94 protein-coding genes and 2 tRNA genes (1 of these 96 running past the window's edge) are annotated in these 109,644 nt (G+C 69.2%); 60 read left to right on the top strand and 36 right to left on the bottom strand.

Annotated features, from left to right (window positions below):
* Positions 1–157: 157 nt before the first annotated feature.
* From AB0B90_RS02645 to AB0B90_RS02565, 17 genes are all read right to left on the bottom strand, one after another.
* Positions 158–1,717: a cellulase family glycosylhydrolase gene (locus tag AB0B90_RS02645; protein WP_362920353.1), complete on the bottom strand. Its 1,560-nt coding sequence runs from the start codon at positions 1,715–1,717 to the stop codon at positions 158–160.
* 240 nt (positions 1,718–1,957) lie between these two features.
* Positions 1,958–4,756 (bottom strand): glycoside hydrolase family 9 protein, encoded by a 2,799-nt coding sequence (locus AB0B90_RS02640; protein WP_362920351.1) that lies wholly within the window; start codon positions 4,754–4,756, stop codon positions 1,958–1,960.
* Positions 4,757–4,885: 129 nt separating this feature from the next.
* Complete coding sequence (locus AB0B90_RS02635) at positions 4,886–7,825, bottom strand: glycoside hydrolase family 48 protein (RefSeq protein WP_350943133.1); 2,940 nt, start codon at positions 7,823–7,825, stop codon at positions 4,886–4,888.
* An 842-nt stretch (positions 7,826–8,667) separates the two neighbouring features.
* Positions 8,668–10,026 carry an ice-binding family protein gene (locus AB0B90_RS02630; RefSeq protein ID WP_350943134.1) on the bottom strand — a complete coding sequence of 453 codons (1,359 nt, stop codon included), beginning with the start codon at positions 10,024–10,026 and terminating at the stop codon, positions 8,668–8,670.
* A 408-nt stretch (positions 10,027–10,434) separates the two neighbouring features.
* Positions 10,435–11,577 carry an ice-binding family protein gene (locus AB0B90_RS02625; RefSeq protein ID WP_350943135.1) on the bottom strand — a complete coding sequence of 381 codons (1,143 nt, stop codon included), beginning with the start codon at positions 11,575–11,577 and terminating at the stop codon, positions 10,435–10,437.
* A 377-nt stretch (positions 11,578–11,954) separates the two neighbouring features.
* Entirely contained in the window at positions 11,955–13,532 is a 1,578-nt protein-coding gene (locus AB0B90_RS02620; RefSeq protein WP_362920348.1) for a cellulase family glycosylhydrolase, read from the bottom strand.
* 540 nt (positions 13,533–14,072) lie between these two features.
* Positions 14,073–15,470 (bottom strand): serine/threonine-protein kinase, encoded by a 1,398-nt coding sequence (locus AB0B90_RS02615; protein WP_350943137.1) that lies wholly within the window; start codon positions 15,468–15,470, stop codon positions 14,073–14,075.
* Positions 15,457–16,461, bottom strand: coding sequence for a LacI family DNA-binding transcriptional regulator (locus tag AB0B90_RS02610; protein WP_362920346.1), 1,005 nt, complete (start codon positions 16,459–16,461; stop codon positions 15,457–15,459). Before AB0B90_RS02610 ends, AB0B90_RS02615 begins: the two co-directional genes overlap by 14 nt.
* Positions 16,462–16,566: 105 nt before the next feature.
* A complete protein-coding gene (locus tag AB0B90_RS02605) occupies positions 16,567–17,082 on the bottom strand; it encodes a GNAT family protein (protein WP_362920344.1) in 516 nt (171 codons plus the stop codon).
* 120 nt (positions 17,083–17,202) lie between these two features.
* Positions 17,203–17,337, bottom strand: a complete 135-nt coding sequence (locus tag AB0B90_RS02600; RefSeq protein ID WP_362920342.1) for a hypothetical protein — start codon at positions 17,335–17,337, stop codon at positions 17,203–17,205.
* A 39-nt stretch (positions 17,338–17,376) separates the two neighbouring features.
* A complete protein-coding gene (locus AB0B90_RS02595) occupies positions 17,377–17,706 on the bottom strand; it encodes a DUF2516 family protein (RefSeq protein WP_350943142.1) in 330 nt (109 codons plus the stop codon).
* A gap of 416 nt (positions 17,707–18,122) precedes the next feature.
* A complete protein-coding gene (locus AB0B90_RS02590) occupies positions 18,123–18,605 on the bottom strand; it encodes a hypothetical protein (protein WP_350943144.1) in 483 nt (160 codons plus the stop codon).
* Positions 18,606–18,608: 3 nt separating this feature from the next.
* Positions 18,609–19,139: a helix-turn-helix domain-containing protein gene (locus AB0B90_RS02585; RefSeq protein ID WP_350943146.1), complete on the bottom strand. Its 531-nt coding sequence runs from the start codon at positions 19,137–19,139 to the stop codon at positions 18,609–18,611.
* 310 nt (positions 19,140–19,449) lie between these two features.
* Positions 19,450–20,373: a M56 family metallopeptidase gene (locus AB0B90_RS02580; RefSeq protein ID WP_350943148.1), complete on the bottom strand. Its 924-nt coding sequence runs from the start codon at positions 20,371–20,373 to the stop codon at positions 19,450–19,452.
* Positions 20,374–20,739: a BlaI/MecI/CopY family transcriptional regulator gene (locus AB0B90_RS02575; RefSeq protein WP_350943150.1), complete on the bottom strand. Its 366-nt coding sequence runs from the start codon at positions 20,737–20,739 to the stop codon at positions 20,374–20,376.
* Positions 20,740–20,860: 121 nt separating this feature from the next.
* Positions 20,861–21,652, bottom strand: coding sequence for a class I SAM-dependent methyltransferase (locus AB0B90_RS02570; RefSeq protein ID WP_350943151.1), 792 nt, complete (start codon positions 21,650–21,652; stop codon positions 20,861–20,863).
* Positions 21,653–21,654: 2 nt separating this feature from the next.
* A complete protein-coding gene (locus AB0B90_RS02565; RefSeq protein ID WP_350943152.1) occupies positions 21,655–22,392 on the bottom strand; it encodes an SDR family oxidoreductase in 738 nt (245 codons plus the stop codon).
* A gap of 107 nt (positions 22,393–22,499) precedes the next feature.
* On the opposite strand from AB0B90_RS02565, the gene mshA reads away from it, so the two are divergent.
* The 3 genes from mshA to AB0B90_RS02550 all read left to right on the top strand — a co-directional run bounded on the left by mshA (position 22,500) and on the right by AB0B90_RS02550 (position 25,233).
* Positions 22,500–23,783: a D-inositol-3-phosphate glycosyltransferase gene (gene mshA / locus AB0B90_RS02560; protein WP_350943154.1), complete on the top strand. Its 1,284-nt coding sequence runs from the start codon at positions 22,500–22,502 to the stop codon at positions 23,781–23,783.
* Between the two features lie 127 nt (positions 23,784–23,910).
* Complete coding sequence (locus AB0B90_RS02555) at positions 23,911–24,390, top strand: YbjN domain-containing protein (RefSeq protein WP_350943155.1); 480 nt, start codon at positions 23,911–23,913, stop codon at positions 24,388–24,390.
* 99 nt (positions 24,391–24,489) lie between these two features.
* Positions 24,490–25,233: a phosphoglyceromutase gene (locus AB0B90_RS02550; RefSeq protein WP_350943156.1), complete on the top strand. Its 744-nt coding sequence runs from the start codon at positions 24,490–24,492 to the stop codon at positions 25,231–25,233.
* Between the two features lie 140 nt (positions 25,234–25,373).
* Here the strand turns inward: AB0B90_RS02550 and phoU are convergent, their stop codons facing one another.
* Positions 25,374–26,033 (bottom strand): phosphate signaling complex protein PhoU, encoded by a 660-nt coding sequence (gene phoU, locus AB0B90_RS02545; RefSeq protein ID WP_350943157.1) that lies wholly within the window; start codon positions 26,031–26,033, stop codon positions 25,374–25,376.
* A 158-nt stretch (positions 26,034–26,191) separates the two neighbouring features.
* Here phoU and AB0B90_RS02540 point away from each other — a divergent pair, with 158 nt between their 5' ends.
* Together AB0B90_RS02540 and AB0B90_RS02535 are read left to right on the top strand one after the other, a co-directional pair.
* A complete protein-coding gene (locus tag AB0B90_RS02540) occupies positions 26,192–27,373 on the top strand; it encodes an ATP-binding protein (RefSeq protein WP_350943564.1) in 1,182 nt (393 codons plus the stop codon).
* Positions 27,370–28,059, top strand: coding sequence for a response regulator transcription factor (locus AB0B90_RS02535; RefSeq protein WP_329089757.1), 690 nt, complete (start codon positions 27,370–27,372; stop codon positions 28,057–28,059). Before AB0B90_RS02540 ends, AB0B90_RS02535 begins: the two co-directional genes overlap by 4 nt.
* 165 nt (positions 28,060–28,224) lie before the next feature.
* Here AB0B90_RS02535 and AB0B90_RS02530 read toward each other — a convergent pair whose 3' ends face one another.
* A complete protein-coding gene (locus AB0B90_RS02530) occupies positions 28,225–28,812 on the bottom strand; it encodes a copper chaperone PCu(A)C (protein WP_350943158.1) in 588 nt (195 codons plus the stop codon).
* A 261-nt stretch (positions 28,813–29,073) separates the two neighbouring features.
* Between AB0B90_RS02530 and AB0B90_RS02525 the strand changes: the two genes are divergently transcribed.
* From AB0B90_RS02525 to AB0B90_RS02510, 4 genes are all read left to right on the top strand, one after another.
* Positions 29,074–29,556 carry a CarD family transcriptional regulator gene (locus AB0B90_RS02525; protein ID WP_030924410.1) on the top strand — a complete coding sequence of 161 codons (483 nt, stop codon included), beginning with the start codon at positions 29,074–29,076 and terminating at the stop codon, positions 29,554–29,556.
* Between the two features lie 17 nt (positions 29,557–29,573).
* Complete coding sequence (gene ispF / locus AB0B90_RS02520) at positions 29,574–30,032, top strand: 2-C-methyl-D-erythritol 2,4-cyclodiphosphate synthase (RefSeq protein WP_350943159.1); 459 nt, start codon at positions 29,574–29,576, stop codon at positions 30,030–30,032.
* Between the two features lie 206 nt (positions 30,033–30,238).
* Positions 30,239–30,505 (top strand): GlsB/YeaQ/YmgE family stress response membrane protein, encoded by a 267-nt coding sequence (locus AB0B90_RS02515; RefSeq protein ID WP_350943160.1) that lies wholly within the window; start codon positions 30,239–30,241, stop codon positions 30,503–30,505.
* 92 nt (positions 30,506–30,597) lie between these two features.
* Entirely contained in the window at positions 30,598–30,864 is a 267-nt protein-coding gene (locus AB0B90_RS02510; protein ID WP_350943162.1) for a GlsB/YeaQ/YmgE family stress response membrane protein, read from the top strand.
* 613 nt (positions 30,865–31,477) lie between these two features.
* On the opposite strand, the gene AB0B90_RS02505 is transcribed toward AB0B90_RS02510, so the two are convergent.
* Positions 31,478–33,130, bottom strand: a complete 1,653-nt coding sequence (locus AB0B90_RS02505; RefSeq protein WP_362920339.1) for a hypothetical protein — start codon at positions 33,128–33,130, stop codon at positions 31,478–31,480.
* A gap of 82 nt (positions 33,131–33,212) precedes the next feature.
* Here AB0B90_RS02505 and AB0B90_RS02500 point away from each other — a divergent pair, with 82 nt between their 5' ends.
* The 5 genes from AB0B90_RS02500 to AB0B90_RS02480 all read left to right on the top strand — a co-directional run bounded on the left by AB0B90_RS02500 (position 33,213) and on the right by AB0B90_RS02480 (position 36,842).
* On the top strand, positions 33,213–33,617 hold the full coding sequence (locus tag AB0B90_RS02500) for a PPOX class F420-dependent oxidoreductase (RefSeq protein ID WP_350943166.1): 405 nt from the start codon (positions 33,213–33,215) through the stop codon (positions 33,615–33,617).
* Positions 33,618–33,720: 103 nt separating this feature from the next.
* Positions 33,721–35,118 carry a cysteine--tRNA ligase gene (gene cysS / locus AB0B90_RS02495; protein ID WP_350943167.1) on the top strand — a complete coding sequence of 466 codons (1,398 nt, stop codon included), beginning with the start codon at positions 33,721–33,723 and terminating at the stop codon, positions 35,116–35,118.
* Positions 35,119–35,141: 23 nt separating this feature from the next.
* On the top strand, positions 35,142–36,110 hold the full coding sequence (gene rlmB, locus AB0B90_RS02490; RefSeq protein WP_350943169.1) for a 23S rRNA (guanosine(2251)-2'-O)-methyltransferase RlmB: 969 nt from the start codon (positions 35,142–35,144) through the stop codon (positions 36,108–36,110).
* A gap of 72 nt (positions 36,111–36,182) precedes the next feature.
* Positions 36,183–36,255: transfer RNA gene (locus AB0B90_RS02485), tRNA-Thr, on the top strand.
* A 191-nt stretch (positions 36,256–36,446) separates the two neighbouring features.
* Entirely contained in the window at positions 36,447–36,842 is a 396-nt protein-coding gene (locus tag AB0B90_RS02480) for a VOC family protein (protein ID WP_350943189.1), read from the top strand.
* A gap of 140 nt (positions 36,843–36,982) precedes the next feature.
* On the opposite strand, the gene AB0B90_RS02475 is transcribed toward AB0B90_RS02480, so the two are convergent.
* On the bottom strand, positions 36,983–37,303 hold the full coding sequence (locus tag AB0B90_RS02475) for a hypothetical protein (protein ID WP_362920337.1): 321 nt from the start codon (positions 37,301–37,303) through the stop codon (positions 36,983–36,985).
* 384 nt (positions 37,304–37,687) lie between these two features.
* The gene (locus AB0B90_RS02470) at positions 37,688–37,954 is read right to left on the bottom strand and encodes a hypothetical protein (RefSeq protein WP_362920335.1); all 267 of its coding nucleotides are present in this window, start codon (positions 37,952–37,954) and stop codon (positions 37,688–37,690) included.
* Positions 37,955–38,684: 730 nt separating this feature from the next.
* Between AB0B90_RS02470 and AB0B90_RS02465 the strand changes: the two genes are divergently transcribed.
* The 10 genes from AB0B90_RS02465 (at position 38,685) to AB0B90_RS02420 (ending at position 48,385) form a co-directional block, all read left to right on the top strand.
* Positions 38,685–39,647 (top strand): hypothetical protein, encoded by a 963-nt coding sequence (locus AB0B90_RS02465; protein ID WP_362920333.1) that lies wholly within the window; start codon positions 38,685–38,687, stop codon positions 39,645–39,647.
* Between the two features lie 248 nt (positions 39,648–39,895).
* The gene (locus AB0B90_RS02460) at positions 39,896–41,866 is read left to right on the top strand and encodes a glycosyltransferase family 2 protein (RefSeq protein ID WP_362920331.1); all 1,971 of its coding nucleotides are present in this window, start codon (positions 39,896–39,898) and stop codon (positions 41,864–41,866) included.
* Between the two features lie 69 nt (positions 41,867–41,935).
* Positions 41,936–42,991, top strand: a complete 1,056-nt coding sequence (locus AB0B90_RS02455; RefSeq protein WP_362920329.1) for an energy-coupling factor ABC transporter permease — start codon at positions 41,936–41,938, stop codon at positions 42,989–42,991.
* The gene (cbiQ, locus tag AB0B90_RS02450; protein WP_350943201.1) at positions 42,991–43,755 is read left to right on the top strand and encodes a cobalt ECF transporter T component CbiQ; all 765 of its coding nucleotides are present in this window, start codon (positions 42,991–42,993) and stop codon (positions 43,753–43,755) included. Before AB0B90_RS02455 ends, cbiQ begins: the two co-directional genes overlap by 1 nt.
* Entirely contained in the window at positions 43,752–44,531 is a 780-nt protein-coding gene (locus tag AB0B90_RS02445; RefSeq protein ID WP_350943202.1) for an ABC transporter ATP-binding protein, read from the top strand. The genes cbiQ and AB0B90_RS02445 overlap by 4 nt, the downstream gene beginning before the upstream one ends.
* Before the next feature lie 121 nt (positions 44,532–44,652).
* The gene (locus tag AB0B90_RS02440; protein ID WP_350943203.1) at positions 44,653–44,991 is read left to right on the top strand and encodes an STAS domain-containing protein; all 339 of its coding nucleotides are present in this window, start codon (positions 44,653–44,655) and stop codon (positions 44,989–44,991) included.
* Positions 44,992–45,054: 63 nt separating this feature from the next.
* Positions 45,055–45,828, top strand: a complete 774-nt coding sequence (locus tag AB0B90_RS02435) for an SDR family NAD(P)-dependent oxidoreductase (protein ID WP_350943205.1) — start codon at positions 45,055–45,057, stop codon at positions 45,826–45,828.
* Between the two features lie 10 nt (positions 45,829–45,838).
* Positions 45,839–46,603: a crotonase/enoyl-CoA hydratase family protein gene (locus AB0B90_RS02430; protein WP_350943206.1), complete on the top strand. Its 765-nt coding sequence runs from the start codon at positions 45,839–45,841 to the stop codon at positions 46,601–46,603.
* A 179-nt stretch (positions 46,604–46,782) separates the two neighbouring features.
* Complete coding sequence (locus AB0B90_RS02425) at positions 46,783–47,433, top strand: rhomboid family intramembrane serine protease (RefSeq protein WP_350943207.1); 651 nt, start codon at positions 46,783–46,785, stop codon at positions 47,431–47,433.
* 544 nt (positions 47,434–47,977) lie between these two features.
* Positions 47,978–48,385, top strand: coding sequence for a BlaI/MecI/CopY family transcriptional regulator (locus AB0B90_RS02420; RefSeq protein WP_350943208.1), 408 nt, complete (start codon positions 47,978–47,980; stop codon positions 48,383–48,385).
* A 119-nt stretch (positions 48,386–48,504) separates the two neighbouring features.
* Here the strand turns inward: AB0B90_RS02420 and serC are convergent, their stop codons facing one another.
* Both serC and AB0B90_RS02410 read right to left on the bottom strand, forming a co-directional pair.
* Positions 48,505–49,614: a phosphoserine transaminase gene (gene serC / locus AB0B90_RS02415; protein ID WP_350943209.1), complete on the bottom strand. Its 1,110-nt coding sequence runs from the start codon at positions 49,612–49,614 to the stop codon at positions 48,505–48,507.
* Between the two features lie 256 nt (positions 49,615–49,870).
* Complete coding sequence (locus AB0B90_RS02410; RefSeq protein ID WP_350943210.1) at positions 49,871–50,977, bottom strand: citrate synthase 2; 1,107 nt, start codon at positions 50,975–50,977, stop codon at positions 49,871–49,873.
* A 169-nt stretch (positions 50,978–51,146) separates the two neighbouring features.
* Between AB0B90_RS02410 and pdxH the strand changes: the two genes are divergently transcribed.
* The 5 genes from pdxH to AB0B90_RS02385 all read left to right on the top strand — a co-directional run bounded on the left by pdxH (position 51,147) and on the right by AB0B90_RS02385 (position 57,136).
* On the top strand, positions 51,147–51,800 hold the full coding sequence (gene pdxH / locus AB0B90_RS02405) for a pyridoxamine 5'-phosphate oxidase (protein WP_350943212.1): 654 nt from the start codon (positions 51,147–51,149) through the stop codon (positions 51,798–51,800).
* A 57-nt stretch (positions 51,801–51,857) separates the two neighbouring features.
* Positions 51,858–53,105, top strand: a complete 1,248-nt coding sequence (locus AB0B90_RS02400) for an MFS transporter (RefSeq protein WP_350943213.1) — start codon at positions 51,858–51,860, stop codon at positions 53,103–53,105.
* A gap of 159 nt (positions 53,106–53,264) precedes the next feature.
* Positions 53,265–53,969 (top strand): metal-dependent transcriptional regulator, encoded by a 705-nt coding sequence (locus AB0B90_RS02395; protein ID WP_350943215.1) that lies wholly within the window; start codon positions 53,265–53,267, stop codon positions 53,967–53,969.
* A 117-nt stretch (positions 53,970–54,086) separates the two neighbouring features.
* Positions 54,087–56,312: a SpoIIE family protein phosphatase gene (locus AB0B90_RS02390; protein ID WP_350943216.1), complete on the top strand. Its 2,226-nt coding sequence runs from the start codon at positions 54,087–54,089 to the stop codon at positions 56,310–56,312.
* Positions 56,313–56,365: 53 nt separating this feature from the next.
* Positions 56,366–57,136, top strand: a complete 771-nt coding sequence (locus AB0B90_RS02385; RefSeq protein WP_350943218.1) for an alpha/beta fold hydrolase — start codon at positions 56,366–56,368, stop codon at positions 57,134–57,136.
* Between the two features lie 60 nt (positions 57,137–57,196).
* On the opposite strand, the gene AB0B90_RS02380 is transcribed toward AB0B90_RS02385, so the two are convergent.
* The gene (locus tag AB0B90_RS02380; protein ID WP_350943219.1) at positions 57,197–57,358 is read right to left on the bottom strand and encodes a hypothetical protein; all 162 of its coding nucleotides are present in this window, start codon (positions 57,356–57,358) and stop codon (positions 57,197–57,199) included.
* A gap of 101 nt (positions 57,359–57,459) precedes the next feature.
* On the opposite strand from AB0B90_RS02380, the gene AB0B90_RS02375 reads away from it, so the two are divergent.
* A complete protein-coding gene (locus AB0B90_RS02375) occupies positions 57,460–57,990 on the top strand; it encodes a hypothetical protein (RefSeq protein ID WP_362920324.1) in 531 nt (176 codons plus the stop codon).
* A 242-nt stretch (positions 57,991–58,232) separates the two neighbouring features.
* On the opposite strand, the gene AB0B90_RS02370 is transcribed toward AB0B90_RS02375, so the two are convergent.
* Entirely contained in the window at positions 58,233–59,378 is a 1,146-nt protein-coding gene (locus tag AB0B90_RS02370; protein WP_350943222.1) for an acyl-CoA dehydrogenase family protein, read from the bottom strand.
* Positions 59,379–59,639: 261 nt separating this feature from the next.
* Here AB0B90_RS02370 and AB0B90_RS02365 point away from each other — a divergent pair, with 261 nt between their 5' ends.
* From AB0B90_RS02365 to AB0B90_RS02355, 3 genes are all read left to right on the top strand, one after another.
* A complete protein-coding gene (locus tag AB0B90_RS02365) occupies positions 59,640–61,091 on the top strand; it encodes a hypothetical protein (protein WP_362920322.1) in 1,452 nt (483 codons plus the stop codon).
* Positions 61,092–61,103: 12 nt separating this feature from the next.
* Positions 61,104–61,937, top strand: coding sequence for a class F sortase (locus AB0B90_RS02360; protein WP_350943226.1), 834 nt, complete (start codon positions 61,104–61,106; stop codon positions 61,935–61,937).
* Between the two features lie 1,077 nt (positions 61,938–63,014).
* Positions 63,015–64,241 (top strand): glycerophosphodiester phosphodiesterase family protein, encoded by a 1,227-nt coding sequence (locus AB0B90_RS02355; protein WP_350943227.1) that lies wholly within the window; start codon positions 63,015–63,017, stop codon positions 64,239–64,241.
* A 150-nt stretch (positions 64,242–64,391) separates the two neighbouring features.
* Here AB0B90_RS02355 and AB0B90_RS02350 read toward each other — a convergent pair whose 3' ends face one another.
* From AB0B90_RS02350 to AB0B90_RS02325, 6 genes are all read right to left on the bottom strand, one after another.
* Positions 64,392–66,497, bottom strand: coding sequence for a xanthine dehydrogenase family protein molybdopterin-binding subunit (locus tag AB0B90_RS02350; RefSeq protein WP_350943229.1), 2,106 nt, complete (start codon positions 66,495–66,497; stop codon positions 64,392–64,394).
* Positions 66,494–67,525 carry a xanthine dehydrogenase family protein subunit M gene (locus AB0B90_RS02345; RefSeq protein ID WP_350943231.1) on the bottom strand — a complete coding sequence of 344 codons (1,032 nt, stop codon included), beginning with the start codon at positions 67,523–67,525 and terminating at the stop codon, positions 66,494–66,496. Before AB0B90_RS02345 ends, AB0B90_RS02350 begins: the two co-directional genes overlap by 4 nt.
* Positions 67,522–68,112 carry a 2Fe-2S iron-sulfur cluster-binding protein gene (locus tag AB0B90_RS02340; RefSeq protein WP_350943232.1) on the bottom strand — a complete coding sequence of 197 codons (591 nt, stop codon included), beginning with the start codon at positions 68,110–68,112 and terminating at the stop codon, positions 67,522–67,524. Before AB0B90_RS02340 ends, AB0B90_RS02345 begins: the two co-directional genes overlap by 4 nt.
* 165 nt (positions 68,113–68,277) lie before the next feature.
* Entirely contained in the window at positions 68,278–69,390 is a 1,113-nt protein-coding gene (locus AB0B90_RS02335; RefSeq protein ID WP_362920319.1) for an ABC transporter permease, read from the bottom strand.
* On the bottom strand, positions 69,387–70,934 hold the full coding sequence (locus AB0B90_RS02330) for a sugar ABC transporter ATP-binding protein (protein WP_362920317.1): 1,548 nt from the start codon (positions 70,932–70,934) through the stop codon (positions 69,387–69,389). Before AB0B90_RS02330 ends, AB0B90_RS02335 begins: the two co-directional genes overlap by 4 nt.
* Positions 70,931–71,605: a DUF2291 domain-containing protein gene (locus tag AB0B90_RS02325; protein WP_350943236.1), complete on the bottom strand. Its 675-nt coding sequence runs from the start codon at positions 71,603–71,605 to the stop codon at positions 70,931–70,933. Before AB0B90_RS02325 ends, AB0B90_RS02330 begins: the two co-directional genes overlap by 4 nt.
* Before the next feature lie 607 nt (positions 71,606–72,212).
* Here AB0B90_RS02325 and AB0B90_RS02320 point away from each other — a divergent pair.
* From AB0B90_RS02320 to AB0B90_RS02310, 3 genes are all read left to right on the top strand, one after another.
* The gene (locus tag AB0B90_RS02320; RefSeq protein ID WP_350943238.1) at positions 72,213–73,139 is read left to right on the top strand and encodes a hypothetical protein; all 927 of its coding nucleotides are present in this window, start codon (positions 72,213–72,215) and stop codon (positions 73,137–73,139) included.
* A gap of 13 nt (positions 73,140–73,152) precedes the next feature.
* A complete protein-coding gene (locus AB0B90_RS02315) occupies positions 73,153–74,013 on the top strand; it encodes a class F sortase (protein WP_350943239.1) in 861 nt (286 codons plus the stop codon).
* Between the two features lie 155 nt (positions 74,014–74,168).
* Positions 74,169–75,314 (top strand): acetyl-CoA C-acetyltransferase, encoded by a 1,146-nt coding sequence (locus AB0B90_RS02310; protein WP_350943240.1) that lies wholly within the window; start codon positions 74,169–74,171, stop codon positions 75,312–75,314.
* Positions 75,315–75,428: 114 nt separating this feature from the next.
* Here AB0B90_RS02310 and AB0B90_RS02305 read toward each other — a convergent pair whose 3' ends face one another.
* Together AB0B90_RS02305 and AB0B90_RS02300 are read right to left on the bottom strand one after the other, a co-directional pair.
* Positions 75,429–75,620: a hypothetical protein gene (locus tag AB0B90_RS02305; protein ID WP_350943241.1), complete on the bottom strand. Its 192-nt coding sequence runs from the start codon at positions 75,618–75,620 to the stop codon at positions 75,429–75,431.
* Positions 75,621–75,887: 267 nt separating this feature from the next.
* Complete coding sequence (locus AB0B90_RS02300) at positions 75,888–76,598, bottom strand: methyltransferase (protein WP_362895954.1); 711 nt, start codon at positions 76,596–76,598, stop codon at positions 75,888–75,890.
* Positions 76,599–77,007: 409 nt separating this feature from the next.
* Here AB0B90_RS02300 and AB0B90_RS02295 point away from each other — a divergent pair, with 409 nt between their 5' ends.
* The 3 genes from AB0B90_RS02295 (at position 77,008) to AB0B90_RS02285 (ending at position 80,824) form a co-directional block, all read left to right on the top strand.
* A complete protein-coding gene (locus AB0B90_RS02295; protein ID WP_362920314.1) occupies positions 77,008–79,140 on the top strand; it encodes an NB-ARC domain-containing protein in 2,133 nt (710 codons plus the stop codon).
* A gap of 216 nt (positions 79,141–79,356) precedes the next feature.
* The gene (locus tag AB0B90_RS02290) at positions 79,357–79,929 is read left to right on the top strand and encodes a sigma-70 family RNA polymerase sigma factor (protein WP_362920312.1); all 573 of its coding nucleotides are present in this window, start codon (positions 79,357–79,359) and stop codon (positions 79,927–79,929) included.
* Positions 79,916–80,824, top strand: a complete 909-nt coding sequence (locus AB0B90_RS02285; protein WP_362920310.1) for a hypothetical protein — start codon at positions 79,916–79,918, stop codon at positions 80,822–80,824. The genes AB0B90_RS02290 and AB0B90_RS02285 overlap by 14 nt, the downstream gene beginning before the upstream one ends.
* A gap of 184 nt (positions 80,825–81,008) precedes the next feature.
* Here the strand turns inward: AB0B90_RS02285 and AB0B90_RS02280 are convergent, their stop codons facing one another.
* Positions 81,009–82,028 carry an adenosine deaminase gene (locus AB0B90_RS02280; RefSeq protein ID WP_350943246.1) on the bottom strand — a complete coding sequence of 340 codons (1,020 nt, stop codon included), beginning with the start codon at positions 82,026–82,028 and terminating at the stop codon, positions 81,009–81,011.
* A gap of 461 nt (positions 82,029–82,489) precedes the next feature.
* Between AB0B90_RS02280 and AB0B90_RS02275 the strand changes: the two genes are divergently transcribed.
* On the top strand, positions 82,490–84,607 hold the full coding sequence (locus AB0B90_RS02275; protein WP_350943247.1) for an AAA family ATPase: 2,118 nt from the start codon (positions 82,490–82,492) through the stop codon (positions 84,605–84,607).
* Between the two features lie 26 nt (positions 84,608–84,633).
* Positions 84,634–86,643: an NB-ARC domain-containing protein gene (locus tag AB0B90_RS02270; RefSeq protein WP_350943249.1), complete on the top strand. Its 2,010-nt coding sequence runs from the start codon at positions 84,634–84,636 to the stop codon at positions 86,641–86,643.
* 184 nt (positions 86,644–86,827) lie between these two features.
* Here AB0B90_RS02270 and AB0B90_RS02265 read toward each other — a convergent pair whose 3' ends face one another.
* Positions 86,828–88,033 (bottom strand): pyridoxal phosphate-dependent aminotransferase, encoded by a 1,206-nt coding sequence (locus tag AB0B90_RS02265; RefSeq protein ID WP_350943251.1) that lies wholly within the window; start codon positions 88,031–88,033, stop codon positions 86,828–86,830.
* Positions 88,034–88,286: 253 nt separating this feature from the next.
* Here AB0B90_RS02265 and AB0B90_RS02260 point away from each other — a divergent pair.
* The 19 genes from AB0B90_RS02260 to rplD all read left to right on the top strand — a co-directional run.
* Positions 88,287–88,359, top strand: a tRNA-Trp gene (locus tag AB0B90_RS02260).
* Positions 88,360–88,434: 75 nt separating this feature from the next.
* The gene (gene secE / locus AB0B90_RS02255) at positions 88,435–88,683 is read left to right on the top strand and encodes a preprotein translocase subunit SecE (RefSeq protein WP_329089906.1); all 249 of its coding nucleotides are present in this window, start codon (positions 88,435–88,437) and stop codon (positions 88,681–88,683) included.
* 72 nt (positions 88,684–88,755) lie between these two features.
* A complete protein-coding gene (nusG, locus tag AB0B90_RS02250) occupies positions 88,756–89,544 on the top strand; it encodes a transcription termination/antitermination protein NusG (RefSeq protein ID WP_350943252.1) in 789 nt (262 codons plus the stop codon).
* 148 nt (positions 89,545–89,692) lie between these two features.
* Positions 89,693–90,124, top strand: coding sequence for a 50S ribosomal protein L11 (gene rplK / locus AB0B90_RS02245; protein ID WP_350943253.1), 432 nt, complete (start codon positions 89,693–89,695; stop codon positions 90,122–90,124).
* Positions 90,125–90,300: 176 nt separating this feature from the next.
* The gene (gene rplA, locus AB0B90_RS02240; protein ID WP_350943254.1) at positions 90,301–91,014 is read left to right on the top strand and encodes a 50S ribosomal protein L1; all 714 of its coding nucleotides are present in this window, start codon (positions 90,301–90,303) and stop codon (positions 91,012–91,014) included.
* Positions 91,015–91,170: 156 nt separating this feature from the next.
* A complete protein-coding gene (locus AB0B90_RS02235; RefSeq protein WP_350943255.1) occupies positions 91,171–92,001 on the top strand; it encodes an LppX_LprAFG lipoprotein in 831 nt (276 codons plus the stop codon).
* Between the two features lie 420 nt (positions 92,002–92,421).
* The gene (gene rplJ / locus AB0B90_RS02230) at positions 92,422–92,946 is read left to right on the top strand and encodes a 50S ribosomal protein L10 (protein WP_350943256.1); all 525 of its coding nucleotides are present in this window, start codon (positions 92,422–92,424) and stop codon (positions 92,944–92,946) included.
* A gap of 84 nt (positions 92,947–93,030) precedes the next feature.
* Positions 93,031–93,417, top strand: coding sequence for a 50S ribosomal protein L7/L12 (gene rplL, locus AB0B90_RS02225; protein WP_350943257.1), 387 nt, complete (start codon positions 93,031–93,033; stop codon positions 93,415–93,417).
* Between the two features lie 418 nt (positions 93,418–93,835).
* Complete coding sequence (locus AB0B90_RS02220; protein ID WP_362920307.1) at positions 93,836–94,294, top strand: hypothetical protein; 459 nt, start codon at positions 93,836–93,838, stop codon at positions 94,292–94,294.
* Positions 94,291–94,815: a hypothetical protein gene (locus AB0B90_RS02215; RefSeq protein WP_350943259.1), complete on the top strand. Its 525-nt coding sequence runs from the start codon at positions 94,291–94,293 to the stop codon at positions 94,813–94,815. Before AB0B90_RS02220 ends, AB0B90_RS02215 begins: the two co-directional genes overlap by 4 nt.
* 443 nt (positions 94,816–95,258) lie before the next feature.
* Positions 95,259–98,726: a DNA-directed RNA polymerase subunit beta gene (rpoB, locus tag AB0B90_RS02210; RefSeq protein WP_350943260.1), complete on the top strand. Its 3,468-nt coding sequence runs from the start codon at positions 95,259–95,261 to the stop codon at positions 98,724–98,726.
* 27 nt (positions 98,727–98,753) lie between these two features.
* On the top strand, positions 98,754–102,641 hold the full coding sequence (locus tag AB0B90_RS02205) for a DNA-directed RNA polymerase subunit beta' (RefSeq protein WP_350943261.1): 3,888 nt from the start codon (positions 98,754–98,756) through the stop codon (positions 102,639–102,641).
* A 582-nt stretch (positions 102,642–103,223) separates the two neighbouring features.
* Complete coding sequence (rpsL, locus tag AB0B90_RS02200) at positions 103,224–103,595, top strand: 30S ribosomal protein S12 (RefSeq protein ID WP_012887826.1); 372 nt, start codon at positions 103,224–103,226, stop codon at positions 103,593–103,595.
* A gap of 2 nt (positions 103,596–103,597) precedes the next feature.
* Positions 103,598–104,068 (top strand): 30S ribosomal protein S7, encoded by a 471-nt coding sequence (rpsG, locus tag AB0B90_RS02195; RefSeq protein ID WP_350943262.1) that lies wholly within the window; start codon positions 103,598–103,600, stop codon positions 104,066–104,068.
* A gap of 36 nt (positions 104,069–104,104) precedes the next feature.
* A complete protein-coding gene (gene fusA, locus AB0B90_RS02190) occupies positions 104,105–106,204 on the top strand; it encodes an elongation factor G (RefSeq protein ID WP_350943264.1) in 2,100 nt (699 codons plus the stop codon).
* 306 nt (positions 106,205–106,510) lie between these two features.
* Complete coding sequence (gene tuf / locus AB0B90_RS02185) at positions 106,511–107,704, top strand: elongation factor Tu (protein ID WP_350943265.1); 1,194 nt, start codon at positions 106,511–106,513, stop codon at positions 107,702–107,704.
* A 331-nt stretch (positions 107,705–108,035) separates the two neighbouring features.
* The gene (gene rpsJ / locus AB0B90_RS02180; RefSeq protein ID WP_030912931.1) at positions 108,036–108,344 is read left to right on the top strand and encodes a 30S ribosomal protein S10; all 309 of its coding nucleotides are present in this window, start codon (positions 108,036–108,038) and stop codon (positions 108,342–108,344) included.
* Positions 108,345–108,358: 14 nt separating this feature from the next.
* Positions 108,359–109,012 carry a 50S ribosomal protein L3 gene (gene rplC / locus AB0B90_RS02175; protein WP_329089937.1) on the top strand — a complete coding sequence of 218 codons (654 nt, stop codon included), beginning with the start codon at positions 108,359–108,361 and terminating at the stop codon, positions 109,010–109,012.
* Positions 109,009–109,644: the 5' portion of a 50S ribosomal protein L4 gene (rplD, locus tag AB0B90_RS02170; RefSeq protein ID WP_350943267.1), read on the top strand. Its footprint extends 12 nt past the window's final position; only the first 636 of its 648 coding nucleotides appear in the window; the start codon lies at positions 109,009–109,011; its stop codon lies beyond the right edge, outside the window. The genes rplC and rplD overlap by 4 nt, the downstream gene beginning before the upstream one ends.

Raw genomic sequence — 109,644 nt, 5'->3', positions numbered from 1 at the left:
CGGGGGGGGGCGGCTCGCCCTTCCCCCCGGGTCGGGTTTGCCCCCCCCCCCCGGGGCGCGGTGTCCCCCCCCGTTTGCCGGGCCAAACACCGTCCGGTCCGCTGCCGGGAGTCGCGGACGCGGGCGGGGAATCCTCGGGGTACCGCTGGGAGACGGTTCAGGAGATGGTGGGGGTGGGCGGGGTGCCCGTGCCCGACCAGTTGCCGATGAAGCCGAAGGTGGTGGACCCTCCCGCCGGGATGGACCCGTTCCAGGCGGCGTTGGTGAAGGTGAAGACCGGGGCGGCGGCGGAGAGGGTGGCGCTCCACGCCTGGCTGATGTTCACCCCCGAGGGATAGGTGAGGACGGTCCGCCAGCCGGTGACGGCCGAGGTGCAGCGGATGGTGACCTCGCCCTGGAAGCCGCCCTGCCAGTGGTTGGTGGTCTGGTACGTCGAGGTGCAGCCGCTCGGCGGGGTCGAGGTGGTCGTGAAGGTCGCCGCCGGTGAGGCGACGGAGGTGTTCCCCGCCGCGTCGCGGGCGACGACGGTGACGCTGTAGGCGGTCTGCGGGGTGAGCCCGGTCAGGGTGATCGAGTTGGTCGCGGACGAGCCGAGCTTGGTGGTGCCACGGAAGACGTCGTAGCCGGTGACCGCGCGGTTGTCGGTGGAGGCGGTCCAGGACAGCCGGGCACCGGTCGAGGTGATCTCCGAGGCGGTTGGTGTGCCGGGCCTGGTCGGCGCCTGGGTGTCGGGGGTGGTGGTGCCACCGTAGACCGTGGCCTCGACGGAGGTCTGCGCGATGCCGTTCGCCCCGTTGAACAGGCGCTGTCCCCAGGGGGTGAGGTTGGCGACGTTGAAGTTGGTCACCTGGTCGAGATACTCGACGCCGCCGCTGTTGCCACTCCAGGACCAGCCGAGGTAGCCGATGCCCCTGGCCTGGGCCTGGGCCATGATCGTGTCCTCGTCCGGGTTGCCGTCGGAGTGGTCGAAGCCGAACTCGCCGACCACCAGCGGCAGCCCCGCGGTCTGGAACGCCTGCATGTAGGAGGTCACCTCGGCGGCCGTGTCGAACACCCCGTACATGTGGACGGAGAAGACCGTGTTGCGCTGCGGGTCGGCGGCGAAGACCGTGGAGGCGTTGTCACGCATGGTGAAACTCCAGTCCTGGCCCCAGTTCGGCGCGTCGACCATGATCAGGTGCTGGAACCCGTTGCTCCGCAGCCGGGCGATCGCGGCCGAGGTGGCCTGGGTCCAGCCGGGGGTGGTCGCGTTGTTGCCGATGGGTTCGTTGCCGATGTTGAGGACGACGTAGTCCTCCTGGCCGACGATCGAGTTCTTGACGCTGATCCAGTAGTCCACTGCCTGGTCGAGGGTGTACGCGCCGGCCTGCTCGCCGTACCCGGTGGTGTCATGATTTTCCAGGACACAGATGAGTTTGTTCTGCTTGCAGAGCGAGACGACGTTCGCCACGTCGGAGGCGCCGTTGGCGGTCCACCGGCCGCCGCTGAGCACCACCCTGACGGTGTTCGCGCCGAGCGACTTGATGCCCGCGAACGAGCCGGTCTGGGTCGGGTACCAGGTGTGCGCGTGGCTGGTTCCCCGCATGACGAAGGCGTTGCCGTTCGCCTCCAGGATCCGCGTACCGCTCACGCGGAGACCTACGGCGGCGTGGGCGGGCGGTATGGAGACGACGAACGGAAGAAGGAGCGCCAGGAGCAGCGCCAGTCTGATTCGCATGACCTACCTCGGTTGGGGGGGTGCCCGGCCGGGCGGAGGGGTCGTCGCGCCCGGCCGGGGGTGAGGAGGCGTCCGTGGGGGAGAGACGGACGCCTGGCTGACGGGAGTCGGTTCGTGGTGCGCGGGGTCGGTGCGAGGTGCCGGCGGGTGGTGGAGACGGTCGGAGCGGGGTGCCGGTTCGCGGTGCGGACGGTCGGAGGTCGATGCGGAGGATCGGGGCGGGGACGGTCGGATCGAAGGTCAGCCGGTGGTGCAGTTCACCGGGGTGGGGACGCCGTTGGTGCCGCTCTGGGACGCGGTGAACCCGAAGGACGTCGAGGCGTTCGGAGCGAGGGCCCCGTTCCAGGCCGCGTTCTTGACGGAGACGTCCGCGCCCGTCTGGGTGTGCGTGCCGCTCCAGAGCTGGCTGATCGTCTGACCGTTGGGGAACTTCCAGGTCACCGTCCAGCCGGTGATCGCCGAGGTGCCCGTGTTCTTGACGGTCACGTCACCCTGGAAGGCGCCCTGCCAGCTGCTGGTGACCGTGTACGTGGCCGTACAGCCGCCCACCGGGGCCGTCGTCGTGGTGAACGCGGTGCTCTCGGAGGCGGTGGAGGAGTTGCCGGCCGCGTCCCTGGCCACCACGGAGACGGTGTAGGCCGTCGCGGGGGTGAGCCCGGTGAGGGTGTGGGAGGTGGTGGTGGCGGTGGCGACCTTCGTCGTCCCCTGGTAGACGTCGTAGCCGACGACGCCCACGTTGTCGGTCGAGGCCGTCCAGGTCAGGGTGGCGCCGCTGCCGGTGATCGCGGAGACGACCGGCTTGCCGGGACGTGACGGCGCCTCGGTGTCGTTCTGCGAGGCCGTCGTGGTGAACGCGGTGCTCTCGGAGGCGGCGGAGGAGTTGCCGGCCGCGTCCCTGGCCACCACGGAGACGGTGTAGGCCGTCGCGGGGGTGAGCCCGGTGAGGGTGTGGGAGGTGGCGGTGGCGGTGGCGACCTTCGTCGTCCCCTGGTAGACGTCGTAGCCGACGACGCCCACGTTGTCGGTCGAGGCCGTCCAGGTCAGGGTGGCGCCGCTGCCGGTGATCGCGGAGACGACCGGCTTGCCCGGCCGCGACGGCGCCACGGTGTCCGCCGGCTCGTCACCGGGCGGGTTGCCCCAGATCTTCGTCGTGCCCGCGTAGACCGTCATGTTCTGCGTCCGCACCGGGGTCGCGCCCGGCGTGGTGGGGATACCGGTGTACGACCAGTCGTTGGACGGGTCCCACGTCCCGGTGCTGGCGATGCGGAACTGCACCTCGCGCCGGTGCTGCGACTGGCCCGCGGGGGCGATCGAGGTGTTCGAGCAGTCGACGGTGACGTAGTAGGTCTTCCCGGACAGCAGGGTCGGCCCGGTCGGTGCCTTGCACTGGTTGTAGGCGGACGTCACGGAGACCTGGCTCGCGGTCGTGGCGCCGTCGAGGGTGAAGTAGTAGCGGAAGGAGCCGTTGGTCAGCGCGCGCGCCGGCCAGGCCGACTGGTTCCTCACGATCGCCTTGATCTCGGTGAACGTCGAGCCCGTGGCGTTCACCCCGGCCTCGACGAAGATCTCGGGGCCGTCGGGGGTCTCGGCGACGGGGAAGTTCGCGGCGGGGGCTCCGCCGTACTCGCGGTAGAGGCGGGCGAGGGCACTGGTGAAGCCCGCGTTGTAGTCGGTGGCGACCTCGTTCATCACGTAGTCGTCGCGCTTGTCGGTGTACTTGTCGTCGGGGTCGGGCGGGCCGCCGACGAGGGCACCGTACAGGGTGTGCCGGGTCTCGACCGGGTTGGTCATCTGGTCGGTCCACGAGCCGTGCGCGGTGCGGTGGTGCGGGTTCTTCGGCGGGTTCGCGCCGAACCCGATCATGTACGAGGAGTTGCGCGGGTTGTCACCGAGGGCGTAGTTGATCTGCCTGACCGCGAAGTCGTGGTACCGCGCCTTCCGCGTCGCGTCGGTGATCGAGTCGGAGTGGACGAGCGCGACGAACGAGGTGTTGGCCGCGTAACGCAGCGACCCCCATCTGTCGAGCACCGCGTGGCCGCCGGGGGAGTACTTCACCCGCTGCCCGTTCACGCCGACCGTCCAGAAGTCGAGCCAGCGGTTGGCGTCGTCGAGGTATTTCTGCTTGCCGGTCAGCTTGTTCAGCAGCACGTAGGCGCCGTAGGACTTGTCGTCCCAGGCGATCGTCCACTTGTAGGACTTGATGGTGGACTGCGGCTCGGTGCCGAGGTTGTCGTAGTACGACTCGGCCTTGGTCAGGTAGGAGGCCTCCTGGGTGGCCCGGTACAGCCAGATCGCGCCCCAGACCAGCTCGTCGTTGTAGCCGCTCCACGACTGGTAGTAGCCCGACGCGTCGGTGATGCAGTCGCTGTACTTCTTCCGCACGGTGTCGGCGAAGGTGTAGAGCTGCCTGGCGTGCGTCAGCAGCGTGTCGGCGTACGTCGGATCCGTCGGACGGAAGACGATCGAGGAGGCCGCCATCGCCGCCGCCGTCTCGCCGGCCAGGTCCGATCCCCCGCACGAGGCGTCGATCTTGTAAGAGGGCCGCTCCATCTGCATCGCCTCGGCGGGGCCCCACCAGGCGTGGTCCTTGCCGCCGTTGCCGACCTGCCCGTACAGCACGTTCGCCGACGGGTGGGCCTTGATGAAGTAGTCGTTGACGAACCTGAGGTTGTTCAGCAGGTGGGTGAGCTGCCCCGAGGAGGCGTACGCGTCGCGGTACTCCACCGCGCCCCAGGCCAGCATCGTCGCGCTGGCCGCCATCGGCAGGCCGAACTTGACGTGGTCGCCCGCGTCGTACCAGCCGCCGGTCAGGTCACGACCGACGTCCTGGCCGTCGCCGAGCCCGGAGGGACCACGCCAGCTGACGCGGTTCCAGCTCGGCAGCGGTCCCGACTGCTGGGCCTCGTAGAACCAGAGGGACTTCTGCAGCGCCTCGCCGTACGCGAAGGCGGGCGCCGCGGCCTGGGCGCCGGTGGCGGACACCGTCACCGGCACGGCCGCCAACGCCAGCAGCGCGAGCGCCGCCAGGGTCTTCTTCATGGGGGGTGCGCCTCTCGGAGGTGGTGCTCGGGGCGTGACGGCAGGTCAGGGGTACCGTCACGCCCCGAGGTCTCAGGGGGTAGAGCCCGGGTCCGGCCCGGGGGAGAGCCGGACCCGGGGGGCGGGTGGTCAGGGGAAGAGGCGGCCGTACTCGGCGAGGGCGACGGCGACGTCCACCTGCGCCCAGAACCGGTGGTAGTTGAAGGACGGGGCGGGGCCCGTGCCCTTCAGGTAGGCGTCCACCTTCGGCCAGTCCGGGTCGTTCTTGTAGAAGGACCGGATGGACAGGAAGGTCGAGTTGGAGTTGATCACGTCGCCGTTGGGCATCTTGCCGGTCCAGCCCGGGGGCACGTAGACCGGGTCGTTGAGGCGGTTGTAGTCGGCCTTGGTCTCGACGACCGAGACGCCCTTGGCGTCCTGGTTGTTACGCCACATGCCGTCGAGCAGACCCTTGGCGACGGCCTTGGCCGTGGCGTCACCGGACTTGGCCGCGTAGTACATCAGCACCTTGGCGTACGAGCCCGCCACGCCCACGTCGGTCGTGTAGTCCCTGATGCTCACGTGCAGGTTGGTGTTGGGCGTGGGGTTGTTCGGGTTCCAGGTGTTGGGCTGGCCGGTCCAGATCAGCGTCGAGGGGATCTGGTAGGTCCCGTCGGCGTTGATCGTGGTGTTGTCGGTGGCCCACTTGACCCACTTGTCCAGGACGAGCTTGGCGTCGGCGTTACCGGTCGCGTAGTAGAGCTCCGCGACCCGCTCCAGCGACCACGCCTGGAAGCCGAACCACTGGTTGGACGGCGGGTCGTGGTAGACCGGCTGCCAGTCGTAGGCCATCCCGTAGAAGGTGGGCAGCGTCGACGGCGGGGCCGCGTAGTGACCCTGCCAGCTGTTGGTGGCGCCACCGGCGATCGCGCCCTCGCTCGACTGGAGCCAGCGGTAGAACTCCATCTGCCGCTTGGTGCTGGTGGTCCAGTCCTGCACGGCGGTCGCGCCCTTGGGCTTGAGCGCGTCCACGCTGGACAGCACCCACGCGGCCATCGGGTTCTGGTAACCGGAGTGGTTGTGGCTGGAGCCGATCCGCCAGGACCAGCCGGCGGAGGTGTCGTAGGCGCCACCCCAGGCGTAGTACCAGCTCAGCAGGTAGGCCGAGCTGTCCTTGCCGGTTCCGGCCGGGCAGGAGGTGCTGGTGCAACCCTGCTTCTTGAAGTACTTGTCGTACATCGCGTAGCGAAGGTAGTCGCCCATCTTCGCGGCCTTGGAGATCGTGGAGGAGACCTGCGAGGCCTTGCCCTGCTCCGTGGCCCAGGTGTGCGCCCAGTAGGCGACCTGGACGGCGCGGGCGTCGGCGTCGGGAGCGTTGGTGTACTTCCACTGCTTGGCGTACGCGCTGTCGCCGGTGAACAGGTCCAGGAACCCGTTCGTGCCGCCGTGCTTGAAGGTGTCGCAGGACGGCTGCGGAATGGTCTCGAAGACCGACTCCTCAGGACCGCGCTGGTAGGTGTTGATGTACGCGGGCTTGGTGGTCCCGTCACCGCAGCGGCCGAAGCCGTAGGTGTTGTCCACGTCCAGCAGCCAGTGCATGCCGTAGATGTCGCTGGTGCCGTAGGCCGTCTTGAGCTCGTTCGCGATCGGGTCGACGCCGACGCTCACGCCGCTGTCCAGCCTGGACGGGTACTGCTTGATGTCGTCCCACTCGCCGGCGTACGTGGCGGGCTTGGACGGGTTGTAGGAGGCGTTGGTCGGCTGGTCGGCCGTGGCCGGGATGATGTACTTCTCCATCGAGGCCCAGGCGGCGTTGAACTTGGTCCAGTCGCCGGTCACCTTGCCGTACGCCGCCTCCAGCCACAGGTAGTAGCTGTAGGCCTCTGAGGTGGTCTCGTGCCCGTGGTCCGGCGCCTCGACCAGGAAGGTCTCGACGGAGTGGTAGGGCACGCCCTCCGGCGAGAAGTAGCCGTTCGCCGGGTCCTTGAGCTTGTTGTACATCGTGACGAAGCGCTGGATGTACTCGTTGTCGCCGCCGCCCGAGTCGTTGTCGACCTCGGTGGCGGTCGTGGTGGCCGAGGTGTGGCCGGGGGCGCTGGAGGTGAACACCGCGGTGCCGGAGGTCTGGTCGGCGTCTTCCGCCGCCGCGAGCCGCACCGTCTGCGCCGTGTTCCAGTTGGAGCTGGTGAAGGTCAGCGACGCGCCGGAGGCGACCGTGAGGTCGGTGTCACCGCTCGTCCTCGCGGTCGTCACGGTGACGTTCGAGGACGGGGCCCTGGAGAGCTTCACCGCGAGGTCGGCGGTGCCGCCCTCGGGGACGGCGATCGTGGCCGGGGTGACGAGCACGGCGGGGTTCGAGTTGGCGGTGACGGTGATCCCCACCGGGTTGGAGGTGGTCGTCGCCCCCTTGTCGTCGGTCGCCCTCGCGGTGAGGGAGTAGCTTCCGGCGGCGACGTTCGCCCAGCTGTAGGTGTACGGGGCGGTGGTGTCGGTGCCCAGCAGCGTGGTGCCGTTGTAGAAGTCGACCTTGGAGACGGTGCCGTCACTGTCGGTCGCGTTCGCGGCGATCGCCACCGTCGCGGGCGCGGTGAAGGTCGCCCCGGCCGCCGGGCTGGTGATGCTCGCGGTGGGCGGCTGGTTGACGGGGGTGGTCCCCCCACAGGTGGTGCCGTTGATCGTGAAGGAGGTCGGCTTGGGGTTGGAACCCGACCAGCTGCCGTTGAAGCCGATGCTGGTCGAGGCACCGGTGGCCAGGTTGCCGTTCCAGTCGAGGTTCCTCGCGGTGACGTTCTGGCCGCTCTGCGCCCAGGTGGCGCTCCAACCCTGGGAGACCCTCTGGGTGCTCGTCGGGAAGGCGAACCCGAGGGTCCACCCGGTCAGCGGGTCACCCAGGTTCTTGACGGTCACGTTGGCGGTGAAGCCGCCCTGCCAGTCGTTGGTGGTGTAGGTCACATCGCAGGAGACCGCCGCGAGGGCGGGGGAGGCCGCCAGTGCGGTGGTCGTCCCGGCCGCCAGGCTGAGTAACACCAGAGCGGCGATCCGTCTCCGGAAGCGTGGGAGCGCTCCCGCTTTGATGGGGAACAGATGCATGAAATGGGCCTCCGTGAGTGGGGATCGATGCGAATCCGCTGGTGGTGACACCGCATCGGATCAAGCTAGGGAGAGAGGGGGTGGGAGCGCTCCCATAAAGGATTCTGGAGGCGGTGAACGGGATGTCAATGGCATGTGCCTCCGGTTACGCCGATGTTTCACGGCCCATGCCGCCAGGCTGCTGTGATCCGGTCGGCCTTTTTCACGAACCGTGAAAGTTTCAGAACTGTTGATCTTTCCAGCCGAGTGCTTGTTTGTGCGGGTGTCTCCAACCCCGGGCCCGCCGCCCGGGGCGGCCACCGATCCATCCGGGTCCTCGGCGTCCCCGGCGTCTCCGGCGGGCGCGTGGCGGCCCGCCCTTCCGGTGTGTTCGGCGGGCTGTGCGACGGCCTGCCCTTCCGCCGTCAAGTGCTTCCCCCGCCGGCCGTCGGCCGAGCGGCCTGCGCCTTCCTCGCCGAGGTGCTCCGCCCCATCTGCCGATGGCCGGTGGTCTGTGTGGTGAACCGCTCGTTTCCTGTCGCGGTGCTTCGCCCCACCGGCCGACGAGACGGCCGGTGGGACGGCTTCGCCTGCGTCGGACGGCGGGTGGCTCTCACGGGGCCTCACCCCGGCCGGCGACGGCGACCGGGAAAGGCGAACGACGAGGAGGAGCCGCGACAGGAAAAGCGATGCGCTTTTGTGCCGCCCGGGAATTCTTGGGCGGCACTCCTCGGGAATTCTCGATTTTTCGAACCTCGGCCGATCGCTTCACCTCTCAGAGTTCTCCGACCCTCGGAGGCGTCCGAAGACTCTGAAGTCCCCGGCGTATTCGGAGGCCGAGAATATGTTCTCCTCCGGTGTTTTCAGCGCTGATGGCGATGGTGTCCGGACCGTGGGTGCCGGTGACGGTTGCGTTCCCGGTTCTTCGCCTTGAACATTTTTTCCCTGGGCGGATACGTAATGGTGCTCCGGTTGCGTTTCTTGTCGTCGCGCGCGTCGCCCGCGTCGCCCGTGCCACCGGCGGAGAGGGGGCCGGCGGTGGAGGTCGGGCTCGCCGTCGACGCCGGGCAGACCCCCTTGGGTCCGACGACCATGGTCAGCACCGGTGAGGAGCTGGGATCGAGCCGGTTCGTGCCCGCGAAGGCGGCCACGAACTCATGGGTTCGTTGCGGTACCTGGGACACGATCAGGGTCGCGCGGCCGGTGGCGTCGGACTGGGTCCTGTCCTGGCTCACCCCGTTGGCGAAGAACTCGACAGGCCCTGCCGGCGGGACCGGCCCCGAGGAGGTGACGCTCGCGACGAGAGTGAGGTGACCCGGCGCTTCCGGATCGCAGAACGCGGCCAGCTTGGTGGAGGTCTTCCTCGGCGGCATGACCGTGCAGGCGGATCGTGTGACGGTGGTGTCGTCCATGCTGACGCTGCCCTCACGGGCCAGAAGGCGGCCGTTCACGGTCGTGCCGTCGGCCGTGGTGATCGAGGTCAGCGCGAGGAGGTTCCCGGCGAAGCTGGAGTCGGCCCCCAGGGTGGCCGAGCCGCCGACCTGCCAGAAGACGTTGCACGCCTGGGCGCCGTTGACGAGAGTCACCGTGCTGGCGGGCGCGGTGATCAGGCCGGGTGCCCGCAGGACGAAGAGGGCGTTCGGGTTCCCCTGTCCGTCGAGGGTCAGTTCCCCGGTGAGCTGGAAAGCGCCGGAGACGGAGTTGTAGACGCCCGGTTTCACGGTGGTCCCCCCGAGCTGCGCTGGGAGGGAGGCGGTGCCGCGCAGCCCCACCACGTTCCGGTAGGCGGTGGCCAGGTCGGTCTGCGCCTGTGCGGCGACGGGGTCGGCCGCGTAGACGGCGCCGGCCATGACGCCGGGTGGGAAACCGGTGGTCACCGATCCCGGGCTCACCCCCAGCTCGCCGGTGACGACGCCGGAACCGGTGTTGGTGACCGTCCTTCCCGCCAGGATCGCGAAGTTCGTGGCCGTACCGAGCGACACCGGTGCCATCGCGTCCCCCTCGGGCGTATCTGGCGTCCCGGGCGTCCCGGGCGTCCCGGGCGTCCCGGGCGTCTCGGGTGCCGGGTGCACCGGGTCGGTCTGACGCGTCGTGTTCGCCGCCTGGGCCGTGTGCGGGGCCGCGGCGACGCAGCCCAGTGCGACCGCGACGGTGAGTGCCCCGGTCAGCCAGGAGTGGACGGTGGTTCGAGCGACAATACGTGAGTGACCAATTCTTGTCACAATGCTTTCCTTTTCTTTTTGGTATTTCTCCGTTCATGCGCATTGCCGATGATGCGCCGTTTTTCCGACACTACTGACCTTTGGCGGTGCGGTCGTCGTACGACATGCGGATTGTTTTGTCGCGTTGCCCGCGGTGAGCGTCATGAAAATGCGGCCATGTTATTGTTTGTGTGGATATCCAAGGGAATGCTGTGGCGTCCGTGGACCTCGCACCTCCGCCGTGAGCGTCCACGTCCGACGATTTCCCGCGCCGAATGAGCGCCGTGGCACGCCCCCGCTCATCACGAGAGGGCGTGCCGCCAGGCGGCACGCCCTCGATGGTCCCGGGGTACGGGAAGGCCGGACACGCGGCCCGGGAGACGACACGCGAACGGGTGCCCGGACGCGGCGAACTCCCGGCGCGGGGCGCTAACGCGGGTGGCGGCGGCACCCGGCCCACGAGCGGTGGCGGCGATGCCCGCGCTCACGGTCCTTTGTCTTGATCGCGTTGCCGCTGTGCTGCCTGCTCTTGATGCCCTGGCCCCCCTTGTTCTTCCCGTTCTCCGCCCCCGCTGTCGTCGCCTGCGCCTGGGCCGGGCAGAGCCCGTTCCGGCCGACGACCAGGGGCTGCGATGGGGAGGCGCTGGGATCCAGGTCCGTGTTGCCGGGGAAGGCGGCCACGAGCAGGTGGGTTCCCGGTTCGATGCCGGTCACCGGCAGGAGGGCGCGGCCGTTCGTCCCGATCGGGGCCGTACCCAGGCTCACCCCGTCGGAGAAGAACTCGGCGGAGCCCGTGGGCGCCGTGGGCCCGAAGGGTATGACGTTCGCGGTGAGGACGAGCCGGCCCGCCGCCCTCTGTGAGCACGCCGTGGCCAGCGTGGTGGCGGTCTCCCTCGGCGGTGAGACCGCGCAGTGGGCCGCCGTGACGATGCCGGTGTCCAGGATGACGGCGCCTTCGCGGGAGAGGAGACGGCCGGCGACGTTCGCGCCGGTGGCCACGGTGATCGAGGTCAGCGCGAGGACGTTTCCGGCGAAGCCGGAGCCGGGGCCGAGCGTGACCGAACCGCCGACCTGCCAGAAGACGTTGCACGCCCGGGCGCCGTTGACGAGGTTCACCGTGCTGGCGGAGGTGGTGACGAGGTCGGAGGTCGTCCTGAGGATGAAGACGGCGTTCGGGTCGTTCTGTCCGTCGAGGGTGAACTCCCCGGTGATCGCGAAGGCGCCCGTGGCGGAGTCGTAGGTGCCGGGAGTCACGGTGGTCCCGCCGAGTTCAGTCGGGAGGGTGGCGTCGACGGGCTGTCCCGCCGCGTCGTCGTAGGCGGCGGTCAGGTCGAGTCGGGCCTGCGCGGCGGTGGCGTCGGCGGCGTGGACGGCGCCGACCACGACGCCGGGCGGAAAGCCGGTGACCACCGATCCCGGGCTCACCCCGAGGTCCCCGGTGACCACGGTGGGGCCGGTGCCGGTGGCCGCCGTCCCCGCCAGGACCGCGAAGTTCGCGGCGGTGCCGAGCGGCGGCGGCGTCGCCGCGTTCGCCGCGTGCGGGGTCGCGGCGACGCAGCCCAATGCGAACACGACGGTCAGGATCCCGGCCGGCCAGGAACGAGCGGTATTTCGCGAGGCGGTATACGAACGACCAATTCCTGTCACAATGCTTTCCTTTTCTTTTCGGTATTTCTCCGTCCAGGCGCATTGCCGATGATGCGCCATTTTCTCTGACCCTACTGATCGGCGGTGTCGTATCTGTCATACGACATGCGGGATGCTTTATTGCGTGGTTATCGGCTCATATCAGAGAGATGTGGCCGTGTTGTTTTCCGGGATATCTCGATCCGGGGCGGGACCGCCCTCCGGTGGGTGAAACGAACAGAGGGCGTGCCGCTCGGCGGCACGCCCTCGACGGTCCGACGAGATGACGCGTCAGGACCGGGTGCGGGATCGACGGTGCGAGGTCAGGTGCAGGTGATGCCGGACGCGCCGGGGGTGGAGGGCCCGTTGGCGGTGAATCCGACGACGACGGACTGGCCCGCCGCGAGGCTGGTCGCGTGGCTCGGGGCCTTCGCGGTGAAGGTGGTCCCGCTCTGCGTGACGGCGGCGTTCCAGCCGCTGCCGAGCGTCACCCCGGACGGCAGGGTCCAGCGCACCGACCAGTTGTTCCAGGCCGAGGTTCCGGTGTTCTTCACGGTCAGCGCGGCCTGGAAACCTCCCGACCAGGAGTTCGTGAGCGCGTAGGAGGTCTCGCAGGCCGCGGAACCCGGGGTGGGGGTCGGTGTCGGGGTGGGCGTACCGGTGCCGCCCCCGCCGACCGGTGCGATCAGGTACGGCTGGAGGATGTCCTGCTTGTCTTGGTTGATCGAGCTCCAGTCGTCCTTGGCGATACCACCGGTGTCACCCGAGTTGGGATTCCACGACCAGTAGGTGAACGACATCCCGTTCACCCCGGTGCCCAGATACTTCATCAACTCCTGGAGCCAGACCTTGTCCACGGGCGCCTGCATGGTGGTCCCGAACTCGCCGAGCATGATCGGGGCGATGTTCTGCTTGTAGAGGTAGCCCCAGTACCTGTCCCAGACCGCGGGCAGGTTCGCCGGATAGTTCGGCGCGTCGAACCACGCCTGGCGGTAGACCGAGGTGGCGTAGTCGTGCGGCGAGTAGACCAGCCGGTTCGCCACGTTCAGCCGCACCGGGAACTCCCCGGCCTTCGACAGGTTGCCGCCCCACCAGCCGCAGTCCTCGTCGTTGCTCGGGTCGTTGTCCCAGACGTTGGACAGGCCCCCGCTCGGGCAGCTCACGCCTTCGACGAAGATCAGCCAGTTGGGGTTGACCGAGAGCACCGCGTTGCCCGCCCGCTCGGCGGCGAGCCGCCAGTCGCGGGCGGTGTCCCCGCAGCCCCAGCACGCCCCGGTCGCGGCCGGGTTGGTGCCCTCGGCGTGCGGCTCGTTGTGCAGGTCGGCGCCGATGACGGTGGTGTTGCCCGCGTACCGCTGGGCGAGTGCCTTCCAGTCGTTGATCCAGGTGCTCTCCGGCGTCGCGGGCACGTACCACAGCGGCGACTGCCCGGCGGCGGTCGGCCGATGCCGGTCGAGGATGATCCGCATGCCCTTGCTTCCGGCGTACGCGATGACCTTGTCGAGGATCTGCAGCGGGCTGTTGCCGACCAGGTCGGGGTTGACGAAGTCGTTCACGCCGCTGGCGACCGCGCCGGGCTTGAGCGCGTCGTTGGAGAACGGTACGCGGAGGGTGTTGTAACCGAGCGAGGCCATCTTGTCGATCTGGCCTCTCCACGGGTTGTTCGACCACAACCCGTGGAAGGTCTTGTTGTCGGTCTCCATGCCGAACCAGTTGATACCGGTCAGCCGGACGGTCGCCCCCGTACTGTCGACGATCTTGTTGCCGGAGGTGCGCAGGTAACCGGTGCCGGTCCCGGCCGCGGCACCGGCCGGGGAGGAGCCGAGCGCGACCGCCAGCGCCGAGGTGACCGCGAGCGCCGCGAGCGCCGCAGGCCACCTGCGAACACGCAGGACTTTCATGGAAAGGGCCCTTCAAGGACGTGATCTGTTCGCGGGGTGAGAACCTCGCGATCGAAAGGTGCGGCCGGACGCGCTCGCCATGGTTCGGCGCCCGCCCCGCTCCCGTCAACCACCGTGGGAACCGGTTCGCCCCGATGCCGTGCCCGCACCCCGTCCCAACTCGCCCTGTGCGACCTCGGCTCGCCTGTCGTTCCGTGAAAGTTTCACCGGCCGGGCCGCGTCTCCCGCACCCGGCGTCCGGGCCGGCGGTCACCGTCGGTGAATCCCCTTCGGCGGGCGCGACCCGAACCCGCCGCCGAATGGCACGCGTTCTGACCGTCCGGTGAAAACCGCGGGAACAACTCGGCGCCGCCGATCCTGTCAAGGATAAAAGGTGACCGGGAATTCGCCTCGGCCGGGTGTCGGTGTTCATCCGAGGTTTCACCGACGATGTCGGAAACGGCGAATACGACAGACTCCCAAAGCCGGCGCCCGGGTCCTCTCGATTCAAGAAGCGAGAGGACCCGGGCGCGTTTTTCGACTTTCCGGCCTGTTGGTTTTCTAGCCTGTCAACGCGACCGTCACGAGCATCAACTGGGCCTCCAGGGCGTGGCGGAAGTCGTCGGGCAGCGAGCCCTCCCGGTTGCGCTCGGCGATCTTTCTTCGGATCGGGTCGAGGTCGCCGGAGCCCCAGACGCTGTTGGCCAGCACCTGCCGCAGGTCCAGGGCCACGTCCGGGCGGATCTTGCCCTCGTCCTCCCCCTTCGCGAGCACGTCGTTGAAATGCCGCACACTCTGGTTGAGGTTCGGTGCGTAGGAGTGGATCGCCTCCGACCCGGGCGCCGGTTCCGCCATCTGCCCACCCCACTTTCGGGTAGGAGAAGTAGGAGAAGGAAGCGGAGTCGTGCCCGGTTGCGGGTAGGCGGTGGTGGGGTCGAGGACCGTGGGCGGTGCCGTCCCGCGCCCCTGCGGACCGGCGACCTGCTCGTTGTGCGAGCCGGAGATCCGGCTCCACACCAGGAGTCCCGCGAGCAGAGCCGCCACCGTCGCGACCACCACCCAGCGCCCCAGCCCACCCCTGCCCGCCGAGTGCACCGGGGTCAGGGGTGTGGCCGGTGTCCTGAGGGCCGCGGTCAGACCGTCGGCCACCTCATGGGCCCTGGGTCTGGCCTCAGGCTGGTGCGACAGACAGACCTGGCAGAGCGCGCTGATCCGCGCGGGCATGCCCGGCACCTCCGCCACCGGCGGAGGTCCCTCCCTGCGGACGTTCTCGATCTCCTCCCAGGTCCGTTCCGGGTACGGGGGGGCGCCGGTGAGCATCTCGAACAGCAGGACGCCCAGCGCGTAGATATCGCTCGCCGGATCCGCGACCGTGCCGGTGAGCCGCTCCGGAGCCACGTAGGGAGGCGTCCCGTACTCGGAGGTCCAGTCGTCGCCGTCCTCCCCGATGAGGGCGGCGATGCCGAAATCGAGCAGCTTGGCGCCGGTCGAGGTCAGCAGCACGTTCTCGGCGGTGACGTCCCGGTGCACGATGCCCCGCTCGTGGGCGGCGGCCAGCACGGTGGCCAGCCTGGCGGCGATCATCGCCGCCTCCGCCCACGGCAGCGGGCCCTCGGCGATCCGGTCCGCCAGCGGGCGTCCGTCCAGCAGGCGCATCACCACGTACGCGGCGAGGCGCCCCTGCGAGGTCACGGTCTCCCCGTAGTCGTAGACCTCGATCGCGTCGGGGTGAATGAGGCGCGCGGTGGCACGCGCCTCCCTGCGGATCAGCTCGCGCTCCCCTCGATCGAGACCCAGTTCGCCGTCCAGTAGCTTGACGGCGACCATCCGCTGGAGCGACTGGTCGAAGGCACGCCAGATGACGCTCATGCCCCCCCACGCGATGCGCTCCAGCAACAGATACCTGCGGGTGAGCACATCTCCCGCGCGAAGCCCGACGTGCTGGTCAGGCGGACTCACGGACCACCAGCTCAGTGGGGAGTACGGGATTGTCGCGGGGAGAGCCGGCCGAGCCCATGGAGAGCAGCAGCAGCCGGGCGGCGAGTGCGGAGAACTCCTCCACCGGCTGGCGGACGGTGGTGAGCGTGGGTGAGGTCCGCCGGGCGGTGGGGGCGTCGTCGAACCCGATGACGGCCACATCCTCCGGCACCCGGCGGCCGGCACGACGCAGGGTCTGCAGCGCCGCGGCTGCCATCACGTCGGAGGCGGCGAAGACCGCGTCGACGTGCGGCATCCTGCGCAACAGCCACTGCATGCCGTGCACGCCCGACGCGTGGCTGAAGTCGCCGTACGCGACCGGCACGTTGGTCATCCCGGCCAGCGCGAGGGTCTGCAGGAACCCGTCGAGCCGGTCGCGAGCGGCCGGAAGGGCGGGTGGGCCCGCGATCACGCCGATGGACTTCCGGCCGCCGAGCAGCAGGTGTTCCGCCGCCTGCCGACCGCCGTCGCGGTTGTCCATGTCGACGTGGGGGAGGTCGATGCCGTCTGGGGGACGGCCCGCACTCCGTACGGGTATGCCCGAGGCGGCGAGGGTCACCACGAGCGGATGTCTGTCGCGGGCCGCGATCAACAGGACGCCGTCGATGCCTCCTGCGACGAGCGGTGGCGTGGCGATGGTGGAGGTGGCCGCCGTGGCGGTCATCACGGCGAGGGGGACGCCGTGTCCGGTGAGGACCTCCTCTGCAGCCGTGATCATCCGCGCGTAGAACGGCTCGGTGAACAGCCGGTGCGCGGGTTCGCAGACCACGATGGCCACGACCTGGTCGGATCGGCGGCCGGAGCCGCCACGGGGAGCGCGATGCCTTACATAACCAAGACGCGATATTGCGTCATGCACCTGCCTACGAGCCGACGTGCTGACTCTGACTGAACCGGTGAGTACCCGGGACGCCGTGGCCGGGGAAACCCCTGCCTCTGCCGCGACCTGGGCAAGTGTGGGTAGATCGGTCATAACTTCCTCCACACCAAGATTCCGCACAGGTGGGAGCGCTCCCATTGAACCTAGCATTGTTTCGGAAGTGTCAAAAGATGTTTCCGAAAAATCACCTTGTGTATGTCAAATTTCCCTGACAACCCAGTCAGGGGCAAGTATCGACATGATTACGGAGTCATACCATTCCCCGTTTAGGTGCAGGGCGTCACGACAGACACCCTCCTGGACGAACCCGAGCTTGCGGTAGACGTGCGCGGCCCGTTCGTTGAAGGCGTAAACCTCCAGGCCCACCCGGTGCAGCGGCGTGGTGCGGAAGACGTGGTCGAGGGTGAGCCGGATCGCCTCGCTGCCGTAGCCCTTCCCGTACGCCCGGGGGCCGATCAGCGCGATGCGCAGGTTGCAGGAGAGATTGTCGGCGTCGAGCTGGTTGAGCACGATCTCGCCCACGTAGGCGTCGTCACCGGAGGTGCAGATCGCCAGGTCCAGCCGGTCGTCGAGGTCGCCCCGCGAGCCGTACCAGGCCTTCAGCCCCTCGTAGTCGGGCTTGCCGTGCGAGCCGGTCAGCCGGACGGTCTCGGGGTCGTTGACCAGCTCCCAGAGGCCGTCCACGTGCTCGGGACCGACCGGCCGGAGCGTCACGTGCTCTCCGGGGAGTGTGGGTTTGCGCGCGAACATCATTCGGTGTGTCTACCGGCAGGAATCCCGCTGGGCAAGCAGATTCCCCCCGCGAGGGCACGACGGGCCCCGGCTCGGGGTGGGTCACCGGGGTGCGTACCGTCCCCGATCGCACGACGCGGTCCGGTCGCCGGAGTCGCCGGAGTCGCCGGAGTCGTCGGGGCCGTCGGGGTCGCCGGGGCCGTCGGGGTCGCCGGAGTCACTGCGGACTCCGGTCACCCTGACCCCGCGCGAGCCGCACCGTGGCGCGTCCCCGCGTCACCAGGGTCCGTACGGTCCCTGGTTGCCGCCGCCTCTGCCGATCTCCCCCACGGCGGGACGCACGTCGGCGAGGTAGATGCCCGAGGCGATGACGGACGCGATCGTGAAGATGCTCAGGACGCTGAGATACTGCACCGCGGCGGCGAAGCCGAACAGCGCCGCCAGCCCGAGGATGACCAGCCACAGCTTCTTGGTCTGCTTGCCGGTGGCCGCGAACGCCCGCGCCGGGGTCTTCACCGCGTGGATGAGCGCCCAGCCCGACAGTGCGAACACTCCGACGGCCAGGATCCAGAAGACCAGGTCCAGAGCACCGTGGATTTCGATCATCGTCTCTCCAGAACGTTCGCCTCGCCGGTCTCCCTCAGCCTAATGCCGAAAGTCCCGTTCGCGCCGCCCTCGGTTCTTACCGGCCGGGGCCGGCGGCTCGCTTCCGGCCCGCGCCGGACTCGTCCGTCCGTACCGGACCGCGCCGGTGGCTCGTTCTCGCGCCCGTCACGTCGGTCCGGCTCGTTCCCGGCGCCGGGTACGGCCCTCGGGCGGCGAAGGACCCGTCCCGGCCGCGCCGGAGCGGGTCCTGGAGCCGGAGCGTCGTCCGGTCGCGGCCTCACGGGGTTCATGGAGGTGGCCGTGAGCTCGTGCACGGCCCCGCCGCGTGAAGCGGTGGCGAGTCCGCGGGGGCCGGGCGGGTCCGGGGGTTTCGTGAGGTCCGCCGGACCGGCCGGCAGGTTTCGCGAAGGGCTCGCTCAGCTCTTGGTCGTGCCGGACGTCCTGGAGGTCCTGGAGGAGGTCCTCGTCGTGCCCGACGTGCTGGACTTCGTGGCGCGGGTGCCCTTCTTGGACGTCCGGGCGGCGGCGATCGCGGGCTCGGCGGCCTCGGAGACCTCCTCCAGCTCCAGGGCGATCTCGCCGCTGGTCTTGGAGACGACCTTGCGGCCGCGGCTGGCGAACTCCTCGTACAGCTCGTTGGCCCTGCCCGCGATGTGGTCGGCGTAGTCGCGCGCCTTCACCGGGAAGTCCTTGGCGTAGACCTCGGCCTTTCCGGCGAGCTGCCTGGCCCTCCCCGGGAGGTCCTTCGCGGCCTCGCGGATCTCCTCGCGGCGGCCCTGCAGCTTGTGGATCTGCTCGGGAAGCTCAAGGAGCTTCTCGACGGCGAAGTCGCCGGCCCCGGCGACGGCGTAGAACGGCTTGGACTCGGCCAGCTTCTTGACTTCGGTGGTGATGGGCATGGGTTAACCTTCCTTGGTTTCCTTGGTGATGTGGCCGTTGCTCGGAGGGGCCGCGTAGGGCTTCAACGCGGTGAGGTATTCCTTCGGGAGCGGCACCTCGTCGTCAGACGAGGAGTCCGCGTCACCTCGCCGGGGCTCCGGTGCGAGAGGCGCTTTCTGGGAGGTCTGCGCGTCGTCGTCCGGGGCCTCGGCCTGTTGGTTCTCCTTGCGGAACGACTCGTAGATGTCGATCAGCACCTGGCGCTGGCGCTCGGTGATGAGATGGTCGGCCCTGATCGCGGTCAGCACGTCGCTGTCCGGCTCGCGCTCCTCGATGAGGCCGGCCTGGACGTAGAGCGCCTGCGACGAGATGTGCAGGCCTTTCGCGATCTGGTTCAGGATCTCGGCGCTGGGCTTGCGCAGCCCGCGCTCGATCTGGCTCAGGTAGGGGTTGGAGACCCCAGCCGCCGCGGCGAGCTGCCGAAGGGAGATCTTCGCGTGCGTGCGTTGCTCGCGGATGTACTCACCGATCGAACCGACCTTGGGTAGTGCCATGGTTCGAGTCTGCCGCACGGTGCTTGCAATTGCAAACGGGATGGCTAACACTTGCAAGCACTTTGGGGTGAGCTTGGTTAAACCTGGAGGAAACCAACCACATCGCCAGGAGGGCCCCCGATTTCGGCATACGGATCCGCCGCACCTTCACGGAGACCCAACACGGGACTGCACTCGGTGAGGGGGGCTCGGTGCCGCGCGTGCGACGGTCGCCGCGCCCGCCAGGGGGCCCGGTGCAGGGTCTTCGGTGCGGAACCGGCACAAAGGCGGCGCCGACTTCGGTGCGTGGCCGGCCGCAAGAGCGGTGCGGTCAGTACGGGACCAGCCACAGGAGCGGTGCCGAGGACGTCAGGGCGACGGAGAAGGCGACGATGGCGTAGCGCACCCCGCGCGGCAGGACCGGGACCGGGTTCACCAGACGCTCGACCCTGGCCATCACGGCGGCGGCGGAGTTCGCGGCGCCCAGCGCGCCGTGCGGGGCCGGGACGGCGCCCGCCGTGCCGAAGCGCAGCAGGGCGGTCGCGAGGCGGCGTGCGGAGCAGCCGCGGCGGGCGACGTCGTCGGCGGCCATCTCCACGAGCAACCCGACCTCGCCCTGCGCGTCCCTGACCACGCGCGACCAGGGCAGCGCCCTGCGCAGCGCGGCGAACGGCAGCAGCACCAGGTCGTGCCGCTCACGCACGTGCGCGGCCTCGTGGGCGAGCACCGCGCTCAGCTCGTCGGCGGAGAGCAGCTTCAGCGCCCCCTCGCTCACCACCACCTGGGAGCGCAGGCCGGGCACGCAGTAGGCGGTGGCGCCCGGGTGGTCGAGCACCCGCACGCCGGGGACCACCGGATCCTCCCTCGCGATCAGGGCGAGCAGGGTGCGATGGCGCCTGCGGGCGCGGAGCGTCTGCGTGCCCGCGGCGAGGAGGACCAGGATCAGCACGGCGAGCGCGGTCAGCCCCGCGACGAGCGCGAGGATCCTCGGCATGTCGTACGGCCTGGGAAGGCCCTGCCCGGCGCCGAACGCGGAGATCGCGAACTCGTGCAGGCCGTGCAGCACGCCCTCGCCGTAGGGTTCGAGCGCGTAACCGAGCAGGGCGCCCGTCCCGGCGAGCCCCCAGGTGACCCCGAGTGCCTGCCACAGGACGATGGCCACGTGCGGGGCACGATAGGTCCATCGAGCCCGGGTGAACCGCCAGGCGCCGACCGCGCAGACCAGGGCGAGCGTCGCCAGCGCTGCCGCGGTCATCTACTCGTCCTCCAGGTCCTCCAGGTCCGTCAGGGCCCTGCGCAGGATGTCGGCTTCGGTGCCGGTGACGGCCTGGGCGAACCGGGTGAGGGCCGCCGACCGGTCACCGGTCAGATCCAGCGCTTCCAGCATAAGCTCCGCGACGTAGGCGTCGCGGCTCTCCGCCGGTGCGTACCGCCACGCGCGCCCGTCGCGGGTGCGGAGCAGGAAGCCCTTACGGGTGAGCCGGTCGAGCACGGTCATCACAGTGGTGGGCGCCAGGTCGCGGTCGGCGATGAGACGTCCGACCTCCCGCGCCGTCACAGAGGATGGCTGTGCCCAGATGATGTCCATGATGCTGCGTTCAAGCTCGCCGAGACCCTTCACGCATCCAAGCCTAACTCCCGCACCACGAGGGGTAGTACTACGGGTTGTCGAGTGATGTGCGTCACATGCTTCTCACCGTGTGTCATCCCGTCCAGGTCGTCGCCCGGGGCGCACCTCGCGATCATCGCGGGGCGACCGCGGACCAGGGCAGGGTGATCTCGCCGAGCCGCCAGCGCGACCGGCCGCCCAGCGGGGGGTGCTCGGCGAGCGGCCAGGTCCCGGCGAGCGTTCCCGCGGCGGCGATCCAGCGCTGCCGGGAGCCGTACGAGCTCAGGGGGGCGTTGACCGCCCAGGCGCGGTCGAAGTCGCGCAGGAAGGCGTGGACGGGCTCGCCGGGGACGTTGCGGTGAATGAGCGTCTTGGGCAGCCGGTCGGCCAGGTCGGAGGGGCGTTCGAAGGAGTCGAAACGGGCCGAGACGGTGAGCGTCCGCGGCCCCGAGCGGTCGAGCCCCACCCAGACCGCGCGGTGGCCCACCTCCGAGCAGGTGCCCTCGACGATCATCCCGCCCGGCGCGAGCCGTTCGGACAGCATCGCCCAGTATCCCCACGCCTGCGCCTCCCCGTACTGTCGCAGCACGTTGAACGCCCTGACCAACAGGGGTGGCCTCGCCACCGGCAGCTCGAAGCCGCCCAGCGCGAAGGACAGCCCCGGCCGCTCGTACGGTTTGGCCGCCGCCACCCGGGCCGGGTCGATCTCGACGCCGACGACCTCGACCGAGGGGCAGACCGCGCGCAGCCGCAGGAACATCTCCAGGGTCGTGGTGTGCGAGGCCCCGTACCCGAGGTCGACCACGAGAGGGCGGACGGCGGAGCGCAGCGCGCGGCCGTGCGCGGCGACGATCCAACGGTCGGCCCGGCGCAGGCGGTTGTGCCCCGTGGTGCCCCTGGTGATCTCTCCTATCGGCTTCGGCACGGTCAGACGCGGTGGACCTTGTGCTGGGCGGCCTGGGCCCGGGGGCGGATGACGAGGCGGTCGACGTTCACGTGGGCCGGGCGGGTCACGCACCAGGCGATGGCGTCGGCCACGTCGTCGGCGGAGAGCGGGCCGGGCACGCCCTCGTAGACCTGATCGGCGGCTGCGGAGTCGCCGCGGAAGCGGTTCAGCGAGAACTCCTCGGTGTGGACCATCCCGGGGGCGACCTCGACGATCCTGAGCGGCTGTCCGACCAGCTCCAGCCTCAGCACCTCGGTCATCGAGGTCTGCGCGTGCTTGGCCGCGTTGTATCCGCCGCCGCCCTCGTAGGAGACGAACCCGGCCACCGAGGTCAGCATCAGCAGCACGCCGTCACCCGACGCGACCAGCTTGGGCAGCAGGGCCTGGGTGACGCGGAGCGTGCCGAGCACGTTGACGTCGTACATCCGCTGCCAGTCGGCCACCTTCCCGCTCGCCACGGGTTCCAGGCCGATCGCACCACCGGCGTTGTTGACCAGCACGTCGCAGCGGTCGAGCGAGGCGGCGAGCTCGTCCACCGACTCCTGCGACGTCACGTCCAGGGTGACCGGGCGGACGCCTGGCACCTCGGCGGCCAGCTCGTCGAGCCGCTCCCTGCGCCGCGCCGCGGCCACCACGTCGAAGCCCTCTGCGGCGAGCCTGCGGGCCGTCGCCTCGCCGATTCCGCTACTGGCCCCTGTCACCACAGCCGTCCTCTTCATGACCCCTCATCCTGCCAGGAGCCCTCGGGACCCATCCGCCCGGACTCGAAGAGGCTATGTGTCGGGAATGTTGCGGATTATCCGGTGGTTGAGCCCTCTCGGAGGTGGTGTCGGTGAGGCGACGGCGGGTCAACCGGGTCGCGACGATCAGCATGCACACGTCTCCCCTGGATCAACCGGGGACCGGGGACGCGGGCGGGATGAACGTCTACATCGTCGAGGTGGCGAAACGCCTGGCCGAACTCGGGGTGGAGGTGGAGATCTTCACCCGGCAGACATCCCGGGATCTGCCACCGGTCGCGGAGATCGTTCCGGGCGTCTCCGTCCGCCACGTCACCGCGGGACCGTACGAGGAGCTGGACAAGGGAGACCTGCCCGGCCAGCTCTGCGCCTTCCTGTCGGGCGTGCTGCGCACCGAGGCCATGTACGAGCCGGGCCGCTACGACGTCATCCACTCCCACTACTGGCTCTCCGGTCAGGTGGGCTGGCTGGCCAAGGAACGCTGGGGCCTGCCGCTGGTGCACACCATGCACACCATGGCAAAGGTGAAGAACCTCCTGCTCGCCGCCGACGACAGGCCGGAGCCCGCCGCCCGCGTACTGGGCGAGCAGCAGGTCGTGGACATCGCCGACCGCCTGGTGGCCAACACCCCGACCGAGGCCGAGGAACTCGTCCAGCTCTACGGCGCCGCCCCCGCCCGGGTGGAGGTCGTCAACCCCGGTGTGAGCCTCAGAGTCTTCCAGCCCGCCTCCCAGGGGGCGGCCCGCCACCGGCTCGGGCTGCCGCAGGACGCGCACGTGCTGCTGTTCGTGGGCAGGGTGCAACCGCTCAAGGCCCCGGACGTGCTGCTGCGCGCCGCGGCCAGGATGCTCATCGACGACCCCTCGCTCAGGTCCAGGCTGGTCGTCGCCTGTGTCGGCGGCCCCAGTGGCAACGGCCTGGCCAGGCCCTCCTACCTCAACGACGTGGCCGCCTCGCTGGGGATCTCCGACGTGGTGAGGATCGTTCCCCCCGCGCCCCAGCACGAGCTGGTCGACTGGTACCGCGCGTCCGACGTGACCGTCGTCCCCTCCCACAACGAGTCGTTCGGCCTGGTCGCCCTGGAGTCCCAGGCCTGTGGCACCCCGGTCGCCGCCGCGTCCGTGGGCGGGCTGCGCACCGCCGTACGCGACGGCGTGTCCGGGGTGCTCGTCGAGGGGCACGACCCCCACGACTGGGCGCGGGTGCTCGCCAGGTTCGTCTACGAGCCCGCCTGGCGGGAGACGCTGTCGGCGGGCTCGGTGGCCCACGCGGCGGCCTTCGGCTGGTCGGCCACCGCGGCCCGGCTGGCGGACGTCTACGCCGGGGCGATGGCGAACCTGCACCGGCTCCCGGTCGCGGTCAACTCGTGAGGACCGCTCGCGAGTCCGGTGACGCGGCCTCCGGGGCCTGCTGCTCGGCCCGAACCCCGGCACCTCGTCCGGGGGGCTCGTGAGGCGGGGACGGCCCGCGCGTGAGGGCCGCTCGTAAGCTGGGCCCATGCGCGAAGTGATCGAGGCGGCGCTGAAGAGCGCGGACGCCTCCTACGAGCAGCCCAGGCCGGGGGCCTTCCTGGTGAGGCTCCCCGGCCAGCACAAGCTCGCCACCATGACCTGGTTGATCGTCGGTGACCAGGCCCTGCATGTGGAGGCGTTCTTCTGCCGTCAACCCGACGAGAACCACGCCGAGTTCTACCGCTGGCTCCTCACCAAGAACGGTTCCATGTACGGGGTGCACTTCGCCCTCGACCCGATCGGCGACGTCTACCTCGTGGGCCGTGTCCCGCTGGCCGCGGTCACCGACGAGGAGGTCGACCGCCTCCTCGGGTGCGTGCTCACCTACTCGGACGAGGGTTTCGACCGCGCGCTCGAACTGGGCTTCGCCTCCTCGATCCGGCGCGAGTGGGAGTGGCGCGCCAAGCGCGGCGAGTCGCTCGCCAACCTCCAGGCCTTCGCCCGCTTCGCCGACCCCGAACGCTGAGGGCACCGTCCCGAGAACGGGTCGCCCGGTACGTCGGGCGGTCCCGGGGCGGGCGGAGTACCCGGAAACGTCCAGCAGGCGCCCACTAAGCTTGTCGGCATGTCGACTTTGGTGCTGCTTCGGCACGGTGAGAGTGAGTGGAACGCGAAGGGTCTGTTCACCGGATGGGTGGACGCGGGGCTCTCGGCCAAGGGCGAGGAGGAGGCGCGGCGCGGCGGGCAGCTGCTGCTCGACGCGGGGGTGCGACCCGACGTGGTGCACACCTCCCTGATGAGCAGGGCGATCCAGACGGCGAACCTCGCGCTGGGCGCCGCGGACCTGCTCTGGCTGCCGGTCTCCCGGTCCTGGCGGCTCAACGAGCGCCACTACGGCGCCCTGCAGGGCAAGGACAAGGCGCAGACGCGGGCCGAGTTCGGTGACGAGCAGTTCATGCTCTGGCGCCGCTCCTACGACGTCCCGCCGCCCCCGATCGCCGACGACGACGAGTTCTCCCAGGTCGGTGACGCCCGCTACGCGCTCCTGCCGAGCGAGCTGATGCCGAGGACCGAGTGCCTCAAGGACGTCGTCGAGCGCATGCTGCCGTACTGGTACGACCAGATCGTGCCCGACCTCGCACAGGGGAGGAGCGTGCTGGTCGTCGCGCACGGCAACTCGCTCCGCGCGCTGGTCAAGCACCTGGACGGGATAGGCGACGACGAGATCGCCGGGCTCAACATCCCCACCGGCATCCCGCTCAGGTACGAGCTGGACGCCGACTTCCACCCGGTCACCAAGGGCGGACAGTATCTCGACCCCGCCGCGGCCGAGGCCGCCATCGAGGCCGTGGCCAACCAGGGCAAATAGCCCTGACGTTCCGAAAAGTAGATAAAAGACCAAAAAAAGAGCAAAAAGAGGGAGGGCCCGCCGGATCCGGCGGGCCCTCCCTCTCTTCCTTTTCCGTGAAGACGCTCGTGAAGGCCGGCGGGGATCGGCCGGCGGGGGACTCAGAGCACGGAGGTGTCCTGGGGACGGGAGCCCGTCACCAGATAGACCACGTCGTGCGCGACACGGACCGCGTGGTCGGCGTAGCGTTCGTAGTAGCGGCCGATCAGTGTCACGTCGATGGCCGGCTCGACGCCGTACTTCCAGTCGGGGGCCATCAGGATCTTGAACAGTCTCCGGTGCAGTTTGTCCATGGCGTCGTCGTCGGACTCCAGTTCCAGGGCCGACTCCACGTCGCGCGAGGCGATGCAGCTGCCGGTCTTGGTGACGAGGCGCTCGGCGATCTGGCCCATCTCCAGAATGGTGGAGCGGATCTCGGGCGGGATCGCGGAGTCGGGGTAGCGCAGCCTGGCGATCTTGGCCACATGCTCGGCGAGGTCGCCCATCCGCTCCAGGTCGGTGCCCATCCGCAGCGCCGCGATGATCATTCTGAGGTCCACGGCCACGGGCTGCTGCCGCGCCATCAGGTCGAAGATCGTGGTCTCGACCTCCGCGAAGACCCGGTTGACCTCCTCGTCCTGGGAGATGACGCTCTCGGCGAGCTGGAGGTCGGCGTCCAGGAGGGCGGTGGTGGCCCGCGATATCGCCGACCTGACGAGGCGGGTCATCTCGACCAGCCGTCCGGTGAGGGCGTCGAGGTCTTCGTGGTAGGCGTCGCGCATGCCACTCACGGTAGGGCGATAACGGTGAACGAACCTCGACCGTAAAGTGAACTTTATGGGAAAGCCCGTGGTCATGCCCCTTTAGCCGTCCCCAACGGGAAAACCCCGACCTACCATCGAGGACGTGAAGCCTACGGGAGGACCACGTGAGTGAGCTGATGGCGAGCCTGGCCGCACTGGCCGGTTTCGTCGTGGGAGCGCTGGCCGTGATGGTCGTCCGCCAGAACCACGGACAGCGGAGAGCGATGACACCGGTTTACGGCGTCGAGCCCGGCGCGTTGCCCCAGGGGGTCGCCTCGGTGCTGGCCGTGCTGCCGTCCTCGGCGGTCGTGCTCGACAAGGAGGACCGCGTGCTGCGCGCCAGCTCGGCGGCCCGCGCGTTCGGCCTGGTCAAAGGAGATCACCTCATGGCGGCCGAGTTGCTCGCGCTCGCCAGGAAGGTGCGCAGGGACGGCGAGATCCGCGAGAGCGAGATCGAGGTGGCCGGCCACAAGTTCGGCCAGGAGTCGACCAGCTTCGCGGTGCGGGTCGCCCCGCTCGGCTCTCACGGCCAGGTGCTCGTCCTCGCCGAGGACCAGACCGAGCACCGCCGCGTCGAGGCGGTACGCCGCGACTTCGTGGCCAACGTGAGCCACGAGCTCAAGACGCCGGTGGGTGCGCTCTCGCTGCTGGCCGAGACCATCCAGGACGCCGCCGACGACCCCGAGGCCGTCACCCGCTTCGCGGGGCGCATGCAACACGAGGCGGCCCGGCTCACCTACCTGGTCCAGGACCTCATCACCCTCTCCCGCATCCAGGGCGCCGAGCCCATCCCCACCCCCGGCCCGGTCCTGATCGACGAGGCGGTCCACGAGGCCATCGACCGCTGCAACACCACCGCGGCCGCCAAGGACATCACCCTCGTCGCCGGCGGGGTCGAGGGCCTGCGGATATGGGGTGACGACGAGCTTCTCGTCACCGCCCTGCGCAACCTCATCGACAACGCGGTCGCCTACAGCCCCGAGCACACCCGGGTCGTGGTCAGCGCCCGCGCGGCGGGCCCCAACACCGAATCCGTCGAGATCAGCGTGAGCGACCAGGGGATCGGCATCCCCGAGAGCGCCCAGGAGCGGATCTTCGAACGGTTCTTCCGCGTCGACGCGGCACGCTCGCGGGCGACCGGTGGCACGGGCCTGGGCCTGGCCATCGTCAAGCACGTGGCCGCCTCCCACAACGGGGCGGTCACGGTGTGGAGCAAGGAAGGTTCCGGTTCCACATTCACCCTCCGCCTGCCCGCCTTCGGCGGCATGGCGGTTACGGAACCAGCTACGACCACGATCCCCCTGGAGGCCGCGCAGTGACCCGCGTGCTCGTTGTCGAGGACGAGGAATCGTTCTCCGACGCCCTGTCATACATGCTGCGCAAGGAAGGCTTCGAGGTGGCCGTGGCCGCCACCGGGCCGGAAGCGCTGGAGACCTTCGACCGCAACGGCGCCGACCTGGTGCTGCTCGACCTGATGCTTCCCGGCCTGCCCGGCACCGAGGTCTGCCGCTCGCTCCGCCAGCGCTCCAACGTGCCCGTCATCATGCTCACCGCGAAGGACAGCGAGATCGACAAGGTCGTCGGGCTGGAGCTCGGAGCCGACGACTACGTCACCAAGCCCTTCTCCTCCAGAGAACTGGTGGCCCGTATCCGCGCGGTGCTGCGCCGCCAGGGCGACGTGGAGGAGCTGGAGTCGGCGGTGCTGGCCGCCGGTCCGGTCAGGATGGACGTCGATCGCCACATCGTCGCCGTACGCGGTGAGGCGGTGCAGCTGCCGCTGAAGGAGTTCGAGCTGCTGGAGGTGCTGCTGCGCAACGCCGGGCGGGTGCTCACCCGGGGCCAGCTCATCGACCGGGTCTGGGGCGCCGACTACGTGGGCGACACCAAGACCCTGGACGTGCACGTCAAGCGGCTGCGGGCCAAGGTCGAGTCCGATCCGTCCAACCCGCGCTGCATTCTCACCGTCCGGGGTCTGGGGTACAAGTTCGACCCCGCCGAGATCTGAGCCTCCCCACGGCCTCGGGGGCGCCGTTCGCCTCCGCGAAGGCGACGACCTCCGTGACGCCCGCCTCGGGATGATCGCTCGCCTCCGGACGATCCGAGGGGCCGTACGGCGTGCCCGCGCCGTACGGCCCCTCGGCGTGTCCGGAGGCCCTCACCGGGACGGCGATCAGTGGCCGGAGGAGTGCTCCTCGCCGGTGGCGGTGGCCGAGGGGGTGGCCGACGGCGTGGGCGCCGCGGAGGCGCCGGGAGCCTGCGGGTAGGCGGTGAACTCGCGGCTGCGAGTGATCACCGGGATCGTGAGCTGCACGATCCCGGCGTTGGCGAACTGCAGCTGCACCTTGACGCCCTCGCCGCCCCTGAGCGGCTTCTTCAGCCCCTCGATCAGGATGGTGGGGGTCGGCTTGCCGACGCTCACCCGCTGGTTGTGAGGGAGCGGCACGGGCGCGCTCACCTTCGCCGTACCGAGGGCGGGGTCGACGCCGAGACCGACGAGCTGGTCGGAGCCCGCGTTGGTGTTGATCAACGACAGGTAGAGCGGGGTGGCCGCACCCTCCGGCAGCGTCGCGCCCGAGTCGGGCCCCAGGAAGAAGGCCTGGGAGATGTCGATGCCGTTCGCCTTGACCGTGAGGGCCTCGGTCGGCGAGTAGGGCTTGTTGGTGATCGCGTCGGATCCGGCACCGCAGCCGGCCAGTGCCGAAGCGGCTGCGAGGAACGCCGCGGCGACGATCGCCCGGTGGCGGATGTTGCGGGTCACGGTGCGAGTTCTCCTTGTCACGCGTGAGATAGGGCAAGGGCAACCCTATCGGCGGCGTTTACCGGGTTTCCCGCCGACCCGCCTCATCATCCGAAGACGGGGAACGCAGGTCATAAGCGCTTTTTGCCCCTCTGATTCATACACTTGGCCACTTGTCAAGTCATAAGATGCGGCTTTGACCTGCAGTTATGGTGATTTCACTGTTCCGGGAGGCTGTGGATACGTGGTACTCTTGAGTACAGCGGAAGGGGTACTTGTCACATGACTTTCCAGGTCGGCGACACTGTCGTCTACCCCCACCACGGGGCTGCTCGGATCGAGGCGATCACGACCCGAACCATCAAGGGTGAGGAAAGGACCTACCTGGTTCTTAAGGTCGACAAGGGCGACCTTACCGTCCAGGTGCCGGCAGACAACGCAGAGCTCGTGGGTGTTCGCGATGTCGTCGGACAAGAGGGCCTTGAGCGCGTTTTCGACGTGCTTCGAATGCCTCACACCGAAGAGCCCACCAACTGGTCCCGACGCTACAAGGCGAACCTTGAGAAGCTGGCGTCCGGTGACGTCAACAAGGTTGCCGAGGTCGTTCGCGACCTGTGGCGGCGAGACAGGGAGCGCGGACTCTCCGCGGGAGAGAAGAGAATGCTGGCGAAGGCCAGGCAGATCCTCGTCAGCGAGCTCGCGCTCGCGGAGAAGACCAACGAGGACAAGGCCGAGGCCCTGCTGGACGAGGTTCTCAACTCCTGAACAAGACATTTCCACGGGTGGGCGTCGGGGTCGACGTCCACCCGTTCGCTTCCGGTCGCGAGCTTCACCTCGCGGGCCTGCACTGGCCGGGTGAGACCGGCCTGGCAGGCCACTCCGACGGTGACGCCGCGGCCCACGCCGCCTGTGACGCGCTGCTCTCCGCGGCGGGTCTCGGTGACCTCGGCGGTCTGTTCGGCACGTCCGACCCCCGGTGGTCCGGTGCCTCGGGCGCGGCCCTGCTGGAGGAGACCGCCCGCAAGGTGCGCGCCGCGGGCTTCGAGATCGGCAACGTGGCCGTCCAGGTGATCGGTAACCGTCCCAAGCTCGCTCCCCGGCGTGTCGAGGCCGAGAAGGCCCTCAGCGCCGCCGTGGGGGCTCCCGTGAGTGTCAGCGCCACCACGACCGACGGGCTGGGCCTCACCGGGCGGGGCGAAGGGGTGGCCGCCGTCGCGACCGCGATCGTGGTGAACCTGTAGCGGGTGCCGGACGTCTCCTATACGGAACGCGGAAAACGTTCCGGCGAGCGGCGCGGAATGCTCGTCGATCCATATCGAGGCGGTGGCCCGTTTCTTGGCGCGGTACGGGCCACCCCTTTTCTCAGCGTGATCGCTTCTTTAGCGTGATCAGTGAATGCTCTGGGTAACCCCTTGGTGACCGTGTCTCGTAACAGGGGGAGCCAGACATGATCGTCTCGATTGTCTCCGCAATCATCATCGGCGCCATCATCGGCGCCCTGGCGCGACTCATTCTTCCCGGACGCCAGAACATCAGCATCGGCCTGACGCTCATCGTCGGCATCGTGGCCGCGCTCATCGGCACCGCCATCGCCGGGGCGCTCGGTCTGATCCACACGCGCGGGATCAACTGGTGGGAGCACATCATCCAGCTGGCGCTCGCGGTGCTGGGGGTGCTCCTCGTCGTCCAGATGCAGGCGAGAAAGACGCACTGACGGATTTTTTGCCGCCGACAGGCATATCCGTGACCCAGGGGGTAGCCACCTCCCCATGAGAGTGAAGGTCTCACCCTCACTGGGAGGTTGAAATGACTATCGCATCCATTCTCGGGGCAATCGTTATCGGCGCGATCATCGGAGCCCTCGGCCGCCTCCTGCTTCCCGGTAGGCAGGCGATCGGAGTGGTCCTGACCGTTGTCGTCGGCATCATCGCCGCGCTCATCGGCACCGCCATCGCCCAGGGTCTCGGCGTCGCCACCACGAGCGGTATCGACTGGATCGAGCTCGTCATGCAGGTGGGTCTGGCTGTCGTCGGTGTCGGTCTGGTCGCCGGTCTCAAGCGTTCCAGGGTTTAGGCGAACACCCGGGTGAAGATCCCGGTGACCTCGCCGAGGCTCGACTGGACCCCCTCCGGTCCGGAGGTGCTCACGGTGCCGACGATGTCACCGTGCTCCAGGAGAAGACCCGCTCGGCTCCGTCTGGCATGCCGAGCGGGTCTCGGCCGTTTCCGGCAGGTTCGGGGCAACGCGCCGGACCGGCTTCCGGCCGATCCCGGACACGGCCCGGAGGGGAGCAAAGCGCCGGTCCGCAGCGGGGCGCCGCTCACACATGTGTGAGCGAATAGCTGCGGGCCGGTCCAACACCGGATGGCGAACGGCGGTCCTGGCCGAAGGCCGCGCCGTTCGTTCCGTCCGAAGGGTGAGTTCAGGCCTCGCGGCCCGGCCGCGAGGCCTGAACGGACACCATCCGAAGACGTGGTTCTCGAACGCCTGGGTCTCCAGCGCGTACGGCGGGGCCGAAACGACGCCGACCACGTAGCCGAGCTCGGCGATCTCCGCGGGGGAGATCCGGCCGAGCCGACGGCCCGAAGACCGGGTCAGCTCCTCCCAGGCCCCGGAGCTGACCCGACGGGCGTACGGAACAGGCGACCCGCGTCCGTCCCTGTTCCCAACCGTTCCTGCTTGTTCCTCACTCGCCCGGCGGCACGGGCGTGCTGCGCATCCGCCCGGAGGGCGGTGCCGCGGTGCCGTTCTCGTCATCGTAGGACCGCGCCGCGGCCTCCTCCCCTGCCTCGGCGGCCTCGGCGTCGTGCGAGAGGTCGGGCGCCCCGGCCCTTCTCCCGCTCGTGCTTCCGCTCGTGCGCGCCTCTCGCGCCGCCACAGGCGCCCGCACGGCCGTCTCCTCGGACGTCTCGGCGCTCGCCCCTCGGGCCTTCCTCGTAGCCCTCTCGGTGGCTTTCGCCGGGGCCTTCGCCGCGGATTTCCGCGCGGTCGCCCTCGTCGCGGCCCTCGGCTCGGCATTCGCCGGACGGTCCTGCCGGTCCCCCTCGTGGTCCTTCACGGCGAGGAACGGCTGGGTGTCCTCGTCGCGATCGCTCTCCTCGTCCGTACCGCTGCCGCCCGCCGCCGTGCCCGAAGGCTTCGCCGCACTCCTGGCCGTGCCGCGCCGTGCCGTGGTGCGCGGGCCGGTCCCGGCCGTACCGGTCTCCTCGGTCCCGCCCGTTCCCGGCGGCACCTGCTCAGGTGGGAGGTCGGCGTCGCTGTCCCAGGTCTCCACCCGCTCGCTGACCCTGCCCTCGCTGCCCTCGCTGCCCTCGCTGCCCTCGCTGCCCTCGCTGCCCTCGCTCTCCGGCTCCTCGCTCGGTGTCCGTACGGCGGGACGGGGCGGGTGGACGAGCAGGTCGCCCTGGCGGGGCCTGACCAGGTCGCCCCAGCGCATCGGCTTACCGGGGCGGGGAGCCGCGGGCTCCTGAGGGGCCTGCGGGATGTCGGCGACCTCGGGTGTCTCCGGCGCCGCCGTGGGGCCGACCACCGGCTCGCCCACCGGAAGGTCGTGGTGCGGTGCGGTTTCCAGGGGAGGCGCGGCGTGCGGGTCCAGCATGATCTCGGCCGCGGGGTGGTGCACCAGCTGGCCAGGGTGACCTGCGTGACCCGCGTGACCCGGGTGGCCTTCGCGGTCGGGGCGGGCGGGCTGCTCAGGATGGGCGGGCGGGGTCTGCCCCTGCCACCGTTCCCCGGTGTCGGGCGCGCCTGAACGCTCGGTGGCCGCCCGGTTCGCCTCGGGGAACGGCACGATGTCGCGTTCGGACGCCAGGCCGGACAGGGCCGCGTCGGCCGCGGCCCTCCGGGCGGCGGCGTGTTTGATCAGCAGGAGCCAGAGCCACAGGGCCAGGATCAGCATCACCCAGGGGGCGACGGCGACCACGACGGCCGCTCGCCCTTCGTCCACCGCCATCCGCATGGCGGTGGCCACCTCGGCGGCGACCGCGCCGGCGAGCAGCAGTGTCAGGATCACGCCCGCCTGCAGCCGCACCGGCCACCAGCCGCCCCTCAGCAGCAGTACGCCGATCATCGCGATGACGAGCAGGGCGTCGAAGGCCGCGGGATAGAGGTACGCGAGGTCGGCGGGCGCTCTGCCCGCGACGGCGAGGGCCCGTAGATCCTCGAAGGAGAGCACGCAGGCCGCCGCGGTGAGGGCGGCGACGCCGACTCCGGTGACGACGATCCCGGCGTGGCGCAGGGCGACGGCCACCCGGCTCGGCTCGGGGGCGGCGATGGTCAGTGGCGGGGGCGGGGACGGGCGGGACATCGAGCCCGTCGCCCCGGGGGATTTGGCGTCCATGGCTCTTTGAGCCTACAGAATCGACATCTAGCATGATCGGGGAAGTTTTCCGAGGGCGACAGAGAACGATCGAGGCGAAGAAATGGCAGAACTGTCCGATTCCGTACGCGAGATGTTCGACGCCGCGAACTTCGCGACCGTGACGAGTCTCAACGAGGACGGGAGCCCGCAGGCGAGCGTCGTCTGGGTGAAGACGGACGGGAACGACGTGGTGTTCTCGACGATCAGGGGCAGGCGCAAGAGCCTCAACTTCGCGCGTGACCCGCGTACGGCCATCGTGGTGTTCGATCCCGCCGACCCGTACCGCTACGTCGAGGTGCGGGGGACGGTCAGCCTCGCCGACGATCCCGATGGCGCGCTCATCCAGGAGATGTCGCACAAATACCGCGGTGAGGACTGGGTCGAGGAGAAGCCGGAGGTGGAGAGGCTGATCGCCAGGATCGTCCCTGAACGCGTGGTGTATCACGGTGCTGTTTCGACGGACTAGTCGGGCGACATTCACCGCTAGTGGTCATAAAACACTCTGCTGAGTGTCTTCAACGTCCCGCAACTCGGTTTGTGAGGCGAGGTGAGGCATTAGCCTTGCCTTCGTGAGCCTGCAGCTATACGACACCAGCGTACGCACCGTCCGCGAATTCGTCCCGGTAGAACCCGGCCGGGCCTCGATCTACCTGTGTGGTGCCACCGTGCAGGCTCCCCCGCACATCGGGCACATCCGCTCGGGCGTCAACTTCGACGTGCTCCGCCGCTGGATGATCAGGTCTGGGTACGAGGTGACCTTCTGCCGCAACGTCACCGACATCGACGACAAGATCATTAGAGTCGCCGCAGCCGAGAACGTGCCGTGGTTCGCCGTCGCCGAGCGTAACCAGAGGGCCTTCACCTGGGCCTACGAGGTGCTGGGTTGCCTGCCCCCGACCGTCGAGCCGCGTGCCACCGGTCACGTGCCCGAGATGATCGAGCTGATGGACCGGCTGATCGCCGCCGGTCACGCCTACGCCTCCGGCGGTGACGTCTACTTCGACGTCATGTCCTACGCCGACCGGTACGGTTCGCTGTCCAACCAGAAGCTCCAGAACATGCGGGCCGCGGGCGACACCGAGACCGACTCCTGCAAGCGAGACCCGCGCGACTTCGCGCTCTGGAAGGGCGAGAAGCCGGGGGAGCCGACCTGGCCGACCCCGTGGGGCCGGGGCCGTCCCGGCTGGCACCTGGAGTGCTCCGCCATGGCGACCAAGTATCTCGGCGCCACCTTCGACATCCACGGCGGCGGCGTCGACCTGATCTTCCCGCACCACGAGAACGAGCTGACCCAGTCCCAGGCGGCGGGCGACGGTTTCGCCCGCTACTGGATGCACAACGGCATGCTCAAGATCGGCGCGGAGAAGATGAGCAAGTCGCTCGGCAACTCCCTGCTCGTCCCCGAGGTCACCAAGAAGGTCCGCCCGGTCGAGCTCCGTTACTACCTGGCGGCACCCCACTACCGATCCTCGATCGAATACTCGGAGGAGGCGCTGTTCGAGGCCGCCTCGGCCTACCAGCGGATCGAGGGCTTCGTCACCCGCGCGGCCGAGGTCATCCACGACGTCGACGCGCACGCGCCGCTTCCCCAGGCGTTCTCCGACGCCCTCGACGACGATCTGGGCACCCCCCAGGCGCTCGCCGTGGTGCACGAGGTGGTCCGCGAGGGCAACGTCGCGCTGGCCCAGGGCAACAAGGAGCAGGTCGCAAGGCTGCTCGCCGAGACGCAGAACATGCTCGACGTCCTCGGCCTCGACCCGCGCTCGGAGCAGTGGCGCTCCTCGGGCGGCGAGACCGGCATGCGGGCGACCGTCGACGCGCTGGTCGCCGTCGCGCTGGAGCAGCGGCAGGCGGCGCGGGCGCGCAAGGACTTCTCGGCGGCCGACAGCATCCGTGACCAGCTTTCCCACGCGGGCATCCACGTCGAGGACACCCCTCAGGGCCCGCGCTGGGAACTCTCGCGGTGAAACCAGGCCGTACGCTATAGACCATGGCTGGTGGGGGTAAAGGGTCCGGGCGACCCGCGAAGAAGAAGAGTCCGACCAAGGGCACGGGCGGTAACGTCCGCCGAGGCTTGGAGGGCAGGGGAGCCACCCCGCCGGCGCACATGCGGCACTGGCACAAGGACAAGGCGCGCACCGAGCGGGTCGAGCGCGAGGAGAGGACCGGCAGGTCTCCCTCCCCGCGCACCCCGGTTCGCACCCGGCGCAGCGACGACGCGCCCGAGCACATCGGCGGGCGCAACCCCGTCGTGGAGGCGTTGCGGGCCGGAGTCCCGGCCAGCACGCTCTATGTGGCCCTGCGCATCGACAACGACGACCGCGTCAAGGAATCGGTCCGCATCGCCGCCACCCGGGGCATCGCGATGCTGGAGGTCGGCAGGGAGAAGCTCGATCGCCTCACCGAGGGGGGGATCCACCAGGGCATCGCCCTGCAGATCCCCCCGTACGACTACGCCCACCCCGACGACCTGGTCCGCATCGCCCAGGAGGGCGCGGAGGTCCCGCTGATCGTCGCTCTCGACAGCGTCACCGACCCCCGCAACCTGGGCGCCATCGCCCGCTCGGCCACCGCCTTCGGCGCCCACGGTCTGGTCATCCCCTCCCGCCGCTCGGCCGGGGTCACCGGCGGGGCCTGGAAGACCTCGGCCGGCACGCTGGCCACCCTGCCGGTCGCCCGCGCCGCCAACCTCACCGCCACCCTGCGGGAGTACCGCGAGGCGGGCCTGTTCGTGATCGGCCTGGACGGCGAGGGCACGGTCGACATCGGCGAGGCCAACCTCCTCGACGGCCCGCTGGTCGTCGTCGTGGGCTCCGAGGGCAAGGGCCTGTCCCGGCTGGTCCGCGAGGCGTGTGACCTGGTCGTCCGCATCCCGATGCGGGCCGCCGCCGAGTCGCTCAACGCCGGCGTCGCCGCGGGCATCGCCCTCTACGAGGTCGCCCGCCACCGCCGTTCCTAACGGTTCGCAATCGGCGGGGCATACCTCGGTGACGTACGGGGAGTGAGCCGACTACACTCGACTGGCGACCGTGCCGACGTAGCTCAATCGGCAGAGCAACAGTCTTGTAAACTGTAGGTCAGGGGTTCGATTCCCCTCGTCGGCTCGCATGTGAAAGGCCAGGTCAACCGGTACCGGTGACCTGGCCTTTCGCCGTTCAGGGGAATTTTATGATCTTCTGTGCCCGTTGCGTGCCCGATGGCTTCTCAGGCACGCCCGCCCGTGCCCGTTCGAACGCCTGCCCGAGCGCCTTGGCGATGGTCTTGTCCCGGTCCTGACCTGTGGCATCATCGCGGGATGCTGCAACTCACCGATTTCATCATCGACTGCCCGGACACGATGAAGCTGGCAGCCTTCTATTCTGAGGTGACAGGCCGCCCGATCAAGGAAGACAGCCACGAGAACTGGGCCGGCATCAAGTTCGGTGAGGTCGAGCTGGCCTTCATCCGGGTGGACGACTACCGCGCTCCGCAGTGGCCCGACAGCGAGCACCCCAAGCAGTTCCACCTCGACTTCGAAGTGGACGAGATCGAGTCCGAGCAGCGCCGCGTCCTCGACCTCGGCGCGACGCTGCGGCAGGACTTCATCGGCCCCAACGGCTATGGCTGGCGGGTCTACACCGACCCGATCGGCCACCCCTTCTGCCTGTGCCGCAACAAGGGCGTCGTCTGGACCGACCAGGGCCTGGTCTGATCCTGGCCATGGGGAAGCCGGCACAGCCGTACAGGTCGCGATCGCGCGGTGGCCAACGAAGCGGTTGACGGTGATCGAACGTCAACTCGGTCGATGTCGGTGGTCTGTTGGCCTGGCCTTCCACCGTTCGGGGGGATCGGCTACGTGGACGACGTCCGGTGGTCACTCGTGTGCCGGGCGGGTATCCCGGTCGGTGGGGTCTCCTCCTGGTCGAAGGTGATCACGATGTCTCTGCCGTTGGCGTAGCTGACCACGGGCCGTTGGAGCATGTCACCCGCGTGGCGGGCGACCCTCTGCCACAACTCCACCATCTCCGGGGTGTCGGCGGTTATCCTGAACCGCCCGTTGGCGACGAGGTTCTGAACGACAAGGGAAGTGAAGTTCGCCTCGGCCCGGGCCCTCTCCTCTGAGTCGAGAGGGGTACGCCGGGGCGCGAGGTGCGGACCGGGAGGGTGAATCATCGAATACCTCCAGCGTGGCCGTCGATGACGGCCGCGAGACCGTAGGCGATCATGTCGGGGGCCGCGACCCGGGGACGGGTTCGGTCGCCACGCTCATCGCGACGCCCACCAAGATCCCGACGAGCGCCGCCAGGCCGGCGTCGGCGGGGTTCGTTCCTCGGCTCACGGTCTCACCTTAAAGCGCGAGGCGTGGAACGCGTCGCGTGATCGCCACCGGACTCCTTCGCAACTGTCTTGGACGTCCCGCCCGGAGCCTTCGTGATGCCCCTGTCGCGGCGCCGGCCGGTGTGCCGGTAGATCGGCCCGAGCGGAGGAACGCCACCGGGCGGCGGTGAGCATCGAGCCGTCCGCGCATCGCCCCCGGTCGGCCCGTCGCACAGAGATCTACGGCTGTCCGCGGTGGAAGATGCAGGTCATCTGTGTGATGGAGTCCGCGTACACGCTCTCCGACACGTGACTGAGCGTCCACCCCTCACGTTCGACACCTTCGATCAGATCGGCTGCCTCAGGGCTTGAAGAAGCCCCGGAACCGCTGTAGTCGATCCGGAGGCGAGACACGAAGACCGTGCGTCCTTCTTCGTGCGCCTGCCGAGCCTGCTCGATGGTCTCGGTGATCTCCTGTCCCTTGTCCTTGGATTTGAAGAAGCTCATGACCGTTCGACTCCTTTATGAGAGCTGCCCCGGCGGGGTCACCAAGGAATGCAACGACCTCGTGTCCGAGCGGGTTCCGCCGGAGGGCGACGATCAGGCTTGGGAGTGATCACTTGGGTGCGAAGGTGGTGCCGATTCTCGTCAAAGGCCGGTTACGCGGTCATGGCGCGGGTGTTCGGTAGCGTGCCGGGGACGGCCGGTCCTGTGCGTCGGCCGGGATGCTCACGCCGGGGGGCGTCCTGGTCGAGGGCGGCGTCTACCGGCTCGTCGAGTTCCGGCTGTTGAGCGGTCGCCGTACCAGGCGTAGCAGCTCCGAGATCCGGTGAACGATGAGCGGACACTTTGGGGACTGGATCCTGAGGTCCAGAAGAACCATCGGGGGAAAGTCCCGCCGGATTGTCGGCGAGGAATCCGGGCTCGTGGGTTTCGTCAGGTCGGCGTCGGCGGCGAGGTGTGCCCCCGGCTCACGGTCTCACCTCGAAACGCGACCTTGAAACGCGTCGCGCGATGGCCGGGGCGCTCGTGGGCACGAAAGACACGCCCTCCCGGAGCCTGCGTCATCTGTGATCAAACAACTACCATCCCTTAAAAAGGATCTTGATGGGTTCTTTGGGTGAGGGGTGTTCGGGGTCCTGCCGGTGCTCGTGGGCGCGATGACGGTGAGTGCGGTGGCGGGCGTGGCCGCCCGGGTGGACTCCGGCGGCGTTCCGCGACGGTAGGGGGATGTGCGGTGGCCGGAAGACTTCAGTGCGTGATCGTCGCGGTTCTCCTGGTGGGCGACCTGGTGTCGGCGATGGGTTCCGTGGCCTCAGCGGCGTCCGGCCCGGCCCCGGACTTCTCGCTGACGGTGAGCCCGGCACGCCTGGTGGTCGGACCGGAGGAGATCGGCGAGCCTCAGTCGTTCCGTGTGATGAACGAGGGGCGATCGCCGGTCGAGGTGGTCGTCGAAAGGGCGAGCTTCACGGTGGACCGAACCGGCAGGATGGTCTTCGAGCGTGATGCCCCCCGTTCCGCCGCCGGTTGGCTCAGGGTCGCGCCGGCGGGTTTTCGTCTCGCGCCCGGGGCGGAGCGGAGCGTCACCGTACGGATCGATCCCCCGCCCAGGCCCGAGTACGGCGAGCACCAGGTGGCCCTGCTCTTTGCCGTGCCCGCCGATTCCGGCGGGGGCGACATCAAGCTCGACCGGGTGATCGGAACGCCCATCTACCTCACGGTTCCAGGACCGATCGACACGTCCGTGTGGCTCGGCGACCTCGCCACCTCCGGCGGCTTCGTGACGGGTGGTCCTGTCGACTTCACCCTCACTGTCAACAATGTTGGGACCGTTCACCGCGATTTCTTCGTCCCCCGGGGCCTGAAGGTCGCCGTGAACGGGTACGACGTACCGTTCCCGGACTTCACCCTGTCCCGCGGGGCCAGCAGGACCGTCACTGCGAGGTGGGCGAATCCGCCGTTCATGTGCGTCTGCCACGCGACGGTGTCGATCTCGGGTACCGGCGGGACCTCCACGCGGAGCACCGTGCTGATCATCTTTCCGCTCCGTTTCCTCGGGGTGCTGCTCGTGTCGGTGACGGCCCTGTACGTCCTCGCCTGGCTGCCGCGTCGTCGGGTCCGAGCTCGGGTGTTCGCGGGGATTCGAGCCTCGTGTGGCCGTGACAACCATGCCCGGGAGGGCGGCGACTCGCCCGGGTGACGGCGACCTCTCCGGAGACGACCGTGAGGACCCCCCCAGGGCCGGTCGCGAGAATTTCGCCGGGGGCGTCGAGGTCCAGCAGGTCTAGCCGCGGCACAAGACGCACGAAAAGGGTGTTTCGCTCCTCGGGCGGTCTGCGGCACCGGCAGATCGGGAGGGCAACCCTAGGGATTCGCTACGTACGGGCGGCCCTTTGTCACATACTGAGACGCTAGATAAGCGGAGAGTGACCGACGAGGGGCGCGGCGGTGACAGTAACGATCCTCCAGCGAGTCCGCACGGGGCGGGGTGGCTGTGACATCACGAGCATGGAGCGGGGCGGCCACGGCGTCACGAGTGTGGAGCGGGGCGGCCATGACATCACGAGCGAGGAGGCGCTTCGGTCCGACATCGACGTCACCGTGATCGTTCCCCTGCACAACTGCGGTCCCTATCTCGACAGATGCCTGACGTCGCTGCTGATCCAGCGCGTCGCCCTGGAGGTGGTGGTCGTCGACGACGGTTCCACCGACGGCGGTGTCGCGCTGCTCGACCTCTACGCCTCCTGCCACCGCGGTGTGATCCGCGTCGTCAGGCAGGAGGCGTCGGGCGGCGCCGGGCGCCCGCGCAACGTCGGGCTCTCCCACGCGCGCGGCAGATACGTCTTCTTCTGCGACGCGGACGACTACCTCGGCCCTCAGGCGCTGGAGCGGATGCTCGCGATGGCCGACCGCAACGGTTCCGACATCGTGCTCGGGAAGATCGTCGGGCATGACCGCAAGGTGCCGATCTCGATGTTCAAGGAGAACGCCGAGCGGGTGCCGCTCGGCGACAGCGCGGTCTACAACAGCTTGAGCTGCTTCAAGCTGTTCCGCAGGGAGATGCTGGAGCGGCACGCCATCCGTTTCGACGAGACGCTCCTGGTGGGGGAGGACGTCGTCTTCACCACCCACGCCTACTGCCACGCGGAGGTGATCTCGGTGGTCGCCGACTACGACTGCTACCACCTGGTCGCCCGGCCGGACGGCACCAGCATCATGCAGCGGCCGGGGAGCCGCGATCCGGTCTCCTGGCTGCGGATGATCAAACGGCCGGTCGAGCTGATGCTCGCCCACGTGCGTCCGGGAGACCTCCGCGACCACCTCCTGCGGCGTCATTTCCGGATGGACGCCTTCGGTAACCTCGGCAGGCCCTTCCTGGACGCCGGGGAGGTCGCGCGCAAGGAGATCGTCGCCGAGGTGGCCGACATGTGCGAGCGGTGGCTGACCGACGGGGTCCGCGAGCGACTCCCGGCGATCGACCGGAGTCGGATCGCCGCCCTGCAGGACATCGACCGCCTGGTGCGGCTGGCGCACATCGAGTCGGCCTCGGTCCGCCGGGAGCTCACCGCGCTGCGTTGGGAGCGGGAACGGGAGGGGCGGCTGGCGATCTCGGGCAAGGTGGCGCTGAGCACGCTGGAGCGTTACGGCCGCCCGGAGATCACCGGTGGGGATCTCGCCCTGGTGCTGCGGCGCCGGCACACGGGTGTCGGCCCCTGTGACGAGGTCGTGGTTCCGGTGGACGGCGACTGCGCGGGGTTCACCGGGACCGTCGACGTCACCACCCTGTCCTCCGGCATCTGGGACGTCCACGTGAGTGTCGTCTTCGAGGGGGTGCCCCGGCTCGCGCGTCTGGGCACCGAAGGGGAGGGGCCGATCGCGCCGCCCGCGCCTCGCGTGGTGGGCGATGTCGCCGTCGTCGCCCTTCCGTACTTCACCCACCCGTACGGCAACCTCAGCCTCGACATCGGCGGGCACGTGGTCTCGGTGCCGGGGAGCGTGCGGCTGGTGCGCGCCCGCTGGGCCGCCGGGCACCGGCTGGTGCTCGACGGCGAGGTCAGCGTGGGCACGGATGCTCCGGCGGCGGACGCGGTGCGCTTTCTGGTCTGGCGGGAGCGGGAGTCGAGCCGGGAGCGGCGCGAGCCGGTCACGGTCGGCGAGGGCGGCGCGTTCACGGCCTCCCAGGCGATGGGGCGACTGGGGCCCGGCACCTGGGACGCCTACCTGGAGCTCGACCTGGGTGGGCCGCCCGCGCGCTTCAGGATCGAGGCGGTGCCCGAGGCGATCGAGCATCCGCGCACGTGGTGGCGTGGCGCGGTCAGGTGGAGTGTCAGGCCCTACGCCACGGCGGGGAAGGGCAGGCTCAGCACGGTGGTTCGAACCCTCGGCCCCAGAACTTTCATCAGACGTATCGTGCGTTAATGCCACCTTCTTGCAACTACAAGCCCATGGCCTAAAGTTAGGGGCAAATCCGCATTTCGGAGGCTTGTAGTGCACGTACCCGATGGCTTTTTCAACGCCGCCGTCTCGGTGTCGGCGGGGGCGGTGGCCGCCGCCGGTGTGGCCGTGTGCCTGCGCGGCGCCCGTCGCGAACTCGACGACCGCACCGCTCCGATGGCCGGACTGGTCGCCGCCTTCGTCTTCGCGGTCCAGATGCTCAACTTCCCGGTCGCCGCGGGGACCAGCGGGCACCTTCTCGGCGGTGCGCTGGCCGCGATACTCGTCGGCCCTTACACGGCGGTGTTGTGTGTGGCCGTCGTCCTCCTGGTGCAGGCGTTCTTCTTCGCGGACGGCGGGCTGACCGCGCTGGGCGTCAACATCACCCTGATGGGCCTCGTCGCCGTGCTGGTCGGGTGGGGTGTCTTCCTCCTGATCACCCGGAGCGTGCGGAACAGGGGCGTCGTGGTGGCGGCCTCGTTCGTCGCGGCGCTGCTCTCGGTGCCCGCCTCGGCGCTCGCGTTCACCCTGCTGTTCTGGATCGGCGGCACCGCGCCCATCGAGATCGGCACGGTCGCCGCGGCGATGGGCGGCGTGCACCTGCTCATCGGCGTGGGGGAGGGCCTGATCACCGCGGTCACCGTCAGCACCGTGCTCGCGATCCGGCCCGACCTGGTCTACGGCGCCCGCGGAATCGTCGCGCCGCTGGTCCTGCGTGGCGCGGACGGCGACGTGATCGTCACCCCCGGATCCCAGGGGGCTCAGGCGCCGGTCGCCGCCCGCCGTCCCGGCTGGTTCCTGCCCGCGGGAATCGCGGTGGCGGCGCTGCTGGCGGGCGTCGTCAGCTTCTACGCCTCCTCCTCGCCCGACGGCCTGGAGTGGGTCGCCGAGGACAAGGGCTTCAGCGACCAGGCGACCGACCACTCGCTGGGTGAGCAGCCGCTCGCCGACTACGGGGACGTGGGCGGCATCCCGGTGGGTGTGGCGGGAGTGATCGGCGTCGGGGTGACGCTCGCCGTCGGCGGCGGGGTGTTCTACGCCGTGCGCCGCCGGGGCGACCACGGTGACGGCACCGGCTCCGACGACAGCGACAAGAAGGTGTCCGCCTAGTGGGATCGGGCCACCACCACCAGCTCCACCGGCCGGGCGACACGCTCGTGCACCGGCTGCCGCCCCAGTGCAAGCTGGCGGCGGTGGCCGGGTTCGCCGTGGTGGTGGTCGCCACCCCGCGCGAGTGGTTCTGGGCCTTCGGGTTGTACGCCGCGCTCCTGGCCGTCGTGGCGGCCCTCGCCCGGATCCCGGCCGGGTTCGTGCTGCGGCGGATGGTGGTCGAGGTCCCGTTCGTGGTGTTCGCGCTGGCCATCCCGTTCATCGGGTTCGGCGAGAGGGTGACCTTCATGGGGCTCTCGCTCAGCGTCGCCGGCCTGTGGGCCGCCTGGAACATCCTGGCCAAGGCGACCCTGGGCGTGGTCGCGAGCGTGCTGCTCGCGGCCACCACCGAGCCACGTCTGATACTGCTGGGCGCCCAGCGTCTGAGGCTGCCGCCGCTGCTGGTGCAGATCGCGATGTTCATGCTCCGCTACATGGACGTGATCCTGGACGAGATGCGCCGGATGCGGGTGGCGAGGGAGTCGCGCGGGTTCGTGGCCAGGGACGTGCGGCACATCCCGGTGATCGCCAGATCGGCGGGGGCGCTGTTCATCCGCTCGTACGAGCGGGGCGAGCGGGTGCACCTCGCGATGCTCAGCCGGGGCTACACCGGTGTGATGCCGGTGATCCAGGACCTCTCGGCCGCCTCGCGGCAGTGGCTCGTCGCCGGTATGTTGCCGGGTGCGGCACTCGCCGTGCTACTCGGGAGCTGGGGGTTCGTGTGACAGTGCCGTCCTCGCGGCCCGTGCCGGCCTCGTCCCCGCCGCCCGCGCCGCTCTCACTGGAGGTGAGCCGCCTGGCGTACGCGTACCCTGACGGCACGCAGGCGTTGTTCGGTGTGGACCTTCGGGTGGAGCGCGGTGAGCGGGTCGCGCTGCTCGGGCCGAACGGCGCGGGCAAGACCACGCTGGTGATGCACCTCAACGGCATCCTGACCGCCGGGCACGGCACGGTGGCCGTGGCGGGACTGCCGGTCGGCAAGGAGTCGCTCAGGGAGATCCGCAGGCGGGTCGGGCTCGTCTTCCAGGACCCCGACGACCAGCTCTTCATGCCGACCGTCCGGGAGGACGTGGCCTTCGGCCCGGCCAACATGGGCGTCGCGGGTGAGGAACTGGAGCGGAGGGTCAAGGACGCGCTGGAGCGTGTGGGCATGCTGGAGACGATCGACAGGCCACCGCACCACCTGTCGTTCGGCCAGCGCCGCCGGGTCGCGGTGGCGACGGTGCTGGCGATGGAGCCGGAGATCCTGGTGCTCGACGAGCCCTCCTCCAACCTGGATCCGGCCTCCCGGCGCGAGCTGGCCGAGATCCTGCGAGGGCTCGACGTGACCGTCCTGATGGTCACCCACGATCTGCCGTACGCGCTGGAGTTGTGCGAACGCTCGCTCATCCTCTCCGGGGGCGTGATCGCCGCGGACGGGCCGACCCGTGAGATCCTCGCCGACGCGAGCCTCCTCGCCGCCCACCGGCTCGAACTGCCGTACGGTTTCGCCGCCCCCTGACGGCGGCACCTCCGGTCGTGGGGCTCGTGCCATACGAACTTCCTGTGAACAATCGCGCATGACCTCGCGTGCAGTGCGGGCGAAGTAAAGTGGATCTGCCCTTCGGGCGCGAGGAGGACTGATGAAGCTACGGCTGGCTCGCCGCGCCGTCGGCGACGCCGTGGTGGTGGCTGTCGAGGGCGAGCTCGACCTGTTCACCGCTCCCTTCCTGCGAGACGAGGTCCGCGACGCGATCAAGCTGGATGGCGCGCGGCTCGTCCTCGATCTCACCGCCCTGTCCTTCATGGACTCCAGCGGCCTGTCCGTGCTGATCGAGGCATGGCGGCTGGCCACGGGCGAGGGCGGCGGGGTCTGCCTGGCGGCACCCCAGCCTCCGGTGGCCCGGATCCTCCGCACGACGGGCCTCGACCGGCGGATCAAGGTCTATCCCGACGTGAGCAGCGCCGTCGGGGAGATCTAGCGTCGGCGAGTTTTACCCTACCCCGAGTAGAACTTCATTCGGTCCGCGCGTTAAAGTCCGCACATGGACGTGAACGGAGCAGCAGCAATCATCTCGGGCGGTGCCAGCGGTCTCGGTGAGGCCACGGCCCGCGACCTCGCCGCGCAGGGTGCCCTCGTCGTCATCGCCGACCTCAACGAGGAGCGCGGCAAGTCACTGGCCGACGAACTCGGTGGCGTCTTCGTCAAGACCGACGTGTCGGACGAGAACCAGGTGCAGGCGGCTGTGGACGCGGCCGTGGCGACCGGCAGGCCGCTGCGTGTCGTGGTGAACAGCGCGGGCATCGGCTGGGCGAGCCGGACCGTGGGCCGTGACGGCTCGCCCCACGACCTGGCCTCGTACCGCAAGGTCATCGAGGTCAACCTGATCGGCACCTTCAACCTCATGCGCATCGGCGCCGCCGCGATCGCGAAGACCGAGCCGGTCGACGCGGACGGCCAGCGCGGTGTAGTGATCAACACCGCCTCGGTGGCGGCGCTGGAGGGACAGATCGGCCAGGTCGCCTACTCGGCGTCCAAGGGCGGCATCGTCGGTATGACCGTCCCCGCCGCGCGTGACCTCGCCGCGATCGGCGTGCGTGTCAACACCGTCTGCCCCGGCATCATCGACACCCCGATCTACGGTTTCTCGCCCAACGCCGACGAGTTCAAGGCCAAGCTGGTGGCTCCGGTGGTCTTCCCCAAGCGCATGGGGCTCGCCTCCGAGTTCGCGCACCTGGTCCGCTCGTTGATCGAGAACGACTACATGAACGCCGAGACGATCCGTTTCGACGGTGGTATCCGCTTCCAGCCCAAGTAGGAGTCATCCGGTGTCTGACGAGGTTCTGGTCGAAGTCGACGGCGGCGTGGCCGTCATCACGATCAACCGCCCCAAAGCCAGGAACGCGGTCAACGGCGCCGTGGCTCGGGGCCTCGCGGCCGCGATGGACGAGCTGGAGGAGCGGAAGGACGTGGCGGCCTACGTCCTCACCGGCGCGGGCGGAACGTTCTGCTCGGGCATGGACCTGAAGGGGTTCCTGACCGGGGACTTCCCGGTCGTGGAGGGCAGGGGGTTCGGCGGTATCGCCGAGGCGCCGCCGAAGAAGCCGCTCGTCGCCGCCGTCGAGGGCTACGCCCTGGCCGGAGGCTGCGAGCTCGCGCTGGCCTGCGACATCATCATCGCCTCCGAGGAGGCGAAGTTCGGGCTCCCCGAGCCCAAGCGAGGGCTGGTCGCGGCTGCGGGCGGCGTGATGCGGCTGCCGCGGCGCATCCCCTACCACGTCGCGATGGAGATCGCCCTGACCGGCGACCACTTTCCCGCCTCCCGGCTGTACGAGCTCGGCCTGGTCAACCATGTCACGCCCGTGGGCGAGGCCCTGGCCACGGCCGTCGAGCTCGCGAGCAGGATCGCCGCCAACGCCCCGCTCGCGCTCGCCGCGACCAAGCGCGTGATCGTGGAGTCGGCGGACTGGAGCCGTGACGAGATGTTCGCGAAGCAGGGAGAGATCATCAATCCGGTGTTCGCGTCCCAGGACGCGATGGAGGGGGCGGCGGCCTTCGCCGAGAAGCGCGCTCCCCGGTGGGCGGGCGAGTAGCGCCGGGATCGCCGGGATCGGCGGGATCGGCGGGAATCGAAGGAAAACCGTGTGCCGGGCGCGATCCGAGGGGCCGCGCCCGGCGCATTCACGGCCAGGAGTGCGTACGGTAAAGGTGTGGACAGGTGTGGCGAGGGCACTTGACATTCACGCCGACGCTCCAAAGGCCAGGAGAGTGCATGAACGACCACGCGACCGGAACGACCCCCACCGGCCGATCCTCCGGCGATCTTCTGAAGCGCAGGGCGGGAGATCTGGCCGCGGGCGCGCTGGGCGCCGCGATCGTCAACGTCCTCCTGGTCGGTGTCATGTGGGTGGTCGAGATCGCCGACTACGTCCTGCCGGGGGAGTTCGACGTTTACGGCATCCGGGCCTGGAATCCCGACAGTCTGGGCGGCATCTTCCTCGCCCCCTTCCTGCACGCCGGATTCGGCCACCTGATGGCCAACTCGCTTCCCCTGCTGGTTCTCGGGTTCCTCGCCGCGCTGCGCGGGATCGCCCGTTTCCTGGGGGCCAGCCTGATCATCGTGCTGGTCAGCGGGCTTGGTGTCTGGTTCACCAGCTCGCCGTATGCGGTCACGGTCGGCGCGAGCGGCCTGGTCTTCGGGTATTTCGGTCTTGTCGTCGCCCGAGGGCTGTTCGACCGCCGGGCCCTCGACATCGTGATCGGTGTCGGTGTGGCGATCGCCTACTACTCGATCATCTGGGGCGTGCTTCCCGGCGAGGACGGCATTTCCTGGCAGGGGCACCTGTTCGGGCTGATCGGCGGCATCATCGCGGCCTGGGTGATGCGCCGCAGGCGCCCCAGGGCCGTCACTCCGGCCTACTGAGAGACACAGACCTTTCAAAGGCGCGTCGCGTCCGACTTCGGGATCCTCCCCGGAAAGTCACCTGAGGAAAGCCGCATCTCCGTCTACCGAACCTCCAGGCATCGGGCCTGTCCCGGAGAGGGGTTGTCAGCCGCCTTCGAGGGCTTCGCTGAGAAAAGGGCGCTGTACGGGGCTGTGGGCGCTATGTGGCGCTTGGTAGCGCCTTGGTAATCACCATTGGTCGGGCGGGGTGGTTCGTGGCCTCCGGGGGCGAATAAAGCCGCTCCGGGGGTCGTTCGCCGGCGGGGTGATGACCGTCCGGGGACACGACCGGCATCCGGGACGGCCGGACCGGGTGGCGGCGCGTTCTTTTCGGCCACATTCCCGGGGAGTTTTTTCCGTGAACGCACAACAGAAGATTCTGCTGTAATTCATCAGCTATGGAAGCATCGGTTGATTTAAGTGACAATGTGACAAAATTTCATGTGTGAACCTGCCTGGCCGCGTGCCCGTACATGTTCCAGGGCCATCACAGCCGGGCGCGACCCTCGAAAGGTGGCCGCGGGTGAACCTGGGATCTCTGGAACGCGCGATCATGGACGTGCTGTGGGGCTGCAAGCAACCGATGCTGGTTCGCCAGGTGCAGGACATGCTGAACCAGAACGCCGAACGGAGCCTGGCCTACACCACGGTGCAGACCGTCGCCGAGCGTCTCGTCAGGAAGGGCCTGCTGGAAAGGGCCCCCGTGCGCAACGCCTTTCGCTACACCGCGAGCCGCTCACGGGACGAACACGTGGCGGGGCTGATGCTCGCGGCACTGGCGAACAGTCCCGATCGGGCTCCCGTACTCTCGCGGTTCGCGGAGGGGGTGGACCCGGACGACGCCCTGCGCCTGCTGCACGAGCTGGCGCGGCTCGCGGGGGAGCGGGCCCACGCCTCGGCGGCGGGCGGGACCCCGAGCACGCTGCCCTAGGCTCCCGCCCCGGGAGCCGGTGATCCGGCTTCCGGGACGGGAGAAGGGGAACGAGCCCTCGCGGACCGTCCTCGCCTCCTCGGACGAGGACGGATGCCCCACCTCGGGGAAGCGGGGGACTACAGGCGCTCGACGACGTAGTCGACGCAGGTGGTCAGGGCCTCGACGTCCTCGGGGTCGATGGAGGGGAACATCGCGACGCGCAGCTGGTTGCGGCCGAGCTTGCGGTAGGGCTCGGTGTCGACGATGCCGTTGGCCCGCAGGACCTTCGCGATCGCGGAGGCGTCGACGTCGTCGGAGAAGTCGATCGTGCCCACCACGTTGGAGCGGAACTCGGGAGCCGCGAACGGGGTGGTGTAGGAGGTCTTCTCCGCCCAGGTGTACAGGCGCCGGGCCGAGTCGGCCGTGCGGGCGGTCGTCCAGGCGAGGCCGCCGTTGCCGTTCATCCACTCGATCTGCTCGGCGAGCAGGAAGAGGGTGGCGACCGACGGAGTGTTGTACGTCTGGTCCTTGGAGGAGTTGTCGATCGCCACCGGGAGGCTGAAGAACTCGGGGACGTAGCGCCCGCTGGAGGCGATCTCGTCGACCCTGGCCAGCGCGGCCGGGGACATCAGGGCGATCCAGAGGCCGCCGTCGGAGGCGAAGCTCTTCTGCGGCGCGAAGTAGTAGACGTCGAACTCGCTCGCCTCGACGGGCAGGCCGCCGGCGCCGGAGGTGGCGTCGACCAGCACGAGCGAGCCCTCCTCGCCCACGCGCCTGATCGGCATCGCGACGCCGGTCGAGGTCTCGTTGTGGGTGAGCGCGTAGACGTCGACGCCCTCCTCCAGGCGGGCCTCGGGGTGAGTGCCCACCTCCGACTTGATCACGGTCGGGTCGCCCAGCCACGGGGCCTTGGCCGCCACGGAGGCGAACTTCGAGGAGAACTCACCGAAGTGCAGGTGCTGGGACCTGTCACGGATCAGTCCGAAGGCGGCGATGTCCCAGAACGCGGTGGTGCCGCCGTTGCCCAGGACGACCTCGTAGCCCGCGGGGAGGGAGAACAGCTCGGAAAGCCCCGCGCGAACGCGCCCGACCAGCGCCTTGACGGGCTTCTGGCGGTGAGAGGTGCCCAGGAGACTGGACCCGGAGGCCGCGAGAGCCGAGAGTTGCTCGGGGCGCACCTTCGAGGGCCCGCAGCCGAAACGGCCGTCGGCGGGCTTGATGTCAGAGGGAATCACGATGTCAGCCACCTGACCAGCCTACTGAGCCCGGGGATCGATCCAGGACGGGGTCCGGATTTCGAGACGAGCCGTTGAAGGGTTTTGGGCAGGGCGGGACGATCACGCGGGGTGTCGCGGGTTCTTCGGGGTCCTGGGCGCTCGACGGCGCTCGGCACGCCCGGTGGGCTCCGGGGGCGCAGCCGGGTGCCGCGGGTTCCTCGGGGACCCGAAACCGGCAACGGCTGCCGCGCGAGACGTCGCGCGACAGCCGTACAGGAGGGGAACTTCAGAAGGGGTGGACGACCTCGGCGGCTCCGGGGACGTCCTGGACCGAGCGCTGGGACGGACCCACGTAGTCGGCGCTGGGGCGGACGAGCCTGCCCGTGCGCTTCTGTTCCAGGATGTGGGCGGCCCAGCCCGCGGTGCGCGCGCAGGTGAACATCGAGGTGAACATCGAGGAGGGGACCTTGGCGAAGTCCAGGATGACCGCCGCCCAGTACTCGACGTTGGTGGCGAGCACCCGGTCGGGCTTGCGGGCGTGCAGCTCTTCCAGCGCGGCCTTCTCCAGCGCCGCGGCGACCTCGTAACGCGGTGCGTCGAGCTCCTTGGCGGTGCGGCGGAGCACGCGTGCCCGGGGGTCCTCGGCACGGTAGACGCGATGACCGAAGCCCATGAGGCGCTGCCCCTTGTCGAGCTCCGACTGCACGTACTTTTTGGCGTCGCCGAGCTGCTCGACGCCCTCGATCATGTGCAGCACGCGCGCGGGCGCACCGCCGTGGAGCGGGCCGGACATGGCGCCGACCGCACCGCTCAGCGCCGCGGCGACATCGGCTCCGGTGGAGGCGATCACCCTGGCGGTGAAGGTGGAGGCGTTCATGCCGTGCTCGGCGGCGGACGTCCAGTAGGCGTCGATGGCCTTGACGTGCTTGGGGTCGGGCTCGCCCTGCCAACGGATCATGAACCGCTCGACGATGCTCTCCCCCTTGTCGACCTCGCTCTGGGGGACCATCGGCTTCCCCAGGCCGCGCGCGGACTGCGCGACGAAGCTCAGGGCGTTCACGCTGGCGCGGGCCAGGTCGGCGCGGGCCTGTTCGTCGTCGATGTCGTGCAGCGGCCTGAAACCGTACGCGGGGGCCAGCATGGCCAGCGCGCTCTGCACGTCGACGCGGATGTCACCGGAGTGGACAGGAATGGGGAAGGGCTCCGCCGGGGCCAGGCCCGGCTGGAACTTGTTGTCGACAAGCAGGCCCCACACGTGTCCGAAAGAGACGCGACCGACCAACTCTTCGATGTCGACGCCCCGGTAGCGAAGGGCGCCCCCTTCTTTGTCCGGTTCCGCGATCTCCGTCTCGAAAGCCACCACGCCTTCGAGCCCGGGTTTGAAGTCGGACATTCTCGGCTGCCTCCCTTTCTTGAAGTCAAAGCCTTGATGTCGAGATACCGGCGGGTCATATTCAACCCCCTGGGCCGAGGCGGTGTGCCGCCGGACCCGCCGGAACGCGATCGCCCCAGGTGGGGGGCACCGCGCGGGCTTCCTGCTCGGCACGGGAGAATACCTTCCCGTGGATGCCACATCGCGACCGCCTTCGATGGCGGGCCTTCGCCGCACGTACCAGGGACTGCCCCTGATCGAGGCAGATCTCGCCCCCGACCCCTTCTCCCAGTTCGCCCTCTGGTTCGGCGACGCCGTGGACGCCGGGCTTCCCGAACCGAACGCGACCGTGCTCGCGACCGCCTCGGCGGGTGGGCGGCCGACGGCCAGGACGGTTCTGCTCAAGGGCTACGACGAGAACGGGTTCGTCTTCTACACTAACTACGAGTCGCGCAAGGGCCGGGACATGGCGGAGAACCCGCGTGCCGCCCTGCTGTTCCCCTGGCACTCCATCCGTCGCCAGGTGCGGGTGGAGGGATCGGTGGTACGGCTGCCGCGCGAGGAGTCGGCCATCTATTTCAGGTCCCGGCCCTACGGGTCGCGGATCGGCGCGTGGGCGTCGAGGCAGTCGGCGGTCGTGCACTCCAGGGACGAGCTGGACGCCCGTTACGAGGAGTTGGCGGAGCGCTGGCCCGAGGATCCGCCCGTCCCCGATTTCTGGGGCGGGCTGCGCGTGGTGCCGTCCGAGGTGGAGTTCTGGCAAGGTCGCACCGACCGCATGCATGACCGCCTCCGTTACCGGCGCTCCGGCGCCACCTGGGTCGTCGAACGTCTGGCCCCCTGAACACCCTCCCCGCTTTGTGCTGATATATCCATGTATGTCGGTTAGAGGGGTGTCGGGGTGGGGTTCAGGGACTTCGTTGGTAGGCATGCGGCTGATACGCGCCCGCTCGCCATACCCGCCTACCGGAGGCTCTGGGCCGGTCAGGGTGTGTCGTTCATCGGCTTCCAGCTCACCTCGGTGGCCGTCAGCGCCCAGATCTACGACATCACGAAGTCGTCCTTCTGGGTCGGCATGCTCGGTCCGGCCAACCTGATCCCCCTGATCGTCTTCGGACTCTGGGGAGGCGCGATCGCCGACGCGGTCGACCGGCGCAGACTCCTCATCGTCGGCGCGCTGATCGCCTGGTCGGGGACGCTCGCGCTCCTCGTCCAGGCCGCACTGGGCTCGACGAGCGTCGGCCTGCTGCTGGCCACCGTGGCCGTGCACGCCACCGGCTTCGCCATCACCGGGCCGACCAGAGGCGCGATCATCCCCAGGCTGGTCCCCGTCGACCTGATCCCCGCGGCCAACACCCTCAACTTCCTGGCGGGCGGCCTCGGCACGGTCATCGGGCCACTGCTCGGCGGGGCGGTGCTCGCGCGAAGCGGCTTCGCCGCCGCCTACCTGATCGACGCGCTGCTGTTCGGCGCCGGTTTCTACGCCGCGCTGAGGCTGCCGAAACTCGAACCGATCGGAGAGGTGACCCGCCCGGGGCTGCGGTCGGTCGTGGACGGTCTGCGCTACATCTCCGGACATCCGGTCGTGCTGATGTCGTTCGTCGTCGACCTCATCGCCATGGCGTTCGCGCTGCCCAGGGCGCTGTTCCCGGAGATCGTGGACGAGCGGTTCGGCGGCTCTCTGATCGCGTTCGGCTGGCTGTCGGCCAGTATCGCGATCGGCTCGGTGCTCGGCGGCCTGCTGTCGGGCTGGGTGGGCCGGGTCCAGCGCCAGGGACTGGCGCTCACGTACGTGATCGCCGCATGGGGGCTCACCGTCGCCGCGGCGGGGCTCGCCGACCGGTTGTGGTTGATGGTCGCCCTGCTCGCGTTCGGCGGGGCCGCCGACCTGGTCTCCGCGGTGTGGCGGCAGACGATCCTGCAGACCCACGCGCCCGACGACATGCGCGGGAGGATGCAGGGGGTGTTCCTGGTGGTGGTCGCGGGAGGTCCCCGGCTGGGGGATCTGCGGGCCGGTGGCACCGCCTCGTGGTTCGGCGCCACGTGGGCGTGGGTGGGCGGCGGGGTCGCCTGCGCGGTGGCCGTGCTCGCGGTGGGGCTGGCCGTCCCGGCCTTCAGAAAATATCGCCCGCTCGCGCGCAGCGTTTGAGCAGCTAGGGAAGGATTTGGCGTCCTCGGGCGTTGCCCTTCTTTGTCATCGTGGGCTGTTCTCCCAATAGGGTCGTCTTCTCAGACTTCCGAGGTCCCGCGCCGCCCTCCCGGGAACACCGCGCGATGGACGTAGCATCGAGAGAGGACGGGAGGAACCTTGACCGCACACGGCCTGATCGACACGACGGAGATGTACCTTCGTACGATCTTCGAGCTGGAGGAGGAGGGCATCGTCCCCCTGCGCGCGCGTATCGCCGAGCGTCTCCAGCAGAGCGGTCCCACCGTCAGCCAGACGGTCGCCCGGATGGAGCGCGACGGCCTGGTTCGCGTCGAGGGCGACCGCCATCTGACCATGACCGATCTGGGACGCACCCTCGCGACCCGTGTCATGCGCAAACACCGCCTCGCGGAATGCCTGCTCACCCAGGTGATCGGTCTGCCCTGGGAAGAGGTGCACATCGAGGCGTGCCGCTGGGAGCACGTCATGTCCGAATCCGTGGAGGCCAGGCTCATCAGCCTGCTCAACAATCCCACGGAGGACCCGCACGGCAATCCGATCCCGGGCCTTGAGGAGCTCGGTGTCGTCGGCCATCCCGGGGGGAGGCTGGAGTCGCTGCCGTCGATGGCCGCGATGGCCGGACCCAGAGATATACCCGTTGTCGTGCGGCGAATTAGCGAACAAGTGCAAAGCGATCCGGCTGTGATGCTTAAACTCAAGCAAGTCGGGATACAACCCGGACGCGAGGTGACGCTCGCGGCGAGCGACGACGGTGTGCGGGTGACAGGTGACGACGAGGCGGACAATTTTCTTGCGGATCTCCCGCGAGAGATTGCCGCGCACGTTTTCGTCTCCACACGCTGACCGAGGCCCCCTAGCTCGGTTGGATCCCGTTCGGGAGTCCCTCCGCTCCCAGGCCGAGACTGCAGGAGCAACCGTGGTTCGCTTTGCACACACCCGCCCACGAGGGGCGGTCACCGGATGAAGCGGTGGGGGGATGTTTCCCAGGACGCCGCTGATCACCTCACGGCCGGCTCCGTCCTGGATCTCGCCGAGATGGCGGTGGTGGTCACCGACAGGTTCAGCAACCTTCTCTACTGGAACCCGTTCGCGGAGAGGCTGTTCGGGCGCCCCGGCACCTCGGGGCCCCGTGACCAGTCGCTCTCTCTGGGCATCATGGAGAAGGACCACCCGCTCGCCGTCGAGCTCTCCAAGCACGTCCTCAAGGGCGGCGTCTGGGAGGGCACGTTCGACGTCAGGCGCGGTGACGGGACGATCATCTACGTACGGGCACAGGCCGTGCCGCTGCGGCATCCCTCGGGAGCGGTGACGGGCATCGTCATCACCGCCCGCGAGGCGATGCGCAGCAACGAGCGGGAGAAGGACCGCTTCGGCCTGCTGGAGCGGATCGGCGAGCGCCTCGCCGGATCGCTCTACGTCGAGGAGACGCTCAAGCGCGTCGCGGAGATGCTCGTCCCGCAGTTCGCCGACCACTGCTTCATCGAGTTGGTGGAGGAGGGGCGGCTCACCCGGAGGGTCTCCACCCACGTCCAGGGCTGGAGCCCGCCGCCCAACACCTGGGCGCCGCTCGGGGCGGAGATCCACTACCCGGTGGGGCACTACGCCGAGATCGCGCTGCGCCGCCAGGAGACGATCCTTGTCGAGGACTTCTCCCAGACCAACTATCCCAGTCCGGGCGAGGCCAACACCCGCCTCGCCGCCGAGATCGGCATGACCTCGGCCATCGTCGCGCCGCTGTGCGTGCGCGGAGAGACCCTCGGGCTCATCTATCTGGGGTTGTCCAACCTGACCGACCGGCGCAGCCCGCACTACGACGCCTTCGACCGCGACTTCGTGGGGGCCATCGCCACCAGGGTCGCCCTCGCCGTCGACAACGCCCTGCTGTTCGAGGAGGAGCGGCACACCGCGGAGTCCTTCCAGAAGCACCTGCTGCCCCGCGCGCTGCCGCAGCTCGACGGGCTGGAGATCGCGGTCCGCTACTTCCCCGCCGCCCCCCTGGCCAGCCACGGGCAGGGCATCCAGACTCAGGTCGGCGGCGACTGGTACGACGTCATCCCGCTCTCGGCGGGCCGGGTCGGCATCGTCATCGGCGACGTCGAGGGCCGGGGCGCCAAGGCCGCGGCGGTGATGGGACAGCTGCGGGCGGCCCTGCGGGCGTTCGCCCAGGACGACAAGCCGCCCGCGGAGATCCTCGCCAGGCTCGACGAGTGGACGCGCATCATCGCGACCCCCGAGCAGGACGAGAGCGGCGCCGACATCAGCGTCCCGCCCATCGTCACCTGCCAGTACCTCGTGTACGACGCCTGGTCGCGGCAGCTGTCGTTCGCCAACGCCGGTCACGCCCCTCCGCTGCTGCTGATCGGCGGCACCTGCACCGAGCTGGACATCCGCGAGGTCGGCCAGCCGCTGGGAGTGCGGGCGAAGGGCATGCACGCCGACCTGGTCTACAAGGAGGAGACGCGGACGCTGCCCCCCGGGGCCTCGTTGCTCCTCTACACCGACGGGCTCGTCGACCGCCGCCCCATCCGCGACGCCGACGGCAGGCCGCCCAACGTCGAGGAGGCGCTGGCGCAGCTCTGCGGCAAGCTCATCAAGATCGGTGACGCCTCCGTCGAGGAGATCGCCGACGCCGCCACCGTCGCGGTGCCCGGTGAGATCGACGACGACATGGCCATCCTCGTACTCAGGTCCGCCTCCGAGGACCTGGCCGTCGAGGAGCGCACCTTCCCCGCTCAGCCGATCATGGTCGGGGAGGCGCGCCGGATGGCCTCGGAGGCGTTCATCGGCTGGAACGTCCCCGAGGAGCGCGCCGAGCTCGCCTGCCTGCTCGTCTCCGAGGTCGTCACCAACGTCGTGCTGCACGCCGCCACCGCCAGCATCCCGCGCAGGGAGCTGACGATGGACGGCCCCCCGCTGCCGTTCGACGAGTCCTGGGACGTTCCCGGCTTCGAAGACGAGATCGTCAACGAGAAGGAGTTCACGCTCAGGATCCGCCGGGGCAGGGAGTCCGTCTGGGTCGAGGTCTTCGACCAGGATCTTCGGCTGCCACGCATCCGCAGCGCGGGGGAGAACGACGAGGGCGGGCGAGGTCTCTACCTCGTCGACCAGCTCGCCAGGCGCTGGGGCTCCCGTCCCACCAAGGAGGGCAAGGCCGTCTGGTTCGAGATCCCCACCAGGTCGCGCTGAGCCGCAGGCGGCACGACTGGCACCCGTTCCCGATCGATGGTTGACTCGGGGGCATGGAGCTGGCGTTCGAACGGCGCGGGACAGGTCCTCCCCTCGTCCTGCTGCACGGCATCGGGCATCACTGGCAGGCATGGTTGCCGGTGCTCGACAGACTCGCCGCCGAACGTGACGTGATCGCGGTCGACTTTCCCGGTTTCGGCATCTCGCCGCCGCTGCCGCCCGGCACGCCGTACACGGCGGAAAGCCTGGCGGACGCGATCGAGTCCTTCTTCGATGTGCTCGGCCTGCGCGACCCTCATGTGGCGGGTAGTTCCCTGGGGGGTTACGTCGCTCTCGAACTCGCCTCGCGCGGGGTGGTCCGTTCGGCCACCGCGCTCTCTCCGGCCGGATTCTGGAACCGCAGCGAGCTCATGTACGCGCGAGCCGTCCTCCGCGCCGGCCGGGCCTCGGTTCGCCACCTTTCTCCGCAGCGAGCCGCCCTCGTGGAAGATCCGCTGGGACGCCTTCTCTGCGCCGGTGTGCTGGTCGCCCATCCCCGAAGGGTCTCGTCCGAGGCGCTGCTCGCCGGGTTCCAGGCACTGGGGGACGCCTCCGGTTTCGACGAGACCCTCGCCTCGTTCGCGGGGCTGATGCCTCCCGCGCCGCCGAAGGCGCCGGTCACGATCGCCTGGGGCGAGCGCGACCGGCTGCTTCCGCGCCGGCAGGCCATCCGCGCGGCCAGATGGTCGGGGCAGCGGGTGAAGCTGCTCAAGGGGTGCGGACACCTGCCGATGACCGACGACCCCGAGCTGGTCGCGAGCGTGCTGCTGGAGGGCTCCCGGTAGGCGGGGCTTTTTCGCGGATTCACGGCTCGGGAGGGCGTCGTCCGGGGCCGGAGGGAGGGGTCAGCGGACGGTCTGTCCCCAGATGGCGAGCATCGCGATGACGAACACGGCCATGACGCCGATGTACGCGACCGGGCCGAGCCGGAAGGCACGCCGCACCCGGTTCAGGCCCCAGGCGAACAGGAACGCCAGGAAGATCAGCAGAATCAGTCCGCTGTCCATCGTCACCACCTCGGGGGAGTCTCCATTGACCAGTATGCGGCGCCGAAGCCGTCTTCGCGGTTGGTAAACGCAATCCCCGACCCATGGGATCGTTACCTTTCGTGAACAGGACCTCGAAGACAACGTGTGCCCTGCTGGTGGCAGCCCTGGCCGCAGCCCTTTCCGCGTGTTCCGGTGGGAGCGGAGCCTCCGGCGCGCCGGCGACCGCCACCGTTACCGTGACCGCCTCGGTCACTCCGTCTCCCGTGGCCTCCGCCACGCTCTCCCCTTCCCTCACGCCGACCCCGGCCGCCTCCGCGTCGACGGAGCCCGACGATCCCGTCGCGGCGTCGCCGTCCGTGAGCGTTCCCGGGAGCCGGGACGTCGACGCCACGATAAGAGGGAAGATCGCCCTGCGCGGGGTGGACGGGATCACCGTGACCGCGGAGAGCGACCGGGAGGTGAAGGCCCTCCTGCTGCCGTTCACGGTCGTGCGCGACGCGCGGGGGCTGGTCTGCAGGGAGGGGCAGGCCCCGTACAGCTGCTCGATGGAGCAGTTGCAGGCGGCGATCAAGAAGAGGGGCGCGCTGTTCGCCAAGGTGACGATCAAGGACGGGGTGGCCACCCAGGTCGAGGACATCACCGAGGGGTGAGGGGCCCGGCCGGTCACGGGGAGCCGCCGCCCCACGAGGGCGTGGACGGCGGCTCTTCGCGGGACGTTCCGGGGTTCTCAGGAGCCGGGTGTCCTTGAGCGGGAGTGGCCCGTGAGCGGCAAGAGCCGGTCCTGGAGCGTCTTCCCGCGTCGGGCCTCACCTCTTCCCGCGTCGGGCCTCACCTTCATGGCCGAAGCGAGGGGTCCGCGCCCGGCGCCTCCGGCCGGGCTCCGAGGCCGGTCTCAGAAGCCGAAGGAGCGACCGATGATCTCCTTCATGATCTCGGTGGTGCCGCCGTAGATGGTCTGGACGCGGCTGTCCATCCAGGCCTTGGCGACGGGGTACTCCATCATGTAGCCGTAGCCGCCGTGCAGCTGGAGGCAGCGGTCGATGACCTTGGTCTGCAGCTCCGTGGTCCACCACTTCGCCTTGGCGGCGTCCACGGCGGTGAGTTCCCCCGCGTTGAGGGCGAGGATGCACCTGTCCACATAGAGGCGGGCGATGTCCACCTCGGTGTCCAGCTCGGCCAGCACGAAACGGGTGTTCTGGAAGCCGCCGATGCTCCGGCCGAAGGCCGTCCGGTTCTTGCAGTACTCGATCGTCGTCCGCAGGACCGTCTCCGCCGCCGCCACCGCCATCACCGCGATCGAGAGGCGTTCCTGCGGCAGGTTGGCCATGAGCTGGAAGAAGCCCTGCCCTTCCTGCGGGCCCAGCAGGTTGGCCGCGGGGACCCGGACGTTGTCGAAGAACAGCTCCGCCGTGTCCTGGGCGTGCATGCCGATCTTCTCCAGGTTGCGGCCCCTGCTGAAGCCCTCCATGCCCCGCTCGACGACGAGCAGGGAGATGCCCCGCGCGCCCGCGTCCGGGTCGGTCTTCGCCACGACGACGACCAGGTCCGAGTTGATGCCGTTGGTGATGAAGGTCTTCTGGCCGTTGACCACGTAGTGGTCGCCGTCGCGTACGGCGGTCGTCCTGATGCCCTGCAGGTCGCTGCCCGCGCCGGGCTCGCTCATCGCGACCGCCGTGATCAGCTCGCCGGAGGCGAACCCGGGCAGCCAGCGGGCCTTCTGCTCGTCGTTGGTGAGGTCCACGAAGTACGGGGCCATCACGTCGTTGTGCAGCGAGTAGCCCAGGCCGGTCGCGCCGATCGCCATCACCTCCTCGACGATCACGGCGTTGTAGCGGAAGTCCGTGATTCCCGCACCGCCGTACTCCTCGGGCACCCCGAAGCCGAACATCCCGATCTCTCCGGCCCTCTTCCACACCTCGCGCGGGACGATGCCGTCCTTCTCCCACTGATCGTGGTGGGGCGCGACCTCGCGGGCCAGGAACTCGCGCACGGTCTCTCGGAAGAGCCGGTGCTCCTCCTCGAAGAGGTCTCGCTGCATGGTGTGCCTCCTTGGGACTCGTGACGACTCGCGACGGCTCGTGATACAGAATACAATTCTGTTACTAGCAGGTACAGCCGATATCGCGCTGTTAGCGTGGCTTGCTGTGGTATGTAGAGGTATATCCAGATCACAAGTACGCCACGGTCTTCGAATCCACCCACGATCTCGCTGCGCCGAAGATGGTTCAAACCGTACGATCTACCCTCGGTGTGCTATGGGTATGCCTGTTGACGGCAGCCTTCGTGATCGGAGTATGTGGTGGTTCGGTGGCGATCTGGGCTCCGTAGGTCCCTCGCGGTTTCGGCCCTGTGCCTTTTCGGTGGCGCGCTCGTCGCACTGCCCTCCGGCGCCTCCGGTGCGTCCGGCAGCGGCATCGCCGAACTCGTGGTCGACTACAGCTGCACCGGGGGGATCGCCCTGGGAGGCAGCACGGTGAACCTCCGGACCAAGGTGTCGATTCCCACGACGCTCACCGTCGGGGAGCCGCTCAACATCGGCTGGGACCTCAACTACAAGAACGGCGACCCGGCCAGGTTCGGCTCGCCGGACTACTTCGGTCCCGGAGGCAAGGTCCTGGTCACCGGGAACGTGCAGATGTCCGGGAGCTGGATCGGCGTCCTGCAGCCGAAGGGTGTCGTCGACCAGCCGGGCAAGCTGCAGCCGGGCAGCATCCTGAAACTCCCCGAGGGGATCTCCGACGCCGCCCACACCGACCAGCCGGGCACGCTCAAGGTCTCTCCCCGGAAGCTGTTCGTGGACTTCATGCCCCCGGCCGGCGAGGTCATGGTCAACAACGACGACCCCCGGGTGAAGTATCACGCGGCGGCCGACTGGTACGAGCTGAACGACGAGGCGCTCAGCATCGGCGACTACGGCCGAGACCTGCACCGCACCGACAAGGTGAACTCCTTCGCCACCTTCACGTTCACCGGTACCGGGATCGAGTACGTCGCCCGGCGCAGCATCGAGGCGGGGCAGGTCGGCTTCAAGATCGACGGCCAGGACGCCACGCCGGCCTCCATCGACGCCTCGAAGGACGCCAACGGCACGCCGACGAACGCCGCGCACCGGGGCGGGCTCACGCTGTGGAGGTTCAACGGCCTCAAGTACGGCGAGCACACCCTCCAGGTCACGAACCTGGAGGACGGGAAGTTCGCGCAGGTCGACGCCTTCCGGGTGATCACGAGGGAGTTGCAGAACCCGCCGGCCGACTACCGGGCCACGTGCACGCTCGTCAGCGCGCCGGTCTCGGTGGACGTCACGATCTCCGAGCGGGGCGTGTCCCCCTCGCCCAGCGTGACGGGCTCCCCGGACCCCAGCGTCACCCCCAGCACTACGCCCACGGGCAGCCCCACGGCCACCCCGACGAGCACCCCGACGGGCACGCCCACCCCCACCCCGACGAACACTCAGACCGGGGCCGGCAACCAGACGCCCGGGCCGAACAGCACCACCAGGAGCACCACCACCTCCACGCCCAAGCCGACCCTCACCGTGACCGCCACCGTCACCCCCACCAGGGCCACCCCCACCGCGCCGCAGGTGATCATCACGCCCAGCGGCGGGGCGCAGACGGGTGAGGCTCCCGAGGGTGGCTCCGGGCTGGGGCTGCTCAGCGCGGGAACGGCGATGGTGACGGGAAGCGCGCTGGGCGGTGTGGCCTTGATGAGGCGGCGGGCGGCACACGCGCGCGGCCAGAGGGACAGCTGAAGGAGACGCCGGATGTATCAAGGACCTGGTCAGGGCGGTCCCGACCCCTATCACGGCACCGGCCCCGCTCCCAAGCCCAAGGGGAGCATGCTGATGGCCGGGCTCCTCGTGGCGGGATCGCTCGGCGGGGTGGCCGCGATCATGGCGGGGCTGCTCGCCTACCTGCCCCCCGCGGTGGAGGACGCGCCGTACGGGCCGCCCGTGCCGCAGGCGGCGGACAGCAACATCCAGATCCAGGAGGTCCCGGCCGCCGGCCAGCAGCCGGTGGGAGTGGTGCCCTCCTCGGTGGGACCGGGCGGGCTGGACGCCCCGCTCACGGCCGCCGCGCCCACGGCGGCGCCGCCACTGCCGGTGACCATGCCTCCGGAGCCGCTGAAGAGCGACGGCGTGCAGCCCCGGCGGATCGCCATCCCGAAGATCGGCGTGCTCGCCCCGCTGATGGCGCTCGGCGTCGACTCCAAACGGGAGATCCAGACACCTCCGCTGAGCAGGCCCAACCAGGCGGGCTGGTACAAGCACGGCCCGATCCCCGGGCAGCAGGGGCCCTCGGTGGTCCTCGGGCACGTGAACACCAAGAAGGGCGCCGCCGTCTTCAGCCGGTTGAAGGAGATCAGCCGAGGGGACAAGATCAAGGTCTCCCGGTCCGACGGAAGTCTCGCGGAGTTCACGGTCGACGGTGTGGAACAGGTCAGCAAGACGGCCTTCCCGTCCAAGCGGGTCTACGGCAACACCGGTGAGGCGACGCTGCGGCTGATCACCTGCGGCGGTGTCTACAACCGTGCGACCGGCCACTACACCGACAACATCATCGTCTACGCGACCCTGTCGAAGACCCGGCGCGCCTGAGTCCACCGTGTCCGGCCCGCGGTCCGGGTGCGGTGTTTCCCCGGTCGGGTGCGATACGCCGCGAATCCGCGGGTCGCGACGTTCTCGCCGCTCGTTAGCCTCCCCGCCGATCCGGGTAGGAAGTTCTTCGATAAAAGGCATCCCCCCGAATGATCAGAAGGCGGGGGTGTGTCCAGGTGAGCATCGTGCGGGCCGGGGTCGTAGCCGTACTCATAGGGGTGGCCGCTCTTGGCGCGGTACAACACCCGAAGGGGCACGATCGACACACGGGGTGGGGCGGCAAACGTTTCGCGCATTCGACGCCGAAGCACGCCGGGGGCTGGACGACCAAGAACTGGGGCAACGGCGGGCGGACGGCCGAACGTTCGAGGACGACCGTCGAACGCAAGGGAAACTGGGGATTCGGGCGGCCGGGACACTCCGGCGGCGGACGGCACAGGGCGTGGGAGACAGGGCGGCGATATCCGGGGTGGAAACACCAGGGTGATCGCGGTTTCTGGCGTCGGGGCCCGGAGGGCGAACGCGGCGAGGGGCGAGGGTTCGGGAGTCGCGGCGTCCGGGACTCCCCGCGGTCGGACCCGGGCGCCGAGGGCGGTGACGACCGGGACCGTGAGCGACCGGGGGCGTGGGAGTCTCGGCGTCGAGGTCCGCGGGCCGGGTGGCGAGAGGGCCATGGGGCCGGACGGCAGGGGGCGGGTGCCTGGCGGCACAGGGGCCGGGAGCCGGGACGACCGGTGTGGGCCGGGGACGGCGTGAGGCGGCATCGGCACAGGGACGGGTATCGGCAGGGGCGGTGGGACGGGTCACGGGGCGAGTGGTGATCCGAGGTCGGGGCCCGGAAGTCCGATCCGTCGACCGGCCCACGTTTCTCTTCGCCGAAGAGTGAGTGATCAGTCGCTCACTCTTTTTTTGTGGACAGCAATATCGGGATATATGTGGTGAAATGTCGCATGAAGTGGTCATGTGCTGTTATCTCGGCTAGAAATCACTTCTGATCGTTAATTGCATCTCCAGTCCGGGTATAGCCGCTTATGCGGATGTGTCCCCCTGCTGAACCGGAGCGGGGGGTGTACGCGGGTGAACAAGGCGCGGGCCGGTGTGCTGGCCGTATTCATAGGGATGACCGTGATCGGAGCCCTTCACCACGTCGATTCGACGGGCAGGCGGTCCGTGAGCCCCGCGGCCTGGCGATCCGGTGACTCGGTGGCCGACCGGCCCGCGAACTCCGAGAGTTCCGCGGACGGGAGTTCCGCGAACGGACGGTTCGCGACCTCTCCGGCGAACCCGGAGGCACGGCATTTCGGCCGTCACGAAGTCGCGCCGATCATCATCGCGCATCGCGGCGCCAGTGCCTTCCGGCCCGAGCACACGCTTCTCGCCTACGCGGTCGCCATCTCGATGGGCGCCGACTACATCGAGCCGGACCTCGTCTCGACCAAGGACCACGTGCTGGTCGCCCGGCATGAGAACGAGCTCTCGGCGACCACCGACATCGCCGGACATCCCGAGTTCGCCGACCGCAGGACCTCCAAGGTCATCAACGGCATCCGGCACACGGGCTGGTTCACCGAGGACTTCACCTTGGAGGAGTTGCGTACCCTCCGTGCCAGGGAGCGCTTCGCCACGGAGCGGCGGGAGAACACCGCGTACGACGGGATGGAGCGCATCCCGACGCTCGACGAGGTGGTCCAGCTGGCGCGCAAACACGGGGTGGGTGTCTACGCGGAGACCAAGTTCCCCACCTACTTCGCCTCGATCGGGCTGCCCCTGGAGGAGCCTCTCCTGGAGACCTTCGCGCGCTACGGATGGGACGACGAGCGGGACCCGGTGTTCATCCAGTCCTTCGAGGCGGGGAATCTCAGGCGGCTGCGTTCCCTCACCCGGCTGCGGCTCATCCAGTTCGTCGGCGCGACCGGCGCCCCGTACGACCTCGCGAGCGCGGGTGACCCGCTCACCTACGACGACATGGTCACCCCGGCGGGACTGCGGGAGGTCGCCAAGTACGCCGACGGCATCGGTCTGGTCACCAAGCGGATCGGTTCCGCGGGTCTCAGCGGGAGATCGGTGTCACCCGCCACGCTCGTCGGGAACGCCCAGCGGGAAGGGCTCCTCGTCCACGCCACGACGGTTCGCAGGTTCGCGCGGCTTCGGGCGGATCTCGGGAGCGGCGCCTCCGGCGGGCGCGCCGCCGAAGGGGTGAAAAGGTGGCTGCAGCGCCTGTACCGGCTCAACGTGGACGGAGTCATCGCCGACGACCCCGGGCTGGCACGCGCCATACGGGACCAGCTGCGCGGCGGAGGCTGACGCGCGGCCGGCCGGGTGCCGGGGCCGGCGTACCGGTCGGATGACGCGGTGCCGCCGGTATCCGGCGGGGGCCCGCACGCGACAGGTCGGGTGCCGCGTGGTGTCGCCGGGTGCCGACGCGCGGGTCGGGTCGCCCGCTGCGGTCTTCCGTCAGCCGGTGCGCATGGCCGTCCGTACCCGGTCAAGAGTGATCGGCAGGTCGCGCTGCCGGAAGCCGGTCGCGTGGAAGACGGCGTTCGCGATCGCCGCGGCGGTGCCGACGATCCCCAGCTCGCCGATTCCCTTCACACCGACCGGGTTGAGCTCGTCGTCCTGCTCGTCGATCCAGTGGGCCTCGATCCCGCGGACGTCGGCGTTCGCCGCGATGTGGTACCCGGCCAGGTCGTGGTTGACGAAGTCACCGAACCGGGGGTCCATTCGCAGGGCCTCGTGCAGGGCCATGGAGATCCCCATCGTCATGGCGCCCAGGAACTGTGAGCGCGCCGTCCTGGCGTTCACGATCCGGCCGGCCGCGAAGACTCCCAGCAGCCGCTCGACACGGACCTGTCCGCTGTCGACGTTCACGCTGACCTCGGCGAACTGTGCCCCGAACGAGTGGCGTGAGAGGCGCTTGGCGGCGGCGAGATCCTCGGTGGTGTCCGCTCGCACCTCCAGTCCCTCGGGAGGGAGGACGCCGGACCGCTCGTCGAGTTCCTTCACCAGCGCACGGCACGCCTTGCTCACCGCCCAGCTCCACGAGGAGGTGCCCATGGAGCCCCCGGCGACCGGCGCGGGACCGAAGACGCTGCGGCCCACCCGCACCGTGACCAGGTCCATCGGCACGCCGAGTTCGTCGGCGGCCACCTGGGTCAGCGCGGTGCGGGCACCGGTGCCGATGTCGGCCGCGGCGATCTCGATCACGAACCTGCCGGTGGGCTGGGCGTAGGCGGTCGCGGTGGAGGCCATGGTGAAGACGGGGTAGGTCGACGACGCGACGCCGGTGCCGAGGAGCCGGTCGCCTTTCTCACGGACGCCGGGCGTGGGGTCGCGCCCGGCCCAGCCGAAGCGCGCCGCACCCTCACGCAGGCAGGCGACCAGGTTGCGGCTGCTGAACGGGAGTCCCGACTCGGGGTCGGCCGAAGGCTCGTTGACGATCCGCAGTTGGACGGGGTCCATCCCGAGTGCGTACGCCAGCTCGTCCATCGCCGACTCCAGGGCGAACATCCCCGGCGCCTCACCGGGGGCACGCATCCACGAGGGGGTCGGCACGTCCAGCCGCAGCAGCCGGTGAGCGGTGTGGCTGCTGGGCGCCGCGTACATCACGCGGCTGGCCGCGACCGTCTGCTCGGTGTACTCGACGAGCTTCGAACTCTGCTGGAGCGCTTCGTGCCACACCGCGGTCAGCCTGCCGTCCCGCTCGGCTCCCAGGCGTACCCGCTGCACGGTGGGCGTCCGGTAGCTGACGAGCGCGAACATCTGCTGCCGGGTCATCGCCACCTTGACCGGTCGTCCCACGGCGCGCGCGGCCAGCGCCGCCAGCACGGTCGGCGGGCGGGTCGCCGCCTTCGACCCGAAACCGCCGCCGATGTGGTCGGCGACGACGCTCACCGCGCTCTCGGGAAGACCGAACAGCCGGGCGATCGTGGTCGCCGACTTCCACGGTGCCTGGTCGGCGTTGTAGAGCGTGAGGGTCTCGCCCTCCCAGAACGCGATCGTGGCGTGCGGCTCGATCGGACTGGCGTGCTCGGTCGGGGTCGTGTAGACGGCGTCCACGCGGACCGGCGCCGACGCGAGGGCGCTCTCGGCGTCACCCCGGTCGACCGTCCCCGCGAGGCCCGCGTTGACCGTCTCAGGAGAGAAGATGCGCGGGTCGCCGGGATCCAGTTCGACGTCGTACTCCTCGTCCTCCTCGTAGTCCACGCGCACCGCCGACGCCGCCTCGCGGGCGCCCTCCAGGGTGGTCGCGACCACGGCGGCGACGATCTGTCCCCGGTAGGCGACGTCGGCCGACTGCAGAACGGCCAGCTCGGCGTCCTGCGCGGGACGCAGCCGAAAGACGTTGCCACTGTCCAGTACGGCGATCACCCCGGGCAGGGCGAGCGCTGCGGCGCCGTCGACGGAGCGCACCCGCCCTCGGACGATCGTGGACTGCACCGGCCAGACGTAGACGGCGTTCGGTACGGGGTACTCGTACGCGTAACGGGCCGCGCCGGTGACCTTGTCGCGTCCCTCGATCCTGGCCGGTGCCCCGCCCACCACCTTGTCGAGAGTGGTCATCCCCGCTCCTCCCGTGTGAGGCTCCCCGCGGACCCCGCCGGTCTCGTGAGATCGCGCACGCTCGCCGCGATCAGGTCGCCGGCGAGGTCGATCTTGAACTCGTTCCCGGGGAGGGGACTCGCCGCCGCGAACTCCGCCTCCGCCGCGGCGAGCAGCAGTGCCCTGGTCGGCCGGTGGCCGGTCAGCATCCCCTCGGCCTCCCTGGCCCGCCACGGCACGGGGGCCACCCCGCCCAGCGCGAGCCGGATCTCCCGCAGTGACCCGCCGGCCTCCGTCGCGACCACCGCCGCGATCGAGACCACCGCGAACGCGTAGGACCAGCGGTCGCGGACCTTGCGGTACAGCATGACCGCGCCGTCCGGGGGCGGCGGCAACTCGACCCCGGTGATCAGGTCGCCGGGGCCGAGCACGGTCTCCCGGTCGGGGGTGTCGCCGGGCAGCAGGTAGAAGCGGGAGAGCGGCACCGCCCGCTCCTCGCCCCCCGCGAGTCTGATGTGCACCACGGCGTCGAGGGCGGCCATCGCCACCGCCATGTCGGAGGGGTGGGTGGCCACGCACGCGACGGAGGTGCCGATCACCCCCAGGTCGCGGTGGTCGGTATCGCCGATCGCCGAACAGCCGGTGTCCCGTTCGCGCTTGTTGCACGGCTTGGTGATGTCCTGGAAGTACGGGCAGCGCGTGCGTTGCAGCAGGTTACCGCCGGTGGTGGCCATCGACCGCAGCTGCCCCGAGGCCCCGGCCAGCACCGCCTGGGAGACGGCGGGGAAACGTTCCCTGATGCCCCGGTCACCGGACAGATCGCTGTTGCGCACCATCGCCCCGATGAGCACACTCCCGTCGGCCCGGTGCTCGATCCGGTCGTACGGCAGCCGCGTGACGTCCACCAGCGTCGCGGGCCTCGCCACGCCGAGCTTCATCAGGTCCACGAGGTTGGTGCCGCCGGCGAGGAACATCGCGTCGGTGCCGTCCAGGAGGGCGGTGACGGCGGCGTCGGGGTCGGTGACGCGCTCGTAGGTGAAGGGTCTCATCGCGTGCCCTCGGGGTTCCGCCCGGTGAGAACCGGCTCCCGGTTCTCACCGCCGGCCACGTCGAGGACGGCTTCGACGATCCCGGCGTACGCTCCGCAGCGGCAGAGGTTGCCGCTCATCCGCTCGCGGACCTCCTCGGCGTCCAGGTCGCGGCCGGAGGCGACACCGGCGGCGACGTCCTCGGTGACATGGCTCGGCCAGCCCTGTTCCGCCTCGCCGAGCGCGCCGATGGCGGAGCAGATCTGGCCCGGTGTGCAGTAGCCGCACTGGAAACCGTCCTGGTCGAGGAACGCCTGCTGTACGGGGTGCAGATCACTCCCGGGGGCGAGGGCGGCCACCCCCTCGATGGTGACGATCTCCTGCCCGGCGACCGCGACGGCGAGCGTGAGGCAACTGTTCACCCGGCGGCCGTCCAGCAGGACCGTGCATGCCCCGCACTGCCCGTGGTCGCACCCCTTCTTCGTCCCGGTCAGTCCGAGACGCTCCCGTAGCGCGTCCAGGAGGGTCACCCGGTTGTCCAGGAAGACGGGGTGGTCGGCACCGTTGATACGCAGCGTGATATCGCTGCCGAACGCTTCGACTGCCATGCGTTTATCCTGTCAATTCCCTGATGAGGGGCGGATTTCCTGCCAATCTGAAATTCTCAAAGAAGCGGCAATCCTGTCGGTTCGAGAATCACCGGGGAGCCAAAGAGGGGCCAAGATCGGCGCCGATCCCGTTCGGGCCCCCCGAGATCGGGTGACGTCGGCGGATCAGCCCGCTCGTCTGTCGGCGGCCATCGCCGACACGGTGGCCTCGCGCCGCCGGATCCGCTGTTGCCCCCGGTCCAGGATCACGGCGAGAACGAGCACGACCCCCTTCACGATGATCTGCCAGAACGTCGACACGCCCACGAGCACCATGCCGTCGGAGAGGAGACCGATGGCGAGGGCTCCGATGAGGGTGCCTCGCACCGTGCCGCGCCCGCCGCTCAGCGCGGCGCCGCCGAGGATCACCGCGGTGATCGCGTTGAGCTCGTACATCTCACCGGCGAGCGGTGACGCCGAGGTGAGCTCCGAGGCGATGATCAGGCCCGCGAGCGCGGCGCAGGCGCCGGAGATCACGTACACGGCTGTCTTGACGTACCTGATCGGGACCCCGGAGAGCTCCGCGGCACGCTCGTTGCCGCCCGTGGCGTACAGCCATCGCCCGAACGGCGTCCTGCCGAGCACGAGCGTGACGGCGACGGCGAGGAAGATCATGATCCACAGGCCCGTCGGGAGGCCGAGCGCGCGCCCGTTGCCGAGAACGTGGAAACCGGTGTTGCCGAGCCCGGGGTCGCCGCCCAGATCGGGGTAGGTCGAGCCGTTGGAGATCAGCAGCGCGATTCCCCGCGCCACGTACAGCATGCCGAACGTCGCGATGAACGGCGCCACGTCGAAGCGGGTGATGACGATGCCGTTCACCAGGCCGACGAGCATGCCGACCATGACGCAGAGCACGATCACCCCCCAGACGGGCGGGTAGGCGACCACGTCGGCGAACCCGAGACCGAGCCCTCCGAGCAACTCGCCGGCGACGACCCCGGAGAGCCCGGCGATCGAGCCCACCGACAGGTCGATGCCGCCCTTGACGACGACGAGCAGCATGCCGAGCGCGATGATCGCGGTGATCGCGACGTGCTTGGTCATCGTGACGAGGTTCGGCACCGTGAGGAAGGAGTCGGACAGCAGGCCGAAGACCGCCACCACGGCCGCGAGGGCGATGAACGCCCGTAACTCGAACAGGTTGTTCACCAGCGACAAGCGGCGTGCCTCGGCCGTGACCGCCTCGGGCGGGGGGTGGTCCGCGGACGTCGACGGGGGAGACGTTTCCCGAGACGTCACTCCGCCGTCTCCTCGCCCGTGCCGACGGTGGTGCCGTCCGCCACCCTTATCAGCTCCTCTCTGGCCGTCTCGCCGCGCCGGAACTCACCGGCGAGGACGCCGCGGGCGAGCACCAGCAACCGGTCGGGGACGCGCAGGGCCTCCTCGGCGTCCGACGTGCTGAAGACGACGGCCAGGCCGCGCTCCGCGTGTGCCGCGAGGAGTTCGAAGATCTCCGCCCTGGCGTCGGTGCCGACGCCGCGCGAGGGCTCGTCCAGCAGGAGCACCCGAGGGGCGGTCAGCAGAGCCCTGCCGATGATCACCTTCTGCTGGTCACCACCGCTCAGGGACGCGACGGACGCCCCCGTGTCCTCCCGCCCGACGTCGATGTCGGTGATCATCCGGTCGACGACCTCCCGTTCGCGGGCACGGGAGAAGAACAACCGGTGGACGAACGTGCCCAGCCGGGCCAGGGAGAGGTTCTCCCCGACCGACATCGTCGGGACGAGGCCGTCGCGCCACCGGTTCTCGGGGACCAGGGCCACGCCCCGGGCGATGCGGTCGCGGATCCCCGCGTGTTCCAGCGGGACGCCACAGAGCAGGATCTCGCCCGACTGCGAGGGGATCAGGCCGGCGAGCGCCTCCAGCAACTCGGTGCGGCCGGAGCCCGTCAGGCCGTAGATCCCCACGATCTCGCCCTCCCTGACGGTGAGGGAGAGGTCGTCGATCGCGAGACGGCCGGGATTGACCGGGTCGGCCACCACGAGGCCGCGCAGGCTCAGCACCTCCTGCCCGCTGACCGGCGCGTGGTATGGGAAAAGGTCGTCCCGGTCGCGGTCGGTCATGCGCTCCAGGAGCCACCGGACGGAGACGCTCTCGGCGTCCGCCGTGGCGACGAGCCGCCCGTCACGCAGGACGACGACGTCGTCGGCGATCCGCAGCGCCTCCTCCAGGTGCGAGGAGACGTAGACGACCGCCACCCCGTTCGCGGTCAGCTCCTTGATGACCCGGAACAGGACCTCGATCTCAGGGGCGGTGAGGGCCGAGGTGGGCTCGTCCATGATCAGCACTCGGGCCTCCTGGAGGAGTGCCCGCGCGATCTCGACGATCTGCTGCTCGCCCGGCATCAGGTCGCCGACGGGCAGGTCGGGGTCCGGATACTCCTTCAGACTGTGCAGGATCGCCGTGGTGGTGGCCCGCTGGGACGAGCGGTCGATCACCCACGCCCCTCCGCAGATCTCCCTGGCCAGGAAGAGGTTGTCCTGGATGCTCAGGTTGGGGCAGAGGCTGAGTCCCTGGTGGACGATCGAGACGCCCTGGTCGGCCGCGTCACGGGACGACGCGAACCTGACGGGCTCGCCGTCGAGCTCGACATGGCCGGAGGTGGGGTGCTCACTCCCGGACAGGATCCTCATCAGGGTCGACTTGCCGGCCCCGTTCTCGCCGAACAGCGCGGTCACCCGGCCGGCGGCGACGTCGAAGTCGACTCCCCTGAGCGCGGGCGTGTCCCCGTAGAGCTTGGTGACGTCGCGGGCGCTCAGGACGGTGGCGGCGGAGATCTTCACGAGACCTCCTTGATCGAGACCGGGGTGATGGTCACGACGGAGGGGGTGAGGAAGCTGAAGGCCCCGACGAAGGAGATCTTCCTGCCCTTCAGCCGCGGCGCGTCCAGGTGCCTGAGCAGCTTCTCCCGCACCTGGTCGTTCAGCGCGGTGGCGGCGTCGGCGTACTCCACCTGGCTGAGGAACTGCCCGAAGGTGATGAATCCGACCGCGTCCCGCAGCGCCGTGCCATTGATGACCGGACCGACCTGTAGCGACACCCGGGTGTCCGAGGGCAGCCCCGGCACGGTCACGGGCATCAGCCCGGACCTCACCGCCCCGGCCGTGCCGGTGCCCTTGACCGCGAAGGTGTAGGGGCCGTCGCCCTGCCGGACGCCGTACAGCCTCCCCGCCCCCTCCGCGTCGGTGGTCATGGCCTTCACCAGTACGGGCAGTTCGACGGCCTTCCTCCTGATCGCGGGTACGACCATGGCCTCGTAGGTCCGTGCTCCGTACGCGGCCGAGTCGAACGGGCCGGGACCCGAGGCCGCGACCGACTCCACCGAGCGGTATCGCGTGCTGAACCCGACGGCGACCAGGACGGCCACCGCGAGGGCGACGGCGACCCATCTCGTCGGGATCCGCCGACGGGAGACCTGCCCGCGACGCGCCCGCGGTGCGACCGGGGTGCTCATCTCAATCCTTCCGGTGGGGAGAAGAACTCGGGGAGAACACTGACCCGTCCGCTCCTCTCCGAACGGGAGCCGGTCGATTCGCCGGAGGTCGTTCCAGCCCGCCGCCGCGCGGTGCGCGGATGGTGGGGCCGATGATCATTGTGTCCGAATCGATGAAATATTTCCGCACTCCAGGAGGGGGTTACGGGCGTCCGAATTGGATCTCCCGCAGATTCCAGCCTGCCCGATGACGCTCCACAGATGGTGATCTTCAGGCCGGATATCACCAGTCTTGACCTGGTCTTTTCTGTATATCCAGGCGCTGATTGCCGATGCCGGGCCGCCGTCCCGCCGGATGGCCGGGCGCGAGGCGGGTGCCTCGGTCGGACGCGGGGAGGCGTCTTCGCCCCTGTCCGGCATCTGATAGGTGCCCGTCCGGTCCCCCGTTGGGCGCTTTACCCATGTACGGTGTCGTTTGCTGTGGGATAGATGGGAATTTGTGTCCGTTTAGCCGACTTGCTCGCGTGTCCCGGTCTCTGTTCGTAGGATCTATGCCGAACCTTGACCGCAATCTGTAAGCCTTGGGCGGCCGGTGCGCCGACCGATCGATCTGGAACGGGGAGAAACCGTGCTGAAGTCCAGGACGCGGCTGCGTGTCGCGGCCAAGACAGCCGTGATCGCTACGGTGGGCGCGGGCGTCTTCGGTGCGTTCCCCGCACTCGCCTCCATGTACGCCGCTCCCAAACCGGTCGCCTACACCTGCACGCTCGCCGGCGCGGTGTCGCCGTCGGCGACGTACACGTTCCAGATGGATCTGACCGGTCCGACGTCGGCGGTGACGAACGCCCCCCTCGTGGCGACCTGGAAGATCGGTCAGCCGGCCGCCCCTCCCACCCTTCCCGCCCTCACCCCGTCCGCGCCCGCCCCGGTGGGTGCGAGCCTCGTCGCCGACGCCGAGGTGCAGATCAATGCGACTCCCGGCGGAGTTCTGGCGAGCCCCAGCGAACTCCGCCAGATCCTGGTCACCGCCGCTCCCCCCGTCGCGGGGCAGGCGGTCACCGCGCCCCCCGTCCTCGTCACGGTGACCCCCCTCGCGACGGGTGTCGTCGCCTTCGAGCCCGGCGCGTTCACCCTGCTCCTCAAGACCGGCGCCGGGACGGCCGCCGCGGACGAGGCCGAACTGCTCGACTGCACCCTTCCCGACCCCGCCCAGGCGACCGCCGCCGCGCTGCGGGTGACCGTGGGAACGGGCACTCCCAGCCCTTCGGCCAGCCCTTCGGCGAGTCCGTCGGCGACCCCCTCGCCGTCGGCGACCCCGTCGGCCACCCCGACGACCCCCAGGCCGACGCTCACCGTCACCCGGACCCAGACCGCCGAGCCGTCCCGCGATCCCAACGAACAGATCGACGAGACCCCCAAGGGGGCCGCCTCCACCGGCGGCGGCGGCGACGCCGGCCCCGACGCTCGGATGATCATGTTCAGCGGTGCGCTGATGGTGGCGCTCGCCGGGATCGGCGGGCTCGTGCTGCGCCGTCGCACCGTCGGTCGCGGCTGATCGGGGTGGCCGGATGACCACCCCACCTCCGGGCGGCTGGCCGCCCTCCGGGCAGCACTCCCAGGGCCCGGTTCCCCACTACCGGCCGGTTCCTCCCGTCCAGCCGCCGTACCCGCAGCCCGGCCCCCCTCCGTACGGCTCGCCGTACGAGGGATGGCCGCCCGGACAGGAGCCTCTCGCCGGCGGGCGGATGATGCGGTCGGTGCTCATCCTCGCCGGGATCGCCGGGGTGGTCACGGTGCTGGTGGGCCTGCTCTACATGCTGGCCGCGCCCGAGGAGTACGGCCTGGCCGACCAGCGCACCACGCTGCCGCCCCGCGACCTGGCCGCGGCGCCGGCGAACCCCTACTTCCAGGCGGCACCGACCGTGCCGCCGCCCCTGCCCAGCCTGCCCGCGGCCCCGGCCATGCAGCCCTCGTCCCCGGTGCGCCTCGTCATCCCGCGGCTCGGGGTGAACGCGCCGGTGAAGTCCGTCGGGCTCGACAAGGCGGGCGCCATCGAGGTGCCACCGGTCGGCGATCCGAACCTGGTCGGCTGGTACCGCTCGGGCCCCACCCCCGGTGAGGCGGGTCCCGCGGTGATGCTCGGGCACAAGGACACGCGCGCGGGAAGCGCGGTTTTCAGCCGCCTCGACGAGATCCGCAACGGCGACGTCATCGAGGTGCACCGCAAGGACGGGATCATCGCCGTCTACACCGTGGGCGGGCTGGAACAGGCGGAGAAGTCGGTGTTCCCGACGGAGCGGGTGTACGGCCGGTCGTCGACCCCCCAGCTGCACGTGATCACGTGCGGCGGCACCTACAACCGTGCGACCGGTCACTACACCGACAACGTCATCGCCTACGCGACCATGACGAGCAGCAGGAGAGCCTGAACGGCCCCCTGCCCATGTGCCGAAAGGTGCGATCGGCCTCGCCGTCGCGCGGGCGGTTCCCGTTCAGGGCACGGACGAAGGTTCTGTTGTAACCTCCTATCAACCGAATGTTGCTCGGTTTCGTAGGCGGCTCGGGTTCGCGAGCAGGAGGCACTGTGGCAGAGGCGTACATCGTCGGGGCGGTCCGCACCCCCGTCGGCAAGAAGAAGGGCGGTCTGTCCACCGTCCATCCCACCGATCTGGCCGCGCACACCCTCGGCGCGCTCATCGAGCGTACGGGCGTCGACCCGTCCGCGGTCGAAGACGTGATCATGGGCTGTGTCATGCAGTTCGGCCCGCAGAGCATGGACATCGCGCGTAACGCGTGGCTGTCGGCGGGCCTCCCGGAGAACGTCGCCGGTGTGACCATCGACCGGCAGTGCGGCTCCTCCCAGCAGTCGATCCACTTCGCGGCACAGGGCGTGCTCTCCGGCACCCAGGACCTCGTCGTGGCGGCCGGGGTGGAATCCATGAGCATCGTCCCCATGGGGTCGAGCATCACCGCCGCGCTGGAGAAGGGCATGCCCTTCCCCTTCGGGGACAAGTGGGTGGAGCGCTACGGCAAGCAGGAGATCTCCCAGTTCCGCGGCGCGGAACTCATGTGCCAGAAATGGGGCCTCAAGCGCGAGGAGCTGGAGCGGTTCGCGTACGAGAGCCACCAGCGGGCCTCGAAGGCCGTCGCGAACGGTCATTTCAAGGACCAGATCGCCCCGATCAACGGTGTCGAGGACGACGAGGGCCCGCGCCCGGACACCACGCTGGAGAAGATGGCGTCGCTGAAGACGCTGAAGGAGGACGGCGTGATCACGGCCGCCACCTCCTCGCAGATCTCCGACGGCTCGGGAGCGCTCCTGATCGCCTCCGAGCAGGCCGTCCGCGACCACGGCCTCACCCCCAGGGCGCGCATCGTCACCCTCGCGCTCACCGGCGACGACCCGGTCTACATGCTGACCGCGCCGATCCCCGCGACGCGGAAGGCGCTGAAGAAGGCCGGCCTGTCCATCGAGGACATCGACGTCACCGAGATCAACGAGGCGTTCGCCCCCGTCCCGCTGGCGTGGATCAACGACCTGGGCGCCGACCCGGCCAAGGTGAACCCGAACGGCGGCGCCATCGCCCTGGGCCACCCGCTGGGCGGCACCGGCGCGATCCTGATGACCAAGCTCCTGCACGAACTGGAGCGGACCGGCGGCCGGTACGGGCTGCAGACGATGTGCGAGGGCGGCGGCCAGGCCAACGTCACGATCATCGAGCGTCTGTGACGACCTGATTCACCGAAAGGGCGTCCGTGGGGCGCCCATGAGATCCGGGAAAAGCCCCGGTCCCGGGAGGGAGACCTCCCGGGACCGGGGCTTTTCCCGAAAAGGACCCGCGGGTCAGCGGCCACCCTTGCCCGGGATCCGGCGCGGCTGCCGGGTCGGCCTCGTCGGCATCGGAGGCATCGGCATGTGCCGCGGAGCCGCGGGCACGACGTGCTCGGGGAGCGGGGTGCGCGGCTTGGGGGTTTTGGCGGTCCTGGACTTCCCGCCACGCTTCTGGGCGGACTTGTGGGCGGGATGAATTCGCATATGAGGACTCCTCGAAGAATGTGACGACGCGGCGCGATCCCGGGTCGGACAACTCAGCTGCCACGTCGGACGAACGGGGCCGGAAGGCTGAGTGCGGGCGGATCAGCGAAGGCTGATCGACGCCGGCTCTTAGGAGTTGATCCACATGCGGACGAACATACGGTGCTGTCGCCGAGGCGTGCAACCCGTTAAAAACCGCGTGCGGTGCCGCCCCGGAAATCCGGGAGCGGCACCGCACGGGATGACGTGGGCTGTTCGAGCAGGGGGTTACTTGGGAACGCGGGCGACGCAGAAGACGGTCTGCCCGAACGGCGGGCGGACGAAGCGCTCGATGAAGCGGGTGAGGGGCACCACGGTACGGTCGTAGATCTTGACCAGGCGGGGGTCGGGGTAACCGACGCCGCCGCGGCGGACGGCGGCCCACCAGGCGATGCCGCCCAGGAAGTTGATCGGCTTGAGCACGTCGATGTCCAGGCCCGCCTTGGAGACCGTGCTGCGCAGGGTGGCGGGGGTGTAGCGGGTGACGTGGCCGACCTTGCGGTCGAAGTCTCCGTACAGCTGCATGTAGCCGGGCACCCAGATCACGATCCGGCCGCCGGGGAGGGTGACCTTGGCGAGCGAGCGCAGGGCCTCGACGTCGTCCTCGATGTGCTCCAGGACGTTCATCATCACGACGGTGTCGACCTTCTCACCGATCGGGATCTCGGTCGGCAGGCCGAACTGGAGCACGTCGATGTCGTCGCGGCCCTCGAAACGCTTCCGCAGCTGCTCCACGCAGTATGGGTCGAAATCGCTGACCACCAGCCGGTCGAGGCGGGGCAGGAAGGACTCGGCGAAGTGGCCAAGCCCGGAGCCGATCTCCAGCATGGACCGGCCCACGTGCGGGGCGACCATGTCGAGCTCGTACTGCCGGTAGTTCTTGGCCTCGTCCCCACCCAGGTGGTTCTCCAGGGCCTCGTCACCGGCCGCGGGTTGCACTACGCGGTCATACCCAGACATGCGGTTCCGTCCAGCTCGCTTACGGAAAGGCCGGGGCGAGGCCACGGCCAGGGACAGCCAGAGTCTAGTGGCGCTTCCCCCGCGGCGACCCCTTAAACGCCTCACGGCCGGCGTCGCGGCCCCGTGACGAGCGATCTTTCGCGACGAGGATCGGCACCGCCGGCGGAGGACGGCGGGCCCGGCCTCACCTCGATTACCGGCTCCGCCGAATCAGCCATAAAGCACCAGCATTTCCGCGCTTCACGTCGAACGGGGGAAGTTCGACCTCGACCCGGCGGTGAGATTTGCACCGCAGGACAAAGAAACCCTCCTGGGAAATGGGCGGCCGACCCGTTCGTGATGTGGAAACGGTGCGATTCCCGGTGAGTGGAGAAAGGAGCGCGAATCAATGGAACAGACCCGGTGGTGGCGCGGGAACCTGCCCGCGGAGACGAACGACCTCATCGGCAGGGAAGGCGAGGTGCGGCGGCTGCTGAAACTCCTGGCCGACACTCCGCTGGTCACGGTCACCGGTGTCGGCGGCATCGGCAAGTCACGAATCGCGGTCAGGGCCGCGCGGGAGCGGGAGGAACACCACCCGGACGGCACCTGGCTGGTGGAGCTCTCCGGCGAGCGCGACGGCGATCTGCTCGCCCACACGGTCGCGGCGGTCCTGGGCCTTCCCGAGCGGTCCGCGCGGTCACAGGCCGAGACGCTCGTCGAGTTCCTCGCCGGCAGGAGACTCCTGCTGATCCTCGACGCCTGCGAGCATCTCCTGCCCGCCTGCCGCGCCCTCGTGAGGGAGATCCTGGCGGGGGCGCCCGGCGTACGGATCGTCACCACCTCTCGTCGGCCTCTCGGGCTTCCCCAGGAGGCGCTGCTCCCCGTCGGGCCCTTCGAGGCACCCGCCCCGGGGCCTCCCGTCCGATGGCCGGAGGGCGCCGTCCCGGAAGGCGCCCTCTTGGAAGGCGCGGGGGCGGACGACGCGTTGCGGCTCTTTCTCGACCGGGCCAGGAGCGTGGTTCCCGGCCTGGAGACGACCGAGGCCGGTGTGGCGGCCGCGGCCAGGATCTGCCGGCGGCTGGACGGCGTACCGCTCGCCGTCGAGCTGGCCGCCGGAGGGCTGGGATCCCTGCCGGTGGAGCGGCTCGCCGATCACCTGGAGGACCACTTCGAGATCCCCCACGGCAGGACACCGGCCCCCCGCCACCGAATCGTGCGCGCGGCGATCAGCTGGAGCCACGAGCTTTGCGACCCGCGGGAACGCCTGCTCTGGGCGCGGCTCTCGGTCTTCGCGGGAGACTTCGACGTGGCCGCCGCCGAGTGGGTGTGCGGCGACGACCCGCTGAGCGGCGTACCGGACCTGCTGGAGAGCCTGGAGCGGAGGTTCCTCCTGGTCCCCGTGCCCGGAGGCTACCGGCAGCCCTCCACGGTGCGGGAGTACGGCAGGGAACGGCTCGCCCTGCTCGGTGAGGAGGCCCGGCTGACGCGGCGGCACCGCTACCACTACCTCGATCTGGCGCGCAGGGCCGAGGCCGACTGGTACGGCCCCGGGCAGGAGGAGTGGGCGGCGAGGCTCGCCTTCTCCATGACCGACCTCCGCCTCGCCCTCGACCCCGCCTCCCCGACCTCCGTCGAACTCGCGGGAACGCTCTGGATCCTCTGGTTCTGCCTGGGACGGCTGAACGAGGGCCGCCACCACATGGCGAGGGCGATCGAGGCGGCCCCCGTCACCGATCCCGGGCTGCCCAGGCTCCTGTGGGCCGACGGCTGCGTGGCCATCGCCCAGGGCGAGCCGGAGGTGGGCCGTCGTCGTGCGGAGGCGGCGCTGTCGGCGGCCCTCGACTGGGGCGACTACGCGGCGGCCGGGCACGCTCAGCTCAGGCTGGCCAGCAGCTCCCTGTGCGCCGGCGCCCTGGAGGACGTCGAGCCCCGCGTCGAGCTCGTCCGCGAGTACTTCCGCCGTGCCGAGGCCGCCACCGTGAGCGAACCCCTCGCCCTGGTGACCGCGGCGACGGCGGTCACCTGGCGTGGAGAGTTCGCCAGGGCCGTCTCCGTGCTCAAGGAGGCGCAGCGGCTCTGCGACGCGCGCGGCGAGCGCTGGGCCCGCGCCTGTGGCGACTACGTCCTGTCCATCGCGCAGCTGGGTCTTGGACGGGTGGACGAGGCCGCGGAGGCCGCCCGGCAGTCGCTCGACGTCAAGTGGCGCCTGCGCGACGCCACCGGCGTGGCGCTCGCGGTCGACCAGCTCGCGGTGATCGCCGCGGTCGAGGGCGACGGCCGGCGTACGGCGAGGCTCCAGGGAGCGGGGGTACGGCTGTGGGCCACCTTCGGGCTCCAGGGTTTCGGCTCCGAGGGCATGTCCGAGCCGAGGACCGTCGCCGAGCGGACGGCCAGGCAACTGCTCGGAGACGAGACCTACGACGCGGTCTTCGCCGAGGGTTACCAGGCCGACCCGGAGGAGGCCGTCGCCTATGCCCTCCACAGAGACGAGGCCGTCGTCCATGCCCTGCACGGCAAGGTCCTCCGAGAGCTCCTCTGAAAGGCCCGCTGAAAGGTCCTGCGAGAGGCCCTCGCCCCGGTGCCTTCCGCCGCTGTCGGCCACCGTGCCCTCCGGATGTCCTCCGAATCCGAAGAGGCCACTCTCGGCCCCGTCCTCCGAATCCAAAGGGAGCACCCCGGCGGACGGGATCACGGTCTCGCCCACGAGCGCGAGGCTTCACGAGGAGAAGGGGCTTTCGCGAAGGGCTCGGATGCGGTGGAATCTCTCCCAACATTCGCGAAGGAGCCCCCGACGGACGACGATGAGGCGATCACCCGATCGCTCGCCGGTGACCTGGACGCCTACGAGGTGCTGGTCGCCCGTTACAGCGTGCTCGCGCACCGCACCGCGGCCATGCTCGGCGCCGCCGACGAGGCCGAGGACGTGGTCCAGGAGGCGTTCGTCAAGGCGTACCGTCATCTCGCCTCCTTTCGCAGGGACGCGCACTTCCGCCCCTGGCTGCTGCGGATCGTGGCCAACGAGACGCACAACCTGACCCGCTCCCGTGGACGCCGCGACAGGCTGACCGTGCGGCTCACCGAGGTCGTTCCCCCGCCGGGCGAGGGACCCGAGGAGGCGGCGGTCGCGACCGACCTGAGGGCGCGGCTCCTCGACGCGGTGCGTACGCTGCCCGAACGGGAACGCGAGACTGTGGTCTGCCGGTACTTCCTACAGCTGTCGGAGGCCGAGACCGCCCAGGTGCTCGATCTTCCCGTCGGTACCGTCAAGTCGCGGACCTCCCGCGGCCTGGCCCGTCTGCGTGAGGAGGTGGCCCGTGACCTCACCTGACGACCTCGAAGCCCGGCTCCTCGCCCTCGGGGAGTCCATCGACGTCCCCTCCCCGCCCCCGGACGACGTCGCGCGGGCCGTACGAGCCCGGCTCCGATCACAACTCGCCCCCGCCGCGTCGGCGCCGGACTCCGGGACGCCCGATCCCGAGGCGCCCGCCGCTCCTGGAAGCCCTGTTCCCGAGAGTCCCGTTCCCGAGGCACCCGCCGTCCCCGGAAGCCCTGCTCCCGAGACGCGGACCCCCGAGGCGCCCGCCGTTCCCGGAGGTCCCCGCGTGCTCAGGCGCGCGTGGGAGGCGCTGCGAGACGGCGGGCGGGTACGGCGGCGGGCGGTGGTCGCCGCCGTCGCGATCCTCACGGCCCTCCTCCTGGGGGCGACACCCGCTGGAAGGGCCGCGGTCGCGGAGATCCTGCGCTTCGCGGGGGTCGAGCTCAGGATCGGCGGCCCCGGGCCGCTGCCGTCCGGGGTGCCCCAGCCGCTGCCCGGTGAGCGCCGGGTCACCCTGGAACAGGCGAGGGAGCAGGTGGCGTTCCCCGTCTCCGTCCCGGCCGCGCTCGGCGATCCCGCCGAGGTGAGGGTGAGCGACGGAGGCCGGGTGGTGTCGCTGTTCTGGCCCGGCGTCAGGCTGGACGAGTACGACGGCAGCCTCCACCTCGTCTTCAGAAAGGAACTGGGCCCGCCCTGGCCGGAGGACGCAGGTGTGGGTGCGGTGAAGGCACAGTGGATCCCGGCCCACCACGGCCTGACCTACCTGCCCAGGAGCGGAGGGAGGGCCGAGGTCCGTCCCCGTCCGGCGGGCCCCACCCTCATCTGGCAGCGAGGGCGGGTCGGCCTGCGCCTGGAGGGCGTCGGGGAGCTCGGCCGCGCGCAGGAGATCGCCCGCTCGGTCCGCTGACGCCTTCTCGGGGGTGTGCCGGTGGCCGACGGGGTGCGTGGTACGTCGGGAGTCCACCCGTTCGGCTCGTTGACGTCGGCCGGGCGGGTGCTCGCCCGCTCGATTCTCCGGCGGCGGCGGGGTGTGTCCGAGCGGGAGGCTCTCCGGCGTCGGCCGGATGCGTCGGAGGGGGAGGCGCGTCCGTTCAGCCCGATGACGCCAGCCAGTCGTCGATCCCCTGGAGGAGCTTCTTGCGCACGTCGTCCGGGGCCGCCGAAGCCCGCACCGACTGGCGGGCCAGCTCGGCCAGCTCCGGGTCGGAGAAGCCGTACACCTGCCTGGCGAGCTCGTACTGGGGCAGCAGCCTGGCACCGAACAGCAGCGGGTCGTCGGCGCCCAGCGCGATCGGCACCCCCGCCTCGAACAGGCGCCGCAGCGGTACGTCCTCGGCGCGCTCGGCCACCCCGAGGCCGACGTTGGACGTCGGGCAGACCTCGCACGTGATCCCCCGGGCCGCGAGGCGCTCCATGAGCCTCGGCGACTCGGCCGCCCGCACCCCGTGCCCGACCCGGTCGGCGTCCAGCACGTCGACGCACTCGGCCACGCTGGCCGCGCCCAGCAGTTCCCCGCCGTGCGGTACGGCGAGCAGTCCGGCGCGCTTGGCCAGCCGGAAGGCTCCGTCGAAGTCGCGGGCCCGGCCGCGTCGCTCGTCGTTGGAGAGCCCGAACCCGACCACGCCCTCGTCCATGTGGTGCGTGGCGAGGCGGGCGAGGGTCTTGGCGTCGAGAGGGTGGCGGGTACGGTTCGCCGCCACCACGACGGCGATCCCTATCCCCGCGTGGTCCGCCGCCCTGCGGGTCGCGTCGAGCATCAGCTCCATCGCCGAGGTGAGACCGCCGAACTTCGACGCGTACCCCGACGGGTCGATCTGGATCTCCAGCCAGCCCGATCCCTCGGCGGCCTCGTCCTCGGCGGCCTCGCGCAGCAGCCGGTAGACGTCGCTCTCCCGCTGCAGCACCGAGCGCGCGATGTCGTACAGCCGCTGGAAGCGGAACCAGCCTCGCTCGTCGGTCGCGCGCAGCCGGGGCGGCCAGTCCTCCTCGAGCGCGTCGGGAAGGTGTAACCCGTGCTCGCGGGCGAGCTCGACGAGGGTCGAGTGCCGCATGGAGCCGGTGAAGTGCAGGTGCAGGTGCGCCTTGGGCAGTTCGCTGAGGGGACGTGGCATTTCAATATGGTGCCGTACCTTCGGGGGCGCCGATCGACGACCCCGATGTTTTTGGCGCGATCTGAAGGTCCGTTCACGTCCCGGGGAGGGGGAAGATCGCCGCGCGGAGGCCCGGGGGAGGGCGGTGAGCTCGACGCGGGCGGCGGGCCGGGTACGCTCACGCTCGTGTGGACGGAGCACGGGAGCCTCGCCGTCGAGATCGTCATGGGCACCGCGCGTGCGGGCAGGCCCGCTGAACAGGGCCGGAACCCCGCTCGCCTTTCCCGACATTTCCCGCGACTTTTCCCGATTGGTTATTTATAGGGTTTTATGTGTTATTTCGGGCAGGCGTTGCGGGGGCACGGCACACCCGCCCATATCCCATCCCCCGTTATATCGAGGAAATTTAGGAAACGGGCTTTCAGCGGACCATGTCGCCGTGCGACCGTGGAGGCACACATTGTCAGGACGCTGGGGCTGCCATGGAAGCGGATGTCTTCGTCGGCAGGGAGACAGAACTCGCAGACGTATCCGCACTGCTCGAAAGGGTCCGGCACGTCACGTTGACCGGCCCCGCGGGGGTCGGGAAGACCTGTCTCGCCCTGCGGCTCGCCCGCACCCTCGAACCCGCGTTCCCCGGCGGCGTCCACATCGTGGAGCTGTCGGAGGCGCCCGCCGACCTCGACTCCCTGACCGAGACGCTCGCGGACGCGATCGGTGCCCGCCGCGGGCCGGGCACCCCCACGCTGCGGGCCCTGGTGGACGAGTTCCTCACGCGCCGGACCCTGCTCGTCCTCGACACCTGTGACCGCGTCGTCGGCGCGACGGGCATCCTGGTCGGCCTGCTGCTGCGCTCGGTCGAGGGACTGCGCGTCCTGACCACCAGCAGACAGCGGCTCGGCCTGCCCGGCGAGCACCTTTACCCGGTCGGCGGCCTGCCGGACGCCGACGCCGTCCAGCTGATCACCGCCCTCGCCGGTGGCAGGTTCGGCGGCACGGATCCGGCCGAGCTCTGCAAGCGCCTCGACAACCTGCCGCTCGCGATCCGGCTCGCCGTGGCCGAGGGCACCCCCGGCGGTCTCGGCACCCTCGACGTGCTCGCCGCCACCCTCGACGGCCGCCCGATCTCCACCGCGGGGATCACCGCCTTCGACGGTCACGTCACCTCGCCGGACGAGCTCGCCGCGTCCCTCGAAGGCCGTACGGTCCCCGCGGCCGAACGCGAGATCCACGCCGTCGGATTCGGCGCCGCCCCGCCCGCGCGGGCCGCCGCTCCCCGGCGGCACAGCTCCATGCGCGTCGCCCTCGGCTGGAGCCACGAACTGTGCACCCCCGCCGAACGCCTGCTGTGGGCGCGGGCCTCGGTCTTCGCGGGCACCTTCGACATCGAGGCCGCCGAGGAGGTCTGCGCCGGCGGCGCCCTCGCGGCCAAGGACGTCCTCGACGGGCTGCTCGGCCTGCTCGACAAATCGGTCCTCGTCCGCGAGGAGGGCGAGGGCGGGGTCCGCTATCGCCTGCTCAACACCGTCCGCGAGTTCGGGGTGGTCTGGCTCGACCGGCTCGGCGAGACCGACGAGATCCAGCGCCGCCACCGCGACCACTTCCTCGCCCTGTCCGCCCGCGCCGAGATGAGCTGGCAGGGCCGCCAGCTCGAGTGGTACCGCAGGCTGGTCCTCGAATGCGGCAACATGCGTGGCGCCATCGAATACTGCTACTCCCGGCCGCCGGAATACCGCAGGGGACTCGACCTCGTCGGCAACCTGTGGTTCCTGTGGGCGTGCTGCGGCATGCAGGCACCCGGTGACGACCTCCTCCAGCGCGGCCTCGACCTCGATCACACCCCCAGCCCCGAACGGGTCAAGGCGCTCTGGGTGCACGCCTGGGTCTCGATCCAGCGCGGTGACCTCGAACGCGCCGAACGCATCCTCACCGAATGCGCCGCCGAGGACGCCGACGGCTACGCCACGGCCTACGTCAGCCAGTTCCAGGCCCACCTGGCCGTGGTCAAGGGCGATGTGGTCGAGGCCCTGAGGCTCATCAAGCACGCCAGGGTGCGCCACCGCTCAACCGGCAACGTCTTCCCGGGCTTCCTGCCCACCTACACCGTGGTCGCCACCGCGATGATGCTCGCCGACCACCATGAGCAGGCCGTCTCCGTCCTGCGCGAGGGACGCGAGCTCTGCGAGTCCTGCGGCGACTACTGGACCCTCATCCGCCTGGACCTCCTCCTGGCCCAGGCCGAGCACTCCCTGGGCAACACCGTCTCCGCGCTCGACTCCGCCTGCGGCTCCCTGCGCGGGGCCCGCCTGTTCGGCGACAGCATCTCCCTGATGGAGGCACTGGAGGTGTTCGTCGTGATCGCCGAGGCGTGCTCCGACGACACCTTCGCCGCCACCATGTTCGGAGCCTCCCGCGCCGCGTGGCGGAGCGCCGACGTGCCGCCCAGCCGTTCACCCGTGATCGCGACGCAGCTGCGCACGGCCGAGCTGAGGCTGCGCGGGCGCATGGGCAGGACGGAGTTCGAGCGGCTGGAGGCGCGGGGAAGTTCGATCAACCTGCGCGACGCCGTGGAACACGCACTCCAGGGGGAGCTTTCTTGACGCGCTGCGGCAACCTGCCGGCCGAGATGAACAGTTTCGTCGGCCGCACCACCGAGCTCGACGAGATCGCGAAACTCCTCACCAGGACACGCCTGCTCACCCTGCGCGGCCCCGGGGGCGTCGGCAAGACGCGTCTGGCCCTGCGGGCCGCGAGGAACGTCCGTGACGACTACCCCGACGGCGTCTGGGTGGCCGAGCTCTCCGCCGAGACCGACGGCGACCTGCTCATCCACGGCGTCGCCGGACTTTTCGGCCTGCACACCCCGGCCGAACGTCCCGCGCTGGACTCCCTCGTCGAGCATCTCGTCGACCGGCGGCTCCTCATCGTCCTCGACACCTGCGAGCACCTGGTCGACTCCTGCGCCGCCCTGGTCGTGGCCCTCCTGACCGGCGCGCCCGACGTTCAGATCATCGTGACCAGCCGCCAGGAGCTCGGCCTGCCGCTGGAGGTCGTCATGCTCGTCGAACCCTTCCCCGTCCCCCCGCCCGAGACCGCCGATCTCGCGGACCACGACGCGCCGAGCCTCTTCCTCGACCGCGCCAGGGCCGTGGCCCCCGGATTCCGTACGGACGAGCGGGCCATGATGGCCGTCGCCAGGCTCTGCCGCAGGCTCGACGGCATGCCGCTCGCCATCGAGCTGGCCGCCAGCCAGATGCGCGGCCTGTCGGCGACCCAGCTCGCCGACCAGCTCGACGTCCACTTCAAGCCGCTGACCGACGGCGAGGGACTCCCCGTCCGCCACCACACGCTCCGCACCGCCGCCGGCTGGAGCCACGAGCTGTGCACCCCCGCCGAACGTCTGCTCTGGGCCCGCCTGTCGGTCTTTCCCGCGGCGTTCGACGCCGAGGCGGCGCGTGGCGTGTGCGAGGACGAGCGCCTGCCCGACGTCCCCGGCGCACTCGCCGCGCTCGTGGCCAAATCCGTCGTCGCGCGCGTGGGTGACCGCTACCGCCTGCTCGACACCATCAGGGACTACGGGCGCGACTGGCTCGACGAGCTGGGCGAAGGCGCCCTGATGATCCGCAGGCATCGCGATCACTACCTGTCCACCGCCCGGCGCATGGACGCCGAATGGTACGGCCCCCGCCAGCTCGAATGGACCTGCTGGGCGCACCGGGAACTGCCCGACATCCGCGCGGCCCTCGACCGCTGTCTCGGCGCGGGCGACCACCGCGGCGCTCTGGAGCTGGCAGGAGCCCTGTGGGTGCTCTGGTGCCGGCTGGGGTTCGTCAGGGAGGGCCGCCACTATCTCGGCCGCGCCCTGTCCGCCGTCCCCGCCCCCGACAGGGCGAGGTCCAGGCCGCTGTGGGTCGTCGCCCATCTCGCGCTCATCCAGGGCGACATGTCCCTGGCGCGCGACCGGGCGGAGGAGGCCGTCGAGAGCGCCCAGCGGTACGGTGACGGCGACGCCGAGGCACACGCCCTTCTCGCCCTCGCGCAAACCCGCCTGTTCACCGGAGACCTGGATCGAGAGGACGCGCGGGCGTACGCGCTGCGCGTGGCCGACGGACTGGGCCCCACCTCGCAGGGAACGTTCTTCCTGCCCTCCTTCCTCGCCCTGGCCGCCACCTTCCGCGGCGACTTCGACGAGGCGGTGAGGATCCTGCGCGAGGCGCGTCCGGGCCACGAGGCGCGAGGGGAGCTGTCACAGCGCGCCACGGACGACTACGTCCTCTCCCTCGCCCTTTTCGGCCGGGGTGACCTCGCGGAGGCCTCAGCGGCGGCCAGGGCCTCCCTGGAGGCCAAACGACGGCTGCGGGACACGGTCGGCAGCGCTCTCGCCATCGACCAGCTCGCCAGGATCGCCGCCACCGAGGGCGACGGCGGACGCGCGGCCTGGCTCCTGGGGGCCGCGCAACGTATCCGGACCACCTTCGGGCCCCCCGGCGCCGGGGCCCACACCATGGCCGCGCTCCGCGAGGCCGCCGGTGCCCGCGCCACGTGCCTGATCGGCGAGACCGCCTACGCGCGGGCCTTCGACGAGGGCTCGGCCGCCCACCTCGAGGCCGCCGTGGCCTACGCCCTGCGGGACTGAGCCCCGCCCGGCGCGTACGGAGGGCGGGTTCGACCGGCGGGGGAGCCGTCCTGATCGGCGGTCCCCGCGGGAAACCCCGCACCCGGCGGGGAACCGGTCACGCTCGGCGGGCCCGGCAGGGAGGCCGTCCTGATCGGCGGGCCCTGCCGGGGACCTGGCGCGCCGGGCGGTCAGGCCGTCGCGTTCAGCCGGCCTGGCCGAGGAACTTGGCGAGGCGGCTCACGCCCTCGACGAGGTCGTCGTCGCCGAGCGCGTAGGACAGGCGGAAGTATCCCGGGGTGCCGAAGGCCTCACCGGGGACGACCGCCACCTCGGCCTCCTCCAGGACGATCTCGGCCAGCTCGGCGGAGGTCGCCGGGCGCCTGCCGCCGAACTCCTTGCCCAGGAGCGCCTTGACCGAGGGATAGGCGTAGAACGCGCCCAGCGGCTCGGGGCAGACCACGCCCGGGATCTCGTTGAGCATCCTGACGATGGTCCGGCGGCGCCGGTCGAAGGCGGCGCGCATCTCCGCCACCGCCGACAGGTCGCCGGTGACGGCGGCCAGCGCGGCGGCCTGGGCGACGTTGGAGACGTTGGAGGTGGCGTGCGACTGCAGGTTGGTGGCGGCCTTGACGACGTCCTTGGGACCGATCAGCCAGCCCACGCGCCAGCCGGTCATCGCGTAGGTCTTGGCGACGCCGTTCAGGACCACCACCTTGTCGCCCAGCTCCGGGACCACGGTGGCGATGCTCGCGAACGTCGCGTCGCCGTACGTGAGGTGCTCGTAGATCTCGTCCGTGACGACCCACAGATCGTGCTCGGCGGCCCAGCGGCCGATCTCCGCGACCTGCTCGGGGGTGTACACCGCGCCGGTCGGGTTGGACGGGGAGACGAAGAGCAGGACCTTGGTGCGGTCGGTGCGCGCCGCCTCCAGCTGCTCCACGCTCGCCAGGTAGCCGGTGGTCTCGTCGGTCACCACGTCGACCTGGACGCCGCCGGCGAGCTTGATCGCCTCGGGGTAGGTCGTCCAGTACGGGGCCACGACCAGGACCTCGTCACCCGGGTCGAGCAGGGTGGCGAACGCCTCGTAGACGGCCTGCTTGCCACCGTTGGTGATCAGGACCTGGGCCGCGTCCACCCGGTAGCCGGAGTCGCGGAGCGTCTTGTCGGCGACGGCCTGCTTCAGTTCGGGAAGGCCACCGGCCGGGGTGTACTTGTGGAACCTGGGGTTCCTGCACGCCTCGACGGCCGCCTCGACGATGTAGCCGGGGGTCGCGAAGTCCGGCTCACCGGCGCCGAAGCCGATGACCGGGCGGCCCGCCGCCTTCATTGCCTTGGCCTTGGCGTCCACGGCGAGCGTGGCGGACTCGGAGATCGCGGAGATGCGCGCTGAGATGCGAGGACGGGTCATACCTCCATGGTTACAGACCTGTGCCGATGTTTCCGCCGCGTATCCACCATGCGGACGTCTTCCCGGGAGCCGCCTGAGCATCGGCGACGGCTTCTGAGCTGGACGATCGCCCGTCGGCGTCCTCCGGTTCGACGTGGTGGCCATTCACCCGTAGACTCCGGCATGGTCTTTCCGCCGTATGCGTGAACCGGCGGTCAAGACCGTGAGCCACGGACAAACTTCGGTCCAACCGATGTATGGTGGTTCATGTCTTAGGGCACTAGCGCAATTGGTAGCGCACCGGTCTCCAAAACCGGCGGTTGGGGGTTCGAGTCCCTCGTGCCCTGCTAGGAGCGGTCCGCGCATCAGGCGTCCAGCGCGCCGCTTATGTGCGTTGGACTCGATGGATTCAGGTGAGGACTGTGGCGATCGACACGCGCGGCGAAACCGCAGACAAGCCGAGCGGTGAGAAGAAGACCAAGCGCACTTCTCCCGCCCTTTTCTACCGGCAGGTAGTCGCCGAGCTGCGTAAGGTCATCTGGCCTACGCGCAAAGACCTTATTTCGTACACCATCATCGTCCTGGTCTTCGTTCTGATCATGGTCGGGATCGTGTCGGCTTTGGACGCGCTGTTCACCGAGGGCGTGCTGAGAATCTTCGGCGGAGCCTGAGCCGCGGTCTCCGGCGGGCGGATAGCCTCGCCGATGAGTCCACAAGCCATCGAAGAAAAGAGATAGAGCACCGTGTCCGAGTCTGCACAGTCGGCCGGCGAGCCCCGCGAAGAGCGCGAGGACGAGCTGGAGAAGGCCGTCGACGTCACCGAGGATTCGCTTGACGAGTCCGACGGGCGGGATGTCGACGCCGAGACCGACACCGACGCCGAGGGTGAGGCCGAGCAGGCCCCGGTCGGCGCCGTCGACGAGGACGGTGACGTCCTTCCCGACGTCGACCCGGTCGAGGAGTTCAAGCGGCACCTGCGGAGCCTGTTCGGCGAGTGGTACGTCATCCACTCCTACGCCGGTTACGAGAACCGCGTGAAGTCGAACATCGAGACCCGCACGCAGTCCCTCAACATGGAGGACTACATCTTCCAGGTCGAGGTGCCCACCCACCACGTGACCGAGATCAAGAGCGGCAAGCGCCAGCTGGTCAAGGAGCGGGTGCTGCCCGGATACGTCCTGGTCCGGATGGAGCTCACCGACGAGTCCTGGTCCGCGGTGCGTAACACCCCCGGTGTGACCGGTTTCGTGGGCCTCTCCAACAAGCCGAGCCCGCTGAGCCTCGAAGAGGTCGCCAAGCTGCTCGCGCCGGAGCCCTCGGAAGAGGTGAAGAAGTCCACCGCGAAGGCCTCCGCCGCGACGGTCGACTTCGAGGTCGGCGAGTCCGTCACCGTCATGGACGGCCCGTTCGCCACGCTGCCCGCCACGGTGAGCGAGATCAGCGCCGAGTCGCAGAAGCTCAAGGTGCTCGTGTCGATCTTCGGTCGTGAGACCCCGGTCGAGCTCTCGTTCAACCAGGTCTCGAAAATCTAAACCGGTCGCGTAGACTTCACCAGTCTGCCCCGCGGTCGCGGGGATGGTTCCTTCTTCACTCCGGCCGAAATTCAGCCGCCGGAGTGGGCCCCGCCTGCGCGGGGCCGGCAGGAACATCGTTCAGAGAAGCAAGGACCCGGAGAGAAGCATGCCTCCTAAGAAGAAGCTCGCAGCCTTGGTCAAGGTCCAGCTCCCCGCTGGCCAGGCCACGCCCGCGCCGCCGGTCGGTACCGCCCTCGGCCCGCACGGCGTCAACATCATGGAATTCGTGAAGCAGTACAACGCTGCCACCGAGGCCCAGCGCGGCAACATCATCCCCGTTGAGATCACCATCTACGAGGACCGCACCTTCACCTTCATCACGAAGACGCCCCCGGCGCCTGAGCTGATCAAGAAGGCCGCCGGTGTCGCCAAGGGTTCGGCCGTCCCGCAGAAGGACAAGGTGGGCAAGCTCACCAAGGAGCAGCTGCGCCAGATCGCCGAGACCAAGATGCAGGACCTCAACGCCAACGACATCGCGGCGGCCGAGAAGATCATCGCCGGCACCGCCCGGTCGATGGGCATCACGATCACCGACTAGCCGAAACGGCTGACCGGGCCCTGCGGGCACGAGCGCGAGAGCATGATCCGCGCGACCGTCGAGGGGCCGAACAGCGGGCGGAGCACGAGCGACGTCCGGCAGGAAAATTTCGAAGTAAGTGGAGGGGCCAGGCGCTGGCCCGCACCACGAACACTCGGATCCACAGGAGTGATCACATGAAGCGCAGCAAGGGATTCCGCGCCGCGGCGGCGCAGGTCGACCGCGAGACCCTGTACACCCCGGCGCAGGCGGCCAAGCTGGCCAAGGACACCAACGTCGCCAAGTTCGACGCCACCGTCGAGGTGGCCCTGCGGCTGGGCGTCGACCCTCGCAAGGCCGACCAGATGGTCCGCGGCACCGTCAACCTCCCGCACGGCACCGGCAAGACCGCCCGGGTCCTGGTCTTCGCGACCGGTGACCGTGCCGAGGAGGCCCGCGCCGCGGGCGCCGACATCGTCGGTGCCGACGAGCTGATCGACGAGGTCGCCAAGGGCCGCCTCGACTTCGACGCCGTCGTCGCCACCCCGGACCTCATGGGCAAGGTCGGTCGTCTGGGCCGCGTGCTCGGCCCCCGTGGCCTGATGCCGAACCCCAAGACCGGCACCGTGACCCCGGCCGTCGGCAAGGCCGTCACCGACATCAAGGGCGGCAAGATCGAGTTCCGTGTCGACCGGCACGCGAACCTGCACTTCATCATCGGCAAGGTGTCCTTCGGCGAGCGCCAGCTCATCGAGAACTACGCCGCCGCCCTCGAAGAGGTGCTGCGTCTCAAGCCGTCCGCGGCGAAGGGACGCTACGTCAAGAAGGTCGTCTTCTCCACGTCGATGGGCCCCGGCATCCAGGTCGACCCCAACCAGACGCGGGCGCTGACCGCCGAGCTCGACGCCTGATGGCAGCCTGATAGCAGACGTCTTCTGAGGAAGGCCTCAACCGAATGGCCATTCGGTTGAGGCCTTTCTTCGTTCTCCCGGACGACGCGCCCGGCTTTGCCGACGCGTAGTGTCGTTGTCATGGATCACCGGGGGAACGAAAGGGTGGAGACGAAAATGCGCCGATTGGCTCCCACAGTCGCACTGGGAGCGGCCGCGCTCATCGCGGTCGCGGGATGCGGTGCGCAGGGCACCGGCTCCCTCGGAAACGTCAAACTCGCCGCGGCGGACGCGGTGCAGCAGAGTGCTCAGAAGGCCGAGGAGGTCACCTCCTACTCCGCGGACGTGGTTCTCGACGCCACCGGTGGGGAGAAGGGGGCGGGCAAGGTCCAGGGCAGCATGCTCTACCAGAGCAAGCCCCAGCTGGCGACGGACATCAGGCTCGACACGATCACCTTCGGCGGTCAGAACGTGCCCGGCGGAGCACGGGCCATCCTGTCGGGTGACACGGTCTACGTGAAGTCCGAGCTCATCAACAGGGTCGCCGGCACCAGCAAGCCGTGGACCAAGGTGTCGCTCAGCGAGCTCGACGCCAAGGGGCAGTCCGAGATCAGGAAGTTCATGGACCAGGCGCAGCAGTTCGACCTGGCGGGCACCGTGAAGCTGCTGACCGCGTCCAAGGACGTCAAGGCGGTCGGCACCGAGACGGTCGGTGGGGTCGACACGACCCACTACAGCGGCACCTTCCCGGTCGCCGAGGCCGCCCAGCTGATCGACCCGGCCAAGCGTGAGAAGCTTCAGGAGCAGCTCTCGCAGGCCAAGGACGTGAAGTTCGACCTCTGGGCCGACGCCCAGAGCCTGCCCCGCAAGGTCACGCTCAGCGGCTCCGAGAAGGACGCGTCGTTCAACCTGACGGCGCTCTTCAAGGGGTTCAACGAGCCCGTGGAGATCACGGCCCCGCCCGCCGACCAGGTGGGTGACCTGCCCGAGCACCGCGGCGGAAACTGACGTTTCCCGGAAGTCCACGCCCTCGGCCCACCGGCCGGGGGCGTGAGCCTTTTCCGTGCCCCTTTGCCGGGGAGGGCTCCTCCCGGGCGTCCCGGCCTGTTCTCGGCGCCCGTGGCGGGACAGGCTCCGGGGACGACGCCGGGAGGGGGCAAAAGCGTGTTTTTCCGGCTTACCGCGCTGAGGTGGCGCCGAGTTGGCATTCGTGGCGTCAGCGCGTAAGCTGTCAACGCCGAAGACCGCCGGTCGTCGTCAAGCCGCATGGCTTGATGACTTAAGGATCCACGTCAGTGGACGGCCCGCGTAGGTTGTGATGTGAGTTTTCATCTGGACTAACCTCCTTATGTGAGCCCCGTGCGCCTGCGCCGGGGCTTGTTCGCTTTTCTGGGCCCTTGCCCCGGCGGCACATCTGGAAGGAGGCCCATGGCGAAGGCAGAAAAGGCAACGGCTGTCGCTGAGCTGAAGAGCAGCTTCGACGGCTCCAATGCTGCCGTTCTGACCGAATACCGCGGTCTCACCGTCGCCCAGCTCAAGCAGCTGCGCGTTTCTCTCGGTGAGAATGCGAAGTTCGCCGTGGTGAAGAACACGCTGACCAAGATCGCGGCCACTGAGGCCGGGTTCAACCAGCTCAACGACCTGCTCGCGGGTCCGTCGGCGATCGCGTTCGTCAACGGCGACGTGGTCGAGGCTGCCAAGAGTCTGCGTGACTTCGCCAAGGCCAATCCCCTCCTGGTCATCAAGGGCGGTGTCGTCGACGGCAGGTCGATGACGCCGGACGAGATCAGCAAGCTTGCCGACCTTGAGTCGCGCGAGGTTCTCCTCGCGAAGCTGGCCGGTGCCCTGAAGGCGAAGCAGGGCCACGCGGCCGCCGTCTTCAATGCGCTGCCCACCAACATGGCTCAGCTGGCCGAGGCCCTGCGCGCCAAGCGCGAAGGCGCCGGCGAGTAGGTCCGCGCAGGCGGTCACAGGGGATTAACGCAAACCGCGGTCCCGACTTTCTTTAGTAGTTCAGATCCGTATGGAGGAACCATCATGGCGAAGCTCAGCACCGACGAGCTGCTCGACGCTTTCAAGGAGATGACTCTTCTTGAGCTGTCCGACTTCGTGAAGCTCTTCGAGGAGACCTTCGACGTCAAGGCCGCTGCCCCCGTCGCCGTCGCCGCCGCCGCCCCCGGTGCGGCCGCCGTCGAAGAGGTCGAGGAGCAGGACGAGTTCGAGGTCGTCCTCGAGGCCGCCGGCGACAAGAAGATCCAGGTCATCAAGGAGATCCGCGCCCTGACGAGCCTGGGCCTCAAGGAGGCCAAGGACCTCGTTGACGGCGCTCCCAAGTCCGTCTTCGACGGCAAGGTCAACAAGGAGCAGGCCGAGAAGGCCAAGGCCGCCCTTGAGGGCGCCGGCGCCTCGGTGACCGTCAAGTAGTTCGTTTCATCGAGAAGAGCGGGTCCACCTGGTGCCGGTGGCCCGCTCTTCTCGTGTTTCCGCCCCCCCGCGACCCGTGCCCGGGCCCCGGGTGGGAGGGGCGGGCGGCGGCCGGCCGGGATGCGCGTCGACGGCGGGGGAGGGCCATCCTCACCGGGCCGGACGCCTCGTCGTCTCGGGGCCGGGGTGAATGGGTGGGCGAAATGGCCCGGGGCATGTGGGCGAAGGCCGTTATGCGGATCTGCGCGGCGGGTTATGATCCGGCGATCGGGGAGCGCACCGTCCGGCGCGGTGCGACGGTCGCGCTCACCGGCCCGCGTTCCGCAGACCGTGCGATGGGAGAGAACGCATGGCAGTGCACGCCACTCGTTCCCGTCGCTCACGCCGCTCCCGTCGCCCTCTCAGGATCCTGGGGCCGATGCTGGGAGTTTTGATCGTGGTGCTGCTCGTCGCCGCGTTCTGGATCGGTGCCGCCCTGCGCGACGCCCAGACGGCCGCTGACGACCGGCAGGCCGCGTTGAGGGCGGCGGGGGCCCACGCCCTGCATCTGCTCTCCGTCGGCTACCGGAGCGTCGACGAGGACATCGAACGCATCCTCGACACCTCCACGGGTGTGGCCAGGGCCGAGTACGCCAGGACCGCCGCGGAGCTCAAGAGGAGCACGGTGAAGGACAAGATCCTCCAGACGGGTGCGCTGCGGGCCTCGGGGCTGGTCTCGTTGAAGGGGAGCACGGCCCAGGTGATGGTGGTGGGCGACGCGGTGATCCGGCGGGACGGGGGCAAGGACGCCCCGCAGGAGCGGTTCTACCGGTGGAACATGGAAGTGACCAAGGTCGGGGGATCGTGGCTCGTGTCCCAGGCGGAGCTGGTGCTGTGAGACATGCCTCCCGGCTGGCGATCGGACTCATGGTCGCCGTCGCGCTCGCGCTCGCGGCGGCCGTCTGGATCATGTTCACCGACCTGAGCCGGCTGCGCGCGGACGAGACGGCGGGCCGGGAGGCGCTCGCCGCGGCCCGTTCGGTCGCCCCCGACATGCTGTCGTATGACTATCGTACGATCGAACAGGATTTCGCAAGAGCGAGCGAATACACCGTCGGGGCGCTCAGTCTGCACTACCGGCAGCTGGCCAGGAGCATCGCTCCACAGGCCAGGAGACAGAAGACGGTGCAGCAGGCCACGGTGACCGGGGCCGGGGTCGAGTCGGTGGAGTCGGGAGGTTCCGGCCGGGTCGAGGTGCTGCTCTTCATGAGCATGAGCACGGTCAGGACCCCCGAGGGGGAGAAGGAGCCACGCCGGGTCGTCAGCCAGAACCGGGCCAGATTCATCATGATCAAAAAGGATTCCCGATGGCTGGTCTCGGAGCTGTCCACCCTGCTCGGAGACCCTCCGCCCCCCTGATCGGCGCGTCGCTTTATTCAATTGTTAGTAAAGCCTTGGTTTGGGGTGGGTTGGCGGTTGGGTACACCGGCCATGGCAGCGTCGATCGTCGGTCGATCCATCGGCCGGTGTTCGATCCGCCGCGTGACTCAGCGTCAGCCACACCAGGTCGGGCATTGTCTCCGCTGTGGTGGTGTACGCAGGTCGCTCGGTGGGAAAACTCCCAGGGTCTCGGCTGTTTCCCTGTCGAAATGTCGGCTCCCGGGCTTGACGTTTCGGCTCTGACGGGCGATGCTGCGACCAACGTGGAGCTTGCAGCGAGACTGAAGTGGACAGGTGTATGCCGTTCGGCTACACTGCCCCTTTGCGCTGCCCTTTGACGACCCGCTTCTTTTGGTGCTCTGATGCATGGTCGTCTGGCGTGCGTGTAGTCAGTCCGCCGCGAGCCCTCGGAAGGACATCTGTTGGCAGCCTCGCGCAACGCCTCCGCCGTACCCGCCGGTCCCCGTCGTGTGTCTTTCGCACGAATTCAGGAGCCGCTAGAAGTTCCTGACCTTCTCGCTCTTCAGACCGAGTCCTTCGACTGGTTGCTCGGCAACGAGAAGTGGAAGGGGCGGGTCGAGGCGGCTCGCCAGGCCGGGCGCAAGGACGTTCCGGCCCAGTCGGGCCTCGAAGAGATCTTTGAGGAGATCAGTCCCATCGAGGACTTCTCCGGGACCATGTCCCTGTCGTTCCGCGATCACCGGTTCGAGCCGCCCAAGTACTCAGTCGATGAGTGCAAAGACAAGGACATGACCTACTCCGCCCCGATGTTCGTCACGGCGGAGTTCATCAATAACACCACTGGTGAGATCAAGAGCCAGACCGTGTTCATGGGCGACTTCCCGCTCATGACCGGTAAGGGCACGTTCATCATCAACGGCACCGAGCGTGTCGTCGTCTCCCAGCTGGTCCGGTCCCCGGGCGTCTACTTCGACCGCAGTGTCGACAAGACCTCGGACAAGGACCTCTACGGATGCAAGGTGATCCCTTCGCGGGGCGCCTGGCTCGAGTTCGAGATCGACAAGCGCGACAGCGTCGGTGTCCGCATCGACCGCAAGCGCAAGCAGGCCGTCACCGTGCTGCTCAAGGCGCTCGGCTGGACCAGCGACCAGATCCTTGAGCGTTTCGGTCAGTACGAGTCGATGCGCGCCACCCTGGAGAAGGACCACACGGCCGGCCAGGACGACGCTCTGCTCGACATCTACCGCAAGCTGCGCCCGGGCGAGCCCCCGACCAAGGAGTCGGCGCAGACGCTGCTGGAGAACCTGTACTTCAACTCCAAGCGCTACGACCTCGCCAAGGTCGGCCGATACAAGATCAACAAGAAGCTCGGGGTCGACAGCGAGATCACCCAGGGCACGCTCGCCGAGGACGACATCGTCGCCACCATCGAATACATCGTCCGGCTCCACGCCGGCGAGACGGAGATGCCCGGCGCGAACGGTCCGATCGTCGTCGAGACCGACGACATCGACCACTTCGGCAACCGCCGTCTCCGTACGGTGGGCGAGCTCATCCAGAACCAGGTCCGCCTGGGCCTGGCCCGCATGGAGCGCGTCGTCCGCGAGCGGATGACGACCCAGGACGTCGAGGCGATCACGCCGCAGACCCTGATCAACATTCGCCCGGTCGTGGCGTCGATCAAGGAGTTCTTCGGCACCTCCCAGCTGTCCCAGTTCATGGACCAGACCAACCCCCTCGCCGGACTGACGCACAAGCGTCGTCTGTCCGCGCTGGGCCCCGGTGGTCTGTCCCGTGAGCGGGCCGGTTTCGAGGTCCGTGACGTTCACCCGTCGCACTACGGTCGCATGTGCCCGATCGAGACGCCGGAAGGACCGAACATCGGTCTGATCGGCTCGCTGGCCTCCTTCGGCCGGGTCAACTCCTTCGGGTTCGTCGAGACCCCCTACCGCAAGGTCGTCGACGGCCGGGTCACCGACCAGGTCGACTACCTGACCGCGGACGAGGAGGACCGGCACGTCATCGCCCAGGCGAACACGCCCATCGGTTCCGACGGAACGTTCCTCGAGTCGCGCGTGCTCGTCCGCAGGAAGGGCGGGGAGTTCGAGTCCCTGCGCGCCACCGAGGTCGACTACATGGACGTCTCGGCACGCCAGATGGTGTCCGTGGCGACCGCGATGATCCCGTTCCTGGAGCACGACGACGCCAACCGCGCGCTCATGGGCTCCAACATGCAGCGCCAGTCGGTGCCGCTGCTCAAGAGCGAGGCGCCGCTGGTCGGCACCGGCATGGAATACCGTGCCGCGACCGACGCCGGCGACGTCATCACCGCCGACAAGGCGGGCGTGGTCGAGGAGGTCTCCGCCGACTACGTCACGGTGATGAACGACGACGGCACCCGTACGACCTACCGGGTCGCCAAGTTCAAGCGTTCCAACCAGGGCACCTGCTTCAACCAGAAGCCGATCGTCGCCGAAGGCGACCGGATCGAGGTGAACCAGGTCGTCGCCGACGGTCCCTGCACCGACGAGGGCGAGATGGCCCTGGGCAAGAACCTCCTCGTGGCGTTCATGCCGTGGGAGGGCCACAACTACGAGGACGCGATCATCCTCTCCCAGCGTCTGGTGCAGGACGACGTCCTGTCCTCGATCCACATCGAGGAGCACGAGGTCGACGCCCGTGACACCAAGCTGGGCCCCGAGGAGATCACCCGGGACATCCCGAACGTCTCCGAGGAGGTCCTGGCCGACCTCGACGAGCGCGGCATCATCCGCATCGGCGCCGAGGTCGTCCCCGGCGACATCCTTGTCGGAAAGGTCACGCCCAAGGGCGAGACCGAGCTGACCCCCGAGGAGCGCCTGCTGCGCGCGATCTTCGGTGAGAAGGCCCGCGAGGTCCGTGACACCTCACTGAAGGTGCCGCACGGTGAGCAGGGCAAGGTCATCGGGGTGCGCGTGTTCAGCCGCGAGGAGGGCGACGAGCTCCCCCCCGGCGTCAACGAGCTGGTCCGCGTCTACGTGGCCCAGAAGCGTAAGATCACCGACGGCGACAAGCTGGCCGGCCGGCACGGCAACAAGGGCGTCATCTCCAAGATCCTCCCGGTCGAGGACATGCCGTTCCTTGAGGACGGCACGGCCGTCGACATCATCCTCAACCCCCTGGGCGTGCCCGGCCGAATGAACGTCGGCCAGGTGCTGGAGACCCACCTCGGGTGGATCGCCGCCAGAGGATGGGACATCAGCGGCATCCAGGAGGCGTGGGCCGAGCGGCTGCGCGACAAGGGCTTCGCCGAGGTCGACCCGCGCACCAACATGGCCACGCCGGTGTTCGACGGTGCCAACGAGGAAGAGATCATCGGTCTGCTCGACAACACCCTGGTCAACAGGGACGGCGGGCGGATGGTCGGCGCGAACGGAAAGGCCCAGCTGTTCGACGGCCGTTCCGGGGAGCCGTTCCCGCACCCGATCTCGGTCGGCTACATCTACATCCTGAAGCTGCTCCACCTGGTCGACGACAAGATCCACGCTCGCTCGACCGGTCCGTACTCCATGATCACCCAGCAGCCGCTCGGCGGTAAGGCCCAGTTCGGTGGCCAGCGCTTCGGTGAGATGGAGGTCTGGGCGCTGGAGGCGTACGGTGCCGCCTACGCCCTGCAGGAGCTGCTCACCATCAAGTCCGACGACGTCCTCGGCCGCGTGAAGGTCTACGAGGCGATCGTCAAGGGCGAGAACATTCCCGAGCCGGGCATCCCGGAGTCGTTCAAGGTGCTCATCAAGGAAATGCAGTCGCTGTGCCTGAACGTCGAGGTGCTCTCCAGCGACGGCATGTCCATCGAGATGCGCGACACCGACGAGGACGTCTTCCGCGCCGCGGAAGAGCTCGGCATCGACCTGTCCCGGCGTGAGCCGAGCAGCGTCGAAGAGGTCTGATCTAGAAGCTGAGGAGGGGATTACATAGTGCTCGACGTCAACTTCTTCGACGAGCTTCGGATCGGCCTCGCGACCGCCGACGATATCCGCCAGTGGTCGCACGGCGAGGTGAAGAAGCCGGAGACCATCAACTACCGGACGCTCAAGCCCGAGAAGGACGGACTCTTCTGCGAGAAGATCTTCGGTCCGACTCGCGACTGGGAGTGCTACTGCGGTAAGTACAAGCGCGTCCGCTTCAAGGGCATCATCTGTGAGCGCTGTGGCGTCGAGGTGACCCGCGCCAAGGTGCGTCGTGAGCGGATGGGCCACATCGAGCTGGCCGCGCCCGTCACGCACATCTGGTACTTCAAGGGTGTCCCGTCCCGGCTGGGATACCTGCTCGACCTGGCCCCGAAGGACCTTGAGAAGGTCATCTACTTCGCGGCCTACATGATCACGCACGTCGACAAGGAAATGCGCGAGCGTGACCTGCCGTCGCTGGAGGCGAAGATCTCCGTCGAGCGGCAGCACATCGAGCAGCGTCGTGACGCCGACATCGAGGCTCGCCAGCGCAAGCTGGAGAGCGACCTGGCCGAGCTTGAGGCCGCGGGCGCCAAGGGCGACCAGCGCCGCAAGGTCCGGGAGGGCGCCGAGCGTGAGATGCGGCAGCTGCGCGACCGGGCCCAGCGCGAGCTGGACCGGCTGGACGAGGTCTGGAGCCGCTTCAAGAACCTCAAGGTCCAGGACCTTGAGGGCGACGAGCTGCTCTACCGCGAGATGCGCGACCGTTTCGGCCGCTACTTCCGCGGCGGCATGGGCGCCCAGGCGATCCAGGAGCGTCTGACCAACTTCGACCTCGCTCTTGAGGCCGAGAACCTGCGCGAGACGATCCGCAGCGGCAAGGGCCAGAAGAAGGCCCGCGCACTCAAGCGTCTCAAGGTCGTGTCGGCGTTCCTGAACACCCGCAACTCGCCCAACGGGATGGTCCTCGACTGCATCCCGGTCATCCCGCCGGACCTGCGCCCGATGGTGCAGCTCGACGGTGGCCGGTTCGCGACCTCGGACCTGAACGACCTGTACCGCCGGGTGATCAACCGGAACAACCGCCTCAAGCGACTTCTCGACCTCGGCGCCCCCGAGATCATCGTGAACAACGAGAAGCGGATGCTCCAGGAGGCCGTCGACGCGCTGTTCGACAACGGCCGCCGTGGCCGCCCGGTCACCGGTCCCGGCAACCGCCCCCTGAAGTCCCTCAGCGACATGCTGAAGGGCAAGCAGGGCCGGTTCCGCCAGAACCTGCTGGGCAAGCGAGTCGACTACTCCGGCCGTTCGGTCATCGTCGTCGGCCCGCAGCTGAAGCTGCACCAGTGCGGTCTGCCCAAGCAGATGGCCCTGGAGCTCTTCAAGCCGTTCGTGATGAAGCGCCTGGTCGACCTGAACCACGCGCAGAACATCAAGTCGGCCAAGCGGATGGTCGAGCGTGCCCGGCCGGTCGTGTGGGACGTCCTCGAAGAGGTCATCACCGAGCACCCCGTGCTGCTCAACCGCGCGCCGACCCTGCACCGCCTGGGCATCCAGGCCTTCGAGCCGCAGCTGGTCGAGGGCAAGGCCATCCAGATCCACCCGCTCGTCTGCACCGCGTTCAACGCGGACTTCGACGGTGACCAGATGGCCGTGCACCTGCCGCTGTCGGCCGAGGCGCAGGCCGAGGCCCGCATCCTGATGCTGTCGACGAACAACATCCTCAAGCCGGCCGACGGCAAGCCCGTGACCATGCCCACCCAGGACATGATCATCGGTCTTTACTCGCTGACCACGCTCAAGGACGAGGACGAGAACGGTGTCGGCAAGGGCCGGGTCTTCGGCTCGGTGTCGGAGGCGCTCATGGCCTTCGACCGCCGCGAGCTGGACATCCAGTCGCTGATCCAGATCCGGATGAAGGGAGACGTCCCGCCGCCCCGCGGCTGGGCCGCTCCCGAGGGCTGGGAGGCGGGTGACAGCTACCGCCTGGAGACCACCCTGGGTCGTTGCCTGTTCAACCAGACCCTGCCGGCGAACTACCCGTACGTGAACTCGCAGGTCGGCAAGAAGCAGCTCTCGGTCATCGTGAACGAGCTCGCCGAGAAGTACCCCAAGGTCGAGGTCGCCGCGGCGCTCGACGCCCTCAAGGACGCCGGTTTCTACTGGGCGACCAGGGCCGGTGTGACGATCTCCATCGAGGACGTCATCGCGCCGCCGAACAAGGCCGACATCATGGAGACGTACGAGCGCAGGGCCGACAAGGTCCAGCGTGAGTACGAGCGCGGTCTGATCACGGACGAGGAGCGCCGTCAGGAGCTCATCGAGATCTGGACGCACGCGACCAGTGACGTGACCGACGACATGCAGAAGGCGTTCCCGAAGACCAACCCGGTCTGGATGATGGTCCAGTCGGGCGCCCGAGGAAACCTGATGCAGGTCCGGCAGATCTCCGGCATCCGTGGCCTGGTGTCCAACACCAAGGGTGAGACGATCCCGCGTCCGATCAAGGCCTCGTTCCGCGAGGGTCTGTCGGTGCTGGAGTACTTCATCTCCACCCACGGTCAGCGGAAGGGTCTGGCGGACACCGCGCTGCGGACCGCCGACTCGGGTTACCTGACCCGTCGTCTGGTTGACGTCGCGCAGGACGTCATCGTCCGCGAGATCGACTGCGGCACCGACCGTGGCGTCCCGCTGCACGTGGCCGACCGCGACGCCCAGGGCAACCTGGTCAAGGCGGAGAACGCCGAGAGCAACGTGCACGGCCGCATCCTCGCCGAGGACGTGGAGGTGGACGGCAAGATCATCGCGCCGATGGGTGTCGACATCAACGACATCCACGTCACCGCGCTGGTCGAGGCCGGGGTGGAGACCGTCAGGACCCGCAGCGCCCTCGTCTGCGAGGCCAAGATCGGTGTCTGCGCCACCTGCTACGGCCGTTCGCTCGCGACCGGCAAGCTCGTGGACGTCGGCGAGGCGGTCGGCATCATCGCCGCCCAGTCGATCGGCGAGCCCGGCACCCAGCTGACGATGCGGACCTTCCACACCGGTGGTGTGGCGGGCGCCGACATCACCCACGGTCTGCCCCGTGTGCAGGAGCTCTTCGAGGCGCGCGTCCCCAAGGGCGTCGCCCCGATCAGCGAGGCCGAGGGCCGGGTCCGCATCGACGAGACCGACAAGACCCGGAAGATCGTGATCGTCCCGGACGACGGTTCCGAGGAGGTCGCGTACCCCGTGTCGATGCGGTCGCGCATGCTCGTCTCCGACGGGCAGCGCGTCACGGTCGGCCAGCAGCTGATCGCCGGTGCGGTCAACCCCAACGAGGTGCTGCGCATCCTCGGCCCCCGGGCCGTGCAGCTGCACCTTGTGGCGGAGGTCCAGCAGGTGTACCGCTCGCAGGGTGTGTCGATCCACGACAAGCACATCGAGATCATCGTGCGGCAGATGCTCAAGCGCGTGAACGTGCTGGAGTCCGGCGACGCCGACATGCTGCCCGGTGAGCTCGTCGAGCGGCCGCGCTTCGAGCGGATCAACCGCGAGTGCGTGGCGGAGGGCGGCACGCCGGCCTCCGGACGCCCGGTGCTGATGGGCATCACCAAGGCCTCGCTCGCCACCGAGTCCTGGCTGTCCGCGGCGTCCTTCCAGGAGACGACCCGAGTGCTCACCGACGCGGCGATCCACGCCAAGTCGGACTCGCTGCTCGGTCTCAAGGAGAACGTCATCATCGGAAAGCTCATCCCGGCCGGTACGGGCATGCCCCAGTACCGCAACATCCGGGTCGAGCCCACCGAGGAGGCGAAGGCCGCCATGTACACCGTCGGCGGCTACGACGGCTCCGCGGCCGACTACACCTTCGGTTCGGGCTCCGGCGAGGCCGTGCCGCTGGAGGAGTACGACTTCGGTCAGTACAACCGCTGAACGGCACGACCGCTGAGCGGTCGCTGACGGCAGAGTGGTCGCAGACGGCGCCCGGTCCCCTTCAAGGGGGCCGGGCGCCGTCGCTTTCCCTCCGGTACCGTCGCCTTTCCTGCCCGCTGACCCGATAGCTGGGGATGTGGACCTTTCTTGACCGGAATGTTGCGGCGAAAGCCACACGTTAATGCGGAGAACGGCCGGAGAAGTGCTTCGCGCCGGGTAAACTCGACACGGACCCGGAAGCGGTCGGTCGGAAACCGATCGCGGGAGTCATGACACGAACGCCGACGCCTGGCGAGTGCAGCCGTTTTGACGTGTTGCGTTGGGCTGGGTAGTCTTTCCCTTCGTGCCCATGTCTTCATGGGTCTTCATGCGTGCGCGTCGCCAGTTTCCCGATGAGGGGTCGGCAGAGGCGCCGTATGGCCTCCTCCACCGGACCGGCCTTAACCGGGATGTGGCGCGAAACTTACGCGACACGCCCGACCGCGTGGGTCGGAGGGGATGAAAGAACCGCAGGTCATGACACCGGCAGCACCTGCAAAATGCACCACATTCGAATTACCGGCTAGCACGAACGGAGACGCGGTGCCCACGATTCAGCAGCTGGTCCGCAAGGGCCGCCAGGACAAGGTCACAAAGACCAAGACTCCGGCGCTCAAGGCCAGCCCTCAGCGACGCGGCACCTGCATGCGCGTTTACACCACGACCCCGAAGAAGCCGAACTCCGCGCTCCGCAAGGTCGCGCGTGTCCGGCTCACCAACGGCATCGAGGTCACGGCCTACATCCCCGGTGTCGGCCACAACCTCCAGGAGCACTCCATCGTGCTCGTCCGTGGTGGCCGTGTGAAGGACCTGCCGGGTGTTCGCTACAAGATCATCCGCGGCTCGCTCGACACCCAGGGTGTCCGTAACCGCAAGCAGGCCCGTAGCCGTTACGGCGCGAAGAAGGAGAAGTAAGAATGCCTCGCAAGGGTTCTCCTGGCCGTCGTCAGCTCATGGCTGACCCGGTTCACAACTCGCCCCTGGTCACCGCGCTCATCAACAAGGTGCTCCTGGACGGCAAGCGCTCCATCGCCCAGTCCATCGTGTACGGCGCTCTCGAAGGCGCCAAGGAGAAGACCGGCAACGACCCGGTCGTCACCCTGAAGCGCGCGCTGGACAACGTCAAGCCCACCCTTGAGGTCCGCAGCCGCCGTGTCGGTGGCGCGACCTACCAGGTCCCGGTCGAGGTGCGCGCGACGCGTAGCACCACCCTGGCCCTGCGCTGGCTGGTGCAGTACTCCCGCGCCCGCCGCGAGAAGACCATGACCGAGCGCCTCATGAACGAACTGCTCGACGCCAGCAACGGCCTCGGCGCAAGCGTCAAGAAGCGCGAGGACACCCACAAGATGGCCGAGTCCAACAAGGCCTTCGCCCACTACCGCTGGTAACAGCGGGTTCGACGAGACGACGAGGACGCGAGAGAAGTGGCCACCACGACCGCTCTTGACCTGGCCAAGGTCCGTAATATCGGGATCATGGCCCACATCGACGCGGGCAAGACCACGACGACCGAACGCATCCTGTTCTACACCGGTATCAACTACAAGATCGGTGAGGTCCACGAGGGCGCAGCCACGATGGACTGGATGGAGCAGGAGCAGGAGCGTGGTATCACCATCACCTCCGCTGCCACGACCTGCGAATGGCTCGGCCACACGATCAACATCATCGACACGCCGGGCCACGTGGACTTCACGATCGAGGTGGAGCGCTCGCTCCGCGTCCTCGACGGTGCCGTCGCCGTGTTCGACGGCGTCGCCGGTGTCGAGCCGCAGTCCGAGACGGTCTGGCGTCAGGCCGACCGCTACGAAGTGCCCCGGATCTGCTTCGTCAACAAGCTGGACCGGGTCGGCGCGGAGTTCCACCGCTGCGTCGACATGATGATCAGCCGCCTGAACGCGACCCCCGCGGTGCTTCAGCTTCCCTGGGGCGTCGAGGCCGACTTCAAGGGCGTCATCGACCTGGTCAAGATGAAGGGTCTGCTCTGGAGCGCCGAGGCGGCCAAGGGCGAGATGTACGAGGTCGTCGACATCCCGGCCGAGCACGCCGAGGCCGCTCGCGAGTGGCGTGACAAGCTCATCGAGACGGTCTCCGAGAACGACGACGAGTTGATGGAGCTCTTCCTGGAGGGCGTCGAGCCCACCGAGGAGCAGCTGGTCGCGGCCATCCGCCGCGCGACGCTGGCCAGCGCCATCAACCCGGTCCTGACCGGCACCGCGTTCAAGAACAAGGGCATTCAGCCCCTGCTCGACGCGATCGTCGCCTACCTTCCCGCCCCGATCGACATCCCGGCCTTCAAGGGCCACGCGGTCGGCAAGGAAGACGAGGTCATCGAGCGTCACGCGGACGTGAACGAGCCGTTCTCCGCGCTCGCCTTCAAGATCATGAGCGACCAGCACCTCGGCCGCCTCACCTACATCCGCATCTACTCGGGCACGCTCGAGACCGGCACCGCGGTGACCAACTCGGTGAAGGGCCGCAAGGAGCGGATCGGCAAGATCTACCAGATGCACGCCAACAAGCGCGAAGAGCGCGCGTCGGCCGTGGCCGGTCAGATCGTCGCCGTGATGGGTCTGAAGGACACCACCACCGGTGACACCCTGTCGGACCCGGCTCACCCCGTGGTCCTGGAGTCGATGAACTTCCCGGCGCCGGTCATCAGCGTCGCCATCGAGCCCAAGACCAAGGGTGACCAGGAGAAGCTGGGCACCGCGATCCAGCGTCTGGCCGAGGAGGACCCGTCCTTCCAGGTCCGTCGTGACGACGAGACCGGGCAGACGGTCATCTGGGGTATGGGCGAGCTCCACCTGGAGATCCTCGTCGACCGGATGCGCCGCGAGTTCAAGGTCGAGGCCAACATCGGCCGGCCTCAGGTGGCCTACCGGGAGACCATCCGCCGCAAGGTGGAGAAGGTCGACTACGTCCACAAGAAGCAGACCGGTGGTTCCGGCCAGTTCGCCAAGGTCATCATCGACATTGAGCCGCTGGGCGAGGGCAACGACGGTTACGAGTTCTCGAACAAGGTCTCCGGTGGCCGCATCCCGAGGGAGTACATCCCCTCGGTCGACGCGGGCGCCCAGGAGGCGGCCGAGTTCGGTGTTCTCGCCGGATACCCCATGGTCGGGGTCAAGGTCACCCTGCAGGACGGTGCCTACCACGAGGTGGACTCGTCCGAAATGGCCTTCAAGATCGCTGGCTCGATGGCCTTCAAGGAGGCCGCGCGCAAGGCGGACGCCGTAATCCTGGAGCCGATGATGGCCGTTGAGGTCACCACGCCCGAGGACTACATGGGTGATGTCATCGGTGACCTCAACGGTCGCCGCGGGCAGATCCAGGCGATGGACGAGCGCTCCGGCGCCCGGATCATCAAGGCGCTCGTGCCGCTCTCTGAGATGTTCGGCTACGTGGGAGACCTCCGTAGCAAGACGCAGGGGCGTGCGAGCTACAGCATGCAATTCGACTCCTACGCCGAAGTGCCCGCGCACATCGCCAAGGAGATCGTCGCGAAGGTGCGGGGCGAGTAAGTCCAGCACCATTCCGGGTGCGGGTAACGAGGAGATCGTCACCCCGCCACCGGAGGGGTGCGGGGCGAGTAAGTCCAGCACCATTCCGGGTGTGGGAGGCGAGGAGATCGTCACCCCGCTACCGGAGGGGTGCGGGGCGAGCAGGCCCCAGCGCTGTTCCGGGTGTGGGAGGCGAGGAGATCGTCGCCCCGCCACCGGAGGGGTGCGGGGCGAGAGCTTTCTCGCCGGCCGGTTCCGAGAGGGACCGGCCTCCCCAATCCCGAATATGAAGACGCAAGTCACGTCAGAATCTCTAAGGAGAGAGCAGTGGCCAAGGCCAAGTTCGAGCGGACCAAGCCGCACGTAAACATCGGCACCATTGGGCACATCGACCACGGCAAGACCACTCTGACCGCGGCGATCACCAAGGTGCTCCACGAGCGTTTCCCGAACCTCAACGAGGCGACCCCGTTCGACAAGATCGACAAGGCGCCCGAGGAGAAGGCTCGTGGTATCACGATCTCCATCGCGCACGTCGAGTACCAGACCGAGAAGCGCCACTACGCCCACGTGGACTGCCCCGGTCACGCCGACTACGTGAAGAACATGATCACCGGTGCGGCTCAGATGGACGGCGCGATCCTCGTGGTCGCCGCCACCGACGGCCCGATGCCGCAGACGAAGGAGCACGTCCTCCTGGCCCGCCAGGTCGGCGTCCCCTACATCGTCGTCGCCCTCAACAAGTCCGACATGGTGGACGACGAGGAGATCCTGGAGCTCGTCGAGCTCGAGGTCCGCGAGCTTCTCTCGGCCCAGGAGTTCCCCGGCGACGACCTGCCGGTCGTCCGCGTCTCGGCGCTGAAGGCGCTTGAGGGCGACACCAAGTGGGGCGACTCGATCATCGAGCTCATGACCGCCGTGGACGAGAACGTCCCCGAGCCGACCCGTGAGACCGAGAAGCCGTTCCTCATGCCGATCGAGGACGTCTTCTCGATCACCGGCCGCGGTACGGTCGTCACCGGCCGTATCGAGCGCGGTATCGTCAAGGTCAACGAGACCGTCGACATCATCGGCATCAAGGAGACCAAGACCACCACCACGGTCACCGGTGTCGAGATGTTCCGCAAGCTCCTCGACGAGGGTCAGGCGGGTGACAACGTCGGTCTGCTCCTGCGCGGCATCAAGCGCGAGGACGTCGAGCGCGGCCAGTGCATCATCAAGCCGGGCACGACCACCCCGCACACCGAGTTCGAGGCCCAGGTCTACATCCTGAGCAAGGACGAGGGCGGCCGCCACACCCCGTTCTTCAACAACTACCGCCCGCAGTTCTACTTCCGTACGACCGACGTGACCGGCGTGGTGAACCTCCCCGAGGGCACCGAGATGGTCATGCCCGGCGACAACACGGAGATGAACGTCGCGCTGATCCAGCCCATCGCGATGGAGGACGGTCTCAAGTTCGCCATCCGTGAGGGTGGCCGCACCGTCGGTGCGGGTCGAGTGACCAAGATCATCAAGTAGTACGATCGCGGAGTGGCGGTCGGCCCCCGAAACAGGGCCGACCGCCTCACCACGAGGGGGCCGTGCCGCAGGGCGCGAACCCCGGCAGGACCCCACGAACCGTGATCTCGCAGTTGGTTCGGCCGAAGGATGACCGAACTCACTGCCAGATCACGGAAGAAAGCGCGGACTCACAGCGTCTGCTACGTGGGGCATGTGCGGAGACGCCGCCCCAGGGCGAGACGTGCTCCGGCACGACGTGGCGGGACCGTCCAGATGGGCCGGCCACGACATAGCGGCAACAGGCCGCACGTAACTTTTTCAGACGACAGTGAAGGACACCGAGGCCATTATGGCGGGACAGAAGATCCGCATTCGGCTCAAGGCCTATGACCACGAGGTCATCGACGTCTCGGCCAAGAAGATCGTCGAGACGGTGACAAGGACTGGCGCCAAGGTCGCGGGCCCGGTGCCGCTGCCGACCGAGAAGAACGTGTACTGCGTCATCCGCTCGCCGCACAAGTACAAGGACAGCCGCGAGCACTTTGAGATGCGCACGCACAAGCGGCTGATTGACATCATCGACCCGACGCCGAAGACGGTCGACTCGCTCATGCGACTCGACCTTCCCGCCGGCGTTGACATCTCGATCAAGCTCTGAGGGAACGCACTGACATGGCTAACAAGATCAAGGGCGTCCTGGGCAAGAAGCTCGGCATGACCCAGGTCTTCGACGCGGACAACCGGATGGTCCCGGTGACCGTCGTCGAGGCTGGCCCGTGCGTCGTGACCCGCGTCCGCACCGCCGAGAAGGACGGCTACACCGCCGTTCAGCTGGGCTTCGGCCAGGTCGACCCGCGGAAGGTCAACAAGCCGCTCGGCGACTACCTGCGCAAGCACGACATCACCCCGCGCCGTTACTTCGCGGAGATCCGCACCGACGACGCGAGCGACTACACCCTGGGCCAGGAGCTCCTCGCCGACACCTTCGAGGCCGGCCAGTTCGTCGACGTGACGGGCAAGAGCAAGGGCAAGGGCTTCGCGGGTGTCATGAAGCGCCACGGCTTCAAGGGTCTGGGCGCCTCGCACGGTACGCAGCGCAAGCACCGCTCGCCCGGTTCCATCGGTGGCTGCGCCACCCCCGGCCGCGTCTTCAAGGGCGTGCGCATGGCGGGCCGGATGGGCAACGTCCGCACGACCGTCCAGAGCCTCAAGGTTCACGCCGTGGACGCCGAGAAGGGCCTCATCCTGATCAAGGGTGCGATCCCCGGCGCCAACGGCAGCCTGGTCCTGGTCCGCACCGCCGCCAAGAAGGGGGCTGCCAAGTGAGCACCATTGACGTCCTCGACGTACGCGGTGAGAAGGCCGGCACCGTCGACCTGCCGGAGGACATCTTCGGCACGAAGGTCAACATCCCGCTGATCCACCAGGTCGTCGTGGCCCAGCTCGCCGCTCGCCGGCAGGGCACCCACAAGGCGAAGACCCGCGGTGAGGTCCGAGGCGGCGGCAAGAAGCCGTACCGCCAGAAGGGCACCGGCCGCGCCCGCCAGGGTTCGACCCGCGCCCCGCAGTTCACCGGTGGTGGCACCGTCCACGGCCCGGTTCCGCGGGACTACTCGCAGAAGACTCCCAAGAAGATGAAGGCCGCCGCCCTGCGCGCGGCCCTGTCCGACCGGGCGACCGGCGGCCGCGTTCACGTGGTCAGCGGTCTGGTCGAGGGGGAGACCCCGAAGACCAAGGCGGCTCTTGAGTCGCTTCGCAGGCTCACCAAGGCCCGCAGCGTCCTGGTCGTCGTCGACGAGGGTGACGAGCTCAGCTGGCTGAGCCTGCGCAACGCTCCCGAGGTCCACCTCCTGGACGCCGGGCAGCTCAACACCTACGACGTGCTCTGCTACGACGACGTCGTCTTCACTCAGGACGCGTACGACCAGACCGTGGCGCGTCTGAGCAAGAGCGGGAAG

The organism is Streptosporangium sp. NPDC049078, from assembly GCF_040648855.1.
Taxonomy (GTDB): Bacteria; Actinomycetota; Actinomycetes; order Streptosporangiales; family Streptosporangiaceae; genus Streptosporangium.
This window is presented reverse-complemented; position numbering and strand designations above follow the sequence as displayed.

Excerpts from the sequence above, each read along its gene's own strand:
- phoU (WP_350943157.1), bottom strand. The coding sequence starts at position 26,033 with ATGCGCGACGCCTACCACGAAGACCTCGACGCCCTCACCGGACGGCTG.
- rplL (WP_350943257.1), top strand. The coding sequence starts at position 93,031 with ATGGCGAAGCTCAGCACCGACGAGCTGCTCGACGCTTTCAAGGAGATG.
- AB0B90_RS02325 (WP_350943236.1), bottom strand. The coding sequence starts at position 71,605 with ATGAGCACCCCGGTCGCACCGCGGGCGCGTCGCGGGCAGGTCTCCCGT.
- AB0B90_RS02440 (WP_350943203.1), top strand. The coding sequence starts at position 44,653 with ATGAAGCTACGGCTGGCTCGCCGCGCCGTCGGCGACGCCGTGGTGGTG.
- rplC (WP_329089937.1), top strand. The coding sequence starts at position 108,359 with ATGGCTAACAAGATCAAGGGCGTCCTGGGCAAGAAGCTCGGCATGACC.
- AB0B90_RS02470 (WP_362920335.1), bottom strand. The coding sequence starts at position 37,954 with ATGAGCTTCTTCAAATCCAAGGACAAGGGACAGGAGATCACCGAGACC.
- AB0B90_RS02315 (WP_350943239.1), top strand. The coding sequence starts at position 73,153 with ATGACCACCCCACCTCCGGGCGGCTGGCCGCCCTCCGGGCAGCACTCC.
- AB0B90_RS02305 (WP_350943241.1), bottom strand. The coding sequence starts at position 75,620 with ATGCGAATTCATCCCGCCCACAAGTCCGCCCAGAAGCGTGGCGGGAAG.
- AB0B90_RS02370 (WP_350943222.1), bottom strand. The coding sequence starts at position 59,378 with ATGCAGCGAGACCTCTTCGAGGAGGAGCACCGGCTCTTCCGAGAGACC.
- AB0B90_RS02610 (WP_362920346.1), bottom strand. The coding sequence starts at position 16,461 with ATGACCGATCTACCCACACTTGCCCAGGTCGCGGCAGAGGCAGGGGTT.
- rplA (WP_350943254.1), top strand. The coding sequence starts at position 90,301 with ATGAAGCGCAGCAAGGGATTCCGCGCCGCGGCGGCGCAGGTCGACCGC.
- AB0B90_RS02435 (WP_350943205.1), top strand. The coding sequence starts at position 45,055 with ATGGACGTGAACGGAGCAGCAGCAATCATCTCGGGCGGTGCCAGCGGT.
- AB0B90_RS02360 (WP_350943226.1), top strand. The coding sequence starts at position 61,104 with ATGTATCAAGGACCTGGTCAGGGCGGTCCCGACCCCTATCACGGCACC.
- AB0B90_RS02270 (WP_350943249.1), top strand. The coding sequence starts at position 84,634 with ATGAACAGTTTCGTCGGCCGCACCACCGAGCTCGACGAGATCGCGAAA.
- AB0B90_RS02345 (WP_350943231.1), bottom strand. The coding sequence starts at position 67,525 with ATGAGACCCTTCACCTACGAGCGCGTCACCGACCCCGACGCCGCCGTC.
- AB0B90_RS02515 (WP_350943160.1), top strand. The coding sequence starts at position 30,239 with ATGATCGTCTCGATTGTCTCCGCAATCATCATCGGCGCCATCATCGGC.
- AB0B90_RS02585 (WP_350943146.1), bottom strand. The coding sequence starts at position 19,139 with ATGGCACTACCCAAGGTCGGTTCGATCGGTGAGTACATCCGCGAGCAA.
- AB0B90_RS02350 (WP_350943229.1), bottom strand. The coding sequence starts at position 66,497 with ATGACCACTCTCGACAAGGTGGTGGGCGGGGCACCGGCCAGGATCGAG.
- AB0B90_RS02590 (WP_350943144.1), bottom strand. The coding sequence starts at position 18,605 with ATGCCCATCACCACCGAAGTCAAGAAGCTGGCCGAGTCCAAGCCGTTC.
- AB0B90_RS02550 (WP_350943156.1), top strand. The coding sequence starts at position 24,490 with ATGTCGACTTTGGTGCTGCTTCGGCACGGTGAGAGTGAGTGGAACGCG.
- AB0B90_RS02295 (WP_362920314.1), top strand. The coding sequence starts at position 77,008 with ATGGAACAGACCCGGTGGTGGCGCGGGAACCTGCCCGCGGAGACGAAC.
- AB0B90_RS02620 (WP_362920348.1), bottom strand. The coding sequence starts at position 13,532 with ATGAAAGTCCTGCGTGTTCGCAGGTGGCCTGCGGCGCTCGCGGCGCTC.
- AB0B90_RS02220 (WP_362920307.1), top strand. The coding sequence starts at position 93,836 with ATGCTGGGAGTTTTGATCGTGGTGCTGCTCGTCGCCGCGTTCTGGATC.
- AB0B90_RS02540 (WP_350943564.1), top strand. The coding sequence starts at position 26,192 with ATGGCGAGCCTGGCCGCACTGGCCGGTTTCGTCGTGGGAGCGCTGGCC.
- AB0B90_RS02505 (WP_362920339.1), bottom strand. The coding sequence starts at position 33,130 with ATGGACGCCAAATCCCCCGGGGCGACGGGCTCGATGTCCCGCCCGTCC.
- AB0B90_RS02635 (WP_350943133.1), bottom strand. The coding sequence starts at position 7,825 with ATGCATCTGTTCCCCATCAAAGCGGGAGCGCTCCCACGCTTCCGGAGA.
- AB0B90_RS02645 (WP_362920353.1), bottom strand. The coding sequence starts at position 1,717 with ATGCGAATCAGACTGGCGCTGCTCCTGGCGCTCCTTCTTCCGTTCGTC.
- AB0B90_RS02275 (WP_350943247.1), top strand. The coding sequence starts at position 82,490 with ATGGAAGCGGATGTCTTCGTCGGCAGGGAGACAGAACTCGCAGACGTA.
- AB0B90_RS02390 (WP_350943216.1), top strand. The coding sequence starts at position 54,087 with ATGAAGCGGTGGGGGGATGTTTCCCAGGACGCCGCTGATCACCTCACG.
- AB0B90_RS02500 (WP_350943166.1), top strand. The coding sequence starts at position 33,213 with ATGGCAGAACTGTCCGATTCCGTACGCGAGATGTTCGACGCCGCGAAC.
- AB0B90_RS02510 (WP_350943162.1), top strand. The coding sequence starts at position 30,598 with ATGACTATCGCATCCATTCTCGGGGCAATCGTTATCGGCGCGATCATC.
- AB0B90_RS02380 (WP_350943219.1), bottom strand. The coding sequence starts at position 57,358 with ATGGACAGCGGACTGATTCTGCTGATCTTCCTGGCGTTCCTGTTCGCC.
- AB0B90_RS02265 (WP_350943251.1), bottom strand. The coding sequence starts at position 88,033 with ATGACCCGTCCTCGCATCTCAGCGCGCATCTCCGCGATCTCCGAGTCC.
- rlmB (WP_350943169.1), top strand. The coding sequence starts at position 35,142 with ATGGCTGGTGGGGGTAAAGGGTCCGGGCGACCCGCGAAGAAGAAGAGT.
- AB0B90_RS02425 (WP_350943207.1), top strand. The coding sequence starts at position 46,783 with ATGAACGACCACGCGACCGGAACGACCCCCACCGGCCGATCCTCCGGC.
- AB0B90_RS02555 (WP_350943155.1), top strand. The coding sequence starts at position 23,911 with ATGCGCGAAGTGATCGAGGCGGCGCTGAAGAGCGCGGACGCCTCCTAC.
- rpsJ (WP_030912931.1), top strand. The coding sequence starts at position 108,036 with ATGGCGGGACAGAAGATCCGCATTCGGCTCAAGGCCTATGACCACGAG.
- AB0B90_RS02595 (WP_350943142.1), bottom strand. The coding sequence starts at position 17,706 with ATGATCGAAATCCACGGTGCTCTGGACCTGGTCTTCTGGATCCTGGCC.
- AB0B90_RS02580 (WP_350943148.1), bottom strand. The coding sequence starts at position 20,373 with ATGACCGCGGCAGCGCTGGCGACGCTCGCCCTGGTCTGCGCGGTCGGC.
- AB0B90_RS02410 (WP_350943210.1), bottom strand. The coding sequence starts at position 50,977 with ATGTCCGACTTCAAACCCGGGCTCGAAGGCGTGGTGGCTTTCGAGACG.
- AB0B90_RS02235 (WP_350943255.1), top strand. The coding sequence starts at position 91,171 with ATGCGCCGATTGGCTCCCACAGTCGCACTGGGAGCGGCCGCGCTCATC.
- AB0B90_RS02340 (WP_350943232.1), bottom strand. The coding sequence starts at position 68,112 with ATGGCAGTCGAAGCGTTCGGCAGCGATATCACGCTGCGTATCAACGGT.
- rplK (WP_350943253.1), top strand. The coding sequence starts at position 89,693 with ATGCCTCCTAAGAAGAAGCTCGCAGCCTTGGTCAAGGTCCAGCTCCCC.
- rplJ (WP_350943256.1), top strand. The coding sequence starts at position 92,422 with ATGGCGAAGGCAGAAAAGGCAACGGCTGTCGCTGAGCTGAAGAGCAGC.
- AB0B90_RS02385 (WP_350943218.1), top strand. The coding sequence starts at position 56,366 with ATGGAGCTGGCGTTCGAACGGCGCGGGACAGGTCCTCCCCTCGTCCTG.
- AB0B90_RS02525 (WP_030924410.1), top strand. The coding sequence starts at position 29,074 with ATGACTTTCCAGGTCGGCGACACTGTCGTCTACCCCCACCACGGGGCT.
- AB0B90_RS02565 (WP_350943152.1), bottom strand. The coding sequence starts at position 22,392 with ATGAAGAGGACGGCTGTGGTGACAGGGGCCAGTAGCGGAATCGGCGAG.
- AB0B90_RS02475 (WP_362920337.1), bottom strand. The coding sequence starts at position 37,303 with ATGATTCACCCTCCCGGTCCGCACCTCGCGCCCCGGCGTACCCCTCTC.
- AB0B90_RS02280 (WP_350943246.1), bottom strand. The coding sequence starts at position 82,028 with ATGCCACGTCCCCTCAGCGAACTGCCCAAGGCGCACCTGCACCTGCAC.
- AB0B90_RS02640 (WP_362920351.1), bottom strand. The coding sequence starts at position 4,756 with ATGAAGAAGACCCTGGCGGCGCTCGCGCTGCTGGCGTTGGCGGCCGTG.
- rpsG (WP_350943262.1), top strand. The coding sequence starts at position 103,598 with ATGCCTCGCAAGGGTTCTCCTGGCCGTCGTCAGCTCATGGCTGACCCG.
- AB0B90_RS02480 (WP_350943189.1), top strand. The coding sequence starts at position 36,447 with ATGCTGCAACTCACCGATTTCATCATCGACTGCCCGGACACGATGAAG.